The 113,440-nt window shown below is 62.0% G+C and carries 102 protein-coding genes and 2 tRNA genes (2 of these 104 running past the window's edge); 65 read left to right on the top strand and 39 right to left on the bottom strand.

The features are described 5' to 3' along the window. A protein-coding gene (locus GGQ66_RS00775) for a DMT family transporter (RefSeq protein ID WP_183788422.1) crosses the window boundary here: on the top strand, positions 1-908 show its 3' portion. The gene continues 13 nt to the left of window position 1, outside the view; 908 of the gene's 921 nt are visible here — the last part of the coding sequence; the start codon falls outside the window, past its left edge; it ends in the stop codon at positions 906-908. Here the strand turns inward: GGQ66_RS00775 and hemW are convergent, their stop codons facing one another. From hemW to rph, 4 genes are read right to left on the bottom strand one after another with little or no spacing between them, the layout of a single operon-like run. After that, positions 909-2,093 carry a radical SAM family heme chaperone HemW gene (gene hemW, locus GGQ66_RS00770; RefSeq protein ID WP_183788420.1) on the bottom strand — a complete coding sequence of 395 codons (1,185 nt, stop codon included), beginning with the start codon at positions 2,091-2,093 and terminating at the stop codon, positions 909-911. A gap of 4 nt (positions 2,094-2,097) precedes the next feature. Beyond that, positions 2,098-2,742: an RdgB/HAM1 family non-canonical purine NTP pyrophosphatase gene (gene rdgB / locus GGQ66_RS00765; RefSeq protein WP_183788418.1), complete on the bottom strand. Its 645-nt coding sequence runs from the start codon at positions 2,740-2,742 to the stop codon at positions 2,098-2,100. 1 nt (position 2,743) lies between these two features. Next, complete coding sequence (locus tag GGQ66_RS00760) at positions 2,744-3,166, bottom strand: VOC family protein (protein ID WP_183788416.1); 423 nt, start codon at positions 3,164-3,166, stop codon at positions 2,744-2,746. A gap of 12 nt (positions 3,167-3,178) precedes the next feature. Then, the gene (gene rph / locus GGQ66_RS00755) at positions 3,179-3,895 is read right to left on the bottom strand and encodes a ribonuclease PH (protein ID WP_183788414.1); all 717 of its coding nucleotides are present in this window, start codon (positions 3,893-3,895) and stop codon (positions 3,179-3,181) included. A 191-nt stretch (positions 3,896-4,086) separates the two neighbouring features. On the opposite strand from rph, the gene hrcA reads away from it, so the two are divergent. Both hrcA and grpE read left to right on the top strand, forming a co-directional pair. Next, a complete protein-coding gene (gene hrcA / locus GGQ66_RS00750; RefSeq protein WP_183788412.1) occupies positions 4,087-5,172 on the top strand; it encodes a heat-inducible transcriptional repressor HrcA in 1,086 nt (361 codons plus the stop codon). A gap of 67 nt (positions 5,173-5,239) precedes the next feature. Then, positions 5,240-5,857 (top strand): nucleotide exchange factor GrpE, encoded by a 618-nt coding sequence (gene grpE / locus GGQ66_RS00745; protein WP_183788410.1) that lies wholly within the window; start codon positions 5,240-5,242, stop codon positions 5,855-5,857. Positions 5,858-5,941: 84 nt separating this feature from the next. Here the strand turns inward: grpE and ptsN are convergent, their stop codons facing one another. From ptsN to rpoN, 3 genes are all read right to left on the bottom strand, one after another. Further along, on the bottom strand, positions 5,942-6,406 hold the full coding sequence (ptsN, locus tag GGQ66_RS00740; protein WP_183788408.1) for a PTS IIA-like nitrogen regulatory protein PtsN: 465 nt from the start codon (positions 6,404-6,406) through the stop codon (positions 5,942-5,944). Positions 6,407-6,475: 69 nt separating this feature from the next. Beyond that, the gene (gene hpf, locus GGQ66_RS00735; RefSeq protein ID WP_183788406.1) at positions 6,476-7,048 is read right to left on the bottom strand and encodes a ribosome hibernation-promoting factor, HPF/YfiA family; all 573 of its coding nucleotides are present in this window, start codon (positions 7,046-7,048) and stop codon (positions 6,476-6,478) included. Between the two features lie 330 nt (positions 7,049-7,378). After that, on the bottom strand, positions 7,379-8,944 hold the full coding sequence (rpoN, locus tag GGQ66_RS00730) for an RNA polymerase factor sigma-54 (RefSeq protein ID WP_183788404.1): 1,566 nt from the start codon (positions 8,942-8,944) through the stop codon (positions 7,379-7,381). Between rpoN and GGQ66_RS00725 the strand changes: the two genes are divergently transcribed. Further along, on the top strand, positions 8,849-9,136 hold the full coding sequence (locus GGQ66_RS00725) for a hypothetical protein (protein WP_183788899.1): 288 nt from the start codon (positions 8,849-8,851) through the stop codon (positions 9,134-9,136). The two genes, rpoN and GGQ66_RS00725, sit on opposite strands and share 96 nt — an antisense overlap. On the opposite strand, the gene lptB is transcribed toward GGQ66_RS00725, so the two are convergent. The 3 genes from lptB to lptC are packed head-to-tail and all read right to left on the bottom strand — an operon-like array spanning position 9,126 to position 11,143. Then, positions 9,126-9,896: an LPS export ABC transporter ATP-binding protein gene (lptB, locus tag GGQ66_RS00720; protein ID WP_183788875.1), complete on the bottom strand. Its 771-nt coding sequence runs from the start codon at positions 9,894-9,896 to the stop codon at positions 9,126-9,128. The genes GGQ66_RS00725 and lptB overlap by 11 nt on opposite strands. A gap of 51 nt (positions 9,897-9,947) precedes the next feature. Beyond that, positions 9,948-10,511 (bottom strand): LptA/OstA family protein, encoded by a 564-nt coding sequence (locus GGQ66_RS00715; protein ID WP_183788402.1) that lies wholly within the window; start codon positions 10,509-10,511, stop codon positions 9,948-9,950. Then, on the bottom strand, positions 10,511-11,143 hold the full coding sequence (gene lptC, locus GGQ66_RS00710) for an LPS export ABC transporter periplasmic protein LptC (protein ID WP_237358759.1): 633 nt from the start codon (positions 11,141-11,143) through the stop codon (positions 10,511-10,513). Before lptC ends, GGQ66_RS00715 begins: the two co-directional genes overlap by 1 nt. A gap of 243 nt (positions 11,144-11,386) precedes the next feature. Here lptC and sppA point away from each other — a divergent pair, with 243 nt between their 5' ends. From sppA to olsB, 8 genes are all read left to right on the top strand, one after another. Further along, positions 11,387-12,346, top strand: coding sequence for a signal peptide peptidase SppA (gene sppA, locus GGQ66_RS00705; protein ID WP_183788873.1), 960 nt, complete (start codon positions 11,387-11,389; stop codon positions 12,344-12,346). Between the two features lie 133 nt (positions 12,347-12,479). After that, on the top strand, positions 12,480-12,788 hold the full coding sequence (locus tag GGQ66_RS00700; protein ID WP_183788398.1) for an integration host factor subunit beta: 309 nt from the start codon (positions 12,480-12,482) through the stop codon (positions 12,786-12,788). A 38-nt stretch (positions 12,789-12,826) separates the two neighbouring features. Continuing rightward, on the top strand, positions 12,827-13,171 hold the full coding sequence (locus tag GGQ66_RS00695) for a DUF502 domain-containing protein (RefSeq protein WP_183788396.1): 345 nt from the start codon (positions 12,827-12,829) through the stop codon (positions 13,169-13,171). Between the two features lie 139 nt (positions 13,172-13,310). Continuing rightward, positions 13,311-14,453, top strand: coding sequence for a class I SAM-dependent methyltransferase (locus GGQ66_RS00690; protein WP_183788394.1), 1,143 nt, complete (start codon positions 13,311-13,313; stop codon positions 14,451-14,453). After that, on the top strand, positions 14,450-15,307 hold the full coding sequence (locus GGQ66_RS00685; protein WP_183788393.1) for a TrmH family RNA methyltransferase: 858 nt from the start codon (positions 14,450-14,452) through the stop codon (positions 15,305-15,307). The genes GGQ66_RS00690 and GGQ66_RS00685 overlap by 4 nt, the downstream gene beginning before the upstream one ends. 2 nt (positions 15,308-15,309) lie before the next feature. Then, positions 15,310-15,798, top strand: coding sequence for a signal peptidase II (lspA, locus tag GGQ66_RS00680; RefSeq protein WP_183788391.1), 489 nt, complete (start codon positions 15,310-15,312; stop codon positions 15,796-15,798). A 56-nt stretch (positions 15,799-15,854) separates the two neighbouring features. Further along, entirely contained in the window at positions 15,855-18,221 is a 2,367-nt protein-coding gene (locus tag GGQ66_RS00675) for a hybrid sensor histidine kinase/response regulator (RefSeq protein WP_183788389.1), read from the top strand. Between the two features lie 81 nt (positions 18,222-18,302). Next, positions 18,303-19,181: a l-ornithine N(alpha)-acyltransferase gene (gene olsB, locus GGQ66_RS00670; RefSeq protein ID WP_183788387.1), complete on the top strand. Its 879-nt coding sequence runs from the start codon at positions 18,303-18,305 to the stop codon at positions 19,179-19,181. A gap of 104 nt (positions 19,182-19,285) precedes the next feature. Here olsB and GGQ66_RS00665 read toward each other — a convergent pair whose 3' ends face one another. After that, on the bottom strand, positions 19,286-21,571 hold the full coding sequence (locus GGQ66_RS00665) for an NADP-dependent malic enzyme (protein WP_183788385.1): 2,286 nt from the start codon (positions 21,569-21,571) through the stop codon (positions 19,286-19,288). 193 nt (positions 21,572-21,764) lie between these two features. On the opposite strand from GGQ66_RS00665, the gene mutS reads away from it, so the two are divergent. The 16 genes from mutS (at position 21,765) to GGQ66_RS00585 (ending at position 40,270) form a co-directional block, all read left to right on the top strand. Further along, entirely contained in the window at positions 21,765-24,413 is a 2,649-nt protein-coding gene (gene mutS / locus GGQ66_RS00660) for a DNA mismatch repair protein MutS (RefSeq protein WP_183788871.1), read from the top strand. Positions 24,414-24,467: 54 nt separating this feature from the next. Further along, complete coding sequence (locus tag GGQ66_RS00655; protein ID WP_183788383.1) at positions 24,468-27,293, top strand: [protein-PII] uridylyltransferase; 2,826 nt, start codon at positions 24,468-24,470, stop codon at positions 27,291-27,293. Then, complete coding sequence (gene murJ, locus GGQ66_RS00650) at positions 27,290-28,879, top strand: murein biosynthesis integral membrane protein MurJ (protein ID WP_183788381.1); 1,590 nt, start codon at positions 27,290-27,292, stop codon at positions 28,877-28,879. The genes GGQ66_RS00655 and murJ overlap by 4 nt, the downstream gene beginning before the upstream one ends. A 78-nt stretch (positions 28,880-28,957) precedes the next feature. Further along, positions 28,958-30,028, top strand: a complete 1,071-nt coding sequence (gene trpS, locus GGQ66_RS00645; protein ID WP_183788379.1) for a tryptophan--tRNA ligase — start codon at positions 28,958-28,960, stop codon at positions 30,026-30,028. A 55-nt stretch (positions 30,029-30,083) separates the two neighbouring features. Further along, a complete protein-coding gene (locus GGQ66_RS00640) occupies positions 30,084-30,575 on the top strand; it encodes a universal stress protein (RefSeq protein ID WP_183788377.1) in 492 nt (163 codons plus the stop codon). A gap of 120 nt (positions 30,576-30,695) precedes the next feature. Further along, positions 30,696-31,265, top strand: coding sequence for a NifU family protein (locus GGQ66_RS00635; protein ID WP_183788375.1), 570 nt, complete (start codon positions 30,696-30,698; stop codon positions 31,263-31,265). Then, positions 31,262-31,912, top strand: coding sequence for a tRNA (adenosine(37)-N6)-threonylcarbamoyltransferase complex dimerization subunit type 1 TsaB (gene tsaB, locus GGQ66_RS00630; RefSeq protein WP_183788373.1), 651 nt, complete (start codon positions 31,262-31,264; stop codon positions 31,910-31,912). The genes GGQ66_RS00635 and tsaB overlap by 4 nt, the downstream gene beginning before the upstream one ends. Positions 31,913-31,929: 17 nt before the next feature. After that, positions 31,930-32,421: a GNAT family N-acetyltransferase gene (locus GGQ66_RS00625; RefSeq protein WP_183788371.1), complete on the top strand. Its 492-nt coding sequence runs from the start codon at positions 31,930-31,932 to the stop codon at positions 32,419-32,421. A 37-nt stretch (positions 32,422-32,458) separates the two neighbouring features. Continuing rightward, positions 32,459-32,887: a Fur family transcriptional regulator gene (locus GGQ66_RS00620; protein WP_183788369.1), complete on the top strand. Its 429-nt coding sequence runs from the start codon at positions 32,459-32,461 to the stop codon at positions 32,885-32,887. A gap of 9 nt (positions 32,888-32,896) precedes the next feature. Beyond that, positions 32,897-33,691: a lyso-ornithine lipid O-acyltransferase gene (gene olsA / locus GGQ66_RS00615; RefSeq protein WP_183788367.1), complete on the top strand. Its 795-nt coding sequence runs from the start codon at positions 32,897-32,899 to the stop codon at positions 33,689-33,691. Positions 33,692-33,794: 103 nt separating this feature from the next. Next, complete coding sequence (miaB, locus tag GGQ66_RS00610) at positions 33,795-35,180, top strand: tRNA (N6-isopentenyl adenosine(37)-C2)-methylthiotransferase MiaB (protein WP_183788365.1); 1,386 nt, start codon at positions 33,795-33,797, stop codon at positions 35,178-35,180. A gap of 24 nt (positions 35,181-35,204) precedes the next feature. Continuing rightward, positions 35,205-36,287 carry a PhoH family protein gene (locus tag GGQ66_RS00605; protein WP_183788363.1) on the top strand — a complete coding sequence of 361 codons (1,083 nt, stop codon included), beginning with the start codon at positions 35,205-35,207 and terminating at the stop codon, positions 36,285-36,287. A gap of 10 nt (positions 36,288-36,297) precedes the next feature. Then, positions 36,298-36,804 carry an rRNA maturation RNase YbeY gene (gene ybeY / locus GGQ66_RS00600; protein ID WP_183788361.1) on the top strand — a complete coding sequence of 169 codons (507 nt, stop codon included), beginning with the start codon at positions 36,298-36,300 and terminating at the stop codon, positions 36,802-36,804. Between the two features lie 12 nt (positions 36,805-36,816). Next, the gene (locus GGQ66_RS00595) at positions 36,817-37,977 is read left to right on the top strand and encodes a hemolysin family protein (RefSeq protein ID WP_183788353.1); all 1,161 of its coding nucleotides are present in this window, start codon (positions 36,817-36,819) and stop codon (positions 37,975-37,977) included. 138 nt (positions 37,978-38,115) lie between these two features. Beyond that, a complete protein-coding gene (lnt, locus tag GGQ66_RS00590; protein ID WP_183788351.1) occupies positions 38,116-39,705 on the top strand; it encodes an apolipoprotein N-acyltransferase in 1,590 nt (529 codons plus the stop codon). Between the two features lie 145 nt (positions 39,706-39,850). Next, positions 39,851-40,270 carry a helix-turn-helix domain-containing protein gene (locus tag GGQ66_RS00585; protein ID WP_183788349.1) on the top strand — a complete coding sequence of 140 codons (420 nt, stop codon included), beginning with the start codon at positions 39,851-39,853 and terminating at the stop codon, positions 40,268-40,270. Between the two features lie 93 nt (positions 40,271-40,363). Here GGQ66_RS00585 and GGQ66_RS00580 read toward each other — a convergent pair whose 3' ends face one another. Further along, positions 40,364-41,308 (bottom strand): nucleoside hydrolase, encoded by a 945-nt coding sequence (locus GGQ66_RS00580; protein WP_183788347.1) that lies wholly within the window; start codon positions 41,306-41,308, stop codon positions 40,364-40,366. Positions 41,309-41,487: 179 nt separating this feature from the next. Between GGQ66_RS00580 and GGQ66_RS00575 the strand changes: the two genes are divergently transcribed. Then, positions 41,488-41,904 carry an Hsp20 family protein gene (locus tag GGQ66_RS00575; protein ID WP_237358749.1) on the top strand — a complete coding sequence of 139 codons (417 nt, stop codon included), beginning with the start codon at positions 41,488-41,490 and terminating at the stop codon, positions 41,902-41,904. A gap of 48 nt (positions 41,905-41,952) precedes the next feature. Beyond that, positions 41,953-42,210, top strand: a complete 258-nt coding sequence (locus GGQ66_RS00570) for a BQ00720 family protein (RefSeq protein WP_183788342.1) — start codon at positions 41,953-41,955, stop codon at positions 42,208-42,210. A gap of 93 nt (positions 42,211-42,303) precedes the next feature. Here GGQ66_RS00570 and trmB read toward each other — a convergent pair whose 3' ends face one another. The 4 genes from trmB to GGQ66_RS00550 all read right to left on the bottom strand — a co-directional run bounded on the left by trmB (position 42,304) and on the right by GGQ66_RS00550 (position 48,033). Then, positions 42,304-43,005, bottom strand: a complete 702-nt coding sequence (gene trmB, locus GGQ66_RS00565) for a tRNA (guanosine(46)-N7)-methyltransferase TrmB (RefSeq protein WP_183788340.1) — start codon at positions 43,003-43,005, stop codon at positions 42,304-42,306. Between the two features lie 23 nt (positions 43,006-43,028). Then, positions 43,029-44,270: a methionine adenosyltransferase gene (gene metK, locus GGQ66_RS00560; RefSeq protein WP_183788338.1), complete on the bottom strand. Its 1,242-nt coding sequence runs from the start codon at positions 44,268-44,270 to the stop codon at positions 43,029-43,031. A gap of 320 nt (positions 44,271-44,590) precedes the next feature. Next, positions 44,591-46,960, bottom strand: coding sequence for a methyl-accepting chemotaxis protein (locus tag GGQ66_RS00555; RefSeq protein ID WP_183788336.1), 2,370 nt, complete (start codon positions 46,958-46,960; stop codon positions 44,591-44,593). Positions 46,961-47,145: 185 nt separating this feature from the next. Further along, positions 47,146-48,033, bottom strand: coding sequence for a ribokinase (locus tag GGQ66_RS00550; protein WP_183788334.1), 888 nt, complete (start codon positions 48,031-48,033; stop codon positions 47,146-47,148). A gap of 276 nt (positions 48,034-48,309) precedes the next feature. Here GGQ66_RS00550 and GGQ66_RS00545 point away from each other — a divergent pair, with 276 nt between their 5' ends. From GGQ66_RS00545 to truA, 4 genes are all read left to right on the top strand, one after another. Beyond that, the gene (locus tag GGQ66_RS00545) at positions 48,310-49,824 is read left to right on the top strand and encodes a globin-coupled sensor protein (protein ID WP_183788331.1); all 1,515 of its coding nucleotides are present in this window, start codon (positions 48,310-48,312) and stop codon (positions 49,822-49,824) included. 84 nt (positions 49,825-49,908) lie between these two features. After that, positions 49,909-50,421, top strand: a complete 513-nt coding sequence (def, locus tag GGQ66_RS00540; protein ID WP_183788329.1) for a peptide deformylase — start codon at positions 49,909-49,911, stop codon at positions 50,419-50,421. A 150-nt stretch (positions 50,422-50,571) separates the two neighbouring features. Further along, positions 50,572-51,510, top strand: coding sequence for a methionyl-tRNA formyltransferase (gene fmt, locus GGQ66_RS00535; RefSeq protein WP_183788328.1), 939 nt, complete (start codon positions 50,572-50,574; stop codon positions 51,508-51,510). Then, the gene (gene truA / locus GGQ66_RS00530; protein WP_183788326.1) at positions 51,510-52,259 is read left to right on the top strand and encodes a tRNA pseudouridine(38-40) synthase TruA; all 750 of its coding nucleotides are present in this window, start codon (positions 51,510-51,512) and stop codon (positions 52,257-52,259) included. The genes fmt and truA overlap by 1 nt, the downstream gene beginning before the upstream one ends. Before the next feature lie 9 nt (positions 52,260-52,268). Here the strand turns inward: truA and GGQ66_RS00525 are convergent, their stop codons facing one another. Genes GGQ66_RS00525 through dapD form a run of 3 tightly spaced genes read right to left on the bottom strand, consistent with a single transcriptional unit; the run spans position 52,269 to position 54,952 of the window. Beyond that, positions 52,269-52,865, bottom strand: a complete 597-nt coding sequence (locus tag GGQ66_RS00525; protein ID WP_183788324.1) for a hypothetical protein — start codon at positions 52,863-52,865, stop codon at positions 52,269-52,271. Beyond that, positions 52,852-54,045, bottom strand: coding sequence for a succinyl-diaminopimelate desuccinylase (gene dapE / locus GGQ66_RS00520; protein ID WP_183788322.1), 1,194 nt, complete (start codon positions 54,043-54,045; stop codon positions 52,852-52,854). Before dapE ends, GGQ66_RS00525 begins: the two co-directional genes overlap by 14 nt. A gap of 55 nt (positions 54,046-54,100) precedes the next feature. Next, positions 54,101-54,952, bottom strand: a complete 852-nt coding sequence (gene dapD / locus GGQ66_RS00515) for a 2,3,4,5-tetrahydropyridine-2,6-dicarboxylate N-succinyltransferase (RefSeq protein ID WP_183788320.1) — start codon at positions 54,950-54,952, stop codon at positions 54,101-54,103. Between the two features lie 135 nt (positions 54,953-55,087). On the opposite strand from dapD, the gene GGQ66_RS00510 reads away from it, so the two are divergent. Beyond that, positions 55,088-55,954, top strand: a complete 867-nt coding sequence (locus GGQ66_RS00510; protein ID WP_183788318.1) for an LOG family protein — start codon at positions 55,088-55,090, stop codon at positions 55,952-55,954. 250 nt (positions 55,955-56,204) lie between these two features. Here GGQ66_RS00510 and GGQ66_RS00505 read toward each other — a convergent pair whose 3' ends face one another. Both GGQ66_RS00505 and GGQ66_RS00500 read right to left on the bottom strand, forming a co-directional pair. Further along, positions 56,205-56,879: a calcium-binding protein gene (locus GGQ66_RS00505; RefSeq protein WP_183788316.1), complete on the bottom strand. Its 675-nt coding sequence runs from the start codon at positions 56,877-56,879 to the stop codon at positions 56,205-56,207. A 103-nt stretch (positions 56,880-56,982) separates the two neighbouring features. After that, positions 56,983-57,696 carry a pyrimidine 5'-nucleotidase gene (locus GGQ66_RS00500; protein WP_183788314.1) on the bottom strand — a complete coding sequence of 238 codons (714 nt, stop codon included), beginning with the start codon at positions 57,694-57,696 and terminating at the stop codon, positions 56,983-56,985. A gap of 94 nt (positions 57,697-57,790) precedes the next feature. Here GGQ66_RS00500 and GGQ66_RS00495 point away from each other — a divergent pair, with 94 nt between their 5' ends. Both GGQ66_RS00495 and tpa read left to right on the top strand, forming a co-directional pair. Then, positions 57,791-58,693 (top strand): EamA family transporter, encoded by a 903-nt coding sequence (locus tag GGQ66_RS00495; protein ID WP_183788869.1) that lies wholly within the window; start codon positions 57,791-57,793, stop codon positions 58,691-58,693. A 120-nt stretch (positions 58,694-58,813) separates the two neighbouring features. After that, positions 58,814-60,193: a hypotaurine--pyruvate aminotransferase Tpa gene (gene tpa, locus GGQ66_RS00490; protein WP_183788312.1), complete on the top strand. Its 1,380-nt coding sequence runs from the start codon at positions 58,814-58,816 to the stop codon at positions 60,191-60,193. 160 nt (positions 60,194-60,353) lie between these two features. Here the strand turns inward: tpa and GGQ66_RS00485 are convergent. The 3 genes from GGQ66_RS00485 to GGQ66_RS00475 form a co-directional block, all read right to left on the bottom strand. Further along, positions 60,354-60,430: transfer RNA gene (locus tag GGQ66_RS00485), tRNA-Arg, on the bottom strand. Between the two features lie 141 nt (positions 60,431-60,571). Then, positions 60,572-62,050, bottom strand: coding sequence for a sensor histidine kinase (locus GGQ66_RS00480; RefSeq protein ID WP_237358748.1), 1,479 nt, complete (start codon positions 62,048-62,050; stop codon positions 60,572-60,574). Between the two features lie 144 nt (positions 62,051-62,194). After that, the gene (locus GGQ66_RS00475; protein ID WP_183788307.1) at positions 62,195-64,195 is read right to left on the bottom strand and encodes a methyl-accepting chemotaxis protein; all 2,001 of its coding nucleotides are present in this window, start codon (positions 64,193-64,195) and stop codon (positions 62,195-62,197) included. 293 nt (positions 64,196-64,488) lie between these two features. Here GGQ66_RS00475 and rpmH point away from each other — a divergent pair, with 293 nt between their 5' ends. The 4 genes from rpmH (at position 64,489) to yihA (ending at position 67,657) form a co-directional block, all read left to right on the top strand. Continuing rightward, positions 64,489-64,629: a 50S ribosomal protein L34 gene (rpmH, locus tag GGQ66_RS00470; RefSeq protein ID WP_183788305.1), complete on the top strand. Its 141-nt coding sequence runs from the start codon at positions 64,489-64,491 to the stop codon at positions 64,627-64,629. A gap of 92 nt (positions 64,630-64,721) precedes the next feature. After that, complete coding sequence (rnpA, locus tag GGQ66_RS00465; RefSeq protein ID WP_183788303.1) at positions 64,722-65,111, top strand: ribonuclease P protein component; 390 nt, start codon at positions 64,722-64,724, stop codon at positions 65,109-65,111. Continuing rightward, a complete protein-coding gene (gene yidC, locus GGQ66_RS00460) occupies positions 65,111-66,916 on the top strand; it encodes a membrane protein insertase YidC (RefSeq protein WP_183788301.1) in 1,806 nt (601 codons plus the stop codon). Before rnpA ends, yidC begins: the two co-directional genes overlap by 1 nt. An 81-nt stretch (positions 66,917-66,997) precedes the next feature. Continuing rightward, entirely contained in the window at positions 66,998-67,657 is a 660-nt protein-coding gene (gene yihA, locus GGQ66_RS00455) for a ribosome biogenesis GTP-binding protein YihA/YsxC (RefSeq protein ID WP_183788299.1), read from the top strand. 10 nt (positions 67,658-67,667) lie between these two features. Here yihA and GGQ66_RS00450 read toward each other — a convergent pair whose 3' ends face one another. Then, on the bottom strand, positions 67,668-68,267 hold the full coding sequence (locus GGQ66_RS00450) for a hypothetical protein (protein WP_183788297.1): 600 nt from the start codon (positions 68,265-68,267) through the stop codon (positions 67,668-67,670). 202 nt (positions 68,268-68,469) lie between these two features. On the opposite strand from GGQ66_RS00450, the gene argB reads away from it, so the two are divergent. Next, on the top strand, positions 68,470-69,357 hold the full coding sequence (argB, locus tag GGQ66_RS00445) for an acetylglutamate kinase (protein WP_183788295.1): 888 nt from the start codon (positions 68,470-68,472) through the stop codon (positions 69,355-69,357). A gap of 115 nt (positions 69,358-69,472) precedes the next feature. Here the strand turns inward: argB and GGQ66_RS00440 are convergent, their stop codons facing one another. Further along, a complete protein-coding gene (locus tag GGQ66_RS00440) occupies positions 69,473-70,804 on the bottom strand; it encodes a dicarboxylate/amino acid:cation symporter (RefSeq protein WP_183788293.1) in 1,332 nt (443 codons plus the stop codon). Positions 70,805-71,043: 239 nt separating this feature from the next. Here GGQ66_RS00440 and GGQ66_RS00435 point away from each other — a divergent pair, with 239 nt between their 5' ends. Both GGQ66_RS00435 and GGQ66_RS00430 read left to right on the top strand, forming a co-directional pair. Further along, the gene (locus tag GGQ66_RS00435) at positions 71,044-72,882 is read left to right on the top strand and encodes a sensor histidine kinase (protein ID WP_183788291.1); all 1,839 of its coding nucleotides are present in this window, start codon (positions 71,044-71,046) and stop codon (positions 72,880-72,882) included. Positions 72,883-72,885: 3 nt separating this feature from the next. Further along, complete coding sequence (locus tag GGQ66_RS00430; protein ID WP_183788289.1) at positions 72,886-74,235, top strand: sigma-54-dependent transcriptional regulator; 1,350 nt, start codon at positions 72,886-72,888, stop codon at positions 74,233-74,235. Between the two features lie 75 nt (positions 74,236-74,310). On the opposite strand, the gene GGQ66_RS00425 is transcribed toward GGQ66_RS00430, so the two are convergent. Next, positions 74,311-75,141, bottom strand: coding sequence for a PfkB family carbohydrate kinase (locus tag GGQ66_RS00425; protein ID WP_183788287.1), 831 nt, complete (start codon positions 75,139-75,141; stop codon positions 74,311-74,313). A 6-nt stretch (positions 75,142-75,147) separates the two neighbouring features. After that, positions 75,148-75,792, bottom strand: a complete 645-nt coding sequence (locus GGQ66_RS00420; RefSeq protein WP_183788285.1) for a LysE family translocator — start codon at positions 75,790-75,792, stop codon at positions 75,148-75,150. 205 nt (positions 75,793-75,997) lie between these two features. On the opposite strand from GGQ66_RS00420, the gene GGQ66_RS00415 reads away from it, so the two are divergent. The 8 genes from GGQ66_RS00415 (at position 75,998) to GGQ66_RS00380 (ending at position 84,860) form a co-directional block, all read left to right on the top strand. Further along, positions 75,998-76,969, top strand: a complete 972-nt coding sequence (locus tag GGQ66_RS00415; protein WP_183788283.1) for a hydrogen peroxide-inducible genes activator — start codon at positions 75,998-76,000, stop codon at positions 76,967-76,969. 354 nt (positions 76,970-77,323) lie between these two features. Continuing rightward, positions 77,324-78,811, top strand: coding sequence for a succinyl-CoA:acetate CoA-transferase ScpC (scpC, locus tag GGQ66_RS00410; RefSeq protein WP_183788281.1), 1,488 nt, complete (start codon positions 77,324-77,326; stop codon positions 78,809-78,811). Positions 78,812-79,005: 194 nt separating this feature from the next. Then, a complete protein-coding gene (locus tag GGQ66_RS00405; RefSeq protein ID WP_183788867.1) occupies positions 79,006-80,247 on the top strand; it encodes an alpha/beta hydrolase in 1,242 nt (413 codons plus the stop codon). A gap of 8 nt (positions 80,248-80,255) precedes the next feature. After that, positions 80,256-81,308 carry a proline racemase family protein gene (locus GGQ66_RS00400; protein WP_183788279.1) on the top strand — a complete coding sequence of 351 codons (1,053 nt, stop codon included), beginning with the start codon at positions 80,256-80,258 and terminating at the stop codon, positions 81,306-81,308. 75 nt (positions 81,309-81,383) lie between these two features. Then, positions 81,384-82,421 carry a dihydroorotase gene (pyrC, locus tag GGQ66_RS00395; RefSeq protein WP_183788277.1) on the top strand — a complete coding sequence of 346 codons (1,038 nt, stop codon included), beginning with the start codon at positions 81,384-81,386 and terminating at the stop codon, positions 82,419-82,421. Between the two features lie 27 nt (positions 82,422-82,448). Continuing rightward, entirely contained in the window at positions 82,449-83,147 is a 699-nt protein-coding gene (locus GGQ66_RS00390; protein WP_183788275.1) for an orotate phosphoribosyltransferase, read from the top strand. Between the two features lie 130 nt (positions 83,148-83,277). Beyond that, positions 83,278-84,261: a glutathione S-transferase family protein gene (locus GGQ66_RS00385; RefSeq protein WP_272872515.1), complete on the top strand. Its 984-nt coding sequence runs from the start codon at positions 83,278-83,280 to the stop codon at positions 84,259-84,261. Next, positions 84,258-84,860, top strand: coding sequence for an alpha/beta hydrolase (locus tag GGQ66_RS00380; protein WP_183788271.1), 603 nt, complete (start codon positions 84,258-84,260; stop codon positions 84,858-84,860). The genes GGQ66_RS00385 and GGQ66_RS00380 overlap by 4 nt, the downstream gene beginning before the upstream one ends. Before the next feature lie 11 nt (positions 84,861-84,871). Here the strand turns inward: GGQ66_RS00380 and GGQ66_RS00375 are convergent, their stop codons facing one another. From GGQ66_RS00375 to GGQ66_RS00350, 6 genes are all read right to left on the bottom strand, one after another. After that, entirely contained in the window at positions 84,872-85,903 is a 1,032-nt protein-coding gene (locus tag GGQ66_RS00375) for a histone deacetylase family protein (RefSeq protein WP_183788269.1), read from the bottom strand. Positions 85,904-85,967: 64 nt separating this feature from the next. After that, positions 85,968-86,999 carry an ABC transporter substrate-binding protein gene (locus GGQ66_RS00370; RefSeq protein ID WP_183788267.1) on the bottom strand — a complete coding sequence of 344 codons (1,032 nt, stop codon included), beginning with the start codon at positions 86,997-86,999 and terminating at the stop codon, positions 85,968-85,970. A gap of 25 nt (positions 87,000-87,024) precedes the next feature. Then, positions 87,025-87,846, bottom strand: coding sequence for an ABC transporter permease (locus tag GGQ66_RS00365; protein WP_183788265.1), 822 nt, complete (start codon positions 87,844-87,846; stop codon positions 87,025-87,027). After that, on the bottom strand, positions 87,839-88,762 hold the full coding sequence (locus tag GGQ66_RS00360) for an ABC transporter permease (protein WP_183788263.1): 924 nt from the start codon (positions 88,760-88,762) through the stop codon (positions 87,839-87,841). Before GGQ66_RS00360 ends, GGQ66_RS00365 begins: the two co-directional genes overlap by 8 nt. Before the next feature lie 5 nt (positions 88,763-88,767). After that, positions 88,768-89,862, bottom strand: a complete 1,095-nt coding sequence (locus GGQ66_RS00355; protein WP_183788261.1) for an ABC transporter ATP-binding protein — start codon at positions 89,860-89,862, stop codon at positions 88,768-88,770. 95 nt (positions 89,863-89,957) lie between these two features. Continuing rightward, a complete protein-coding gene (locus GGQ66_RS00350) occupies positions 89,958-91,580 on the bottom strand; it encodes an amidohydrolase (protein WP_183788865.1) in 1,623 nt (540 codons plus the stop codon). A gap of 296 nt (positions 91,581-91,876) precedes the next feature. Between GGQ66_RS00350 and GGQ66_RS00345 the strand changes: the two genes are divergently transcribed. Together GGQ66_RS00345 and GGQ66_RS00340 are read left to right on the top strand one after the other, a co-directional pair. Continuing rightward, positions 91,877-94,327 carry an OmpA family protein gene (locus GGQ66_RS00345; protein WP_183788259.1) on the top strand — a complete coding sequence of 817 codons (2,451 nt, stop codon included), beginning with the start codon at positions 91,877-91,879 and terminating at the stop codon, positions 94,325-94,327. 249 nt (positions 94,328-94,576) lie between these two features. Further along, positions 94,577-95,980, top strand: a complete 1,404-nt coding sequence (locus GGQ66_RS00340; RefSeq protein ID WP_183788257.1) for a GGDEF domain-containing protein — start codon at positions 94,577-94,579, stop codon at positions 95,978-95,980. Between the two features lie 44 nt (positions 95,981-96,024). Here the strand turns inward: GGQ66_RS00340 and GGQ66_RS00335 are convergent. Continuing rightward, positions 96,025-96,100 (bottom strand) — tRNA-Thr (locus GGQ66_RS00335). 127 nt (positions 96,101-96,227) lie between these two features. Beyond that, positions 96,228-97,187: an NAD(P)H-dependent flavin oxidoreductase gene (locus GGQ66_RS00330; RefSeq protein ID WP_183788255.1), complete on the bottom strand. Its 960-nt coding sequence runs from the start codon at positions 97,185-97,187 to the stop codon at positions 96,228-96,230. 232 nt (positions 97,188-97,419) lie between these two features. On the opposite strand from GGQ66_RS00330, the gene GGQ66_RS00325 reads away from it, so the two are divergent. Beyond that, a complete protein-coding gene (locus GGQ66_RS00325) occupies positions 97,420-98,607 on the top strand; it encodes a hypothetical protein (RefSeq protein ID WP_183788253.1) in 1,188 nt (395 codons plus the stop codon). 18 nt (positions 98,608-98,625) lie between these two features. Here the strand turns inward: GGQ66_RS00325 and ppk2 are convergent, their stop codons facing one another. Then, entirely contained in the window at positions 98,626-99,513 is an 888-nt protein-coding gene (ppk2, locus tag GGQ66_RS00320; protein WP_183788251.1) for a polyphosphate kinase 2, read from the bottom strand. Between the two features lie 103 nt (positions 99,514-99,616). Here ppk2 and phoR point away from each other — a divergent pair, with 103 nt between their 5' ends. The 7 genes from phoR to phoB all read left to right on the top strand — a co-directional run bounded on the left by phoR (position 99,617) and on the right by phoB (position 107,429). Next, entirely contained in the window at positions 99,617-100,918 is a 1,302-nt protein-coding gene (gene phoR, locus GGQ66_RS00315; RefSeq protein WP_183788249.1) for a phosphate regulon sensor histidine kinase PhoR, read from the top strand. Positions 100,919-101,209: 291 nt separating this feature from the next. Then, on the top strand, positions 101,210-102,244 hold the full coding sequence (locus GGQ66_RS00310; RefSeq protein WP_183788247.1) for a PstS family phosphate ABC transporter substrate-binding protein: 1,035 nt from the start codon (positions 101,210-101,212) through the stop codon (positions 102,242-102,244). An 82-nt stretch (positions 102,245-102,326) separates the two neighbouring features. Beyond that, complete coding sequence (gene pstC, locus GGQ66_RS00305) at positions 102,327-103,811, top strand: phosphate ABC transporter permease subunit PstC (protein ID WP_183788245.1); 1,485 nt, start codon at positions 102,327-102,329, stop codon at positions 103,809-103,811. Then, positions 103,808-105,127 carry a phosphate ABC transporter permease PstA gene (gene pstA / locus GGQ66_RS00300; RefSeq protein WP_183788242.1) on the top strand — a complete coding sequence of 440 codons (1,320 nt, stop codon included), beginning with the start codon at positions 103,808-103,810 and terminating at the stop codon, positions 105,125-105,127. The genes pstC and pstA overlap by 4 nt, the downstream gene beginning before the upstream one ends. Positions 105,128-105,141: 14 nt before the next feature. Then, entirely contained in the window at positions 105,142-105,957 is an 816-nt protein-coding gene (pstB, locus tag GGQ66_RS00295; protein ID WP_183788240.1) for a phosphate ABC transporter ATP-binding protein PstB, read from the top strand. 49 nt (positions 105,958-106,006) lie between these two features. Next, entirely contained in the window at positions 106,007-106,720 is a 714-nt protein-coding gene (gene phoU, locus GGQ66_RS00290; protein WP_183788238.1) for a phosphate signaling complex protein PhoU, read from the top strand. A gap of 25 nt (positions 106,721-106,745) precedes the next feature. After that, entirely contained in the window at positions 106,746-107,429 is a 684-nt protein-coding gene (gene phoB / locus GGQ66_RS00285) for a phosphate regulon transcriptional regulator PhoB (RefSeq protein ID WP_183788236.1), read from the top strand. Between the two features lie 69 nt (positions 107,430-107,498). Here phoB and GGQ66_RS00280 read toward each other — a convergent pair whose 3' ends face one another. After that, a complete protein-coding gene (locus tag GGQ66_RS00280; protein WP_183788233.1) occupies positions 107,499-108,023 on the bottom strand; it encodes a GcrA family cell cycle regulator in 525 nt (174 codons plus the stop codon). 428 nt (positions 108,024-108,451) lie between these two features. Between GGQ66_RS00280 and GGQ66_RS00275 the strand changes: the two genes are divergently transcribed. The 3 genes from GGQ66_RS00275 (at position 108,452) to GGQ66_RS00265 (ending at position 111,871) form a co-directional block, all read left to right on the top strand. Further along, positions 108,452-109,651 (top strand): aspartate aminotransferase family protein, encoded by a 1,200-nt coding sequence (locus tag GGQ66_RS00275; RefSeq protein WP_183788231.1) that lies wholly within the window; start codon positions 108,452-108,454, stop codon positions 109,649-109,651. 91 nt (positions 109,652-109,742) lie between these two features. Next, on the top strand, positions 109,743-110,660 hold the full coding sequence (gene argF / locus GGQ66_RS00270) for an ornithine carbamoyltransferase (RefSeq protein ID WP_183788229.1): 918 nt from the start codon (positions 109,743-109,745) through the stop codon (positions 110,658-110,660). Between the two features lie 224 nt (positions 110,661-110,884). Beyond that, complete coding sequence (locus GGQ66_RS00265) at positions 110,885-111,871, top strand: Hsp33 family molecular chaperone (protein WP_183788227.1); 987 nt, start codon at positions 110,885-110,887, stop codon at positions 111,869-111,871. A 65-nt stretch (positions 111,872-111,936) separates the two neighbouring features. On the opposite strand, the gene mgtA is transcribed toward GGQ66_RS00265, so the two are convergent. After that, a protein-coding gene (gene mgtA / locus GGQ66_RS00260) for a magnesium-translocating P-type ATPase (RefSeq protein WP_183788225.1) crosses the window boundary here: on the bottom strand, positions 111,937-113,440 show its 3' portion. The gene runs 1,091 nt beyond the window's last position; 1,504 of the gene's 2,595 nt are visible here — the last part of the coding sequence; the start codon falls outside the window, past its right edge; it ends in the stop codon at positions 111,937-111,939.

Below are 113,440 nucleotides of genomic sequence, written 5' to 3'. Positions count from 1 at the left end.
AAATGGGACTGGCGGAATGGGCGATGCTCGGGGCCTTGTCCCTGCTCTGGGGCGGTTCGTTCCTGTTCAACGGCATTCTGGTCAAGGTCTGGCCGCCGCTGACCATTGTCACGGGCCGTGTCGTGCTGGCGGCGCTGGCGCTCTGGCTCATCGTTCGCGTCATGGGGGTCAAGATGCCGAAAAGCCGAGAGGCGTGGGGCGCCTTTTTCGGCATGGGTATCCTGAACAATGTCATCCCCTTCATCCTCATCGTCTGGGGTCAGACGCATATTGCCAGCGGCCTTGCCGCCATTCTCAATGCCACGACGCCGCTCTTCGGTGTCATCGTCGCCCATGCCCTGACCGCTGATGAAAAACTGACGGTGAACCGGGTGGCGGGCCTGCTGGTCGGCTTTGCGGGCGTCGTCACCATGGTCGGCCCTTCGGTTCTCGGCCATGTCGGCAGCGACCTGCTCGGCGAACTCGCGGTGCTCGGCGCGGCGGTAAGCTACGCCTTTGCCGGGGTCTATGGTCGCCGGTTCAGGGCTATGGGTCTGCCGCCGCTGGTGCCGGCCGTCGGGCAGGTCACGGCCTCGTCGGTCCTGCTTCTGCCGGTGGCGTTGATCGTGGATCGTCCCTTCAGCCTGCCTGTGCCGGGGCTGGAGGCCTGGGCTGCCCTTTTCGGGCTCGCCATCCTGTCGTCGGCGCTCGCCTATATCCTGTTCTTCCGTATCCTTGCGACGGCCGGCGCCACGAACCTGATGCTGGTGACGATCCTCATTCCACCGAGCGCCATCCTTCTTGCGGCGCTGGTGCTGGGCGAGCAACTGGCGGCCCGTCATTTCATCGGCATGGTCTTGATCGGATTGGGCCTGCTTGCCATTGACGGGCGGCTCTGGCGCGCGCTTTTCCGGAAAAGACCGGCGTAATCAGCAGGCGAGATCGGCCACCACGGCATCGAGGATGAGCATGCCGGAGGGGGTGCAGCGCAGGCGCGAATTGCCGAGCCGCTCGATAAAGCCATGCTCCAGCAGCGTCTCTTCCCGCTTGGGGTCCAGATCGCGCCCCGAAAGCGTATGCCAGCGGGCGAGATCGACCCCTTCCCGCAGACGAAGCCCCATCAGGAGCAACTCGTCGGCCTGTTCGTCGCGACCAAGAAGCTCGCGATCGACCATGCCGTGGCCATGATCTTCCACCAGCTTCAGCCAGCCTTCCGGATTGCGTTCCGTCGCCGTTGCCAGCTTGTCGGCACCGATGCTGAGGCGTCCGTGGGCGCCGGGGCCAATACCGGCATAATCGCCATAACGCCAGTAGGTCAGGTTGTGGCGGCTTTCCGCACCGGGCCTGGCGTGGTTGGAAACCTCATAGGCCGGCATTCCGTGGGCGGCGGTAATGTCCTGCGTCGCCTCGTAAAGCAGAGCAGACTGGTCACCATCCGGCACCACCAGCTTGCCGGCCTTGTGCAGACCATAGAAGGGCGTGCCCTCCTCGATGGTGAGCTGATAGAGCGAGAGGTGATCGACGGCGTAGGAAATCGCCTGTTTCAACTCGGCTTCCCAGTCCTCGACAGTCTGGCCGGGGCGGGCATAGATCAGGTCGAAGGACATGCGTGGGAAGATCTCGCGGGCGAGATGAATGGCCTTCAGCGCATCCTCGACATTATGCAGCCGTCCGAGAAATTTCAGGTCCCGGTCGTTCAGCGCCTGCACGCCGAGCGACACGCGGTTGACGCCGGCGGCGCGATAACCCCGGAAGCGTGTGGCCTCCACGCTGGAAGGGTTTGCCTCCATGGTGATCTCGATTCCGGCAGGCACATGCCAGAAGCGCGCAATGCCGGAAAGGATGGCATCCACCGTTGCGGGGTCCATCAGTGAAGGGGTGCCGCCGCCGATGAAGACGCTGGTCACGGCTCTGGGGCCGGAGATCGTCCGCATCGTCTCCATCTCCTTCAGGAATGCGGAGACGAAACGCGGCTGGTCGATGGCCTGATGGCGCACATGGCTGTTGAAGTCGCAATAGGGGCATTTGGCGGCGCAGAACGGCCAATGGATGTAGACGCCGAAACCCGGCTCGCCCGTATCGGGCAGAAGGAAGGTCGAGGCTTCGGCGCTCATCGGTTCAGGCTGCCAGACAGGTTTCGACGAAGAGCTTGAAAGCGCGGGCGCGGTGCGACAGCGCCTGTGCATCGCCCGGCTTCCAGCCGTGCTTTTCGTCAGAGGTCAGTTCGCCGAAGGTCTTGTCATAGCCTTCGGGCTGGAAGATCGGATCGTAGCCGAAGCCCTTGTCGCCCCGCGGTGGCCAGACAACCGTGCCTTCCACCTCGCCCCGGAAGATTTCCGTGTGTCCATCCGGCCAGGCCAGGCAAAGCACGCTGACGAAACGGGCGGTGCGCTGCGCGGATGATGCGGCGCCTTTTTCTGCCAGCGCCTTCTCCACCTTTTCCATTGCCCAGGGAAAGTCGCGGCTCCCGTCCTCGCGCTCGGCCCAGTTGGCGGTATAGACGCCCGGAGCGCCGCCCAGCGCATCGATCACAAGCCCGGAATCGTCCGAAAGCGCCGGCAGGCCGGACGCCTTGGCCGAGGCGAGCGCCTTGATGGCGGCATTCTCCTCGAAGGTGGTGCCGGTTTCGTCGGGTTCGGCGAATTTCAGTTCAGCGGCGGACTTGGCCGAAAAGCCGAAGGGGCCGATCAGTTCGGCGATTTCGCGGATCTTGCCGGCATTGTGGCTGGCGACGACAATGGTGCGGGTATCGAGCTTGCGCATCTCAGTTTTCTTCCATGTTCCAGATCAGCGGGGTGGCGCATTCGAGACTGTTACCCGCGGGGTCGCGGAAATAGATCGAGCGCCCGCCCTGGGGCCAGGTCATATCCTGTTCGATGGCGATGCCGGCCGAAACGAGCTTCGCCACCATTCGATCGAGGTGGGCGGCGCGGACCCGGAAACAGGCATGGCCTGGGCCGGTCGTGCCGTGGGGCGGTACGGCAAGGCTGCCATCCGTCACGGGTTTCAGCGTTTCCGCGCCGTTGAAGATCAGCAGGATGCCGGGACCACAACGGTAGAAGACGTGGCGATTGCCGCCACGCCGGATCTTTTCGAAGCCGAGAACGCCACCGTAAAAGGCCTCTGCCGCGTCGAGATCATCGGCGTAGAGCGCCGTTTCCAGAATGCCTTCGATCAGTTCGGCCACTTGCGTTTCCTGTCAGGCGATCGCCTGCTTCTGCAGTTCGACCAGTTCGGCAATGCCGTTGGTTGCAAGGCTGAGCAGCTTCAGAAGCTCCTCCTGGCTGAAGGGGGTGCCTTCGGCCGTGCCCTGGATTTCAACGATGCCGCCGTTGCCGGTCATCACGAAATTGGCGTCGGTTTCGGCCGAGGAATCCTCGAGGTAATCGAGATCGATCACCGGCTGGTTGGCGAAGATGCCGCAGGAAATGGCGGCCACATGGTCTTTCAGAACCTTGTCGACCTTCACCATGCTGCGGGCCTCCATCCATTTCAGGCAATCATGCAAGGCAATGAAGCCGCCGGTAATGGATGCGGTGCGGGTGCCCCCATCGGCCTGGATCACGTCGCAGTCGATGGTGATCTGTCGCTCGCCGAGCGCCTGAAGATCGACCACGGCGCGCAGCGAGCGGCCGATGAGACGCTGGATTTCCTGCGTGCGGCCGCCCTGCTTGCCTGTGGCGGCCTCGCGGCGCATACGGTCGCCCGTGGCGCGCGGCAGCATGCCATATTCGGCGGTCACCCAGCCCTTGCCGCTGTTGCGCAGCCACGCCGGCGGCTTTTCCTCAAGGCTTGCGGTGCACAGCACATGCGTGTCGCCGAACTTCACAAGGCACGAGCCCTCGGCGTGCTTGGAGAAGTTCCGCTCGAAGGAGACCTTGCGCATCTGGTCGGTTTTTCTGCCTGAAGGCCGCATTGCTTGCTCCTGAATTCGTGGGTTTTCGCCTGCTATGACATGCGATCAACCACGCTTTAAGGGGCTGCTTGCCGTTTTGCAAAGGAAAAGCGGGTGCGAATGAATGCAGCAACGCCGCATTTTCCCTTTTGTAACGGCGCTGTCATGACTATATTCAAACCACGGATCGAGATTGCGTAATAAAGGGACAGATGGGACTGACGAAGCAGACCGGAAAAGACATTGCCGCCGCGCTGGACGAGCGCTCGCGCGACGTTTTCCGCCGTATCGTCGAAACCTATCTCGATACCGGTGAGCCGCTCGGCTCGCGCAATCTGTCGCGGCTTCTCGCCTCGCCGCTGTCTCCCGCTTCGGTGCGCAACGTCATGAGCGATCTTGAAGCACTCGGTCTCATCTATTCTCCACATATCAGCGCCGGTCGCCTGCCCACCCAGCAGGGGCTGCGCTTCTTCGTCGATGCCTTCATGCAGGTCGGCGACCTCTCGCATCAGGAACGCGCCGAAATCGACAGGCAGATCCGTCCGGCGGGAACAGACACGACGATGGAAAGCGTGATGAACGAGGCAAGCAAGCTCTTGTCCGGCGTCTCGCGGGGGGCGGGCCTCGTCATTACCGGCAAGAACGATCCGGTGTTGAAACATGTCGAGTTCATCCGGCTGGAGCCGACGCGGGCACTGGCCATTCTGGTTGGCGAGCACAATCAGGTCGAAAACCGCATCGTGGAACTGCCCGCAGGGGTCTCTTCGTCGCAGCTCACCGAAGCCGCCAATTTCCTCAATGCCCATCTCGGTGGCCAGACGCTGGTCGAACTGCGCAGCCAGCTTGCCCAGCTCAAGATCGAGATCGCCAGCGAACTGGATCAACTGGCCGGTGATCTGGTGGAGCGCGGGCTTGCCGTCCGTTCCGGCGAGAGCGAAACCGGAAAGCCCGCCCGCCTCATCATTCGCGGCCATGCCAACCTGCTGGAGGGGCTGGCCGGTGCCGAAGACATCGATCGCGTGCGCATGCTGTTCGAGGACCTGGAGCAGAAGGACGGGCTGATCGAATTGCTCGACCTTGCCGAAAGTGGTCCCGGCGTGCGCATTTTCATCGGTTCCGAAAACAAGCTATTCTCGCTGTCGGGCTCTTCGCTTATCCTTGCGCCCTACCGGGACAGTGAAGAGCGCGTGGTCGGCGTGGTCGGCGTCATCGGCCCGACGCGGCTCAACTATTCCCGGATCGTTCCCATGGTCGATTACACGGCCCAGGTGATCGCAAGGCTCTCCCGCAAGCCTTGATTTTTGCCGCTCGAACCTCGATATGTGCGGCAATTCCTTAGAGAAGCAATTGAAATCGGAGTACGTCATGACCGACGAAGCAAAGACCAACGGACCTGACGCCAGCGCGGCGGAAAAGCCGGAGACGGTAGCCGCAGAGACTGCGCCCGCCGAAGAAGCCAACCCGCTCGATCTTCTGAAGGCAGAGAACGAGGATCTGCGCGACAAGTTCCTGCGTCTGGCTGCCGAAATGGACAATCTGCGCCGCCGTACCGAGCGCGAGGTCAAGGATGCCAAGGCTTATGCGGCCTCTTCGTTCGCTCGCGACATGCTGGCTGTTTCCGACAACCTGCGCCGCGCGCTGGAAGCCGTTCCGGCGGAACTCAAGGAGGCGGCCGATGCCGTCGTCAAGTCGCTGCTCGAAGGCGTCGAGATGACCGAGCGCTCCATGCTGTCGACACTCGAGCGTCACGGCGTCAAGAAGATTGACGCCGAAGGCGAGAAGTTCGATCCGAACTTCCATCAGGCCATGTACGAGGTGCCGAACCCTAACGTGCCGAACAACACGGTGGTGCAGGTCGTTCAGGCCGGCTATACCATCGGCGACCGCGTTCTGCGCCCCGCCATGGTCGGCGTCGCCAAGGGCGGCCCGAAGGCAGCGGAAGCCGCGCCTGCGGATACGGCTGGCGAGGCCAAGGGCGATTGATCGCTTCCACGTAAAGACAATGAAAAAGCCGCGGTTTTGCCGCGGCTTTTTCATTTTATCGGCACGCTTGCAGCGCAGGAAGGATCAGGCCGCGTTGGACGCGTGATCCTCGTTCAGGAAGGTGTAGATGGCACTGGCGGAATCCGTGGCGCGCAGCTTGGCGACGAGATCCTGGTCGCGCAGCACGCGGGCAATCCGCGACAGGGCCTTCAGATGGTCTGCGCCGGCGCCTTCGGGCGCCAGAAGCAGGAAAACGAGATCGACGGGTTCGTCATCGATCGCTTCGAAATCGACCGGCGTTTCAAGCCGCGCGAAAAGCCCGCGAATGGTGGGGATGCTGTTCAGCTTGCCGTGCGGAATGGCGATGCCATTGCCCACACCAGTGGAGCCGAGCCGTTCCCGTTGCAGGATGACATCGAAAATCTCGCGTTCGGGCACGCCGATGAGCTTCGAGGCCTTGGCGGCGAGTTCCTGGAGCAATTGCTTCTTGGAATTGACCTTGAGGGCGGGAATGATCGCATCTGGTTGCAGCAAATCTGCCAAAGCCATACTTCTTTTCCTTCAAGCCTTCAGGCGGAAGAGGGAGGCGCTGGCGTTCGGCAGCGCCTCCCCAGTTGGTTAACTCTTGATGTTGGCCGAATCGATCCAGCCGATATTGCCGTCGGGACGACGGTACACGATGTTCAACTGTTCGCCGCCGGGGCTGCGGAACAGAAGGATCGGATCATCGGTCATGTCGAGTGCCATCACGGCGCTGGCGACCGACATCGTCTTGAGCGGCCGGGTGTTCTCGGCAACGATCGTCGGTGCGAAATCTTCCGGCACTTCGTCGGCTTCATCCGGAACGGCATCGACCACCGAGAAAGTGAATTCGCCGGGGTTGCCGCTCTGGCCGGCGTGATGGTCGCGAAGCTTGCGCTTGTAGCGACGCAGACGCTTCTCGAGACGCTCGCAGGCGGCATCGAACGCGGCCTGCGGTTCGGCTGCCTGGCCGGTGGCGTGCAGATTGACGCCGGTATCGAGATGAAGCCGGCAATCCGCCGCAAAGCGGGATGAAGACTTCTCGACGATAACCTGGCTGGAATACCCTCCCTCGAAATATTTCGTGACCGCATCGGCAATCTGCCCTTCGATCCGCTGACGGAACGAGTCGCCGATATCCATATGCTTCCCGGTTACACGCACACTCATGGAGTTTCCCTTCTTGTTGTGGTTTGCGTCGAACAGTCTAAGTCAACGCCGGTTCGCATCCAAGCCTTCAAGACAAATATACCGGGCGGCGAAAGCCGTTCCGAATAGGCAATTTGTCGTGAATGTGCCGGTTTGCCGCAGCAGGGTAGAAAATCCTTCGATCATGCCTCTCGGCGCGTCGTGAGTGAAAGCGAGTGGTCCGGGCACGTCCTGTTTCGAGCCGGTGTCGCCTGCCTTTCATGCTGGCGGGGCTTCTACCGGTCAGGGTGCCAAAAGTCAATCACCGGTTAAAGGCGGGTTAATTCCTGTGGCTTGATGCCTCGAAAGCCCTTATTGCGCAGCCACTTTCGCCAGCGCCCGCTTTTCGCGCCGCCGCTGTACGGAGGAGGGGATATTCATCGCCTCCCGATACTTGGCGACGGTTCTGCGGGCAAGATCGATGCCGGTGCTGCGCAGGCTGTCGACGATATCGTCGTCCGAAAGAACGGCATCCGGGCGCTCCTTGTCGATCAGCACACGGATGCGGTGGCGCACGGCCTCCGCCGAGTGATTGTCGCCCCCCTCGGCCGAACCGATGGAGACGGTAAAGAAATACTTCAACTCGAACAGGCCGCGCGGCGTCAGCATGTATTTGTTGGAGGTGACGCGGCTCACCGTCGATTCATGCATCTTGATGGCATCCGCCACCGTTTTCAGGTTCAGCGGCTTCAGGTGATCGACGCCATGCAGGAGAAAGGCATCCTGCTGGCGCACGATTTCACTCGCGACCTTCATGATGGTGCGGGCACGCTGGTCGAGGCTGCGCGTCAGCCAGTTGGCGTTCTGCATGCACTCGGAAAGGAAGGCCTGATCCTGATTGCTCTTGGCGGTGTTGCGCGAAATTTCCGCGAAGTAGCTCTGGTTCACCAGAACGCGCGGCAGCGTATCCGGGTTCAGTTCCACCAGCCAGTTACCCTGCGGCCCCGCCTGCACGACGATATCCGGCGTGATCGTTTCCGGTATGGTGTTGGAAAAGCCGCTGCCCGGCTTGGGATTGAGGCAACGGATTTCACCGAGCATTTCCAGAAGGTCTTCCTCATCCACGCCGCACAGCTTCTTGAGCGTCTGGAAGTCGCGCTTGGCCAGAAGTTCGAGATGCTCGACCAGCGTCGCCATTGCCGGGTCCAGCCTATCTTTCTGCCGGAGCTGGATGGCCAGGCATTCGCTGAGCGAGCGGGCAAAGATACCCGGCGGATCGAGTGTCTGGAGCGCGGTCAGCACGCACTCGATATCCGCGGTTGTCTTGCCGAGGCGCTCGCCGATTTCCGCGAGATCGCCGCGGAAATAACCGGCTTCGTCCAGATGTTCGGTCAGAAGCTGGGCGATCAGGCGATCGGGTGCGGATGTCAGCAGGAAGGGGATCTGCTGGGCGATGTGGTCGGATAGCGTTACTTGCATCGCCGCGAAGGCGTCGAGATCGTAACCCTCGCCGGCATCGCCGCCGGGCATGGACTTCCACTGGCTGACGAGTTCGGGCACATCGGCCGAGCGCTCATGCCCGTCATCGGGGTAGACGTTTTCGTAATTGGTGTCGAGTGCGCTGTTCAGCCGGTCGGCGCTGGCGTTCTGCCCGGTCTCATACCAGTCGGCGTTGAGGCGCTCCTCGCCCTTGTCGCCGTCCTCGCCCCGTCCTTCCGGCAGTTCCGGGCCAAAATTGTCCGGCGTCGCCTCCAGCGGTGCGCCGTGATCGTCATCCCCGCCGCTCACTTCCAGCAGCGGGTTTTTTTCCACTTCCTGTGCAATGAACTGGACGAGTTCGAAATGAGTCATTTGCAGCAACTGGATGGATTGCATCAGTTGCGGAGTCATGACGAGAGACTGACTCTGGCGCAGGAAAAGGCCGGCGGAAAGTGCCATGACGGACGCGAAACTCCCACAATTCCCTTGGCTTCTTCGTTTCTGGAATACGAAAAGAAGAACTGGCCCAAAAATTGCTTTTTTGGAGGTTCCGGTCAAGCGGAACTGTCACCTACCTGTCAAAAACTTTCAACGGGGCGAAAAATGATGGAAAAAATGCCTGCGCCGTGGAGTTTTCGCCTCAGAGGCTGAATTTATCGCCGAGATAGAGGCGGCGTACTTCCGGGTTGGAGACGATATCGTCGGCGCGTCCATGCGTCAGCACTTCACCGGCATGGATGATGTAGGCCCGGTCGATGAGGCCGAGCGTTTCACGCACATTGTGGTCGGTGATGAGAACGCCAATGCCACGCGCCGTCAGGTGGCGCACGAGGTTCTGGATATCGGCAACGGAAATCGGATCGACGCCCGCAAAAGGTTCGTCGAGCAGCATGAAGGCGGGGTCTGTCGCCAGTGCGCGGGCGATTTCGAGACGACGGCGTTCACCACCCGACAACGCGACGGCCGGTGATTTGCGCAGCTTGTCGATGTGGAACTCGTTGAGCAGCGAATCGAGCTTGGCCTCGCGGCGGGCCTTGTCATTGTCGTGCAACTCGAGGACGGCGCGGATGTTGTCTTCCACGGTCAGGCCGCGAAAGATAGAGGCTTCCTGGGGCAAATAGCCGACGCCAAGCCGCGCCCGGCGATACATGGGCATGCCCGTCACGTCGTCGCCATTGATGGCGATGGTGCCCGCATCCACCGGCACGAGACCGGTAATCATGTAGAAACAGGTGGTCTTGCCCGCACCGTTCGGGCCGAGCAGACCGACAGCCTCGCCACGGCGCACGACGAGAGACACTCCATTGACCACGCGGCGCGTCTGATAGGTCTTCGTCAGCCCGTGTACGATGAGCGTACCCTCGTAACGGCTCTTGTCGGCCACCGTCTTGACGGGCTTGCCCTTCGACAGAAGCCTGCCGGCAATATTCGTGAGGCTGCTGATTTTCACGGGGCGTCGGCCTTACGGCTTCTTCTGCGAAGACGGATCGAGCTGGATGCTGACACGACCACCGCAGGCGTCGAGCTTGGCTTCGCCACTGTCCATATGCACCGTCAGCTTGCAGCCGACAAATACGTTCTGACCTTCGGAGAGAACCACCTTGTCGCCGGTCAGCACGAAGGTCTGCGTGTCCATGTCGAAGCGGCCGGCATCGGCGGTGGCCTGCTGGGTGCCGGACGAAAGGAACACCTTGCCGCCCATGTCGATGCTCTTGATGTCGGTGCTGCCGGAGCTGATCGAGGTGCCCTCGCCGCTCTTGTAATAAACGGTCATGTTGCCGGACTGCATGGTAGTCGTGCCCTGCACCACCTTCACATTGCCGGTGAAGATGGCCTTGGCTTCCTTGTCCTTCACTTCGAGCTGATCGCTCTCGATCTGGATCGGCTGGTCGTTGGAAAGCTTCAGGTTGCCCTTGGTCGTGGTGCTCTGCGCCAGGGCGATCTGCGGCAGACAGACGGCGGCGATGGCGAGGCCCGTGAGAAAGGCGGCGGTCTTGCGGTCTTTAATAGGGCTGAACTCAATCATTAAGGCCGGCTCTGCTGCTTGGCGTTGCGGATGGCGACCGGGTCGATATTGACACGAACCGCGCCTGAGAAGGAAATGATATGACCCTTATCCGTTATCTTGACGCTGTTCGCAATAATCGAAGAGCCGTCCATCAAAATTCTCACGGGCTCGTCGCTTTCCAGCAACCCTTCCTTCACGTCGATGAAGGCCGAGGAGAGGTGGGCCTTGAGGCCGGTCGAAAGGTCGATATCGAAGGGCGCGGTCATGTTGAGCCGGTCGGACGAGCGATCGTAATCCCCCCGTTCCGCGGTGACGCGGGCGATGATCTGGTCGTTGAGCGGCACGGCTGCCTTGATCGTTTCCAGCGAGAGGTTGTTCGGATTCTTGATATCCTGCAAGGCCCGCTCGGCGGTCATGGAATAGTTGATGCCGTCCTTGTTGCGTCCCGCAATCGCCGGCTTTTCCATCACGATCTTGCCGTTTTCGACCTTGGCGCCCAGCACGGAGACATTCTCCGGAAGGTAGGACCTGACAACCGATACGAGGATGAACGCGAGCGAGATGAAGGCTGCACCAACCGGCAGTATGACCTTGAGCCGCCGCACCCGCTGGGAGTGCTGGCGTGCGTCGTCATAGGCGCGGGTGGCCATGGACGGGCTGCCGACTGAGGTCGCGGCGGGGCTGTCGGTTCGATCAAGCATTGTCGGGGCCTGTAGAGAAGGCGGAACTGGCGTTGTCCAGTCCCAAGGTCGTTTCGCATGGTTATGGGCACTTGCCAATATGGAAATTGCCTGCCCCCTCTTCAACCGGAGGCGCTTTCGCCATAAGTACGGTCATTGCGCCTTCTTTGAGACAGTCGGTCCGGCGCAATGGAAGCGGGAAGAACCATGGACATGGACGGAACCTCGATTGCCGAACGGCGGCATCTGCGTCGCAAGCTGACCTTCTGGCGCATCGCCGCACTCTTGCTGGTGATTGCCGGGCTCTTTGCCGCCTGGCGAGCCGTGAAGCCGGACGAAGCCGGAGCAGATGGCGACCATGTCGCGCGGGTGACGATTTCCGGGGTTATCCAGGATGACCGCGAATTGCTCGAACGCCTGGACAAGATCGCGAAAAGCACGGCGGCCAAGGCGCTCGTCGTCTCGATCTCCTCCCCCGGAGGGACGACCTATGGTGGCGAGCGGCTTTACAAGGCGCTCCGTCAGGTCGCCGAAAAGAAGCCGGTCGTCTCCGATGTCCGCACGCTTGCGGCTTCTGCAGGCTACATCGTGGCGCTGGCCGGTGACAGGATCGTCGCCGGAGAAACCTCGATCACCGGGTCCATCGGCGTTCTCATGCAATATCCGCAGGCCGGCGAGCTTCTCGACAAGATCGGTGTTTCGATCGATGAGGTGAAATCCGCGCCGCTCAAGGCCGAGCCTTCGCCCTTCCATGCGGCAAGCGACGAAGCCAAGGCGATGATCCGCGCCACCGTGATGGATAGCTATGACTGGTTCGTCGGTCTTGTGGCGGAACGTCGCGGTCTTTCGCGTGAAACGGTGCTGCCACTTGCTGACGGGCGCATTGTCACGGGACGTCAGGCGCTTGGTCTGAAGCTGGTCGATGAACTGGGCGGCGATATCGAAATCCGCAACTGGCTGGCCACCAAGGGTGTCGACGCAACCCTGCCGGTTGTGGAGTGGAAGGCGCCCGCGACGGGTTCGATGTTCCCGCTCCTTGGCAGCATGATGCGGATCGCCGGATTCGGTGATCAGGCGGAGGCCTTTGATCCCGCGACGGTTTTGCGGGAAATCAGGTCGCGCAACTTGTTCCTTGACGGGCTTCTTTCCGTTTGGCAGGTTGGGCGAGATTAACAAGAAGAGCTGAAAGCGGTTGCGAGTCTCGTCCTGGAGACGGGAAGGGCTTGTAGCGCTTGGGTTTATGCGTGCGAGCCGAGATCAATTCCGGTTTCGGAGAGCATGCGTTTCGGGGTTTCAGGGGATCGACGTGATCAAGTCCGAGCTTGTACAGATTGTTGCGGCGCGTAACCCGCATCTTTACCACCGGGACGTTGAGAATATTGTCAATGCCGTGCTCGACGAGATCACCGATGCATTGGCTGCCGGCAATCGCGTGGAACTGCGCGGCTTTGGCGCGTTCTCGGTCAAGAATCGTCCTTCGCGGTCCGGTCGCAATCCGCGTACCGGCGAAACCGTGTTCGTCGAGGAAAAGTGGGTGCCCTTCTTCAAGACGGGCAAGGAACTGCGTGAGCGCCTGAACCCCGGCATGGACGACGAGGACGAACAGGGCGATTGACCCTCGTTGCCGCTGCGTCCTGCGGAAGGAGGTCCGTCATGGTCAAGAAAATCGCTAATCTTTTCATTCTGCTGCCGCTCGCCATCGTGCTGATCGTGTTGTCTGTGGCCAACCGGCATATCGTGTCGCTGGCGTTCAATCCGTTCCGTCCGGAAGACGAGGCGCTTTCCCTCCACGCACCGTTTTTCGTGTTCATCTTCCTGGCGCTGATGCTCGGCATGGTCATCGGTTCCTTTGTCACCTGGTTTTCGCAGGGACGCCACCGCAAGCGTGCCCGCATCGAGGCCCGCGAAGCCGTGAAATGGCAGAGCGAAGCCGACCGCCACAAGGCAAGGGCGGAAGAGATGGCGGCGCAGGCCGTGGCGCAACTCCCCGCCAAGTGATCGTTTCCCCCCGTTTTCAGGCTTTGACCGCGCTCGTGGCGATGGTAAAGCATGCGCCGAAGCCGGGCCGTGTGCGGTTGCGGGTATCGTCAGGGTGCTCGCAAATCTTTAGGGTGCCCGCAAATCTTAGGGTGATGGCGTGAAGGACAAGGATCGCCGCAAGGCGCAGAAACCGGCGGGCAAGCCGGGCTTTGGCGAAAAGCCGGTGGCGGGGCGGCGTCCCGATGCGCGTCCGGCATCGTCTTCGCGCCCGCAAAAGGCGCAGGAACGGCCCGTTCGGGAGCCGGAGCGCCCGCCCATTCGCGCCGAACAGGACGAAAAGCGCGGCGAAACGGCGGAAAAGGTCTTCCTTCCTCTCAGGTCTGGGGCTCGGCCCGCCGAACGCGTTCCGATCATTCTGGAAACAGCCGGCTCGGAAAATTTTCGCCTGATCGACAGCGGCAATGGCGAAAAGCTCGAACAATATGGACCCTACCGCATCATCCGACCCGAGGCGCAGGCGCTCTGGCCGAAATCGCTGCCGGAGCATGTCTGGCAGAAGGTAGACGCCGTCTTCACCGGCGACACTGACGAGGATGGCATCGGTCGTTGGCGCTTTCCGCGTGAGGCGCTGGGCGAGACCTGGCCACTTCAGCTTCTCGGTGCCGATTTCCTCGGTCGTTTCACCGCCTTCCGCCATGTTGGCGTGTTTCCCGAGCAGCTTGCCCACTGGGCGTGGATGAAGGCGGAAATCGAGAAGGCCAACCGGCCTTTGAAGGTGCTGAACCTCTTCGGTTACACGGGTGTCGCCTCGCTGGTGGCCGCCGCTGCCGGTGCGGAAGTCACCCATGTGGACGCCTCCAAGAAGGCCATCGGCTGGGCGCGGGAAAACCAGGCGCTGTCGCGCCTCGATCGCGCCCCGATCCGCTGGATCTGCGAGGATGCGATGAAGTTCGTGCAGCGCGAGGTCCGTCGCGGCAGCCGGTACGATATCATCCTCACCGACCCGCCGAAGTTCGGACGCGGCACCAACGGCGAGGTCTGGCACCTCTTCGAACACCTGCCGCTGATGCTCGATCAGTGCCGCGAAATCCTCGCGCCGAAGGCTCGCGGCCTTGTGCTGACGGCCTATTCCATTCGTGCCAGCTTCTATTCCATGCACGAACTGATGCGTGACACCATGCGCGGGCGCGGCGGCGTGGTCGAATCGGGCGAACTCGTCATCCGTGAGGCTGGCCTCGATGGCGAAACGCCCGGTCGGGCGCTTTCCACCTCTCTCTTCAGCCGCTGGGTACCGGAATGAGCGAATATTACGGACAGGACGGCGCGCGCCGCGTCGGGCAGGTCAAGGAAGTCACCAGCCTCGCCAATCCCATCGTCAAGGACATCAAGACCCTGATGAACAAGAAGGCGCGCGAGGAGAGCGGCGCCTTCATCGCTGAAGGCCTGAAACTCGTCATCGACGCCATCGAACTCGGCTGGGTCATCCGCACGCTGATTTACGCCAAGGCCGCCAAGGGCAAGCCGCTGGTGGAGAAAATTGCCGCAAAGACCGTGGCGTCCGGCGGGTTGGTGCTGGAAGTCTCCGAAAAGGTCATGTCTTCCATCGTGCGCCGGGACAATCCGCAGATGGTGGCCGGTGTGTTCGAGCAGCGCTGGAAGCCCCTTTCGGCCATCCGCCCTCAGCAGGGCGAGACCTATGTGGCGCTCGACCGCGTGCGCGATCCCGGCAATCTCGGTACGATCATCCGCACGGCGGATGCGGCGGGCGCTTCGGGTGTCATCCTCGTCGGTGATTGCACCGATCCCTTCGCGGTCGAAACCGTTCGCGCCACCATGGGCTCCGTCTTTGCCTTGCCGGTGTCGCAGGCTTCGGTTGCCGATTTCCTCGCCTGGCGCAAGGGGGCGGATGTGCAGATCGTCGCAACGCATCTGGCGGGCTCGGTTGATTATCGAACGGTGGATTACAAGAAGAAGCCGACCGTGCTGCTCATGGGCAACGAACAGTCCGGCCTGCCGGACGAACTGGCCGGCAAGGCCGACCAGCGCGTGCGCATTCCCCAGCAGGGCAGGGCCGATTCGCTCAATCTGGCGGTAGCCACCGCTGTCATGCTCTATGAGGCGCGGCGGCATCTTCTGTCGCTGGACGAGGCGTAAGTATGGAGCGTGTTCCCCTTGCGTCGCGGCCGCTTTTTGCCGTCATTCTCGTGATCATCGCGCTGGCGCTCGACCAGATCGTCAAGGTGGCGGTCGAGGCCTATCTGCCGTTCCAGCAGGAAGTGCCTGTCATTCCGTTTCTGGCGCTTTACCGCACCTATAATCTGGGTGTCGCCTTCTCGATGCTGGCCGATACGCATGGCTGGTTCATTGTCGGCATGCGGCTGGTCATTGTTGCCTTCGTGCTTTGGTTGTGGAAGCGCACGCCGCCATCCCACTGGCTGGCGCATCTTGGTTTCGCGCTCGTGGTCGCCGGCGCGCTCGGCAATATCATCGACCGTTTCGTCTATGGCCATGTGGTGGATTACGTGCTGTTTCACACGCAGACATGGTCGTTTGCCGTCTTCAATCTGGCCGATGCCTGCATCAGCGTTGGTGCCGCGCTGATTTTCCTCAACGAGTTCTTCGCGCCTAAAGTGCAGGATCGTTAAACTTCTAACGATGCAGCAAACCGGATCGGAACGGGCTTTGTGCTAATGCAGGGGGCATGAGCGACCTGATCCGACTGCAGAACCGTATCGCCAACGCCTTCGGCTCCTCCCCGGTCCCCGGTGAGGAGACTGCGAAACGCGTCACCGTTACGCCGCCGCCCCTTTCGGCAGAGGCGACCTTCGAGCCCGAGACCGTGAAGACGGTGGAGGCTCGGCCTCGGGGCCTGACATTCAGCCCCTATCTGTTCGGCGGCGCAGGCCTTCTGGCCTCTGCAGCGGCGCTGGCCATCGGCAAGGAAGCGGGTCTTTATGCCGTCATCGGCGGGCTGGGCAGCGTCGGCATCGGCGCCGTCATCCTGCATTTCCTCACCCGTTCTTCCACCGTTGTTGCCTCCGCTCCGCCTCCGCAACCGGTTCTCAAGGTGCCGCAGCGGGCGCCGGTGTCGGCCTTGGCCTTGGCCGAGCGACAGCAGGATGCGCGATGGGGCTATGACGATAGCGCCGCGATCCACGATTCGATCCACAATGCGCTCGGCGATATCGTCCTGACGCGCGATCTCGAGGGCCGTATTCTCTCGGCCAATGCCGTGTTTCGCAGGCTGGTTGCGGACGTCAACCCGCAAGGCCGCACCTGTCAGGATCTCGGTCTTCTGTTCGAGGCAGCCAGCCAGCCCGGTCGTTTCGAGGTGGAGATGCTGACGGAGCGTGGCCCGCGCACCTTCCTCTGGCATGATGTGACGACACGCGATGCCCGCAGCGGTGATCTCGTCGTGCAGAGCCTTGCCCGCGACGTGACGGACGAACGCCAGCTTGCCCGCGCGCGCGAGGATGCCCGCCGGCGTGCCGAAGAAGCGAGCGACGCCAAGTCGCGCCTGCTGGCGACCGTCAGCCACGAAATCCGCACGCCGCTTGGCGGCATCCTTGGCATGGCCAGCCTTATTTCCCGCACGCGGCTAAGCCCCGAGCAGGCAAGCTACATCGAAGGCGTTCGTCAGTCCGGGGAGGCGCTCGGTCAACTGGTGGACGAACTGCTGGACTGCGCCTCCATCGAGGCCGGCCGCTTCACGGTCAATCCCGTGATTGCCGATACGCGCCCCTTCATCGAAGGCGTTTGCGAGATGCTAGCGCACCGCGCCCATGCCAAGGGTCTGGAAATCGCGGTCACGGTGGATGCCTCCGTGCCTGGGCGACTGGAATTCGACAGTGCTCGCGTCCGGCAGGTGCTTTTCAATCTTATCGGCAATGCGGTGAAGTTCACCCGCACCGGCGGCGTTCTGATCGCCGCCATGCTCGAAGGTCAGGATCTCGTCATTACCGTCACCGATACCGGCCCCGGCATGAACGAGGCGGAACTCGCAAAAATCTTTCGCGAGTTCGAACAGGTGGGTGCGGCCGGCGAACGTAGCGGCGGAACGGGCCTTGGGCTGACCATTTCCACCCGCATCATGGCAGCACTTGGCGGCACACTCTCCGCTGCCAGCCGCAAGGGCGCTGGAAGCACTTTCACGCTGCGCCTGCCGGTTCGCGCCGTGCAGGGGGAAGTGAACCGCGAGGAGCGCGGCCTGCGCCTTGCGGCCAGTCACGTTCTTCTCGTCGCGCCGGCCGGTCCGGCGGCCCGGGCCACCGTATCCACGCTTCTGACGCTCGGCGCCCGTTGCCGCCATGTCACCACCGCCACGGAGGCGGCGCAGGCGCTTGAGGGCACGGCGAAGTCCGGCCCGTTCACCGACATCATCGTCGATCACCGGTTATCGCAGGCCTTTGCGCGCGCCGTTCCCGCCCGCGCGGCCGATGACATCAGCGGCCCGCGCCGTATATTCCTCGTCAATCCGGAAGAACGCACCGCACGTCGTCGCGGCGATTACGACGCCTGGCTGATCCGCCCGCTGCGGGAGAAGTCGCTGGCCGATGTCCTGACCGGGCGCATGCATGGCGTCGAACAGCGCGACGCGCTGAACGACAACCGACCGTTGCCGGGCTTTGCCAATACTGAGCCTGTCGTGGCCAATGCCAATGGTCTCAGAATCCTGCTTGCCGAGGACGATCCGGTCAACGCCATGCTCGCCCGCTCGACGCTGGAGAAGGAGGGGCATCGCGTGACCCATGTCATGGATTTCAGCGATGTGCTGGATGTCATGCTCGCCCCGGACGGCAACCGTCCCGACCTTCTGATCACCGATCTCAACATGCCGGGCGGCGACGGCATCGACGTGATCGCCCGCATCCGTGCGGCTGAGCGCGAGCGGGGCTTTGTCCGTACGCCGGTTCTGGTGCTGAGCGCCGACAAGCGCCGGCAGGCCGCCCAGCGTGCGCTCCTGAACGGTGCGGATGTCGTGATGGAAAAGCCCGCCGGCCCGGAACGGCTTCTGGAGGAGATCAAGGCCATTCGCCGGGCACAGGTCGACGAAAAATCCGGTGTGTGACCGGCACTTTCAAGCCTGTCACTTTCCTGTCGCAGAGAAGTGTCATATGCCAGACACAGGATCGACGACGGGCAGGGCACCATGAGCATCGAACTCCTCATGCCGGAAACGGCAACCGAAACGGGTGAGCGCGTTCTCGCCAAGGCATCTTCCACGACAGAGGGTCTTCTGGGGCGCATCGGTTCGCTGGAAACACGGCTGGCCCGCACAACGTCCGAGGTCGAGGCGGCCCAGCGGGTTCGCTTCACTGTTTTCGTCGAGGAAATGGGCGCGCAACTTCCTCCGGAAGCCATGCAGGCGCGACGCGATTACGATGCCTATGACGCCATTTGCGACCATCTTCTGGTCATCGACAGCGCCATTGACGGTGATCCGGAAGACCAGATCGTCGGCACCTATCGCCTGCTGCGGCAGGATGTGGCCGAGCGCCACGGGGGCTTCTACTCCGCCCATGAATTCGATATCGGACCGCTTCTGACCCGCCATGCCGACAAGCGCTTCATGGAGCTTGGCCGCTCCTGCGTGCTGCCGGATTATCGCACGCGTCGCACGGTGGAGCTTCTGTGGCAGGGGAACTGGGCTTACGCGCTGAAACACGGCATCGACGCCATGTTCGGTTGTGCTTCCTTCCCAGGCATTCAGCCCGAGGCGCACGCGCTTGCGCTGTCCTTCCTGCACCACCATGCCGGCGGCAAGGGGGAATGGGCGGTATCCGCGCTGCCGTCGCTCCATTGCTCCATGGACATGATGCCACCGGAAGCAGTCGATGCGCGCCGGGCACTGGCGGTTATGCCGCCGCTCGTAAAGGGTTATCTGCGCCTCGGCGCGGTTTTCGGTGAAGGGGCGGTCATCGACCGGGCCTTCAACACGACGGATGTTCTCGTCGTTCTGCCGATTGCGGCGATCTCCGGGCGTTACGTGAACTACTACGGTGCGGATGCCGGCCGTTTCGCCGGCTAGAGCAGTTCCCCAAAAGTGCGAAGCGGTTTCAGAAAGCTCTTTTCAGCGTTGCGTATTTTCAGATACCCCGCATGGGTTTCCTCCATGCGGGGCTTTTTGCTGCATCAATTGCCTGCGTTATAGGCCGCAATCGCCGCGAGATTGACGATGTCGCTGTCGCGCGCGCCCTGCGAGGCGATCTGCACCGATTTCGCGAAGCCAAGCAGGATCGGGCCGATCACGGTCGAACCGCCGAGTTCCTGCAACATGCGCGAGGAGATCGAGGCCGAATGTGTGCCGGGCATGACGAGCACGTTTGCCGTGTCGGACAGACGGCAGAACGGATATTGCGCCAGACGTTGGGCATTCAGTGCCACATCCGCCCCCATCTCGCCGTCATATTCGAAATCGACGTCGCGGCTGTCCAGTTCGGCTGTGGCGGCGCGCATGCGTTCTGAGGTGCCGCTGACCGGTGAACCGAAGGTGGCGCTGGAAAGGAAGGCGACGCGCGGCGTATAACCCATCTGCCGGGCGAAATCCGCTGCCGTTTCGGCGATATCGGCCAGTTCAGCCGGGCTCGGGCTGTCATTGACGGCAGTGTCGGCGATGAACACGGTGCGCCCGCGCGAAATTGCCATCGACACGCCGACGACCGGGCGGTTCGTCGCCGTGTCGATGCAGCGGCGAATATCCTTCAGCGCGGTCGGGAACTTGCGTGTCGCCCCGGTGACAATCGCATCGGCCTCGCCCAGCGCCACCATGCAGGCTGCGAAGTGGTTGCGGTCGGTGCGCACCAGCCGCTGGCAATCGCGCAACAGAAAGCCCTTGCGCTGAAGGCGGCCATAGAGATAGCTCGCATAGCGGTCGAGGATCTCGGGCGAGCGGTGGTTGGCGATCTCGACGCCCGGACGGTCGAGATCGAGACCGATCTTTTCCGCCATGGCGCTGATCTCCGCTTCCCGGCCGAGCAGAACGGCGGTGCCGAGGCCCTGATTGGCATAACCGATGGCCGCACGCAGCACCTGCGCCTCCTCCGCTTCGGCAAAGACGACGCGCTTCGGGTTGGCGCGCACCTGACCGTAGAGACCTTCCAGCGTCGAGGCGATGGGATCACGGCGGGCAAGAAGCGAACGCTTGTAGGCGGCGAAATCGGCAATCGGTTTCTGGGCAACTCCGCTTTCCATTGCGGCCGCAGCAACGGCTGCCGGAACGGCGGCAATGAGGCGCGGATCGAACGGCACGGGAATGATGTACTCGGCCCCGAAACTCGGACGCTGGCCATGATAGGCGGCGGCGACCTCATCTGGCACTTCCTCGCGGGCGAGGCCGGCAATGGCCCGCACGGCGGCGATCTTCATGTCCTCGTTGATCGTCGTGGCCTGCACGTCGAGCGCGCCACGGAACATGTAGGGGAAGCACAGCACGTTGTTGATCTGGTTCGGATAATCCGAGCGGCCTGTTGCCATGATCGCGTCGCCGCGGATTTCCGCCACCTCTTCCGGCGTGATTTCCGGATCTGGGTTCGCCATGGCGAAGATGATCGGGTTCGCTGCCATGGAACGGATCATGTCGGCGGAGAAGGCGCCCTTCTGCGACAGGCCGAGTACGACATCGGCGCCCTTCATGGCCTCCGCCAGCGTGCGGTCGTCCGTCTTCACGGCATGGGCCGATTTCCACTGGTTCATGCCTTCGGTGCGGCCCTGATAGATGACGCCCTTGGTGTCGCAAAGGGTGACGTTTTCTGCCGAAAAGCCCATGGCCTTGATGAGTTCGATGCAGGCGATGGCCGCAGCGCCCGCGCCGTTGCATACGAGTTTCGTGGTCTTCAGGTCGCGACCGGTCAGTTCCAGCGCATTGATGAGTCCGGCGGCGGCGATGATCGCGGTGCCGTGCTGGTCGTCATGGAACACCGGGATGTTCATGAGTTCGCGCAGGCGGCTTTCAATGACGAAGCATTCAGGGGCCTTGATATCCTCGAGGTTGATGCCGCCGAAGGAGGGGCCGAGATAGCGCACGGCATTGACGAATTCGTCGACATTTTCAGTATCGACCTCAAGGTCGATGGAATCCACATCGGCAAACCGCTTGAAAAGCACGGCCTTGCCTTCCATCACCGGCTTTGAGGCGAGCGGGCCGAGATTGCCGAGACCGAGGATCGCCGTACCGTTGGTAATGACGGCCACGAGATTGCCGCGCGCCGTATAGTCGTAAGCCGCCGCCGGATTTTCGGCGATCGCCTTCACCGGAACCGCCACGCCCGGCGAATAGGCCAGCGAAAGATCGCGCTGCGTCGCCATCGGCTTGGTCGGCACGATTTCCAGCTTGCCGGGACGGCCCATGGCATGAAAATCAAGCGCTTCCTGCGCGGTGACGGTGGTGCGGCTACGCTCAGGCTTTTCGGATGCGGACATGGGTATCCCCCGTTTCTGTGGGCAGCCCGGCTTCAACCGGGTCGTCGGCTTGTTTTGGTCGGGGCACATCGATAGAGTCGCAAGTCCTGCCGCGCAATAAAAAATTAACGCCGTGACGATTAGCGACACAAATGAAAACGGCCTCGACGCCGCAACCCTGATCTCCGAGGAAAGCCGCGCATCGGCCACGCCGATGATGGAGCAGTATATCGAGATCAAGGCGGCGAACCCGGATTCGCTGCTTTTCTATCGCATGGGCGATTTCTACGAACTGTTCTTTGACGACGCGGCGGAGGCCTCTCGCGCTCTTGGCATCACGCTGACGAAGCGCGGCCAGCATATGGGCCATGACATTCCCATGTGCGGTGTGCCGGTCCATGCGGCCGACGATTATCTCCAGAAGCTGATTTCGCTGGGCTTCCGCGTTGCCGTCTGCGAGCAGGTGGAAGATCCGGCGGAGGCAAAGAAGCGCGGCTCGAAATCAGTGGTGCGCCGCGATGTGGTGCGTCTCGTCACGCCCGGTACGCTGACGGAAGAAAAGCTGCTCTCGCCGTCGGAATCGAACTATCTCATGGCGCTTGCCCGTATTCGCGGCGGCGGCGAGGCGCAATATGCGCTGGCCTGGATCGATATCTCCACGGGCATTTTCCGGGTGGCGGAGACCGGGGAAGACCGGCTTCTGGCCGATATTTTGCGAATTGATCCGAGCGAACTCATTCTTGCCGATCAGGTGTTCCACGATGCGGAACTGAAGCCCGTCTTCGATGTGCTGGGGCGTCGTGTGGTGCCGCAGCCGGCGGTTCTGTTCGATAGCGCCAGTGCCGAAGGCCGCATGACGCGCTATTTCGGTGTCGGCACGCTCGACGGGTTCGGCACGTTCGGCCGGGCCGAACTGACTGCCGCTGCCGCCATCATCGCCTATGTCGAGAAGACGCAGATCAACGAGCGCCCGCCGCTTGGTCGTCCCGAGCGTGAAAGTGCGGCCTCGACCCTGTTCATCGATCCGGCAACCCGCGCCAATCTGGAGCTTGCCCGCACGCTGTCCGGCAGTCGGGAAGGTTCGCTGCTGAAAGCCATCGACCGCACGGTGACGGGCGGCGGCGCACGCCTTCTTTCCGAACGCCTGATGTCGCCGCTGACGGACCCCGCCCGCATCGGCGAACGGCTCGATTCCATCGGCTGGCTGATGGATGAGCCGGACACGGTCTCGTCGCTGCGCCAACTGTTGAAGCGTGTGCCGGACATGCCGCGTGCATTGACGCGCCTTGCGCTCGACCGGGGCGGCCCGCGCGATCTCGGCGCTATCCTTCAGGGGCTTGCCGCCTCGCGCGAACTTGCAGAAAAGCTGGCTCATGCGCCGATGCCGCCGGAATTGTCGGCGGCGCTGAAAACCCTTCAGTCCCTGCCGTCGGGGCTGGAGGAAATGCTCGCGCAGCTTCTGGCCGACGAATTGCCGCTTCTGAAGCGCGACGGCGGCTTCATCCGCGAGGGTGCCAAGGCCGAGCTGGATGAAGCCCGCGGCCTGCGGGATCAGTCGCGCCGGGTCATTGCCGGCCTGCAATTGCAATATGCCGAAGAGACGGGCATTCGCGCCCTCAAGATCAAGCATAACAATGTGCTTGGTTATTTCATCGAGGTCACCGCCGGTAACAGTGATACGATGACCGGCACGCCCGAGGCCAAGGCCCGCTTCATCCATCGCCAGTCCATGGCGAACGCCATGCGCTTCACCACGACGGAACTGGCCGAACTCGAATCCCGCATCGCCAATGCGGCGGGCGAGGCGGTGGCCATCGAACTGGCCGCCTTCGCCCGCATGGTGGAAGCCGTCGTTGCCGAAGCGGAGATCATCAAGGCGGCAGCCCGCGCGCTGGCCGTCTTCGATGTTGCCGCAGGTCTTGCCGTTCTCGCCATCGAGCGCGCCTATTGCCGCCCGCATGTGGACGATACACGGGCTTTCCGCATCGAAGGCGGGCGCCATCCGGTGGTGGAGCAGGCGCTGTTCCGGCAGGGCGCCGGCCCCTTCATCGCCAATGATTGCGATCTTTCACCCGCAGCCGGCGGTTCCTTCGGCGGCGTCTGGCTTTTGACCGGTCCGAACATGGGCGGTAAGTCGACCTTCCTGCGCCAGAATGCGCTGATCGCCATCATGGCGCAGATGGGCTCCTACGTTCCTGCGTCGGAAGCGAAGATCGGTATTGTCGACCGTCTGTTTTCGCGGGTTGGCGCATCCGACGATCTGGCACGTGGTCGCTCCACCTTCATGGTCGAGATGGTCGAAACGGCGGCGATCCTCAACCAGGCGACGGACCGCTCGCTGGTCATCCTCGATGAAATCGGGCGCGGAACGGCCACCTTCGACGGCCTGTCGATTGCCTGGGCGGCGGTGGAGCATCTGCACGAGGCCAACAAGTCGCGTGCGCTCTTTGCCACCCATTTTCATGAGCTGACCGTTCTCTCCGAAAAGCTCGCCCGCCTTGCCAATGTCACGATGAAGGTGAAGGAGTGGCAGGGCGAGGTGATCTTCCTCCATGAAGTCGGGCCGGGCGCTGCCGATCGCTCCTATGGTATTCAGGTGGCGCGTCTCGCCGGCCTTCCGGATTCGGTGGTGGCGCGGGCGCGGGAGGTTTTGACCCGGCTGGAGGATGCCGACCGCAAGAACCCGGCCAGCCAGTTGATCGACGACCTGCCGCTGTTCCAGGTGGCGGTGCGCCGGGATCAGGTCAAGGCCGGCCCATCGAAGGTGGAGGAGCTGCTGAAGGGCATCAATCCCGACGATCTGACGCCGCGCGAGGCGTTAGAGAAGATTTACGCTCTCAAGAAAGAGCTTGGCAACGGCTGACCTGTATCTTAAGCCCCGCCTGAAACGCGCGGAACACGGCGCGATGAACGAAAGATGCACGACATGGCAAAGCTCGAAGTCGAATTTCCTGAAGTCATCGATGTCGCGCGGCTGAGCGCGGAATGCATGGCGCTGGCGGCCGCCCATGCCGGTAGACCCGATGACATCAAGGCAGCGCTTCTGCCCGTGCTGAAAGCCGCCAGCAAGGACGGGCGAGCCAATGCCCGCCGCATTCTGGAGACTGAAGGCGGCGGCCTCGATTGCGCCCGCCGCATCTCCTATCTGCAGGATTGCCTCATTGCCATCTTGAACGACATCACGATCAATCACGTCTATCCGGCGGCGCGAGGCCAGATCGCGATTACCGCTGTCGGTGGCTATGGTCGCGGCACGCTGGCGCCGGGATCGGACATCGATCTTCTGTTCCTGCTTCCTCCGAAAGCGGCCGACATGACCCACAAGGCGGTGGAGTTCGTTCTCTACCTGCTGTGGGACATGGGCTTCAAGGTCGGCCATTCGGTCCGCAGCGTCGAAGAGTGCATCCGCCAGTCCATTGCCGACATGACGATCCGCACCGCCATTCTCGAGACCCGCTTCATTTGCGGCGAGGAAAGCCTTGCCGAGGAACTGGCCAGCCGTTTCGACAAGGAAATCGTCGTCAATACCGGGCCGGAGTTCATCGCCGCCAAGCTCGCCGAGCGTGACGAGCGCCACCGCAAGGCCGGCGATACGCGCTATGTGGTGGAACCGAACGTCAAGGAAGGCAAGGGCGGTCTGCGCGACCTGCACACGCTGTTCTGGATTTCGAAATATTACTACCGCATTTCCGATTCCGCCGAACTGGTGCGTCTCGGCGTGCTGTCGCGACAGGAATGGCGGCTGTTCCAGAAGGCGGACGATTTCCTCTGGGCGGTGCGCTGCCACATGCACTTCCTGACCGGCAAGGCGGAGGAACGCCTGTCTTTCGATATCCAGCGCGAGATCGCCGAGCTTCTGGGCTACAATTCCCGGCCCGGCCTGTCGAATGTCGAGCGCTTCATGAAGCACTACTTCCTGGTGGCGAAGGATGTGGGCGATCTCACCCGCATCTTCTGCGCCGCCCTCGAAGACCAGCAGGCCAAGGATACGCCCGGCCTGACCGGCGTCATCAGCCGCTTTGCCCGTCGCAAGCGCAAGATCGCCGGCACGGTGGATTTCGTCGAGGATCACGGCCGTATCACGCTGGCCAATCCGGACGTGTTCAAGCGCGATCCGGTCAACATCATCCGCCTGTTTCACATTGCTGGCCTCAACGGTCTCGAATTCCACCCGGATGCGCTGAAGCGCGTCACCCGCTCGTTGTCGCTGATCGATCAGGACGTGCGCGAGAGTGAAGAGGCGAACCGCCTGTTCCTGTCGATCCTCACCTCCAAGCGCGAACCGGCGCTCATTCTGAGGCGCATGAACGAGGCCGGCGTTCTCGGCCGCTTCATTCCCGAATTCCGCAAGATCGTTTCGATGATGCAGTTCAACATGTATCATCACTATACCGTGGACGAGCACCTGATCCGCTCCGTCGAGCAGCTTTCACGCATCGACAAGGGGCTCGGCGGCGATACGTTCCCGCTCTCGGTGAAGCTGATCGAAACCATCGAGGATCGCACGGCGCTTTACGTTGCGGTGCTGATCCACGACATCGCCAAGGGCCGGCAGGAGGATCACTCCATTGCAGGAGCCAAGGTGGCGCGCAAGCTCTGCCCGCGTTTCGGTCTTTCGCCGAAGCAGACCGAACTGGTCGCTTGGCTGATCCAGGAACATCTGACCATGTCGATGACCGCCCAGACACGCGATCTGCACGACCGCAAGGCGATCACCGACTTTGCCGAAAAGGTACAGTCGCTCGACCGGCTGAACATGCTGCTCATCCTCACCGTCTGCGATATCTGCGCGGTGGGGCCGGGCGTGTGGAACGGCTGGAAGGGCCAGCTTCTGCGCACGCTCTATTACGAGACCGAGCTTCTTCTGTCCGGCGGCTTCTCGCAGGTGTCCCGCAAGGAACGCGCCGAGGCAGCCCAGCAGGCGCTTTACGATGCGCTCTCGGACTGGAGCCAGAAGGACCGCCGCAAATATTCGCGGCTACATTACCAGCCCTATCTCCTGTCCGTACCGCTGGAAGATCAGGTGCGCCATGCCCAGTTCATCCGCGATTCCGACAAGGAAAGGAAGACGCTCGCCACGTCGGTGCGCACCCATTCCTTCCATGCGGTGACGGAAATCACCGTGCTGTCGCCCGACCATCCCCGCCTGCTGTCGGTCATTGCCGGCGCCTGTGCCTTTGCCGGCGCCAACATCGTCGGCGCGCAGGTGTTCACGACGTCGGACGGGCGCGCGCTCGACACGATCCTCATCAACCGCGAATATCCCGAGGATGAGGACGAAATGCGCCGCGCCGCCACCATCGGCCGCATGATCGAGGAGGTTCTGGCCGGCACCAAGCGCCTGCCGGAGGTGATTGCCAGCCGCACGCGCGGCAAGCGCCCGAAGAACCGCGCCTTCCCGGTTACGCCCGGCGTGTCCATTTCCAATACGCTGTCGAACAAGTTCACTGTCATCGAAATCGAATGCCTCGACCGGCCCGGTCTTCTGGCGGAAATCACGGCGGCGCTTGCCGATCTTCTGCTCGACATCCAGTCGGCCCACATCACAACCTTTGGCGAGAAGGTCATCGATACCTTCTACGTCACCGATCTCACCGGTGAGAAGATCAACAGCGAGAACCGTCAGGCGGCGATCACCAACCGCTTGCGCTCCGTCATGGCGGGCGATCACGATGCACTGCGGCCGGGAGCGCCGCGCCATTCCGGCGGCAATCTTTCCAATGCCGGGAGCGGCGGTCGATGAGCCTTCTCAAGAAGTTCGCGACCGTCGGCGGCGCCACGCTCGGCAGTCGCGTCTTCGGCTTCGTGCGTGAAATGCTGATGGCCTCGGCCGTAGGCACCGGCCCCGTGGCCGATGCCTTCAACGCCGCCTTCCGTTTTCCAAATACCTTTCGTCGCCTTTTCGCCGAAGGGGCGTTCAACTCCGCCTTCGTGCCGCTCTTCGCCAAGGAGATCGATGCCGGTGGCATGGAAGGCGCGCGGCGTTTTTCGGAGGAAGTGTTCGGCGTTCTCTTCACCGTGCTGCTGGCCATCACCATTGTCATGGAACTGTCCATGCCGCTTCTGGTGCGCACAGTGATCGCGCCGGGCTTTTCCGACGACCCCGTGAAATTCGATCTCACGGTGCGGCTTGCCACCGTCATGTTCCCCTATCTTGCCTGCATGTCGCTGGCGGCGATGATGGGCGGCATGCTGAACTCGCTGCATCGCTATTTCGCGGCGGCGATTGCTCCGGTCTTTCTGAATTTCATCCTCATCGGCGTGCTGGCGCTTGCCTGGTGGAAGGATTATGACGCGCTCGATGTCGGTCTTGGTCTGTCCTGGGGCGTCATGGCGGCTGGCGTGGTGCAGCTTGCCATCGTCTGGGGAGCCGTTCGCCATGCCGGCATGAAGATCGGCTTCCGCCGCCCGCGTCTCACCGCCAATGTGAAGCGGCTGCTCGTGCTGGCGCTGCCGGCGGCAATCACCGGCGGCATCACCCAGGTCAACCTGCTCATCAACACGGCCATTGCGTCAGGCGCCGAGGGAGCTGTGTCCTCGCTCGTTTATGCCGACCGCATCTACCAGCTTCCGCTGGGTGTCATCGGCATCGCGGTCGCGACCGTGCTTCTGCCGGAACTGGCGCGGGCGCTGCGTGGTGGCGCGGCGACGGAAGCAGCCAATCTCCAGAACCGCTCTGTGGAGTTCGTGCTGTTCCTGACGCTGCCGGCTGCTGCCGCGCTGCTCGTCATGTCCGAACCGATCGTGCGGCTGCTTTATGAACGCGGCAATTTCCATGCGGACTCGACGGTCACGGTCGGCGCCATTCTCGGGCTCTATGGCCTCGGTCTGCCCGCCTTCGTGCTCATCAAGGCCTTCATTCCCGGCTTCTTCGCCCGGGAGGACACGCGCACGCCGATGATCTTCGCCGGTATTTCCGTTCTGGTGAACGTGACGCTTGCCATCACGCTCTTCCCGAAGCTTTCGGCGCTCGGCATCGCCACCGCCGAGATCGTCGCCGGCTGGGTCAATGCAGGCCTGCTGTTTTTCACGCTAGTGAAACGCGGCCATTGGGGCAGCGACAAGCCATTGCTGAAACGCATTCCGCGTCTTGTTCTTTCCGCCGGGTTGATGGCCGTGGCACTGCATTACGCCATCGCCTTCCTTGGGCCGCAACTGGCCTCGTCGGCTGCGACGGCGATCAAGGCGGCTACGGTTGCTGCCCTCGTTCTGGCGGCCATGGTCATCTATTTCGGCCTTGCCTTCGCCACTGGCGGGGCGGATCGCTCGATGCTGACGCGTGCCCTGAAACGCGGTGCAAAGCCGAAGGCCGAGCCGGTTTCGGAGTAAAGGTTTTTCTTGATCGGCGGCGGGTGAGGGTGCATACAGCCCGCACCAAATTCCCTTGCCCGCCTGTCGAGGACGACGATGACTGAATTCAAACCGCTTGTCTTTTCCGGTATCCAGCCCACCGGAAATCTCCACCTCGGCAACTATCTCGGCGCCATCCGCAAGTTCGTGGCTTTGCAGGCGGAAGACCGCGACTGCATCTATTGCGTCGTGGACCTGCATGCCCTGACCGCCCAACTCGTGCATGATGACATGCCGACCCAGATCCGCTCGATCACCGCGGCCTTCCTTGCCTCCGGCATCGATCCCAGGAAGAGCATCGTCTTCAACCAGTCGGCGGTGCCGCAGCACGCGGAACTCGCCTGGATATTCAACTGCGTCGCGCGCATCGGCTGGATGGAGCGCATGACCCAGTTCAAGGACAAGACAGGCGGCAAGAATGCCGAGCAGGTTTCGCTCGGCCTGCTGGCCTATCCGAGCCTGATGGCCGCCGACATCATGGTCTACCGTGCCACCCACGTTCCGGTTGGCGAAGACCAGAAGCAGCATCTGGAGCTTGCCCGCGACATCGCCCAGAAGTTCAACATCGACTTCGGTGCGCATATCCGCAAGCAGGGCCTCGGTGTCGATATCACCGTCGGCGAAGAGCCGGTGCACGCCTATTTCCCGATGGTCGAGCCGCTGATCGGCGGTCCCGCGCCGCGCGTCATGTCGCTGAAGGACGGCACCAAGAAGATGTCGAAATCGGACCCGTCCGATCTTTCGCGCATCAACCTCACCGATGACGCCGACGCCATCGCCAAGAAGATCCGCAAGGCCAAGACCGACCCCGACGCACTGCCCTCCGAAGTCGCCGGCCTTGCCGGTCGCCCGGAAGCCGCAAACCTCGTCGGCATCTATGCAGCGCTCTCCGACAGTACCCGCGAAAAGGTGCTGGAACAGTTCGGCGGCCAGCAGTTCTCGGCCTTCAAGCCGGCGCTGGTCGAACTTGCCGTCAACGTTCTCTCGCCCATCGGCGAGGAGATGCGCCGCCTTCTCGATGCGCCCGAACATATCGACGCCGTGTTGCGCGATGGCGGCGCCCGCGCCCGCGAGATCGCCGAAAAAACCATGACGGACGTGCGCGACATCATCGGTTTCGTACGATAATATTGCACCCGGCGGGCCCGTCCCGCCGGTCAGCGGTTTTGCGGATGGAGGCTTCATGGTTTCAAAACGATTGTCCAGCCTCGAAGGCCATCGGCGCAAGTTCATGGCCGTTATCGACAACACGCCCGAATGCGCCCGCGCCGTGCATTATGCCGGCCGCCGCGCCAAGAATTCCAATGGCGGGTTGGTGCTGGTCTATGTCATTCCCGACGGCGATTTCCAGCAATGGCTGGGCGTCGAGGAGATCATGCGGGCCGAAGCGCGTGAGGAGGCCGAAAACGTCGTTGCCGCCGCCGCCGCCCAGGTGCGCGAGACCATGGGCGTCGATCCGGAAATCGTCATCCGTGAAGGCTCCGCCGCCGAGCAGATCAATGCGGTGATCGAAGAGGATCGCGACATCGCCATTCTGGTGCTGGCCGCCGGTTCGACCAAGGATGGGCCGGGGCCGCTGGTGTCGTCGATTGCCGGTCGCGGCGCTGCATTTCCCATTCCCGTCACGGTTCTGCCGGATACGCTGACCAACGAGGAGATCGACGCGCTGTGCTGACAAGGCCGTGAGCAGCCCTGTCCCGGACGTTTTGTCTCGCCCGTCGCTCTTGAAAGATGAGCGGCAGAGTTATATTTTGGAAGAATTCTAAAACACGCGGCTTGCCGCAGGGAGACATCCATGTTCATCCAGACCGAGACCACCCCGAACCCGGCCACGCTGAAATTCCTGCCCGGCCGCGTGGTGATGGAAAACGGCACGGCCGAGTTCCGCTCTGCGGCGGATGCCGAAACCTCGCCGCTGGCCGCGCGCCTTTTCGGCGTTTCGGGCGTCACGGGCGTTTTCTTTGGCTATGACTTCATCACCGTCACCAAGGACAGCCAGGAATGGCCGCACCTGAAGCCGGCGATCCTCGGCACGATCATGGAACACTTCATGTCCGGCGCACCGGTGATGGGCAAGAACGGCCCGGCCGTTGACGTCGATTCGGACGACGAGTTCTTCGACGCCGATGATGAGGGTATCGTGGCGACGATCAAGGAACTGCTGGAAACCCGTGTTCGCCCGGCTGTCGCTCAGGATGGCGGTGACATTACCTTCCGCGGTTACAAGGACGGCACGGTCTACCTCAACATGAAGGGCGCCTGCTCGGGTTGCCCGTCTTCCACGGCCACGTTGAAGCACGGCGTGCAGAACCTGCTTCGCCATTTCGTTCCGGAAATCCGCGAAGTCGAAGCCGTCGGCGTATGATCCTTCTGGTGCTGGATACGGCGGCGGGCGATTGCACCGCCGCCCTTTACGATTCCGTGCAGGATCGTCTTCTGTCGAGCGTCGTCGAGACCATTGGCAAGGGCCATGCCGAACGGCTGATGGCGGTGATCGATCAGGCGCTGGAACAGGCCGGATTGACGCTCGACGCCGTTGAAAAGATTGCCGTGACGGTCGGTCCCGGCTCGTTCACGGGCATTCGGGTCGGTGTGGCCGCGGCGCGCGGTTTCGCGCTCTCGCTTGGCATCGAAGCGGCCGGTGTTTCGACGCTCTCGGTCATCGGCCTTGCGGCGCAGGAAGATCATCCCGGACAGCCGGTTCTGGCAGCGATCGATGCCCGGCGCGACGAGATCTATGCCCAGCTCTTTTCTGCCACGGGCGAGGCGCTCACCGCGCCGCGTCTTCTGGGCCATGAGGAGGCCGCAAACCTTGCCCGCGAAAGCGGCGCCGTGGTTGTCGGTTCGGCACGCGCCCTGCTGGTCGAAGGGGCGGAAGTGCAAACGGATCGCTACCCGCCGCTTTTCATCGCCCGTCTGGGCATGGGTGATACGGCGCTTGCGCCGTCGCCGCTCTACCTGCGTGGTCCCGATGCCAAGCCGCAAATGGGCTTCGCCGTCGCCCGCGCCTGATAACAATCGAGACAAGCATGCTGAAATATTTCACCGGAGCGCCTGAATTTGATATCGCGCCCATGGAAGGTCGTGACTGCGGGGATATTGCCGCGCTGCATGCCGACCGCTTTCCCGCGCCCTGGAGCGAGGATGAGTTCGCCTCCCTGTTTTCGCAGGATACGGTTTTCGGCTTCGTGGCCCGCCAGACAAATGCCTGGAATGGTCGGCCGCTGGCCGGCTTCGTGCTGGCCCGTGAAGTGGCGGGCGAGGCGGAAATCCTCACCGTTGCCGTGGCGGAAAAAGCGGGCCGTGCCGGCCTCGGCTGGCGGTTGATGCGCGCTGCGATGAGCGAGGCACATCTGCGCGGCGCTACCGAAATGTTCCTTGAGGTCGATTCGGCCAATACGCCGGCTATCGGACTTTATGCCAAGCTCGGCTTTGCCAAGGTCGGCGAACGGGCGGCCTATTACGCGGCAGAGGACGGGACACGCTCGACGGCGCTTGTCATGCGCCGCGATCTTGGCTAACCCCTTTCTCAAGACCTGAACGGACGGGGGGCGCCGCATGGCCGATCTTTCCAGCACGCTTGAAGAGCTTTGCACCGAGCGCGGAATGCGTATGACGGAGCAGCGCCGGGTGATTGCCCGCATCCTTGAGGAATCCGATGATCATCCGGATGTCGAGGAATTGCACCGCCGTGCGGTGAAGGTCGACCCGCGTATTTCGATTTCGACCGTCTATCGCACGCTGAAACTGTTCGAAGATGCCGGCATCATTGCCCGCCACGATTTTCGCGATGGCCGCTCGCGCTACGAGACTGTGCCGGAAGAGCATCACGACCACCTCATCAACCTCAAGACCGGTGAGGTGATCGAGTTCCACTCGCCGGAGATCGAGGCGCTTCAGGAGCGCATCGCGCGGGAATACGGACTGAGGCTGATCGATCATCGTTTCGAGCTGTACGGCGTGCCGATCCGCAAGGACGAGGGTTGATCCCGTTCCATGCTGGCGCTCCGTTCGGCCTTCGTCGCAATTTCCCTTCTCTTTGTGACGTTGGTGCTTCTGCCGTTCCAGCTTCTGGGGCTTCGGTTCGACTGGAAAATCCGCCGCCGCATTCCCCGCCTCTGGCATCGCGTCGCCTGTTGGCTGATCGGGCTTGAAATCCGCACCCATGGCTGCGTGGATCGCCGTCGCCCGTTGATGCTCATCGCCAACCACGCCTCCTGGGTGGATATTCTCGTGCTCGGCGCGCTGGCCGATGTCGTCTTCATCGCCAAGACCGATGTGGCGGGCTGGCCGGTTTTCGGCATTCTGGCAAAGCTGCAGAAGACCATTTTCGTGGCGCGTGAGGCCCGCGCCAAGACCGGCGAGCAGGTGGACGAGATTGCCGAGCGATTGAAGGGTGGCGAAATCGTCGTCCTTTTTCCCGAAGGCACGACCTCCGACGGCAACCGTCTGCTGGAGGTGAAGACCTCGCTGTTCGGTGCCGCCGCCACAGCGCGCGCCCATGTGCCGGACGGCACCGTCCATGTGCAGCCGGTTTCCATCGCCTACACAGGCGTGCAGGGCATGCCGATGGGTCGCTTTCACCGCCCGATCGCCGCCTGGCCGGGCGATATCACCCTTCTGCCGCATCTCAAGGGCATCCTTGAAGCGGGCGCTTTCGAAGTCGATGTGGACTTCGCCGAGGCTATCATGTTCGGCCCGGAGGCGAACCGCAAGGTGCTGGCCGCCGATGTCACGAAGACCATCCGCACCATGCTGTCCGAGCGCCTGCGGGGCCGCAAACCGGGCTGAAACTCCCGGTTTGCCGGCATGCGCCGCGATTTTTTGATTTGATCCCGGCCCGAAAGCGATTAGAGGAAAGCAAAACTTTCCCGCGCCACGGACCCTTTTGCCGATGACCGAACAGACGACGCCCGCGCATGGCGAAAACAGCCGCAAGGTGTTCATCAAGACCTATGGCTGCCAGATGAATGTCTACGATTCCACGCGCATGAGCGATGCGCTGGCGCGTGATGGCTATGTGCAGACGGAGGAAATGGCCGAGGCCGATCTGGTTCTGCTCAACACCTGTCATATCCGCGAGAAGGCGGCCGAGAAGGTCTATTCCCAGCTTGGCCGTCTGCGCGACCTGAAGGCAGCGCGCAACCGTGAGGGCCGCGAATTCATGATCGGCGTAGCCGGTTGCGTGGCGCAGGCTGAAGGCGAGGAAATCATGCGCCGTGTACCGGCGGTGGATGTCGTGGTCGGCCCGCAGACCTATCACCGCCTGCCGGAAGCGTTGAGCCGTGCCCGTGCCGGTGACCGGGTGGTCGAGACGGATTACGCCATTGAGGACAAGTTCGAGCATCTGCCGAAGACGGACGCCGCCCGCACCCGTGCCCGCGGCGTCACGGCCTTCCTGACCGTGCAGGAGGGCTGCGACAAGTTCTGCACCTTCTGCGTCGTGCCCTACACGCGCGGTTCCGAGGTTTCGCGTCCGCTGGCCCAGATCATCGATGAGGCGAAACGCTTGGTCGATGGCGGCGTGCGCGAGGTGACGCTGCTGGGCCAGAACGTCAATGCCTGGCGGGCGGAAGGTCCCGACGGGCGGGAGTGGGGGCTGGGCGATCTACTTTACCGGCTGGCCGACATTCCGGGTCTGGAGCGCCTGCGCTACACCACCAGCCATCCGCGCGATATGGACGACCGGCTGATCGAGGCCCATGCCGATCTCCGCAAGCTCATGCCCTACCTGCATCTGCCGATCCAGTCCGGTTCCGACCGCATTCTGAAGGCCATGAACCGCCGCCACACGGCCGATGACTATCTGCGCCTCATCGATCGTATTCGCAGCGTTCGCCCCGATATTGCCATGTCCGGCGATTTCATCACCGGCTTCCCCGGCGAGACGGATGCGGATTTCGAAGCGACCATGGACGTGGTGCGGGCGGTGAAATATGCCGCCGCCTTTTCCTTCAAATATTCGAGCCGCCCCGGCACGCCGGGTGCGGACATGCCCGACCATGTGGCGGAAGAAGTGAAGGCCGAGCGGCTGGAACGCCTGCAGTCGCTGCTCATCGAACAGCAGGCGGCGTTCAATCAATCCTGTGTCGGCAAGACCGTTTCACTGCTTCTGGAAAAGCCCGGCCGGTTCCCCGGACAGCTTATCGGACGCTCGCCCTGGCTCCAGTCTGTAAATGTTGATGCAAAGGGCGTCGAAATCGGTGACATTATTCCTGTGCGAATCACTGGAACCGGGCCGAATAGTCTTTATGCTGACATGGTGTTGGAGCTATCATAGGCCAAACTAGAGGAGCATGACCGCTTGAACGGACAGGAATTGGTAGCCACCCCCACGCGCCAACCCAAAAGTGCGGCAACCGACGCCAACCACTTTGTCCTGACCTTCGAGAATAACCGGTTAGCCGGGCAACTCTTCGGCCAGTTCGATGAAAATCTCAAGCTTCTGGAGCAGCGGCTCAATATCGCCGCCCATCCCCGCGGAAATTCCGTTGCAATCAAGGGCGATGTGACCGCGACCAATCAGGCTCGCCGCGCGCTTGATTTCCTTTATGCCCGCCTGCAGAGCGGGGGTTCCGTCGAGCTTTCCGATGTGGAGGGCGCCATCCGCATGGCGCTGGCTGCCGACGATCAGCTCACGCTGCCGACGCTGGAACGTCGCGCCCGCCTTTCCATGGCGCAGATTTCCACCCGCAAGAAAACCATCGCCGCCCGCACGCCGACGCAGGACGCTTATATGCGTGCGCTGGAACGGTCGGAACTGGTCTTCGGCGTCGGCCCCGCCGGCACAGGCAAGACCTATCTGGCCGTTGCGCAGGCCGCCCAGCTTCTGGAGCGCGGCGCGGTCGACAAGATCATCCTGTCGCGTCCCGCCGTCGAAGCCGGTGAGCGTCTAGGCTTCCTGCCGGGCGACATGAAGGAAAAGGTCGATCCCTATCTGCGGCCGCTCTATGACGCGCTTTACGACATGATCCCCGGCGACAAGGTGGAGCGGGCGATCACCGCCGGCGTCATCGAAATCGCACCGCTGGCCTTCATGCGCGGGCGCACGCTCGCCAATGCCGCCGTCATTCTCGACGAGGCGCAGAACACCACATCCATGCAGATGAAGATGTTCTTGACCCGTCTTGGTGAGAATTCCCGGATGATCATCACCGGTGATCCGAGCCAGGTGGATCTTCCGCGCGGCGTCAAGTCCGGTCTGGTGGAAGCGCTGGACGTGCTCAAGGGTGTCGAGGGTATCTCCGTGGTCCGCTTCAAGGATACGGATGTGGTCCGTCATCCGCTGGTCGGTCGCATCGTTCAGGCTTACGACGCGCTTTACGTTCCCCGTCCCGACGATGCGCCGGCGGTGCAGGACGACACCCCGGTCGAACCGCAGGAATAAGCGACAGGCAATGCCCGAACTGGACATACAGGTAAGCGTCGAGGACGCTGGATGGCCCGACGAAGCCATTCTGGAGGCTGCTGCGGCGCGCATTCTGGGCGCTGCGGCACGCTACCTCGCTGAAACCGAGGGGCAGCCCTTTCCCGCGCATCCGGTCGAGGTCTCGTTGCTCTTCACCGGTGACGAGGACGTACAGGAGATCAACGCCGAGTGGCGCGGGCAGGACAAGCCGACCAATGTTCTCTCCTTCCCGGCCATGCCCATTCAACCCTCCGACATGCCTGGTCCCATGCTGGGCGATATCGTGGTGGCACGCGAAACGGTGGAGCGGGAAGCGGTTGCGCTGGAAAAAACGTTCGACGAGCATTTGACCCATCTTCTTGTGCATGGCTTTTTGCATCTTTTCGGGTACGATCACATGACAGCCGAAGAGGCGGAGGAAATGGAAGGGCTTGAGACTCGCATTTTGGCGGGGCTTGGCTTATCTGATCCCTATGAGGGACAGGTTCCCGTTTGACAGACAGGTATAATGAGCGACTTTTCTTCCAGGCCGACCGGTACGGCTCAAGACGATACCGGAACCCAGTCCTCCGACGAGGGCAGTAGTAGTACCTCGAACGGTTACGAGACGGCGGCGCGTGCGCGCCCGTCATTCTGGGCGCGCGTTGCGCGCCTCGTGCGACCCGCCCAGGGTGAGAAACTCCGTGAGAACATTGCCGACGCGCTGCTGACCGATTCCGATATCGGTGCTGCCTTTTCGCCCGAAGAGCGCGCGATGCTGCAGAACATCCTGCATTTCCGTGAGGTTCGCGTCGAGGACGTGATGGTGCCGCGCGCCGATATCGAAGCGGTCGAGCAGAGCATCACCATTCGTGATCTTCTCGTCCTGTTCGAGGATTCCGGGCGTTCGCGCATGCCGGTCTATCGGGAGACACTGGACGATCCGCGCGGCATGGTTCACATCCGCGACGTGCTGTCCTACGTCACCCGTCAGGCCCGCAACAAACGTCGCGGCAGTTCGAAGACGGCGACGGCGGAAAGCGGCGAGAAGCCGGCACGCCAGCCGCGTCCGGTTTTCGATCTCGCCCGCGTCGATCTCGATAAATCGGTGGCCGAAGCCGGCCTTATTCGCGAGGTCCTCTTCGTTCCCCCCTCCATGCTCGCATCCGATCTGCTGAAGCGCATGCAGGCCGCCCGCACACAGATGGCCGTCGTCATAGATGAATATGGCGGCACAGATGGTCTCGTTTCCCACGAAGACATCGTGGAAATGGTGGTCGGCGACATCGAGGACGAACACGACGACGAGGATACGATGATCGTCCGGGTTTCGGATGACACCTTTGTCGCCGATGCCCGTGCAGAACTGGAAGAGATTGCCGAAGCCTTCGGACCGGATTTCGACGTACGCGAGCAGGTCGAGGACATCGACACGCTCGGCGGCCTGATCTTTTCCGCGCTTGGCCGCATTCCGGCCCGTGGCGAGGTGGTGGAAGCCATTCCGGGCTTCGAGTTCCACATTCTCGATGCTGATCCGCGCCGCATCAAGCGTGTCCGCATCGTCCGCAAGAAGACGGCGGCGGTTCGCAGGCAGCACCATCGCGGTCCCATCAAGGATGACGGAACGTCCAGATCCGGAACTCCCGCGCCTGTCGACGCCGAACCCGGCTCATCGACCGACGAGAGCTGACGACAAGCGTTGCATTTTTTTGCAAGACTGCGTGATGTGATTCGCTGCCCTGACGATGTGCAGGGCAGCGTCCTTGCGTGCGCATTCCGCCTTGCGGCTTGGCTGGGATGACGCCGGATTTTGCGGAAGGGAATGCGCTTGGAGCGGCTTGCTGGCAGGATCATGCTGTTGTGGGGGTGGCGGCCGATGGTGCTGGCCATCGCGGCGGGTGCGGTGGCGGCGCTCGCCATGCCGCCGCTCAATTTCATCGCCGCTCTTTTCGTGTCATTTCCCGTTCTGGTCTGGCTGCTGGATGGAACGGCGGGTAGCGCCAATCGCGGCGGGTTGCGCCGCTTCGCTTCTGCCTTCTTCCTTGGCTGGTGTTTCGGCTTTGGCTATTTCACCGCGGGTCTCTGGTGGCTCGGCAACGCACTTCTTCTCGAGGCCGATGAATTTGCCTGGGCATTGCCGTTGGCCACGCTGGGGCTGCCGGCTGTCCTGGCTGTCTATTACGGGTTTGCGGCCCTGGTCGCACGGCTTCTCTGGTCGGATGGGGCCGGGCGCATCGGGGCGCTTGCAGTCGGATTCGGGTTGGCGGAATGGTTACGCGCCTTCCTGCTGACCGGCTTTCCCTGGAATGCGATCGGCTACGGTTTCATGCCCATTCCGGTGATGATGCAACCTGTCGCGATCGTCGGGGTGCATGGCATGACGGTATTGGCAGTACTCGTCTGCGCCGCCCCCGCGCTCTTCGGCACGAAAAAGGGGTTGAAAACCGGGGTCGGTCTGGCTGCGGTCCTGTTGGCCGCGCAGTTCGGCTATGGGTTCTGGAGCCTTTCCCAGCCGGCGGCTGAGGGCGGCAAGCGCTTCAATGTCCGTCTGGTGCAGCCGGCCATCGACCAGTCGGAAAAGCTCGAAGGCGGCGACCGCGCGGCGATCTTCAAGGAGCATCTGCGCCTGTCCGCCCTGCCGCCGGCAGAGGGTTCTCCGCGTCCCGATATCATCGTCTGGCCGGAAACCTCGATCCCTTTCATCCTGACGGAGAATACCGATGCGCTCGCGGCCATCGCCGACACGCTGGACGATGGTCAGATCCTCGTGACGGGTGCGGTGCGTGTCGAGGCTGCCGCCGCAGGCTATCCGCCGCGGTATTACAATTCGGTCTATGTCATCGACAGCAGCGGACAGATCCTCGCTGCCTCCGACAAGGTGCATCTGACGCCGTTCGGCGAATATGTTCCGATGGAAGGCTTGTTGAGGGAGTTCGGCATCGACAACATGATTGCCCTGCCGGGCGGCTTCACGGCGGCCTCCCGGCGTTCGCTGCTGACCCTGCCCGACGGTACGGCGCTCTACCCGCTCATCTGCTACGAAATCATCTTTCCGGATGAGATGGAGGGTCTGGAAAAGGGTGCCAACGCCCTGCTGAATGTCACCAACGACGCCTGGTTTGGCCTCACGCCCGGTCCCTGGCAGCATTTCCAGCAGGCCCGGATCCGGGCTGTGGAAACCGGCCTTCCGCTGATTCGCGCGGCCAACAACGGCATTTCGGCTGTCGTTGACGAAAAAGGGAGAATTCTTGAGGGTTTAGCGCTTGGTGCTAAAGGAAAAGTCGATGCTACCGTGGATATGAAAGCCGGCCCGGGCCCGTTCTCAAAGTGGCGAAAATTTAACTTGTGGTTGATTATCCTGACAGTATTGTTTTATGCTGTTTTTATGCGGGAACGTTTTGTTTCTCTGAAGAATTGACCGAAAACCCCTAAAATTGCATAGTGCCGGAACTTTCTGGTGCTAGGCACGTTGATGCTTTGTTGTGGGGCGGGGCGACGATCTACGTCCGGTTGTGCGGCGGTGCTGCAAGTGTCCGAGTGTAAACAATAATCAGGACGACATGATGATTGAGAACAAGAAAAAGCCGAATCCGATCGATATCCATGTCGGTAGCAGGATCAGGCTTCGTCGCACGATGCTGGGTATGAGCCAGGAAAAGCTTGGCGAAAGTCTCGGCATTACCTTCCAGCAGATTCAGAAATATGAAAAGGGCACGAACCGTGTCGGCGCAAGCCGCCTTCAGAATATTTCCAGCATCCTGAACGTTCCGGTATCTTTCTTCTTCGAGGACGCCCCGGGTGAGACGCCGGCCCGCGCCGATGGCATGGCAGAAGCCGCCAGTTCCAATTATGTCGTTGATTTCCTGTCGTCAGCCGAAGGCCTGCAGTTGAACCGCGCCTTTGTGAAGATCAGCGATCCTAAGGTGCGCCGCCGCATCGTTGACCTGGTCAAGACGCTCGCCGAAGAGGGCGATGCCGAGTAATATCCGGTGATTTCAGCGGCCTCACGGTCGCTTGTGTTTGAAAGGTCGGAGCAGCGAGACGCCGCTCCGGCCTTTTGACGTTTTCTGGATTGATCACAGACGCGCGACCCGTTCCGTCAGCAGGTCGAAAAAGCCCTGATCGTCGGCAAACCGCATGACGGAAGCATTGGGTGCCCGTCCGGAAACGCCCCACCAGTCGACGACGGTCATGCCCAGGGTCAGTGGTGACTGGGTTTCGATCTCCACGTTGCAATCCCTGCCGGAAAACAATGACGGCCTGATAAGCCAGGCGATGACCGATGGGTCGTGCAGCGGGCCGCCGTCGCTGCCATATTTCTCCAGATCGAAGCGCTCGAAGAATTCGAGCATTTCCGCAAGGGCCACCGCAGGGCGCGTGCCGACGGCCTTGAGACGCGCCACCCGGTGTTCGAGGGTCAGAAGGCGGTGGGTGAGGTCAAGCGGCATCATGGTGATTGGTATGCCGGAGGCAAAGACCATTGCTGCCGCTTCCGGATCGACGTAGATGTTGAACTCGGCCGCAGGCGTGATGTTGCCCCCCTCGAAAAAGCCGCCGCCCATCATCACAAGGCGCTTTACGCGCGGCGCAATCTCCGGCGCCTTGCGCAGCGCCAGACCGATATTGGTCAATGGACCCAGTGTGCAGAGCGTTACCGTATCGGCGGGTTCGCGCAGGATCGTTTCGATGATGAAGTCCACTGCATGCTGCGGCTGGACGCCCATGGTCGGCTCTGCGAGTTCCGTGCCGTCCAGGCCGGTCTTGCCGTGAACGTGTTCGGCCGTAACCAGCGGCCGGGCGATAGGTGCCGATGCGCCCTCGTAAACCTTCATGTCGGGACGGCCCGCGAGTTCGCAGATGATTCGCACGTTGCGGCTCGTCAGCGCCAGGGGAACGTTCCCGGCGACAGCGCAAATGCCGACAACTTCAAGCTCCTCCGGACTGCCCAGCGCCAGCATGATGGCGGCAGCATCGTCCTGCCCCGGATCGGTATCGATGATGATCTTCTGTGGCACAGTCATGATGTCCTTCAGGTCGTCTTTTGGTGCCCGATAGGAATCCGTGACCCTGCCCATGTCAAGATGTCGCAGCCTGACCGGCCCAGCTTTTGTTCGTCTGTTCCTTGCAAGGGGACCCCTGTTCCGTATATTCACGATTGCTTATTGGTCCCAAAATGAGGCGGGAAATGACTGGAGATACAATGAGTCCGTTCTCGCATCCCCTGCTTGTCGGCTTTGACATGCTTGAGGAAACCTTGCGCCGGAACATGCGCGGCAATGACGGCTATCCGCCCTACAATATCGAGCGCCTGCGCCCGAAGGATACGAATGTCGACTATCTGCGTATCACACTGGCGGTTGCAGGCTTTTCGGAAGGCGAACTCGATGTCCTGACGGAAGAAAACCGTCTTATCGTGCGGGGAAGGCAGGCGGAGCGCCCGGAAGCGGAGTTCATCTATCGCGGCATCGCGGCGCGGCAGTTCCAGCGTATCTTTCTTCTGGCCGAAGGTATCGAGGTGCATGGTGCGGCCCTGCGCAACGGCCTTCTTTCGATCGACCTCATTCGTCCCGAACACGTCGTCGTAGTGCGGAAAATTAACATTTCCGTCCCAGACTGAGCATTGAGGCGAAAGCCGAGAATCCCTCTGTTTCACGGAGAAACAGCAATGCTCTTGAAAGAAGCCCACGCCCGTTTGACCCGTTCGCAACTGGCGCATCTGGGATCGGGTGAAGTTGCCTATGTGCGCAAGATGCGCTCGGAAGAAGTAACGCGATGCTTCCCCGAGGCACCGTCCATTGATCCGGAACTCGACCTCTGGGCGCTGTTTGGCGCGGATGGTACGCCGATCCTCCTGACCGACAACCGTTCCAGCACCTTCTTCAAGGCTGCGGAAGACGACCTCAAGACGGTCAGCCTGCACTGAGCAAACTCCCGCTTTCCTGATGGCTTGAACAGGAAAGCCCGCCGGTGGGCGGCGGGCCTGGGTTCACGACAGATTTTCGGCGTGGCCGGATCGTCAGACCCGGCGGAAGGTCAGGTAGGCGGATGAACGCCCTTCACGCTTGGCCTTGGCCTCATAGCGCGTGCCCGGCCATCCGGCATAGGGCGTCAACCAGTCGCTGGCATTGCGCGCCGTCCAGGCAAAGCCGCCATGCCGGCTGCAATGCTGTAACGTCCAGTTCACATAGGTATCGATGTCCGAGGCGAAGCAGAACACGCCGCCCGGTTTCAGCACGCGATGAAAACGCTCGAGATTGACCTGTGAAACGAAGCGACGCTTCCAGTGCTTGCGCTTCGGCCAGGGGTCCGCGTAGAGCAGGTCGATCTGGTCGATGGAGCCCGCGGGCAGCCAGTCGAGCAGAAATGTCGCATCGTCGTCAAAGACGCGGATATTGTTCAGGCCGAGATCGCGTACGCTGGCCAGAAGCTTGGCCATGGAATTGACGAAAGGCTCCACGCCGATGAAGCCGGTCGCCGGTTCTTCCTGTGCGCGGTGGGCGAGATGTTCGCCGCCGCCAAAGCCGATTTCCAGCCTGATACGCTCGACCGGATGGGGGAACAGCCCGGCCAGATCGGTAACGGGCGGCGATTTCGGATCGATGCGCAAGGCTGGCAGCAGATGTTCCATGACATCCACCTGCCGCTCGCGCAAAGCCTTGCCCTTGCGCCGACCGAAGAACGCTTCGGTCGCGCGGCTGCCTCGTATCTCTTCACTCACTGGCCGGTGTCCTCTTGGCTCATTCAGCCCTTGATCGCTTCCTTGAGCGGCTTGACGAGGTCAAGGCGTTCCCAGGAGAACGAGCCATCGCGGCCCGCCTTGCGACCGAAATGGCCATAGGCAGACGTCTTGGCATAGATCGGCTTGTTCAGTTCGAGGTGACGGCGGATGCCCGTTGGCGACAGGTCCATGACCTTGCGGATGGCGGCTTCCACCTGATCTTCCGTGACGCCCTTGCCCGTTCCGTGCAGGTCGACATAGATCGCCAGCGGCTGGGCAATGCCGATCGCATAGGCAATCTGGATCGTGCAGCGATCGGAAAGACCGGTGGCAACGACGTTCTTGGCGAGATAGCGTGCGGCATAGGCCGCTGAACGGTCTACCTTGGTGGTGTCCTTGCCGGAGAAGGCGCCGCCGCCATGGGGGGCTGCTCCGCCATAGGTATCGACGATGATCTTGCGGCCGGTCAGGCCGGCATCGCCATCGGGACCGCCGATCACGAACTTGCCCGTGGGGTTGATGTACCAGGCGCAGTCGTCTGCGATTTTCAGGTCACCCAGTGCCTCGCGGATGTAGGGTTCCACGACCGAGCGAACCTTGGCCGAATCCCAGCTTTCGTCGAGATGCTGGGTGGAGAGCACGATGGAGACGACTTCCGCCGGCTTGCCGTCCACATAGCGAACGGTTACCTGGCTCTTGGCGTCGGGACCAAGCTTGCCGGCCTCACCCTCGCCCTTTTTGCGGGCGGAGGCCAGAAGCTGGAGAATGCGGTGCGCGTAATAGATCGGCGCCGGCATCAGATCCGGGGTTTCGCGGCAGGCATAACCGAACATGATGCCCTGGTCGCCGGCACCCTCGGCATTGTCATGGTCGGCGGCCTTGTCGACACCCTGAGCAATATCGGCAGACTGGGAGTGCAGCAGCACGTCGATGCGTGCCGTCTTCCAGTGGAACCCGTCCTGCTCGTAGCCGATGTCGCGGATCGCCTTGCGGGCTGCGGTCTTGAACTTCGAGGGGTTGATGACGTCCCTGCCGTCCTTGTCCTTCTTCATTAGGCTCGGCGGCAGGCGCACTTCGCCGGCAATCACCACCCGGTTCGTCGTCGCCAGCGTTTCGCAGGCAATGCGAACCGACCAGGGATCGATGCCGGTCTTGGTGGCTTCGCGATAGACCAGATCAACGATCTCGTCGGAAATGCGGTCGCACACCTTGTCGGGATGACCCTCGGAGACGGACTCGCTGGTGAAGAGGTAGTTGGCACGCATTCGGGATTCCCCTCAAAGAAACGGTAAAAGGCTTCTATTCAGTTCGCAGTCGGAAAACAAGCGCACAAGGACATAAGCATATCTTTATGTCGTTCAGTGTTTCGGCGCAACTGCGGATCTGTCCGCAAGCCGGCCTAAAGCGCGTCGCGATCTTTCAGCTTCACGACCGCGCTTTAAAGCTTTGGTTTCTCGCAAGTCGTTGGCGCAAAACCGCTGCACACTTTTGCGCGACACGCTTTAGGGTCGGTGCCGCGGAAATTTGTATATGAAAAAGGCCGCCGGGCATGCCGGCGGCCTTCTTGTTCAACTGAATGCCGGGCTTAGAACTCTTCCCAGCTATCCGTGGCAGCGGCCGTTGCAGCCGCTGCGGCCCGGGCCGGCGCACGGACGGCAGGGCGCGGTGCGGGCGCTTCGACCCGTGCCGGGCGGGGCGAGGTGGCGGCGCGCATCGTCGCGGCCGTATCGCGGAGCGCCGCCGAGGCCGAGCCCTGACCCGTCGACATCTGGCCACCCGAGATGTGGAAGCGGCTGGCCAGCGTCCTCAGGCGTTCGGCCTCGTCCTTCAGCGTCATGGAGGCGGCCGTGGTTTCTTCCACCATGGCGGCATTGTGCTGCGTCACCTGATCCATCTGATTCATGGCCGCATTGACTTCCTTCAGGCCAACGGCCTGTTCGCTGGCCGACTGCGAGATTTCCTGAATGAGACCGCTGATCTGGAGAACCTGAGAGGCGATGCTTTGCAGTGCGGTGCCGGCCTTGCCGACGAGATCGACGCCATCGGCCACCTGCGTCGAGGAGGCGTTGATGAGGGCGCGGATTTCCTTGGCGGCTTCTGCCGAACGCTGCGCGAGCTGACGCACTTCCTGGGCGACGACCGCAAAACCCTTGCCGGCGTCACCGGCGCGGGCAGCTTCGACACCGGCGTTGAGGGCCAGCAGGTTGGTCTGGAAGGCAATCTCGTCGATCACGCCGATGATTTGGCCGATCTGGCTCGAAGAGCTTTCGATGGCGTGCATCGAAGTGATCGCGCGCTGGACGATTTCCCCCGACTTCTCCGCATCCGAACAGGTCATCGTGACGGACTTGGCGGCAGACTTGGCGTTTTCGGCGCTGGAGTTCACCTGCTCGGTGATCTCGTTGAGCGCAGCTGCGGTTTCCTCCAGGCTGGCAGCCTGCTGTTCGGTGCGCTGCGACAGGTTGGAAACGCTGACCGAAATCTCGCCCGTTCCACTGCCGATGCCGTGGATTGCGCTGTTGACGGTCATGATCGTCTCGTCAAGGCTGGCGATGGCCGAGTTGAAGTCACTGCGCAGCTTGGCATACTCGCCGGGGAAGTCCTCTGTGATGCGATAGGTAAGCTCGCCGCGCGACAGTGCGCTCAGGCCTTCGCCGACAATCCCCACGATGTGACGTTGCAGTTCGGCGGCACGGTTGCGATCCGTCTCCGAAAGCGAGCGCTGGTTCTCGGCGTCCTGGCGGTGGGCATTGGCTTCCTGCTCCAGACGGCGCGACTGCGACAGCGTATGACGGAAGCCTTCAAGGGCTTTCGCCACCGATCCGATTTCGTCGGCCCGGTTCTGCCCGCTCACCGGATGTTCGTAGTCACCGGCACCCAGCCGGCCGACATCGGCGACAAGACTGTTGATCGGGCGGCGGATGAAGGCGCCCACGGCGAGGTAAAGGGCCAGAATGACGGCGCCGAGAACGACAACCGCGCTGATCACCATCATCATGGTCTGCTGGTTCACGGATGCGCCGATAGCGGAATTCGGAACGTCGACCAGCACGGCCCAGGTTGTGGGCATGTCCGGCACCTGGAATGGCAGGATGACGCGCTGGTAGCCTTCATCGCTGCCGCTGGCTTCGGTCGCCTGGAAATCGACCGGTTTCATGGAGGCGATGGACTGTTTCAGAAGGTCGGCGTGTTCGCCGTCATATGCCTTCATCAGCCGCTCTGCGGTCGGCGCCACGAGCCACTTCCCGTCACCGGAAACCAGCATGACGCGGCCTGTCCCAAAGGGCTTGAGCTTGGCAAGGTGTTCCGATAGCGAAGCGAGCGACACATCGATGCCGCTGACGCCGATGAGCTTGCCGCCGGAGATCACCGGATAGGAAATCGACGTCATCAACGTCGGAACGTCCGTGTCCTGGGTCGTGTAGGGCGGCGTAACGGAGCCCTTCTTCGTCTGCTGGGAAACCTTGTACCATTCGGCCTGATAGTCCGCCGTAAAGGTGGTCAGCGTCAACTGCCCGTTGCGGTCCTTTGCCCAGTAGGGTGTGAAAGCACCGTCCTTGTTGGCGCCCAGCTTGTCGTCGCCCTTGATGTCCGAGCGACCGTCGAAGGCCTGCGGCTCTTCCATGAACCAGCTTCCGAAGGCGGACGGGTTCTGGTCGGTGCTGGCCTTGAGGATCTTGACCACGCCCGCTCTGTCCAGCATCTGCGCTTCATGCGTCTTGCCGATGATATCTGCCATGGAGCGCGCTGCGCTGATCAACTGACCGGTGCTCGCGCTCAGTTCGTTGGCGATCGAACTGGCTTCGGCTTCGGCGCGTTCCAGCGTCAGTTGCTGTACGCGGTCGCGTGTCTGGAGGATCAGGAACGAATTGGAGATCAGCATGACGCCGGCAATGGCGCAGCCGGTGGCAAGAATGAGCTTGCTGGCGAGTGACTTGAGACGGATTGGGGACATGGGTTCCTCGACAACCGGGAATTGCCGTTAAAGGGTTCTACAGCTTTTTTGGAAATGCCCCGTCATGGAGCGGCACGGAGCCTGCATGCTCCGCGTCGATACCCATAAACTATGACGTGAAATGTTAACCGCTTATGAAGTGCACGTCGCGGATTTAGCCCACGAAGACTATGTACCGGTCTCGCTCAGAGAGCAGTGTCGACGGCCTCGGCGCGTGGGATAGACGGTTGCGCGCCCGCAGCAAGGCAGGCCAGCGATCCCGCGACGGCGGCCCGGCGCAATGCTTGCGGCAAGGCGATGCCTGCATCGAGGCTGGCGGCCAGATAGCCCGAAAAGGTGTCGCCGGCTCCCACAGTGTCGACCGGCTTGATCGACAGCCCTTCAGCGCGCTGGATGGCGCCGTTGCTGGCCGCAGCCACGCCCTCGGCACCGAGCGTCACCACCAGGGTCTGGCCTGTCTTCGCATGGAGGGTCATGAGCGCGGTTTCATCGAAGGTCGCAACACCCGCCAGAAGCGCAAACTCGGTTTCGTTGGCGATGACGATATCAGCCAGGGCGGCAAGCCGGGCGGCGTCTGCCGTCAGCGGTGCTACGTTGAGCAGTGACCTAACGCCTTTTCCGCGGGCAAGATGCAGGGCCTTTTCCACCACCGCCGCCGGAATTTCGAGCTGAAGCATGAGAATATCTCCGGTGCCCGCCTTGCCAAGTGCCGCTTCGGCATCGGCCTCGGTCAGCGCACCGTTTGCACCCGGCACGACGACAATGGTATTTTCGCCGTCATCGGAAACGGTGATGATGGCGGTGCCGGTCGGTTCTTCTGTCTGGCGCACGCGGGAAAGATCGACACCGGCGTCGCGCAGCAGTTCGAGTGCGGGCGCGGCAAATGCATCCCGACCGGTTGCGCCGACCATCATCACCGACCGTCCGGCGCGGCAGGCCGCCAGCGCCTGATTGGCGCCCTTGCCGCCGGCCGCCATCGAAAAAGCGGTACCACCAATCGTCTCGCCCGGCTGCGGCAGGCGCGGCGCATTGGCGATGAGGTCGATATTGATGGAGCCGAGTACAATGATCACGTCGTTTTCTCCTCGATCGGGAACGGCGGGACAGTGCAGAAAAGACAAGGCCCTGTCAAACACCACTAAGGGTTTTGAGGGATGACTTCTGACAGCCGCAAATTAAGGCCCGATACATCGAACTCCCTGAGATTTAATAGTCAGTTCACCGTGTTTTGACATGGTTGTTAAGAGACGGCCGAGATTGATTCCTCGGCCGTTTGGCTTGCAGCAGCCGCGGTGTTTATCGGTAAGTGCTTGCTTTTTATTATTTTATTCGCAGGGAGTGAAATGTCGATGGCCGGTGAAGCTGAAAAAGCGTTAAGCGAGCGTCTCGACTTCATTGAATTCGATGCCAATACGCGTCAGACCCTGCGCGAGATACAACCGACGATCCGCGAACACATTGGCGGCACGCTCGAATACTTCTACAACAAGGTTTCCAAGGTTCCTGCGCTCAGCAGGTTCTTCCGTGACAAGACGCATATGAACGCGGCCAAGGGGCTGCAGGAAAAGCATTGGGAGCGGTTGGCAGGCGCTGAACTGGACATGGATTATGTTCGCAGCGTCACCATGATCGGCAAGACACATGCCCGCATCGGTCTCGAGCCGCAGTGGTATATCGGCGCCTATTCGCTCGTCGTCGCCGGCCTCGTGCACGCTGTCCTTGACAAGCACTGGCCTTTCTTCTTCGGCAAGCAGCATGCCCGGCGTCTCGCCGAGAAGATTGTGGCGATCGTCAAGGCTGCCAATATCGACATGGATTATTCCATTTCCACCTATATCGAAGCGCTGGAAACCGAGCGCAAGACGGCAGAAGCCGTACGGCTCAAGCTCGAAGCGGATCAGAAGCTCGCGCTCGATACGCTGCGCGCGGGTCTTGAAGCCCTAGCCAGCGGCGATTTCGAAACGCCGATGACCACCGACCTGCCGGAAAATTTCCAGGAAATGGCGGCCAACTATAATATGACGCTCGAAGGGTTGCGTCGGTCCTTTGCCGGCGTTCGCCAGACGTCCCGCGAAATCCTTGGTCGTGCGGATGCCATCGCTTCCGCCGTGGACGATCTTTCATTGCGCACCGCCCAGCAGGCGGCAGGCGTGGAAGAGAGTTCAGCCGCGCTCCAGCAGCTTTCCATCAGCGTCGGTCAAACGGCGCAGAGCGCCGAACAGGCTTCCAAGGTCGTACGCGACACGCAGACGGCGGCCCGAAACTCCGGCGTGGTTGTCACCAAGGCCGTTTCCGCCATGGCCGAGATCGAGAATTCGTCCTCCGAAGTCTACAAGATCATCGGCGTGATCGACGATATTGCCTTCCAGACCAACCTGCTGGCTTTGAATGCGGGTGTCGAGGCTGCGCGCGCCGGTGAAGCCGGCAAGGGTTTTGCGGTCGTTGCGCAGGAAGTGCGCCAGCTAGCCCAACGCTCGGCCGACGCTGCCAAGGAGATCAAGACCCTGATCGAGCAAAGCTCGACGCAGGTGCAGGAAGGTGTCGATCTCGTCAGTACGACCGGCCAGGCCCTGACCGGCATGATCGAACGGATCGACTCGATCAACCAGATCGTTACCGGCATTGCTTCCGCGGCCCGCGATCAGGCCATTGGCGTCAGTGAAGTCAATGTCGCGATCCGCAACATGGATACGATCACCCAGCAGAATGCCGCGATGGTCGAGAAAACATCTGGCGAAACGAATGGTCTGCGTGGACAGGTCGACCGGTTGGTGGACATGTTGCGCGACTTCAAGACCCGTGAACGGGTGCGTGATCCCAACGCCGTCGTATACAGCGAAGCCAGCCGTCGCTCGGCAGCCTGAGGGGGATCGGCCTGCCGCCAAAATTTTCATGCGCCGGGCGATCCTGATTATTCCCTCGTGCGGCAAGATGCGCTAAGGGACCCTATGACGATCAAACCCCTTATCATTCTTCCGGATCCGCTGCTGCGCGAGGTGTCGAAGCCCGTGGAGCGGATCGATTCCGACATTCTGACGCTGGCGGACGACATGCTCGCCACGATGTATGATGCTCCCGGCATCGGCCTTGCCGCCATTCAGGTGGCGGTGCCGCGCCGGATGCTGGTCATTGACGTTTCGCGCGAGGGTGAGGAAAAGCAGCCGCTCGTCGTCATCAATCCGGAAATCGTCGCCGCTTCTGACCAGCTTTCGGTCTATGAGGAAGGCTGCCTTTCGATCCCCGATTACTATGCCGAGGTGGAGCGTCCCGCCGAGGTCACCGTGCGCTTCCTCGATCGTGCCGGCAAGGAGCAGACGTTGAAGGCCGACGGGTTGCTGGCCACCTGCCTGCAGCACGAGATCGACCACCTGAACGGCGTGCTGTTCATCGATCATATCTCGCGTCTGAAGCGCGACATGGTGATCCGCAAGTTCACCAAGGCCTCCAAGGCGAAGGTCTGATTGTCGCGGCGCATCCTTTAAAGCACGTCGCGATCTTCAGGATTGGCGATCCGCGCTTTAAGTTGTTGTTTTGTGGCATGTCGTCATCGCAAAACCGCCGCACACTTTTGCGCGACAAGCTTTATGCGCTGAAATAGGGGAACCGCCGTCATGACGCTCCGTATCGTCTTCATGGGCACGCCGGATTTTTCCGTTCCGGTTCTCGAAGCGCTGGCCAGGGCCGGTCACGAGATTGTTGCCGTCTACACCCAGCCGCCGCGTCCGGGCGGACGACGCGGGCTTGAGGCCGTGCCGTCGCCGGTGCATCGCGCTGCCGAAGCGCTGGGCCTTCCGGTTTTCACCCCGCTCAATTTCAAGGCCGAGGATGATCGTGAACGCTTTCGCGCGTTGAACGCCGATGTCGCCGTCGTCGTCGCCTATGGCCTGCTTCTGCCCGAATCGATCCTGACCGGGACGCGGCTTGGCTGCTATAATGGCCACGCTTCGCTTCTGCCGCGCTGGCGCGGTGCCGCCCCCATTCAGCGCGCCATTATGGCCGGCGATGCAAAGACCGGCATGATGGTGATGAAGATGGACAAGGGGCTCGACACCGGCCCCGTTGCGCTGACGCGTGAGGTCGTTTTCGGACCCGACATGACGGCGGGCGAGTTGCACGATGCCCTGTGCGAAGTGGCCGCCGGTTCCATGGTCGAGGCCATGGCAAAGCTTGAGGCCGGCGATTTACCGCTCACGCCCCAGCCGGAAGAGGGCATTCTCTACGCTGCCAAAATCTCCAAGGAAGAAACGCGCATCGATTTCTCCAGGCCAGCCGTTGAGGTTCACAACCATATTCGCGGTCTGGCCCCGTTCCCCGGCGCATGGTTCGAACTGGAGATCAATGGCAAGGTCGAGCGGGTCAAGGTGCTGGCCTCGACGCTTGGCGCCGGTGAAGGCGCGGTGGGCGAGGTTCTGGCCGAAGCACCGCTGACGATTGCCTGCGGGGCAGGGGCCGTCCGTTTAGTGAGGCTGCAAAAGGCTGGCGGCAAGCCGCTGTCGGCGGAGGACTTCCTGCGTGGCACGCCGGTTCCCGCTGGCACGAGGCTTTCCTGATGCCGCGTTATCGCATGGTCGTCGAATATGACGGAACGGCCTATGTCGGCTGGCAGCGGCAGGAAAACGGTCATTCCGTACAGTCGGCGCTGGAAGGCGGCATTCTTTCCCTGACAGGCGAGACGGTGACAATCCGCGGCGCGGGGCGAACCGATTCCGGCGTCCATGCGCTCGGTCAGGTCATCCATGCCGATCTTTCCCGCGAGTGGAAGGAATACAAGCTGCGCAATGCGCTGAACGCTCACCTGGCCCTTGCGAACGAACAGGTCTCGGTGCTTGATGTGAAGGCGGTCGGGCCGGAGTTCGATGCCCGCTTTTCGGCGCTGCGCCGGCATTATCTCTATCGCATCATCAACCGCCCAGCGCGCCTTGCCATCGAGGCGAACCGGGCGTGGTGGGTGCCGAAGCACCTCGATCACGAAGCCATGCACGCCGCCGCCCAGCGATTGATCGGCAAGCATGATTTCTCCACCTTCCGCTCGGCCCATTGCCAGGCCAACAGCCCGGTCCGCACACTCGACCGGCTGGATGTGACCCGCGATGGTGATCGCATCGAGATCCGCGCCACGGCGCAGAGCTTTCTGCACAACCAGATCCGCTCCTTTGCCGGCACGCTGAAGCTGGCAGGCGAGGGCAAGATGACGCCCGATGATGTTCAGGCCGCCCTTGAGGCCCGTGACCGCAAATATTGCGGCCCGGTCGCTCCGCCTGAAGGGCTTTATTTCATGCAGGTTGATTACGACGGCTGACTGGCGGCGTTATAGCGGGTAGATGCCCAGAAACCGTTGCAGCCAGTCGGCCAGCAGAAGCGAAGGCACGAGCAGCAGCATCGTCAGCGTTCCCGCCATCAGATTTTGCTTTTCGCAGATGATGTAGAGAATGCGAAACAGCATGGTGACGAGCATCAGCACCAGAACGAGTTGCAGCAGCGACACCAGCCCCACTGCGCCGGGCACGAACACCAGCAAGATGAGCAGGGCGGTGTAGGCGTAGGAAAAGGGAACCGCGAGCCAGTTGTTGATCGTGACCACGGCCGGAAGAAAGCGGCTGGCACCGAGCGCAAAGAGCATCAGTCCGACGATCACCAGCGGGAAGATCCAGCTTGCGGCTTCGACCAGCCCGAGGCGGAAATAGAAGATCCAGCCGAGCCGGAACCCGTCCGGCATGCCATCCATGAACAGCATTCGCCGCCACAACCAGGAAATGATCATGGCCGGCAGGCACCAGACGATCGCCCAGAAGGAGCGCATCATGCCCCGATCCGTCAGGTCGAGGAACCGGAAACCCTGAGGGTCGTGCCGGGCAAGCAGCACCAGTCCCCGCAGATAGAAGCGAACCTCGTCAATCCCCGGCATGCTCGAACCAGCTTTCGATGAAGCTCTGGTAGATTTCAGTCAGCTTCTCCAGATCGGCGACAGCGACGCGCTCGTCGATCTTGTGCATGGTCTGGCCAACGAGGCCGAACTCCACCACCGGGCAATAATTCTTGATGAAGCGTGCATCCGAGGTCCCGCCGGTGGTCGAAAGCACCGGTTGCTTGCCGGTCACGGCATTGATTGCCGCCGAAAGCGAGGAAATCAGCGCGTCGTTGCGGGTCAGGAACACCTGTCCCACCCGCTCGGGCCAGGTGATCGTGTAGTTCACCGGCGCGCGGCCCGAACGCAGGGGCCCGGTGGCTGCGGCGCCGTCGAGGCGGCGCATGATCTCGGCCTTGAGGCTGGCCTCGTTCCACACATCGCTGAAACGGATGTTGAAGGCGGCGCTGGCACGGGCCGGAATGACGTTGACGGCCTTGTTGCCTGTGTCGATTGAGGTCACTTCGAGGTTCGACGGCGGGAAATGGTCCGTGCCGTGGTCGAACGGCGGATCGAGCAACGCATGGGTCAGTTGCAGCAGGCCGCGCAGCGGATTGTCCGCGAGATGCGGGTAGGCGACATGACCCTGCACGCCCTCGACCGTGATGTAGCCCGACAGCGAACCGCGCCGGCCGATCTTGATCATGTCGCCAAGCGCATCGGGGTTGGTTGGTTCGCCGACGAGGCAGGCATCCCACCGCTCACCGCGCTCCTCGGCCCATTTCAAGAGCTTTTCGGTGCCGTTGATCGACGGGCCTTCCTCGTCGCCGGTGATGAGAAACGAAAGCGATCCCTTCGGTGCGCCCTGCTTTTCGATGACGCGGGCAACCGCCGCCACGAAGCAGGCAATGCCGCCCTTCATATCGACAGCGCCCCGCCCGAAAAGCTCGGTGCCGTCGATGACGGCGGAGAAGGGCGGGTGCGTCCAGGCGGTTTCGTCGCCCGGCGGCACGACATCGGTGTGACCGGCAAACATCAGGTGCGGACCGTCCGAGCCCAGCCGGGCATAGAGATTTTCCACATCCGGCGTGCCGTCCTCGCGGGCCACCATGCGCTCCACCGCAAAGCCGAGCGGTGCGAGCATGGCCTCGAGCGCGGCCAGCGCGCCGCCTTCGGCGGGTGTCACGGACGGGCAGCGAATGAGGGTCTGGAGATTGGCTACGGGATCGGTCGTGGTCATGGTTTCAGGTCCGGAAAGAAAACCGGCCGGAACGATCCGGCCGGTGAGAGGGGTATCAGGCGCGCAGCAACTCGTTGATGCCGGTGGTGGAGCGGGTCTTGGCATCCACACGCTTGACGATCACGGCGCAATAGAGGCTCGGGCCCGGCTCGCCGTTCGGGAAGGGCTTGCCCGGCAGGCTGCCCGGCACGACCACGGAATAGGCCGGCACTTCGCCATAGAAGATCTCGCCTGTGGCGCGATCGACGATCTTGGTGGACTTGCCGATATAGACGCCCATGCTGAGCACGGAACCTTCGCGGATGATGCAGCCTTCGACCACTTCCGAGCGCGCGCCGATGAAGCAATTGTCTTCGATGATGGTCGGGCCGGCCTGCATCGGCTCCAGCACGCCGCCAATGCCGACGCCGCCGGAGAGGTGGACGTTTTTGCCGATCTGGGCGCAGGAGCCGACGGTGGCCCAGGTATCGACCATCGTGCCTTCATCGACATAGGCGCCGAGATTGACGAAGGAGGGCATCAGCACGACGTTCTTGGCGATGTAGGCCGAGCGACGGGCAACGGCGTTCGGCACAGCGCGGAAACCGGCCGCGCGGAACTCGTCCTCGCCCCAGCCTTCGAACTTCGACGGCACCTTGTCCCACCAGGTGGAGGCACCGGGACCGCCCTTGACCACTTCCATGTCGTTCAGGCGGAAGGAAAGCAGCACGGCCTTCTTCAGCCACTGGTGAACCGTCCAGACGCCGTCTTCACCGCGCGAGGCGACGCGCGCCTTGCCGCTGTCGAGCAGTTCGAGCGAGGCTTCGACGGCATCGCGGATCTCACCCTTGGTGCCCGTGTTCACCGCGTCGCGATTGTCGAATGCGGTTTCGATGATCTTTTCGAGGGAGGCGAGATCCGTGGTCATGGCTTTCCTTAAATATTTTCTGGCTATCGTCAGGGTGGCTGGCGCAAAGATGCGATTGGTCTAAGGGAGAGCCGGGCGGGCGTCAATGCGCTTGTCCGCCCCGGATGGCCGGGCCGAACGGAAAGCGAGGATGGCATGGCGAAGAGTGAAAAGGCGGGCGGGCACAAGGTATCCCGCCGCTGGGACCCGTTGAAGAACAGCGCAAGCGACAAGCGCCGCGCCGAGGGCGTTCCGAAGACCCCGCAAACGCTTTCGCCCACCTATCGTCTTGCCTATACAGATACCGATTTTCTGTTGCGTCCCGAACTTCAGTCGGTTCGCCTTCAACTGGAATTGATGAAGGTGGACATGACGCTGGCCGAGTTGAACATCCGCTCGACCATCGTGATCTTCGGTGGTGCGCGCATTCCCGCCCCCGGCGCGGAAGCCTGGGCGGCACGCAACCCGGCCCAGCGCGCCAGCCTTGAGGGCGCGTCCCACTATTATGAAGAGGCGCGCAAGTTCGCGCGCATGTGCTCTGACTATGCCCGCAAATCCGATTTCGAGGAGTTCGTCGTCGTGACAGGCGGTGGCCCGGGCGTCATGGAAGCTGGCAACAAGGGGGCGGCGGAAGTCGGTGCGCCGACCATCGGCCTCAACATCGTGCTGCCGCACGAACAGTCCCCGAACCAGTTCGTGACGCCGGAACTGTCCTTCAACTTCCACTATTTCGCCATTCGCAAGATGCACTTCCTCAAGCGTGCCAAGGCGATCACCGTCTTCCCCGGCGGTTTCGGCACGCTGGATGAACTCTTCGAAGCGCTGACGATGATCCAGACCGGCCGCATGGAGCGCATTCCGCTCATCCTGTTCGGCGAGGCCTTCTGGCGCCGGATCGTCAATTTCGAGGCGTTGGCCGAGTTCGGCACCATCGCGCCCGAGGACATGGACCTTATCAGTTTTGCGGAAACCGCCGACGAGGGCTGGAGGGTCGTTTCGGATTTCTACAATATCGACGGTTGAGCCCGATCATATCCCGCCAACAAGAGCGCCCGCCCCACGGGATGGGGCAGGCGTGAGGCGGGACGCTCTTTTGCGTTTGTCAGGAAAAGTGGGGTACCGGCTTTTCGAACGACAAACGAAAGCGAGAAATGCTCAGTCGGTCAGCTTCCCTGGCGGGAAGCTGACCGACTGCAGGCACGCCTGAACAGGGGCGGCGTTCAGGCACGTCATGCCGGGAACATGGGGCTTTTCCCGGCAGATGGCACGACCGTCAGGGGAACGGACGGTCCGGCAGGTCGTCGATGGAGATAACACCATCCTTGTTGACGTCGAGGCGGGCGAAGATCTTGTCACCGAGCGCCTTGGCTTCATCGCGACTCACCTGACCGTTTTCGTCGGTATCGGCCTGGCGCAGCATGAAGGAGGCGCGCATCGGACGGGGCTCGTCGCCCTTGTCCTTGCCGAACCAGCCGCGGCCTTCACCCCGCTCGGCATGATGCTTCCAGCCGCGCGGTCCTTCGCCATCCCTCGGCGTCGGGCCGCGGCGATCGTCACCGGGGCCATTCTCGTTCATGGCCTGTTCCTTGTCGCCAGCCGGCGGAGGATTGTTCTTGCGGAACTCTTCCATACGGGCCTCGGCATAGGTGCGAAATTCGCCCGGCGTCACAGAACCGTTCTTGTCGGTGTCGATCGTGTCGAAAATCTTCAGGAAGCCGGCATCGGCTTCGGCCTTCGTCACCTTGCCGTCCTTGTCGGCATCGGCAAGCTTGAGCATACGCACGAATGCGACGTCGCCACGCATGCCACCATGCGGACCATGACCCATCGGGCCCATCATTCCCGGGCCGGGGCGCCCGTCGCGATCACCCCAGGGCGCGGCGTGAGCGATGCCGCCGACCAGCAGCAGGCTGCCCAGGGCGGCGATGGCGATCTTCTTGGCGTTCATATCTCTTCCTCTCGGTTGTTGATGAGAAGAAATTACGCCCGCCAAGGCCCAACCACCACTTAAAGGACGGTAAGGTAGATGAAACTTTGGTAAGTTTTGACGGTCAGAGGGCCCTGTTCAGCGCCGTCAGAAAGTGTTCCAGATCTTCCGTCAGATAGTCGATATGATCGTCTTCGGAGCCGGCATATTCCCAGCTTTCGAGAACCGTTTCGCCCAGATTGTTCGGAACGATCAGCACGGTCTTCATGCCGCGTTCCTTCGGCGCCTTCAGATTGCGCGGCAGATCCTCGAACATGGCGGCGCGGTTCGTATCGACGCGGTTCAGCGCCACGAACTTGTCATAGGTTTCGCCCGCCGGCTTCGGCACGTAATCCGCCGCCACGATGTCGAAGATGTCATCGAAATGCTCGAGAATGCCGAGCGCCCGCGCTGTCGCTTCGGCATGGGGCACGCTGCCATTGGTGAAGATGAATTTGCGGCCGGGAAGCGCCTTGATGGCTTCGCCCAGCTCCGGGTGCGGTATCAGTGGCGAGTAATCGATGGAGTGCGCCTTTTGAAGGAAGGCGTCGGGATCCACCTTGTGGTGGATCATCAGCCCCTTCAGCGTCGTGCCATGCTCCAGATAATACTGCTTCTGCAGCTTCTTGGCCTCGACGCCATCCACCTGCAGAAGCTCCGAAACAAACGCTGTCATGTTCCGGTCGATCTGCGCGAAGAGATTGACCCGATGCGGATAAAGCGTGTTGTCTAGGTCGAACACCCAGTCCCGGACATGGGAGAAATCGGCGGGGTTCGGGACATTGGTGAGCTGGGTCATGGGCGCTTTATGCACCGGCTGCCTGCAAAAGAAAAGGTACGAACGTTTGGCCCGATGAGCTTTCGATCCGGCGCTTGTCATGCTACCGCAGGCCATGGAACTCTGGATCCCCATCACCATCGCCGCCGCCTTCCTGCAGAACCTGCGTTCGGCCCTTCAAAAACGCCTGCGCTCCTCGCTCGGCACGCGCGGAGCAAGCTTCGTGCGCTTCGGCTTCGGCTTCCCGATTGCAATTCTCTACGTCTCGTTTCTGCATGGTGTGATCGGCTATGCCTTTCCCGCGCTGAGCGGACGCTTCGCGCTGTGGGCGGTCATTGGCGGCTTGGCCCAGATCTATGCCACCATATTGCTGGTCCACCTTTTTTCGCTGCGAAACTTTGCCGTCGGCACCGCCTATTCCAAGACGGAGCCCGTGCAGGCCGCTCTGTTCGGCTTCGTGCTTCTGGGCGAGAAGCTGACGACCGGCGCCGTTCTGGCCATCCTCGTCGGCGTCTTCGGCGTGATGCTGATCTCCATGGCGCGCTCGCCGCTCTCGCCGAAAAGCCTGCTGACCTCGCTCACAGGACGCACGGCGCTGATCGGTATCGCCTCGGGCGGCATCTTCGGCATTTCCGCTGTTGCCTATCGCAGCGCAGCTCTTGCACTCGACGGGCCGAACCCGATCATGCAGGCGGCGGTGACGCTTGTCTGCGTCACCGGCTTCCAGACCGTCTACATGCTCGTCTGGATGCTGGCGACCGACCGTAGCGAGATTGGTCGCGTTGTGCGCTCCTGGCGCTCGTCCTCGCTGGTGGGGCTTGCCGGTGTGCTGGGCTCGGCCTGCTGGTTCACGGCCATGGCGCTCCAGCCGGTGGCCTATGTCCGGGCGCTCGGGCAGGTGGAGCTGATCTTCACCTTCGCGGCCTCCTGGTTCCTGTTCAAGGAGCGCTTGAACCTGCGCGAACTGCTTGGTTGCCTGCTGATCGTCAGCGGTATTCTGGGCCTTCTTCTGGCCTGATGAAGCCGCCTTATTGGGCCACGGCGCACTTTCGACGGAGCCAGACGACTTTCTTGCCGTCAGATCGCGATATATCGTGCTAATTCAGGATCATCCTATGACCCTTTGAAGAGGCTCGCTATGAACACTGTCGTCAACCCCAACGATATCAGCGGCGTCGTGGAAGCCGACCGCAAGCATGTCTGGCACCATCTGAGCCAGCACAAGCAGTATGAAACGATCGATCCCCGTGTTTTCGTTGAAGGACGCGGAATGAAGCTCTGGGACGCCAAGGGCCAGGAGTTCCTGGATGCCGTTTCCGGCGGCGTGTGGACGGTCAATGTCGGTTATGGCCGCGAGACCATTGCAAACGCCATCCGCGACCAGCTCATCAAGCTGAACTACTGGGCCGGCGCCGGCGGCAACGTGCCTGCCGCCCTTTTCGCTGAAAAGCTTCTGACCAAGATGCCCGGCATGAGCCGCGTCTATTATTCCAACTCCGGTTCCGAGGCCAACGAGAAGGTCTACAAGATGGTGCGCCAGATCGCGCATCGTCACCATGGCGGCAAGAAGTGGAAGATCCTCTACCGTGACCGCGATTACCACGGCACGACGATCGGCACGCTCGCCACCTCCGGCCAGGATCAGCGCGCTGCCCAGTACGGACCCTATCCGGATGGTTTCGTGCGCGTGCCGCACTGCCTCGAATACCGCAAGCAGTGGGATGTCGAGAACTACGGCGAACGCGCCGCTGACGCCATCGAGGAAGTCATCCTGCGCGAGGGGGCTGACACCATCGGCGCCATCGTGCTGGAACCGGTCACGGCTGGCGGTGGTGTCATCGTGCCGCCGAAGGGCTATTGGGAGCGCGTGCAGGAAATCTGCAAGAAGTACGAAATCCTGCTCCATATCGATGAAGTCGTCTGCGGCGTTGGCCGTACCGGCAAGTGGTTCGGCTACCAGAACTATGGCATCGAGCCCGATTTCGTGACCATGGCCAAGGGCCTTGCCTCCGGCTATGCCGCCATCTCCTGCACTGTCACCACCGAGCGCGTCTTCGACCTGTTCAAGGACGCTCCGGACGACACGATGAGCTATTTCCGCGACATCTCCACCTTCGGCGGCTGCACGGCCGGCCCGGCGGCGGCGCTGGAAAACATGCGCATCATCGAGGATGAGGGCCTGCTCGAAAACACCGTGAAGATGGGCGAGCGCCTGATGGCCAATCTCGCCGCGCTCAAGGAAAAGCACGCAGTGATCGGCGACATTCGCGGTGCAGGCCTGTTCTGCGGCGCCGAACTCGTGGCCGACCGCGCCACCAAGGAGCCGGCAGACGAGAAGAAGGTTCAGGCCGTGGTCGGCGATTGCCTCGCGCAGGGCGTCATCATCGGCGCGACCAATCGTTCGCTGCCCGGTCTCAATAACACGCTGTGCCTCAGCCCGGCGTTGATCGCCACCGCCGCCGACATCGACGCGATCACCAACGCCATCGACAAGGCCCTGACCAAGGTTTTCGGCTGATCCATCGATAACAGTTGCCGGCGCCCACAAGGCGCCGGTCGCAAGGCCGCTCCGCAAGGGCGGCCTTTTTCATATGTGCAGGAGAGCCCGAAACGCAAAAACCGCGTCTGCCTGTGCAAAACGCGGATCGAACTGTTCTCGTTTTTGAAGAGAAAGCGAATGGCGCACCCGAAGAGATTCGAACTCCTGACCCCCAGATTCGTAGTCTGGTGCTCTATCCAGCTGAGCTACGGGTGCGTGCCGTTTCGGCGTTGCCAGCGGTGTTCCGTTGGCGTGGCGATCCTCTAAAACGTCGCCGGTTCGATTGCAAGCGAATTTCGACGCAGGCTGACATTTTTTCGAAACAAAAAATACAAGTGTTTGATTTTAAACGAAATATTAGATGCGCTTTTGGCGGTAGTCATCAAGCGATACCGGACGGTCGGGAATCTCGATGCGAAATTCCGTGCCGGGCGCGGATTTCTCCACCAGTGCGATCGTGCCGCCATGGGCCAGCACAAGCTCGCGGGCAATGGCGAGGCCAAGGCCGGTGCCGCCGGAGCGGACGCCGCCGCGAAACGCCCTGAACAGGTTCTCACGGGCCTTGTCGGGCATGCCGGGGCCGGTGTCATCGATGGAAATGGCGACGACCGTGCCGCGCCGTTCGGCCGAGACGGTGATCCGGCGCGGCAAACCGGGATCGGCTGTCAGAGAGGCGAGCGCCTGATGGGCATTGCGGCAGAGATTGTTGATGATGCGAAAGAGCTGTTCGCCATCTGCATCCACTTCCAGATCGGGTTCGATGGCAATTGCGAACTCGATGCCGCTGGCCGGGTCTATGCCGAGAATGTCGCGCACTTCGCGGGCAATTTCCGCCAGGCACAGGCGTCGCCGCTTCGGTTCGGCCTCCGTGGTCTGCCCGTAGGAAAGGACTTCGTTCGTATAGCCCACGGCGCGGTCTATGGTGCGCAGAAGCTTCGGCGCGAAGTTGCGCACCATGGGATCGTCCACATCCACCAGGCGGTCCGACATGAGCTGGGCCGAGGCAAGAATGTTGCGCATGTCGTGATTGATCTTGGAAACGGCAAGGCCGAGATCGGCAAGGTTCTTCTGCTGTTTCAGCGTGTGCTGCAGTTCGGTCTGCATGCTGGCGAGATGCTGGCCGGCAATGGTCAGTTCGTCGCCACCTGCCTCTGGCACCATGATGCGGGCAGGATCGCTCGGATCGGCGGAGAAATCGCGCATGTTGTTGGTCAGCCGGCGTACCGGGAGAATCATCATGCGGTTGATCGCGACATAGATGAGGCCGGCGGTAATCAGCGAAATGATCAGCGAGATCGCGAACACGTTGCGGGCATAGGTCAGCATGGCGCGGCGCAACGGTTCGTCGGGCATGATCAGTTCGATCGTCATGTCGCTGTCGCCAACGTGGCCGTAGACGCGCATCAGCCGCCCGCCGCCGAATAGCAGGGTATCGAGCGCATCGCTGACGGTGGCGATCACCCGCGTGTGGCCGACGTCGTAATGGCCGTCGACCTCACTCGGCATGTCCTCGGCCTTGGCGAGAAGGCGCGACGTCCCATCCTTGCGCAGCACGATGGCGCGGGCGCCGGTGGCCATCAGCGTGTCGGCCTGCACGGAAGGGGGGAGTTCGGCCTGCAACCCGTCGATGACGACACCGGCGGCGGCGGCAATGGCAAGCTGGTCCTGAAGCCAGCGCAGCCGCATGGAGGCGACGGACGGCACGAAGATCAGCACTTCGGCCAGCATGATGAAGGCGATGGTCAGCGCCAGAAGCCGGCCCGAAAGACCGCGAAAAAAGCCGGGCAGGCGTTCAGCCGCGCCCTGCCCTTCTTCCGCTGCCGTTCTGTCTTTCATCGCGCGAATGTGCCTTTCTGGCATTGCGCCGCCGAAGGGGATTCCCTGCGGCGGCGAATGATCATGCCTATACTAAAGCGCTTCGTGGCGATTTCCAGTCCCGAAACCGGGCGAGGATGCCGCATCCGCATGAAAAGCGGTTATTCAGAATTCCTGCCAGTCGCCGCCGGCCTTTGCAGGGCGTCCACCGCCGAAGGCCTGCGCCGCCTTGGCCATCATCTGGCGCGCGGGGGAGGCAACGGGAGTCGACCGCGTGTGGTTCACGGCGGCGGGCCTTGCAAAGCTGCGCTCGCCGATGCGGAAGCGGTCGACAAGCGTCAGCAGTTGTGCGGCATCGGCAGAAAGACGGTGTGTCGCGGCGGAAGTTTCCTCCACCATCGCGGCATTCTGCTGGGTCACCTGGTCCATCTGATTGATGGCGGCATTGATCTCCTTCAGGCCTGAGGCCTGCTCGCCGGCTGCCGTGGCAATGGACTGGATGCGGTCATTGATCTTCTGGACATGGTTCTCGATCTCCGACAACGCCTCTCCGGTGCGCTGGACGAGTGTCACGCCGCTCTTCACCGCTTCGCCGGAACGCGAAATCAGCGCCTTGATATCCTTCGCGGCGGTGGCGGAGCGCTGCGCCAGTTCGCGCACTTCCTGTGCGACGACGGCAAAGCCCTTGCCGGCCTCTCCCGCGCGGGCTGCCTCGACGCCGGCGTTCAGCGCCAGAAGGTTGGTCTGGAAGGCAATCTCGTCAATGACATTGATAATCTGGGTAATGCCGTCAGAGGCGGCTTCGATGCGCTCCATGGCGGAAACCGCATCACGCACGATGTGGCCGGATTCGGCGGCGCTGCGATTGGCGGCGGCCACCATTTCGCTGGCCTCGCGGGCCCGATCGGTGGAGGTCGTTACGACGACGGTGATTTCGTCGAGTGCAGCGGAAGTTTCCTCCAGAGCGGCGGCCTGCTGTTCCGTGCGCTTGGAAAGATCGTCTGCGGCGTGGCGCAACTCGCTCGCATTCGCCTCGATTCCACCGGTGCCGGCCCGCACGTCCGCAAGCGCGGAACGCAGTTCGGCAACGGCGCTGTTGAAGTTGGTCTGCAACTCCGCAAACGCGCCGCGAAGGTCGCCACGCATGCCTTCGGTCAGGTCACCCTTGGCAAGGAAAGCGACGGCTTCGCTGGTCTGCTTAAGGCCGTCCTCGACGCCGGCCAGCAGGCCGTTGACGTTGGCGGCGAAGCGGTCGAGGTTTTCGTCGCCATAGACCTTGTCGATGCGGCGGGAGAAATCGCCGTTGGCAGCGGCGGCAACGACGGTGGAAAGACCGGCCTGAAGATCGTCGCTGCGGGCGCGCATTGCCTTTTCCTCGTGGCCGTGGCGCTCGATCTCGAGGCCATTGTCGCGGAACACGGCGACGGCCGCGGCCATGGCGCCGATTTCATCGCGGCGACCGGCATGGGGAATGGCGGCATTGTGGTGGCCGTCGGCGACGGCGCGCATGGCCGCAGTGATGTCGCGGATCGGGCGGCTGATCTGGCTGTTGGCGACATAGAAGCCCGCGGCAGTGCCCGTGAGGATACCGAGCGCGGTCAGGCCCAGAACCGCCTGTACGATCATCGCGGAGAAACTGGCAAGGCTTGCGGTCACCGCAGCGAGTTCGGCCTTGTCGGCCTCGACAATCGCGTCGATTGCGGCCTGGAAAGCCTTGCGGTTGGCGCGGTTCGCCTCGTTGTTACCCTGTGTATTGGCGGCCTGCGGGCCTTCCGTCGCGGCCAGGCGAACGGTTTCGGAGCGGAATGTGTCGAACGCCTTTGCCTGGGCGGTCATCTTGTCGAAGGCGGCGCGTTGGGGTTCGGGCACGACCGTGGCCCAGTTCGCAAGCAGGGCCTGCATGTCTTCGAGGTTCTTGAGGAGGCCGTCGCCGAACTTCTTGGCGTCCTCGGTGGTCTTGGAGGCATAGATACCGCGCGCTTCCATGACCACAGCCGTCACCAGGCGGTTCAGCCGCTCACCCTGATAGGCGCGTGAAGCCGCTGCCTCGTAGGCCTGCGATTTGTTGCGATACTCGGAAAGAGCATAGAGCGACAGCCCGCTGACAAGCGCGGCCATGAGGCTCGCGAAAGCCACGAGCAGATTGATTTTACGGCCGATATTCACTGGCATCCTCCACCACGGTCAGCTTGCCGCGATCACCATCCTCCAAAGTGGTCGCGAAGCCGAAATAAGGTCGGAGCTTATGAGGTGAAGCTTAAGGAAGTGTTCGACTGAAGTCTAAACGGCTTGCGCTACAAGCTTTCTGGCGGCGCCGAATTGACTTTTCCGCCCGCTTGCCCTTATAAGCCGCCGACGTCCGGATGCTTGCCATTTTCTTATGGGAGAAGGCCACAGCGCCGTTCGGCAATCAAAACGCGCAAATCAAGAAGGGCCGCACTCCGCGGTATTTAAATAACATGGCTACCAAGCGTACCTATCAGCCCTCCAAGCTTGTTCGCAAGCGCCGTCACGGTTTCCGTGCACGCATGGCCACCAAAGGCGGCCGCGCCGTTCTGAACGCTCGCCGCGGTCGCGGCCGCAAGCGTCTTTCGGCGTAATGCATCGCGCACCCCGAGCCTTTTCGAATGTTCGGGGATGACCGCGTCGGTTCGGGTTCCGGCCCGTGCGGCGCTTTCCGTGAGGACGCCGTATGACGGACTCCAGACTTTCTGAAAAGAAGCCCGGGCGGCTGAAGAGCCGGCCGGAATTCCTCGCCGTCAGAGAGGGCGAGAAACGCCGGGGACCCTTGTTTCTCCTCGAGGTGCTCGATCGGCGGCTTCCGGATATGCTCCCGCGCGCCGGCTTCACCGTAACGAAGAAGCAGGGCAATGCAGTCGAGCGGAACCGGATGAAACGGCGTCTGAAAGAAGCCGTTCGGCTTCATGCCGCAATTGCAATGCAGCCCGGACATGATTATGTGATCGTCGCCCGTCGGGAGGCGCTGGCGGCGCCGTTCGACCAATTGGCAACCGAACTTGTCGCGCGCGTGAATGGCCGGTCCGGCCAGAAACGCAAGGGCCACGGCCCCAGGAAAGAGTGATGGAAAAGAACCGTAATTATCTGGTGGCGATTGCCCTGTCCGTGGTCATCGTGCTGGCCTGGCAGTTTCTTTACATGAACCCGCGTCTGGAGGCCCGCCGCGCCCAGGAAGCGGAACTGGCCGCCAAGACGCAGGCTCAGACGACGACCACCGCGCCCGCCGCTTCGACGCCCGCGACGCCGGGTGCCACCTCCATTCCCTCGTCGCCGACGCCCCTGTTGCCGATGAGCCGCGACGAAGCGGTCGCCCGCACGGCGCGCGTCGAGATCGATACGCCCTCCATCACCGGCTCCGTCAACCTGACGGGTGCGCGTCTCGACGACATCCGCCTCAAGGATTATCGCGAGACCGTCGACAAGACGAGCCCGATCATCACGCTGTTTTCGCCGTCCGACACCCATGACGGTTATTTTGCCGAACTGGGTTTCGTGAAGAGCGACAATTCCGGCACGGTTCCCGGCCCGTCGACCGTGTGGGAAGTGGCCGAAGGCTCGAAGCTGACGCCGGCGACCCCGGTGACGCTGCGTTTCGTAAACGAAAAGGGCGTTACCTTCACCCGCAAGCTCGAGGTGGATGATCACTATCTCTTCACCGTGACCGACCGCATCGAGAATGCCGGCACGGAAGCCGTGACGCTGTCCTCCTACGGTCGCATCACCCGCTACAACAAGCCGACGACACCCTCCATCTACGTTCTGCATGAAGGTTTCCTCGGCGTGATTGGCGCTGATGGCTCCTTCGTGGAAGAAAAGTACAAGGACATCGAGGAAACGCCTTTCGTCAATCCGAAGGCAACCGGTGGCTGGGTCGGCATCACCGACAAGTACTGGGCATCCGCGCTCGTGCCGCCGCAGAAGACGGCTTATGATTCCCGGTTCTCGCATTTCACCGACGGTCAGTCCCGCTACCAGGCCGATTATCGCGGTGACGAGGTTTCGGTGGCACCCGGCCAGCCCGTCGAGCTTCAGTCCCGCGTCTTTGCCGGCGCCAAGGAAGTGCCGATCGTCGATTCCTACCGGAGCCAGTATGAAATCCCGCGCTTCGATCTGATGATCGACTGGGGCTGGTTCTACTTCATCACCAAGCCGATGTTCAAAATGATGGATTTCTTCTATCGCTACATCGGCAATTTCGGCCTCGCCATCCTGCTCACCACGGTCGTTGTGAAGCTCCTCTTCTTCCCGCTTGCCAGCAAGCAGTACGCGTCCATGGCGAACATGAAGCGCGTGCAGCCGAAGCTCGAAGAACTGAAGGCCAAGTTCGGCGACGACCGCATGGGTCTCCAGCAGGCGATGATGGAGGTCTACAAGACCGAAAAGATCAATCCGCTGGCCGGTTGCTGGCCGCTGGCTCTGCAGATCCCGGTGTTCTTCGCGCTTTACAAGGTGATCTATGTCACCATCGAAATGCGCCACGCACCGTTCTTCGGCTGGATTCAGGACCTTTCCGCGCCCGATCCGACGAGCTTCATCAACCTGTTCGGTCTGCTGCCCTTCGCTGCACCGACCTTCCTGCATCTTGGCGTCTGGCCGATCATCATGGGCATCACCATGTTCGTGCAGATGCGCATGAACCCGACGCCGCCCGACCCGACGCAGGCGATGATCTTCAACTGGATGCCGCTGGTCTTCACCTTCATGCTGGCCAGCTTCCCGGCCGGTCTGGTGATCTACTGGGCCTGGAACAACACGCTCTCGGTGACCCAGCAGGCGCTGATCATGAAGAAGCATGGCGCCAAGATCGAGCTGTTCGACAATATCAAGGGCCTGTTCCGACGAAAGGGATCGGCCGCTTCGAAAAAGTGACCTTCGAACCCCGGGGCAGGCCCCCGGGGTTTTGCTTCATGGGCGGGAAATCCGTCCGGACTGAAAAGGATGCGTGCAGCCATGGCAGACACCGACAGCAAGACCGTCAGGCCGATCTTCGGCAATCCGTGGATCTTCATCCGCGGCGTTCCCGCCATGAAGTTCCTGCCGCCGGAAGGGCCGCCGGAAGTGGCCTTTGCCGGGCGTTCCAATGTGGGCAAATCCTCATTGATCAACGCGCTGGTCGGCCAGAAGGGGCTGGCCCGTACCTCGAACACGCCGGGCCGCACGCAGGAACTCAACTACTTCGTGCCTGATGGCTATTCGGGCGAAGGCGACGACCTGCCGCCGGCCGCTCTGGTCGACATGCCCGGCTATGGCTATGCGCAGGCGCCGAAGGAACAGGTGGATGCCTGGACCAAGCTCGTCTTCGATTATCTGCGCGGTCGCGCCACGCTGAAGCGCGTCTACGTGCTGATCGACAGCCGCCACGGTATCAAGAAGAATGATGATGAAGTTCTGACGCTGCTCGACAAGGCAGCCGTTTCCTACCAGATCGTTCTCACCAAGACCGACAAGATCAAGGCGGCGGGAGTGCCGAAGCTGTTGGCGGAAACTGCGGCGAAGATCGCCAAGCATCCGGCGGCCTATCCGGAAATCCTCGCGACCTCGTCGGAGAAGGCATCCGGTCTGGATGAACTGCGGGCCGAAATCGCAAGAACCGTGGGCGTGCGCGGCTGAGGGGGGACCCTTAGCGCGCGGGCGCGACGGCAAGGGTCGCGCCTTGGTCCATCATGCGCTTCATGGTGTCATCAAGCGTGATGAAGCCGTTGGACGGGAGTTCGCCGACGAGATGCGCCTGGTTCGATGCGTCGATGATCCAGATTTTAGAAAGCGTGTTGACGGAGGTTGCGGTATCCATGCCGACGCGGGCTGCGACCGGGTCATAGGTCGCATTCACGACCGGCAATGACGCCGTGGTCGTCGTTCTCGCTGGGTTCTGCATTGTGAAAATCGTGTAGACGGCGAGAAGGCCGAGCAGCGTGATGCCAACGCTCCGCCACAGCGTGAACGAATGCCTGAGGGTGCGTTTGGGAAGCGCAAGATCGACCACGCTCGGCGCGCCGGAAATACGCGAACTGGCGGCGATGAGCCAGGGGTCGGCCTCGCTGTCGTTCACATCGGTGAGATTGTCCTGCCAGCGCCGGACGATGGCGGCAAACTGCCTGTCGGTTTTCAGGCGCGCCGCGACCACGCGCTCCATATCGGGCGCCAGCGCACCGAGAACATATTCGCCGGCCAGGACTTCGTCATGCGCGCCGCTGCCGGTCCCTCCCACGGGTGTCGTCATTTGTCTGTTCCTGCTGCCCGGATTTCGCGAACTCTTCCGGTTCGCGTTTGTTAATCATTTTTCCTGCTTTCCCCGGTCTGTCAATTGCTGCGCACGCCATGTGACAAAGAGAATGTCACAAGACCGTAATATTTTGCCGGATTATTCCCTCTCGACCCAACTTGGTCTAAAAGGCCGCGACATGAACCGCATGGAGGATTGCATGAGCGCTTCGGAAAGTGAAACCCAGGCCCGGCTTCTGGCGCAGGCGCTGCCCTTCATGCAGCGATACGAGAACAAGACCATCGTGGTGAAATATGGCGGTCACGCCATGGGCAACCCCGAACTCGGCAAGGCCTTCGCGGGCGACGTGGCACTGTTGAAGCAGTCGGGTGTCAACCCGATCGTCGTGCATGGCGGCGGCCCGCAGATCGGTGCGATGTTGACGAAGATGGGCATCGAATCCAAGTTCGAGGGTGGCCTGCGTGTGACCGACCAGAAGACGGTCGAGATCGTCGAGATGGTGCTGGCCGGTTCGATCAACAAGGAAATCGTCGCGCTCATCAACCAGACCGGCGAATGGGCCATCGGCCTGTGCGGCAAGGACGGCAACATGGTCTTCGCCGAGAAGGCGAACAAGACCTTCCGTGATCCCGACAGCAATATCGAGCGCGTGCTCGATCTCGGTTTTGTCGGCGAAGTGGTCGAAGTCGATCGCACCCTGCTCGACCTACTGGCCAAGTCCGAGATGATCCCGGTCATCGCGCCGGTTGCGCCGGGCCGCGACGGTCATACCTATAACATCAATGCGGATACCTTCGCGGGCGCCATTGCCGGTGCACTCTGCGCTACCCGCCTTCTGTTCCTGACGGATGTGCCCGGCGTGCTCGACAAGAACGGCGAACTCATCAAGGAACTCTCTGTCGCCCAGGCCCGCGCACTGATCGCCGATGGCACGATTTCCGGTGGCATGATCCCGAAGGTCGAGACCTGCATCGAGGCGATCCAGGCCGGCGTTCAGGGTGTTGTCATTCTCAACGGCAAGACGGCCCATGCCGTCCTCCTCGAAATCTTCACCGAAGGCGGTGCGGGCACGCTGATCGTTCCCTGATCGCAGCTTTCGCCGATGCCCTGAAATGACGAAACCCGCCGGTCTCCCGGCGGGTTTCGCATATTCGGACAGGCCTCTTGTTGTAGGGGGCTGACCCGTCCGTGATCGGTAATGTTTATTCCGCCGGCAGAACCTGCGCGGTGGTGGGCTCGGCATCGATCGTCTTGCCGGCCATGACAGCGTGGAACACCTCCTCATCCAGTTCGCCTTCCCAACGGGCGACGACGACGGTGGCCACAGCATTGCCGATGAAGTTGGTGATGGCCCGGCATTCCGACATGAAGCGGTCGATGCCGAGGATAAGCGCCATGCCGGCAACCGGCACGGAGGGCACGACCGAAAGCGTGGCGGCCAACGTGATAAAGCCCGCGCCGGTGATGCCAGCGGCGCCCTTGGACGACAGCATGGCAACGAGCAGCAGCAGGATCTGCTGGCCGAATGTCAGGTGAATGTCGGTGGCCTGGGCGATGAAGAGGGCGGCCAGCGTCATGTAGATGTTGGTGCCGTCGAGGTTGAAGGAGTAACCGGTCGGGATGACGAGGCCGACAACGGAACGCTTGCAGCCCGCCTTTTCCATCTTGCTCATCAGGCCCGGCAGGGCGGCTTCCGAAGAGGAGGTGCCGAGCACGAGCAGGATTTCTTCCTTGATGTAGCGAATGAGCGCGAAGATCGAGAAACCGTTATATTTTGCCACGGCGCCGAGGATGACCACCACGAACAGAACCGAGGTGATGTAGAAGGTGCCGATCAGGAAGGCGAGGTTGGTGACCGAGCCGATGCCGTATTTGCCGATGGTGAAGGCCATGGCGCCGAACGCGCCGATCGGGGCGGCCTTCATCAGGATCGCGACCAGCTTGAAGATCGGGTACATCAGGGCATGCATGAAGTCGACGACGGGCTTGCCGCGCTCGCCGACAATGCCGAGCGAAATGCCGAACAGAACCGAGAAGAACAGCACCTGCAGGATGTCGCCGGAGGCGAAGGCGCCGACGATGGTGGTCGGAATGATGCCCATCAGGAAGCCGGTGATGGTCGATTCATGTGCCTTGGCGGCGTAATCGGCTACGGCCTTGCTGTCCAGTGTCGCCGGGTCGATGTGCATGCCGGTGCCAGGCTGCAACGTATTGGCGACGATCAGGCCGACGATCAGTGCCAGCGTCGAGAAGGTCAGGAAGTAAAGCATCGCCTTGCCGGCGACGCGACCCACCTTCTTCATGTCGCTCATGCCGGCAATGCCGGTCGCGACGGTGAGGAAGATGACGGGCGCGATGATCATCTTGACGAGCTTGATGAAGGCATCGCCAAGCGGCTTCAGTTCAGCGCCGAAGTCCGGCCAGAAATGACCGAGCGTGATACCGGCGGCAATCGCCACCAGAACCTGGAAATAGAGCAGCTTGTAAAAAGGGGTATGGATGTGGCGCGTCGCCACGATCTTCTCATCGATCATGATGTCCTCCTTGGCGGGCCTGCCCGGTTCCCCGGCCTCCGAGGCGCGCCTGTGTTGCGTCGCAGCCGTCCCTCGGCTGTTCGGTTTTCTCTTCGCAAGGCGCGTGCCAGTTTTGATATTTTCTATAATGCTTTGAAAAATATGGATTATTATTTTTACGTCGCGTGAGAACATCCCATTTGTGCGGAAATCCACACAAGATGTCTTGCGCGTCGTGTGGAAAGGCGCACAATATTCAGATGTCCGAGACGCCCTCTTTTCCTGCCGGTGACATCAGGCGCAGCGCGCGCCGTCAATGGATCGTGTTCGCTGCCGTGGCCATTGTGCTGGTGGCTGCGACGTTGTGGTTTGCCGCGGAAATCGGTCGCGGGCGGGCGATAAGGGAGTTGCAGGCGCAGGCGCAAACCGATGCCGCGCTCAAGGTGGCGCTGCTCAACGCCGCAATGGAGCGCCCGCGCGCGCTACCGTTGATCCTGGCCGGCGACAGCGATCTCCGCGATGCACTGGAAACCCGCGCCGCACCGGTGCTGGAGCGGGTCAATCGCAAGCTGGAGGGTCTGATTGTCAGCACGCAGGCTTCGGTCATCTATGTCATCGGCCCGGACGGTGTAGCGATTGCCGCCAGCAATTTTCGCGAACCGGATAGTTTCGTCGGATCGAGCTATGCCTTCCGTGACTATTTCGGCCATGCCATGGCGGCGGGCGGGGCGGAGCAATATGCGCTCGGCACGGTCAGCCGCCGGCCGGGCCTCTACATCTCGCGGCGGGTGGAAAGCGAGACGGGAAAAGCGCTTGGCGTCGTCGTCGCCAAGGTGGAGTTCAACCGGCTGGAAGCGGACTGGAGTATTGGCGGGCGCCCGGTCTATGTCACGGACCGGCGCGGCATCGTGCTGATGACAAGCGTTTCCGACTGGCGCTTCCTGACCATCGATCCGATCCCCGATGCTGAAAAGGCGACGATTGCCGAAAGCCTGCAATTCGGCGATGCGCGGTTGGCGCAACTGCCCTTCAGGCCGGCGGAACGGCTGAACGACGACACGGAACTGGTTCGCAACCAGCGCGGCGCCGAGTGGCTGCATCTCGGCCTGCCGGTGCCGACCACCGAATGGCAGTTGCATTTCCTGCTGCCGGTGGGCGCGGCCATCGAAGGGGCGGTCTGGCAGAACCTGTCGTTTGCCTTTGCCACGCTTCTGCCCGGCATCGGCCTTGCCGGTTTTGTGCTGCGGCGGCGCCAGCGGGCGCTGCGCAATATCGAGGCGGAGCGGGTGGCGCGCGAGGAACTGGAGCAGCGCGTGGAAACCCGTACCCGTGACCTGACGGCGGCGCGCGACCGCTTGCAGGCGGAAATATCCGACCACGAGCGTACGGGTCGCAAGCTGCAAAGCGTGCAGCAGGATCTGGTGCAGGCCAACCGGCTTGCCATTCTCGGCCAGGTGGCGGCCGGGGTGGCGCATGAAATCAACCAGCCGGTTGCCACGATCCGCGCCTTTGCCGATAACGGCCAGACACTGATTGAACGCGGGCGGCTTGCGGAGGCCGGCGAAAACCTCGAGCAGATCGCAGCGCTCACTGAGCGTATCGGCACCATTACGGCTGATCTCAAGACGCTTGCCCGCAAGGGCCGCTCTGCCGCTGGCCCGACCGGTGTCAAGGACGTGATAGAAGGGGCGGTTCTTCTGTTGCGCAGTCGCTTCGCCGGTCACATGGGCGCGCTGGACATCGTGCTGCCGCCGGCAGGGCTCAAGGTATCCGGCAGCCGCGTGCGGCTGGAGCAGATCATCATCAACCTTCTGCAAAATGCGCTGGAGGCCGTCGCCGGCCGGGACGACGCTCGTGTCTCGGTTCGCGTTCGCGAAGAGGGGGCGGATGAGGTCGTGCTGACCGTTGCCGACAACGGCCCGGGAATTGCGCCCGATATTCGCGAGGCGCTGTTTACCCCGTTCAACACATCGAAGGAGGCGGGGCTTGGCCTCGGCCTGGTCATTTCCCGCGAAATCGCTGCCGATTATGGCGGGCGTATCACGGTGGAAAGCGGGCCGGAAGGCGCCTCCTTCGCCGTTCACCTGAGGAGAGCCTGATCCATGGAAGCGCTCGGACCCGTTCTTCTTGTCGATGACGACGCCCAGCTTCGCAAGGCCATGACCCAGACGCTCGATCTCGCGGGCTTCCTGGTGACGCCGTTTGCGAGCGCGGCGGAAGCCCTTCAAATGATCTCGCCGGATTTCGGTGGCGTCGTCATTTCCGACATCCGCATGCCGGGCATTGACGGCTTGCAGCTTTTCGAGCGGCTACGGGCGATGGACCCCGATCTGCCGGTCATTCTCGTCACCGGCCATGGCGATATTCCGATGGCGGTCCGGGCCATTCAGGAGGGGGCCTATGATTTCATTGCCAAGCCTTTCCCGGCGGACCGACTGGTGCAGAGCGCGCTGCGGGCCATGGAAAAGCGTCGCCTCATCATCGAAAACCGCAGCCTGCGGCTTGCCGCTGAAAAGGCGGAGGGCGATGCGCCGTTGATCGGTCAGACACCGGCCATGGAGCGGTTGCGCAACACCATCCGCCACATCGCCAATACCGATGTGGATGTGCTGGTGGCCGGTGAAACCGGCAGCGGCAAGGAAGTGGTGGCGACGCTGCTCCACCGCTGGAGCCGCCGCGCCTCCGGCCATTTCGTGGCGCTGAACTGTGGGGCATTGCCTGAAAGCGTCATCGAGGCGGAACTGTTCGGCCACGAGGCCGGCGCCTTCACCGGGGCCCAGAAGAAGCGTGTCGGTCGCATTGAGTATGCCAGCGGCGGCACACTGTTTCTCGATGAAATCGAGAGCATGCCGCTCTCGGCTCAGGTCAAGATGCTGCGGGTTCTCGAAAAGCGCGAGGTTTCTCCGCTGGGCGTCAACGAGGTGCGTCCGGTCGATCTGCGTGTCGTCGCCGCAGCCAAGATCGATCTCGGCAATCCGGCCGAACGCGGCGATTTCCGTGAGGATCTGTTTTTCCGCCTGAATGTGGTGACGTTATCGATACCGCCGCTGCGTGAACGTCGCGAGGATGTACCGCTTCTCTACGCCCATTTTGCCGCCCGCGCGGCGTCACGCTTCAACCGCGAGGTGCCCGCGATCACCCCCACGGTGGCCCGCCACCTTGCCGAACATTCCTGGCCCGGTAATGTTCGCGAACTCGGCCACTATGCCGAACGGGTGGTGCTTGGCCTAGAGGGCGATGCGCCGGTGGGAGCCCCATCGCCGGCGCTTGCCGCTGGCGGCACGCTGCCGGAACGGATCGACCGTTACGAGGCCGAGATCATCCGCGAGACGCTGAAGGAGCAGAAGGGCGATGTAGCCGGCACGGTCGAGGCGCTCGGCATCGCCCGCAAGACCTTCTACGACAAGCTCCAGCGCCACGGCATCGCCCGGACGGATTACGTCGGCGACTAGAGTTTGTCAGGGAAAAGTGAAATCCGGTTTTCCTGAAAAGACAAACGAAAACAAAAAGGCTTGAGTCTGACCGGTTCAGAATGAACCTGATGGACTCTGGCCCCGGTCACGGCGCGCTATAAGGTGGTCCTCCGTCAGCCGGCAGGCGAGAAGGGCGGCCTCCGGCGGCGCATGGCCGGCAAGGATGGCGTGCAGATAGCTGCCGGCGAACGTGTCGCCCGCACCGATCGTATCGGCCAGTTGCAGCCGTTCGGGCGGTGGCACCAGCCGGATCGCCGCGCTGTCCATCAACCGCACCGGGTCCGGTCCGTCGGTGATGACGAAATGGGAAAGCCGAGTCCCGGCGATACGATGCGCCACGGACCAAAGATCCGCATAGTCGTGCCCCGCCATGTCCGCTGCCGAGCCGATGAGAATGTCGGCAGGCCGAGCGGCCTCCTTCGCCGGAAACTGCGCGATGGAAAGCGGGGCTTTCTCCATGGCTGCGAGCAGGCCGGGGCCGCATTCGCTGGCGTTGACGTAGATGGCATCGGTATCGACCGCGCCGAAAAGGTCGGCCGCCAGCCGCTTGCGGTTCGGTGGCGCGATGATCGTGCGCTCGCCGGTGGGGTCGAGCAGAATATCGGCGGCGGCGGTCTCGCCGGGGATCATCGAGACCCGCGCGGTATCGAAGCCCATGGTTTCAAGCGTCGAAAGGGCTTTGTGGCCCGTCTCGTCGTCCATCAGGTGGCCGGCGATGGTCACGGCATGGCCAAGCCGCAGCAATTGTGCGCCGGTGTGGAAAGCGCCGCCGCCCAGCCGCACTTCGCGGTTTACGCAGGATAGCCGGCCGCCGGGGGTGAGGGGGCGGTCGAGGTGCCAGACCCGGTCGTGATTGATGTTTCCGGCAACCAGTATATGCGCCATTGGGCCTCAATCCTGCGAAACGAAGCTTTCGATGCGGATGTCGTTGAGGATCTTGAAGCCGAAAACGCTCATGGCGAAACCGGCGACACCGTTCAACGCCTGTGTCAGCCTGGTGTAATAGCGGCGGCTGACGCCCGAGGAAAGGGCAAGCGCAACGATGCCATACCAGACGAAGGCTTGAAGCCCCACAATGACGAGCACCGCGCCATAGAACCAAGCGGGCGCATGGGCCGGCACCACCAGCGCAAACACGCTGGTCCAGAAGATCGCCGACTTCGGATTGCTGAGCGTGGTGACGAAGCCGGAGAACAAGGGGTGCCGATAGACGGGCGGGTTTGCGGATGCGGTTGCCGCTGGCTTAATGAAGGTGGAGCGCAGCAACTTGTAGCCGACCCATAGCAGATAGAGTGCGCCCGCCAGACGGATGGTCCGGTAGAGCGTGCCGGCTTCGAGCAGGACGATGCCGATGCCGGCAAGGCTGAGCGACACCCAGATGAGTGAGGCCAGCGCAATGCCACCCGCCGCGTGCAGGCCTGCGCGGCGGGACATGCCGGCGGCGCAATAGCTGACGGCAACCGTGTTGGGTCCCGGCACCATGGCCATGAGAAGGTGAATGGCGGCGAGATGGGCAAGCGTCGGCAGGAGGTCCATGGGCGTGTCGTCCGGATGTGACGGGAAGGCTACTATTCTCCCCCGGTCTGTCTGGCGCAAGGGCTGACGCGAAAGGATTGCTGATGGAAGCGATGAGCCGGGCATGGGCTGGGGCCGCACCATTTGCGCCCTGCTCATTCCTGTGCGATAGACTGTGCATTCCGGCAAAAAACAGGAAGGTCGGGAGTGTCTGAGGAATGAACGGTTGAACCCGCTGCCCAATCTGCGCCAGCTTCGCTATCTGGTCGCTCTTGCCGATCACCTTCATTTTGGCGAGGCGGCGGAAGCCTGCCAGGTTACGCAATCCACACTCTCTGCCGGCATTCAGGAGTTGGAATCGCTGCTGGGCGTGGCGGTGGCCGAACGCACCAAGCGCTCCGTGATGATTACGCCGGTCGGCCGGCGCATTGTCGAGCGCGCCCGCTTCATCCTGCGCGATGCGGAGGAACTGGTCGAGATCGGTGCGCGCGCCGCCAATCCGCTATCGGGGCGGCTGGAACTGGGCGTCATCCCCACCATCGGTCCTTTCCTGCTGCCAAAGCTCGTGCCTCATATCATCGGCCTCTTTCCGGACATGCGCCTTATCCTGCGCGAGGACAAGACGGCGGAATTGCTGGAACGGCTGCATGCCGGTAGGCTCGATCTGGTGCTGATGGCCTTCCCGTACGAGGCGGAGGGTTGCGAAACCTTCATGCTGTTTTCCGACGGCTATCGGCTGGCCTGCAACCCGGACGATCACCTGGCCGCACTGGAAAGTGTGAGCAATGACGATGTGCGCGGCGTGCCGATCATGCTGCTCGAAAAGGACCATTGCCTGCACAGCCACGCGCTGCCCTTCCTCAAGGGGCTTTCGGGCCAGGCCGTCACCACGTTTCAGGGCACCAGCCTCTACACGCTCGTCGCCATGGTCGCCGAAGGGCTGGGTGCGACGCTCGTGCCGGATCTGGCGATCTCCAGTGGCCTTCTCAACGAAAGCAATGTCACGACCCGGCCGTTGGCCGAAAGCGAAGGCGCCGTGCGCCAGATCGGACTTTGCTGGCGCAAGAATTCCTCACGCGCCGCCGAGTTTCGTGAGTTGGGGGCCGTCATCCGCACCTGGGCGGAAAGCCATATCGCCCCGGTTGGCAATCTCTCTTCCCGTCCGTCGGACTGGCTGCCCGACCGCACGGCATCGTGAACATCTTTGCCGGGAAAACGTTGTTGCAGCGCATTCGAGATGCAGCGGATCGTTAACGACGTCTGCCGATCGCCAGCCTAGCCCCGAACCGTTCGAGCTTGCTGAAAATCTATTACGAAACAGTGGCTTAAATGGCGATGCACTTGACGGGGAACGGAATTTTCCTGTTTTGCGCCAAGGTTGCAGCGCGCAATGGGCCAAAGATTCCGATGTGTCTTAGTCTCATGGGTAATTGCTTTTCGTACACCGGTGATTATTGCAGGCATAAGTGTGTTCGTGGATGCTTCTGGCGCCCGCGCACCTTGGGTTGAGGAAACAAGGGTTTTACGACCATTACGCAAAGAGGGATTGCCTATGCTTCGTGACCGCGTGCGCCGCAAAGCGCTTCTGGATAAAGTGGTAAGTGCCGAAGAGGCAGCTTCGCTGGTAAAGAACGGTAGCCGTCTCGGGATGAGCGGCTTCACCCGCGCCGGTGAGGCGAAGGTTGTGCCGCCGGCTCTCGTCGAGCGCGCCAAGAATGATGGCCTCAAGATCGAGCTGTTCACCGGCGCATCGCTCGGCAACGACATGGACGGCAAGATGGCCGCCGCCCACCTGCTGACCCGCCGTTCGCCCTTCCAGGCTGACCCGGTCATGCGCAAGGCGATCAACAACGGCGAGATCATGTTCATCGACCAGCATCTGTCGTTGACCGCTGAAGCCATGCGCGCCGACCAGATCAAGAAGGTCGACACCGCCGTTATCGAAGCCTGCGCCATCACGGAAGACGGCTACATCGTTCCGACCAGCTCGGTCGGTAACTCCGCGACCTTCGCACTCGACGCCGACCAGGTCATTGTCGAGCTGAACCTGGCCCACACGGACCAGCTTGAAGGCATGCATGACGTCTACATTCCGGAAAAGCGCCCGAACCGTACGCCGATCCGGATCAACTCCACGATGGACCGCATCGGCGTTCCGTATTTCGCCGTCGATCCGTCGAAGATCGCCGCGATTGTCGAGACCAACATCCCGGACAGCGCCGCCAACAACCTGCCGCCGGATGAAGAAACCGCTCAGATCGCCGGTCACCTGCTCGACTTCCTCAAGAACGAAGTGAAGCAGGGCCGTCTGACCCACTCGCTGCGTCCCATGCAGTGCGGCATCGGCACCATTGCCAATGCGGTCATGTCCGGCTTCCAGGACTCGCCGTTCTACGATCTGGAAATGTATTCGGAAGTTCTGCAGGATTCGACCTTCGAACTGTTTGAGAGCGGCAAGCTGTTGCGTGCTTCCACGACCTCGTTCTCGCTCTCCGCAGCCACGAACGATCACGTGATGGCCAACCTCGCTTCCTTCAAGGAAAAGATCGTTCTGCGTCCGCAGGAAATTTCCAACAACCCGGAAATCTCCCGCCGCCTCGGCCTGATCTGCATCAACACCGCGCTCGAATTCGACATCTACGGCAACGTGAACTCGACGCATGTCGGCGGCACGCACATGATGAACGGCATCGGCGGTTCGGGCGACTTCGCTCGCTCCGGCCAGATGTCGATCTTCGTGACGAAGTCGATCGCCAAGGAAGGCAAGATCTCCTCGATCGTGCCGATGGTCGCCCATATCGACCACACGGAACACGACGTGGCCGTCGTCGCCACCGAAATCGGCCTCGCCGACCTGCGTGGCCTGGCGCCGCGTGAACGCGCTCCGCTCATCATCAAGAACTGCGTGCATCCGCTGTATCGCGACATGATCACGGATTACTACGAGCGCGCCGTCAAGCGTGGCGGTCACACCCCGCACCTGCTGGAAGAAGCCTTCTCCTGGCACGTCAACCTGGCTTCCAAGGGCACCATGCTCTGATCCGGCATTACGGATACGAAATCGGAAAGGGCGCCTTCGGGCGCCCTTTTGCGTTGATGTTGTCGTTCAGCCACTGGCAATCCGTCGGGCGTGGCACTAAAGGTTAAGCCTCCTTAACGATTTGACGGGAAAGCGGCATGTCGTCCATCTTTGGCGGTCAGGACCTTCGAGGCTTCGGACGCGGCGCACGCATCATGGTCATGGTGGCCGCAACGCTGTTCCTTGCCGCCTGTGGCGGACGGCCCATCGGCGTCATGCAGCCGGAGGCCGTCAACGCACCGGGCACTTCCAAGGTTGACCTGCTTGTGGCAACAACCCGTGCGCCGGCGGCTGATCCGGCCGTGCTGTTTTCCGGGGAACGGGGAACGGGGCTTGCGCTTTCGGCCATCACCGTGTCCATCCCGCCCGACGCGAACCGGGTCGTCGGGCAGGTGCAGTGGCCGAAAAAGCTGCCGGCCGATCCCCTGAAATCCTTCACGACGGTTTCAGTCAAGCCGATGCTCGGCGCCCAGCAGGCGCGAGAATGGGGGCGCGCGCACCTGACCAAGAGCCGCCGCGTCATGGTGTTCGTGCACGGCTTCAATAACCGATATGAGGATGCGGTCTACCGCTTTGCCCAGATCGTGCATGACTCCAATGCGGATGTGGCGCCGGTCATTTTCACCTGGCCATCGCGTGCGAGCATCTTCGACTACAATTACGACAAGGAAAGCACCAACTATTCGCGCGATTCGCTGGAGGAGTTGCTGCGCAACGTCGCCAGCGAACCCTCGGTTGGCGAAGTCACAGTCATGGCCCATTCGATGGGAACGTGGCTCGCAATGGAAGCGCTGCGCCAGATGGCGATCCGCGACAAGCACGTTGCTTCCAAGATCCGCAACGTCATTCTCGCAGCCCCCGACCTCGATGTCGATGTGTTCGGGCGGCAGATTTCCGAGATTGGTCAGAAAGGCCCGAAGTTCACCATTTTCACCTCGCAGGATGACCGGGCATTGCTTGTGTCTCGCCGCATTGCCGGCAATGTCGATCGTCTGGGCCAGATCGATCCGGCTAACGAGCCCTATCGCTCGGCGCTGGAAAAGCTCGGCATTACCGTCATCGATCTCACCAAGATGAAGTCGGGCGATAGACTCAATCACGGCAAGTTCGCCGAAAGCCCTGAAGTGGTAAAGCTCATCGGCACGCGTCTTGCTGCTGGCCAAACGGTCACCGATTCCGATGTCGGTATCGGCGAGGCGCTCGGCTCGGTTGCCATCGGCGCCGCCAACACCGTCGGGCAGGCGGCTTCGGTTGCCGTTTCCACGCCGATTGCGGTGTTCGACGCCAATACGCGGCGCAACTATGGTGGCCAGTGGCAGCGCATGACCGGATCGGTCGGCACGACCGTCGGCTCCTTTGGCGCACCGCTTCAGATTGTTACCGGCAACGAACGATAGGACGAAAAATGCGGTGGAAGCGTACACTTCAGCTTCTGGATGTTCATTGCGAAGGTGAAATCGGCAAGGCCGCCATAGGCGGCGTGCCGAAGATCCCCGGTGAAACCGTGGCGGAACAGCTTCACTGGCTGAACACCGACCCGAAAGGCGAGGCGCTGAGGCGCATGGTCTGTCTTGAGCCGCGCGGAGCACCCATCGGTTCCGTCAATCTCGTACTGCCGGCGAAGAACCCGGCGGCGGACTTCGCCTTCATCATTCTTCAGCCTGATCAGGCGCACGCCTCCTCCGGCTCCAACTCCATCTGCGTCACGACCGCGCTGCTCGAAAGCGGCATGGTGGAGATGAAGGAGCCGGAAACCATCGTGATGCTCGAAACTGCCGCCGGCCTGGTCAAGGCCACGGCGACCTGCCGCGACGGGCGCTGCGAAAAGGTGAAGCTGACCATGGTGCCCTCCTTCGTCCACACGCTGGATGCGGAAATCGAGGTCGCCCCTTGGGGCAAGGTGCGGTTCGATCTGTCCTATGGGGGCATTTTCTACGCGCTGGTCGATGCCGATCAGCTTGGTCTGGAGATCAACGAGGCGAGTGCCCGCGCACTGGTGGAGGCCGGCATGGCGTTGAAGGCGTCGATCAACGCGGCCTTCACTGTCGTTCATCCGGAAATCCCGGCGATCAGCGGTGTCGCCTATGTCATGTTCCGCGGCGTCGATCCGGATGGCGCAATCCGTACGGCTACAACGATGTGGCCGGGCCGGGTTGATCGTTCGCCCTGCGGTACCGGCAATTCGGCCAATCTCGCCACGCTCTACGCCCGCGGCAAGGTGAAGGTTGGCGACACGTACAAGTCGCGCTCCACCATCGGCTCGGAATTCGAGGTTGGCCTTGCCGCCGTCACCGAGGTTGCGGGGCATCAGGCGATCATCCCGACCATCACCGGGCGCGGCTTTACCTTCGGGCTGCATCAGGTGGCGCTCGATCCGTTCGATCCCTTCGAGGGCGGCTTTGCGCTGACCGATGTCTGGGGGCCGGAAGCGGGCAGTATCGGCCGCGCCAAGGGCTGATTTTCAGCCTTTTGCTGCTGTTTTCCCGCGCGAAAAATGCTAAGCGCGGGAAACATTCCTGTCCGGAGGCCCCCCATGACCGAGATCACCATCCGTCGTCCCGACGACTGGCACCTTCACCTGCGCGATGGCGCCATGCTGGAGGGCGTGATCGGCGATACGAGCCGCCATTTCGGCCGCGCCATCATCATGCCGAATCTGGTGCCGCCGGTGGTGACGACGGCGGATGCCCGCGCCTATCGCGACCGCATCGTGAAGGCCATTCCGGCCGGTGATCGCTTCGAGCCGCTGATGACGCTCTATCTCACCGAACATACCAGCGCCGACGATGTGGAAGAGGGCAAGAAGAGCGGCCTCATCACCGCCGTCAAGCTCTACCCCGCCGGTGCGACGACCAATTCCCACGGCGGCGTGCGCGACATGGACAAGGCCATGCCCGTGCTGGAGCGCATGGCGAAGATCGGTCTGCCGCTCTGCGTCCATGGCGAGGTAACGACGCCGGAAGTCGATATTTTCGACCGTGAGGCCGTGTTCATCGAGACGGTGCTCGATCCCCTGCGCAAGCGCCTGCCGGAACTGAAGGTGACGATGGAGCATGTCACGACGCAGGACGGCGTGGACTATATCCGCGCCGCTGAGAAGAACCTTGCCGGTTCGATCACCACTCATCACCTCATCATCAACCGCAATGCCATCCTCGTCGGTGGCATCAAGCCCCACTATTATTGCCTGCCGGTCGCCAAGCGCGAGCACCACCGCGTTGCGCTGCGCAAGGCGGCGACCTCGGGCGACGCACGTTTCTTCCTTGGCACGGACTCCGCCCCGCATATCGATCCACTGAAGGAATGCGGCTGCGGTTGCGCCGGCATCTACACCTCGATCAACACCATGAGCTGCCTTGCCCATGTCTTCGAAGAGGACGGCGCGCTCGACAGGCTGGAAGCCTTCGCCTCGCTGAACGGTCCGGCCTGGTACGGTCTTTCGCCGAATGCCGAGACGATCACGCTTATCAAGCGCGATGAGCCGGTCGCCTTCCCGAAGAAGATCGAAACGGGCGCTGGCCCGGTCACGGTGTTCGATCCGATGTTCCCGCTGCACTGGGATGTGGCCTGACCCCTGCCTTACGAAAGGAAAAATACGATGAGCGTCAATTCTTTCAACGACAAGCAGGTGGTCGCCGAACTCGTGGCGAAGATGCTGTGGGAAATCAAGGCAGTACACTTTTCCGCCGCCGAGCCCTACACGCTGTCCTCGGGCATGAAGAGCCCTGTCTATATCGACATGCGCAAGCTGATTTCCTTCCCGCGCATCCGATCGGCGGTGATGGATTTCGCCGCCGCCGCCATCATGCGGGAGGCCGGCTTCGAGGCCTTCGATTGCGTGGCGGGTGGCGAAACGGCGGGCATTCCCTTTGCCGCCTTCCTGTCCGAGCGCCTGTCGCTGCCGATGATCTATTGCCGCAAGAAGCCGAAGGGCCATGGCCGCAACGCCCAGATCGAGGGCCACATGCCCGACGGTGCGCGCGTTCTCGTCATCGAGGACCTGACGACGGCCGGCGGCTCCATGTTCACCTTCATCGACGCCATTCGCGCCGCCGGCGGTGTGATCGACCACGGCATCGCGCTTTTCTATTACGGTATCTTCCCGGAAGCAGAACAGCGATTCGGCAACGGCAAGGTCAAGCTCCACTACCTCGCCACCTGGCGCGACGTGCTGGCGGTGGCCAAGGCTGAAAAGCTGTTCGACGAGAAGACACTCTCCGAGGTCGAGGCTTTCCTCGACGCGCCGCTTGCCTGGTCGGCCAGGATGGGCGGCGTCGGCGAACTGCCGACTGTCTGATTGTTCACTCTGCGGCACCCGAAGGGTGCCGCTTTGTCAACCGAATCCGGCATTTTCCGCCGGGTTCGCGCTGTGTATGGTCGTGAAAACTGCGGCCAAGGCTGGCCGCTCCCCGCTTTGAGGAATGACCATGCTCGTAAACGGCAAATGGACGGAAGACTGGCAGCCCGTGCAGGCGAAGGACGCCAAGGGTGGCTTCGTGCGGCAAACCTCTTCCTTTCGCAATTTTGTGACGCCGGATGGCGCGCCGGGTCCGACCGGGGAAGGCGGCTTCAAGGCGGAGGCCGGACGCTATCACCTCTATGTCGCGCTCATCTGTCCCTGGGCCTGCCGCACGCTGATGGCGCGCAAGCTGAAGGGTCTGGAAGACGTCATCTCCGTCTCGATCGTCGATCCCAACCTTTCGGACAAGGGCTGGCGCTTCGGTGATTATCCCGGAACGATCCCGGATACGGTGAACCACGCCGAGTTCATGTACGAGCTTTATGTGAAGGCGGACCCGACCTATACGGGCCGTGCCACCGTGCCCGTGCTCTGGGACAAGAAGACAGGCACCATCGTCAACAACGAGTCGGCCGATATCCTGCGCATCTTCAACACGGGTTTCGGCGATCTGGCGAACGATGCCATCGACCTTTACCCGGAAGACCTGCGCGCCGAGATCGATACGCTGAACGACTGGATTTATCCGAACCTCAACAACGGCGTTTACCGCACCGGCTTCGCGACCACGCAGGTGGCCTATGACGAAGCCTTCGGTCAGGTGTTCCGCACGCTTGATGCGCTGGAAGAACGCCTTGCCGGGGGTGGGCCGTTTCTTCTGGGCGAACGTTTCACCGAAGCCGATATCCGCCTGTTCGTGACGCTCATCCGCTTCGATGCCGCTTATCACGGCGCCTTCAAGTGCAACCTGCGTCGCCTCGCCGATTACAAGGCTCTGAGCGCTTATCTCTACCGTGTCTACGGTCTGCCGGGCGTGGCAGAAACGGTCAATATCGACCATATCAAGCACGGCTATTACTCGATCAAGTCGTTGAACCCGAACGGTATCGTGCCGCTTGGGCCCGATCTGCCGGGCATTTATCCGGTCTCCGTCAAGGAGGTAACGGCATGAGCCGCAACCTTGTCATCTTCCTGCATGGCGTCGGCTCCAGCGGCGCCAACCTTGCTCCGCTCGGAAATGCATGGGCGGCAGCCTTGCCGGATACGGATTTTGCTGCTCCAGACGCTCCATTCGCCTCCGATATGGGGCAGGGCTATCAATGGTTTAGCGTGCGCGGCGTAACGGAGGAAAACCGTCCGGGCCGAGTTCTTGCCGCGCGTGAGGGATTTGACGCGACACTTGCTGCGATCATCGCCGCCCACGGCCTCACGGACCGGCTGGACAAGGTGGCTTTGGTCGGGTTCTCGCAGGGTTCGATCATGGCGCTCGATGCGCTGGTGTCCGGCCGTTGGCCGGTAGCGGGTATCGTCGCTTTCTCAGGCCGCCTCGCCGCGCCGGAGCCCTTTGCACCGTCCACGGCCACGAAGGCGCTGCTGGTTCATGGCGATGCCGACCGCATCATGGCTGTCGGTGAAAGCGTTGCCGCTGCCGAAAAGCTGAAGGCGCTTGGCATCGATGCGACGGCCAGCATCGAGCCCGGCCTCGGTCACGCCATCTCGCAGGAAGGGGCGGAGCGTGCCGCCGCCTTCCTCAAGCATGTGTTTGGATAAGAAGGAGGGGGTCAGGCCCCCTCGAACCCCGTCAGAACACCGACAGCGTTGACGCCGATATCGGCAACGGCATAGCCGCCCTCCTGAACAAAGAGCGTCGGCTTGCCGATGGCCTTGATGAGCGCGCCGATCTTTGGATAGTCCTCGGTCTTCAGCTTGAACTGTGAGATCGGGTCCTTCTCGAACGTATCGACGCCAAGCGAGACGATCACCACATCCGGGCCGAAAGCTTCCAGTTTCTGGATGCCATCCTTCAGCGCCTGCGACCAGCCGGCCCAATCCGTGCCCCAGCGCAGCGGATAGTTGATGTTGAAGCCTTCGCCTTCACCGGCGCCGGTCTCTTCCTTGTAGCCGAGGAAATAGGGATATTCCTGGTTCGGATCGCCGTGGATGTTGATGACCTGAACGTCGGAGCGGCTGTAGAAGATTTCCTGCGTGCCATTGCCGTGGTGGTAATCCACGTCGAGGATAGACACCCGTTTCGCGCCGTTGACGCGGAAATACTCGGCGGCGACGGCGGCGTTGTTGATGTAGCAGTAACCGCCCATGAAATTCGAGCCTGCATGGTGGCCCGGCGGACGGCAAAGCGCGTAAGCCGAGCCCGCGCCTTCCTTCACCAGTTCGGCGGCGGTCAGCGCCACGTCATGCGAGGATTTGATCGCATCCCAGGTGCCTTCCACGAAGCCACAGCCGGCATCGAAGGAATAGTGGCCAAGCGCTCCGTCAAGGCATTCCGGCACGACATCGCCGCGCAGGCCGCGCGTGGGCCAGGTATAGGCAAGCGCTGTGCCTTCACGGCCCAGTTCCTTCCAGCGCGGATAGACGGTTGGCAGGAAGTCGAGAAAGTCCTTGGCCTGCACGCGCTCGGCGATGGAAAGGTCGAAGTCCTTCGGCGCGACGATGTCGCCAAGGCCGACTTCAAGAATGCGGTCATGGATGAATTCGGCGCGCGATGGCAGTTCGAAGCCGGGCACGATGGCGCCAGCCATGAGTTCGAGCTGGTTGGCATGGCCGCGATGGCGCGGCGAGAAGACGGTTTTCATGGGTTTGGCCTGCTATACGGAAAAGGAAAGCCCGCCGGAGGTCCGGTCCGGCGGGCTCTGGCTGTTACTTCTGAAGCTCGGTCCAGATCTTGGTGTAGAGTTCCTGCGTGGCCGGGTCGCACAGTCTCATGAACTCGGCCTTGTCCTTCTTGTCGGCCGGCACGTTCAGTTCGTTTGCGCCCTTCATGTCGGCGGGCATGAAGGGTTCCGAGCCGGTGATGCCGTTGGCATAGCGCGCGAAGGCCGAAAGCATCGCAGCGTTTTCCGGGTCCATGATGAAGTTCTGGAACAGCTTGGCGTTCTCGAGGTTCTTTGCATCCTTGAGGACGACAACGTTATCCGACCAGTAGGTGAAGCCTTCCTTCGGGTAGAAATAGTGGATGGAGGGCTTGGCAAGGCGCTGGCGGAAGGCCGAGCCGTTCCAGTCGGAGGAGGCGGCGAAATCGCCGGCCGTCATCTTCTCGATGGTGCCGTATTCCATCGCCACCCAGTTCGGCTTGGCGTTCACCAGCGTGTCGCGGGCCTTCTTCAGAATGGCCTTGTCGGTTTCGCACAGCTTGCCGCCGTTGTATTTGATGGCGGCGTAGAGAATGTCCGACATTTCCGGAACGATGTTGACCTTGCCCTTCAGTTCGGCCGGCGGGTCGAACAGAATGCCCCAGCTATCAGCCGGGCCCTTGTAGACATCGGTGTTGACGACGACGCCGACCGTGCCCCACAGCCACGGTGCCGAATACTTGCGGCCGGGATCGAAGTCGGGGTTCGACCATTCCGGCATGATGTTCTTGGCATTCTCCATCTTGCCGACATCGGTTTCCTGGACCAGCCCCTCGGCGATCCAGATCGGCAGGTGGCTCTGGCTCGGCACGGCGATGTCGAAGCCGCTGCCGCCCTGACGCACCTTGGCAAGGGCGGTGTCGTTCGAATCGTAGTCGGTGATCGTCACCTTGACCTTGTACTTTTCTTCGAACTTCTTGATCATCTCGGGGCTGGTATAGTTACCCCAGTTATAGATGTTGAGTTCGCCATCAGCGCGGGCAAGCCCGGTCGAGGCGAGCAGCATGCCGGTCAGGGCCAGTGCAAGTTTCGTCTTCATTGCGATTCCCTCTGGTTGGTTTCCATTATTGGTCTTTCGAGCGCTTGCCGTCCGCGAGGAACATGATCGTCACGGCGAGAACGGAAAACAGCAGGAAGATGGTCGATATGGCATTCAGCGCGGGTGTCGTGCCGCGACGGATCTGCCCCAGCATGTAGGTCGGCAACGTGTCCTGCCCGCCCGATTTCACGAATTCGGTAATCACCACGTCATCGAGCGAGATGACGAAGGCCAGCATGAAGCCCGCGATGATGCCCGGCCAAAGCAACGGCAACGTGACATGGCGGAAGGCTCGCAATGGCGTGGCATAGAGATCGGCTGCCGCGCGTTCGAGTGTGTCGTCCATGTTTTCCAGCCGGGCGCGGATCGGCAGATAGGCGAAGGGAATACAGAAGGCGGCGTGCGCGGCGATCAGATAGCCAAGGCCGGAATAGCCGGTCCAGATCTTCAGCCGCGAGAAGAAGATGAGGAGCGCCACGCCGGTGACGATTTCCGGCACCATCAGCGGCAGGTTGATGAAGGCATATTTCGCCGAAAGGCCGCGATAGGGTGCGGTGCGGGTGGTGGCGATGGCCGCCAGTGTTGCCGCGGCGGTTGCGATGATGCCCGCCGAAACCGCGATCACCATCGAGCGTACCGCCGCATCGATGACGCGCGCATCGGTAACGGCAATCGCGAACCATTTCATCGATAGTCCCTGCCAGTCGGAAATGCTTTCCCCGGCATTGAAGGCAAAGACCACCAGCACGGCAATCGGCACATAGAGCGCGAAGAAGGTGAGCGCTGCAATGAAGGTGAAGCCGCCCAGCCGGCGGACGTCGAAACTGGTGTCCCGGTGGTCAGCCATGGGCCTTTGCTCCCTTCCCGCCGGAATAGCGGACATAGGCCAGAAGGGCGATCATCACCACCACCATCAGCGTGATGGAAAGGGCGGCACCGAGCGGCCAGTTGCGGCCCTGCCCGAATTGCAGGCCGATAAGGTTGCCGACCATCATGGTCTTGCCGCCGCCGAGAAGGATGGGAACAACATAGGCGCCGAGCGAGGGAATGAAAACGAGGATCGATCCGGCGACAACGCCCGGCTTGACGATGGGCAGGATAACCTTCGTGAGAACCCGGAACGGCGTGGCGTAGAGATCATACGCCGCTTCCACCAGCCGGAAATCCAGTTTTTCCAGGCTGGCATAAATAGGCAGAACCATCATGGGCAGACAGGTGTAGACCATGCCCGCCAGCACCGCGCCATCCGTAAACAGCATCTGGAGCGGCTTGTCGATCAGGCCGCTTCGCATCAGGAACGTGTTGATCAGGCCCTCGTTGCGGATCACCTCCAGCATCGCATAGGTGCGGATGAGGATGTTGGTCCAGAAGGGAATGGTAATCAGGAAAAGCCAGAGGTCGCGGCTGCGGGCCGGGCGGGTGGCGATGAACCAGGCGGTCGGAAAGCCGAGCAGCACGGTGAAGACGGTCGTCATCACCGAAAGATTCACCGAGCGCATGAAAATCGAAAGATGCGCGCTGGCGGGCGTTAGCGTGTCATCGAACATATCGCGCTGGAAGAAGACGCTTACCCAGGCTTCCGTCGAAAACACCCACTTCACATCGCCATAATCACCCGGCGTGAGTAGGGAATAGACAACGACAATCAGCAGCGGGCCGGTTGCCGCAAGCAGGATGATGAGAAGCGCGGGAAGCGACAGAAGCCAGCGGTTGCGGATGTCGCGTTGAATTTGCCTGGTAATCAGATCAGGGGCCGCGCTCATCGCCGTTACTCCTGCAGATACCGGAGAGCCGAAGCAGGAAGCGACAGGGCGACCGCATCGCCGGGGCTGTAATCCTGCTCATCCTCGGGCCTGTTCTGCCGCCGGACGGAAAGCGATGCGCCATCGGCAAGCCTGACCTTGTAATAGGTATCGGTGCCGATATAGGCGAGATCCGCCACCGTGCCGGCCAGCGCACCCGGTGAGGGCGGACCGCCGGCAATGCGGATGTGTTCGGGGCGGATCATCAGCGTCACGGTCTGGCCGGGGGCCAGGTCGTCGGCTATCGGGCCTTTCAGCGTTGCGCCGCTGGCGAGCGTCAGCGCAGCGCCGGTGGTATCGGCTGCAGCGACCGTAGCCGGCAGGAAGTTGGCCTCGCCAATGAAGCTGGCGACGAAACGGTCGGCGGGATTGTTGTAGATATCGCGCGGTTCCCCCACTTGCAGAAGCTTGCCGCCTGACATGACCGCGATGCGGTCCGACATGGTCAGCGCCTCTTCCTGATCGTGGGTCACGAAGATGAAGGTGACGCCCGTTTCGGCCTGGAGCCGCTTCAGTTCCACCTGCATTTCCTTGCGCAGCTTGTAATCGAGCGCCGAAAGCGGTTCATCCAGCAAAAGCACCTTGGGGGAAGGAGCAAGGGCGCGGGCGAGCGCCACGCGCTGCTGCTGGCCGCCGGAAAGTTTGGCGACCGGCCGGTTGGCCAGCGCCTCCATCTGCACCAGCCGGAGCATTTCCTGAACGCGCGGCTCGATTTCCGACTTCGGCTTGTTCAGCATCTTCAGGCCGAAACCGATGTTCTCGGCCACGGTCATGTGCGGAAAGAGGGCGTAGGACTGGAAGACGGTATTGATCGACCGCTTATAGGGTGGCGTGCCGGTGATATTTTCGCCGTCGAGGATCAGGTCACCGGTTGCGGGAAATTCGAATCCGGCTATCAGCCTGAGAAGAGAGGTCTTGCCGCAGCCCGAAGGGCCAAGCAGCGTGAAGAACTCGTTGTTACCAATGTTGAGCGTCACATCGTTGACGGCGACGACTGCGGCATCGCCGCTGCCATAGGTCTTCGTGACACGCCAAATTTCGACTGCGTACTTAGACCCCATGCAATGACCTGACCTCTAGGACCGTTGGCAATATATTGGATATAATTTCGAAAGCTTGGCAACTCGGATTTTCCAAAGCTCCCCATCTCCCTTGGCTAAGCAGCATGGACCACCCGACCGCCCGTGATCGTCCATTTCACCTTCGCCTCGTCCAGTGTTTCGGGGGCCATCGCCTCCAGATCCCGTGAGAATACAGTGAGATCGGCGAAGTAGCCGGGCCGGATCATGCCCTTTCGATCTTCCTTGAACTCCGCATAGGCACCCTCCACCGTATAGGCGGCGATGGCTTCCAGCAGCGTGAAGCGCTGGTCCGGATCGGTCTCGGCCCATTTGCGGCGGGTGATGGCTGCCTTCATGCCGCGGATCGGGCAGATCGGCGAAACCGGCCAGTCGGAGGCGAAGGGAATGTGGGCGCCCGCATCCTTCAGTGTGCGCCAGGCATAGGCATAGGGCCAGCGCTCGCGCCCGATCATCGAGACGGTCGGCTCCAGCGGCAGACCCATGGCGCCCGGAGGGTGCGGCGGCTGCATGGAGGCGATGACGCCCAGTTCGGCAAAGCGCGGGATGTCGTCAGGATGGACGACCTCGATATGCTCGATGCGGTGGCGGCTGTCGCGCAAACCGTTGGCCTTGCGGGCGGCTTCATATCCGTTCAGCACGGCGCGTACCGCGCCATCGCCAATGGCGTGGACGGCAATCTGCAGGCCGCGCCGGTCGGCCTCGATGGCAGCCGCCGTGAACTGCTCCTGCGTGAACAGACAATCGCCGATCGACTCCGGCTTGTTGGCATAGGGTTCGACCATAAGCGCCGTCCAGGCATCGAGCACGCCGTCATAGAACATCTTGACCGTGCCGGACGACAATTCGTCGTCGCCATAGGCGGCGGCCATGTCGGAACCCTTCTGCATGTCGGCAAGCGCCATGAAGTTCTTGAAGTGGAAGGGCACGCGGACCCGCGCCGGCAGGAAGCCGTCGCGGCGACGGATCTCGGCCAGCAACTGAAGCTGGTGGTAGTTTCCATCCATCAGCAGCAACGATGTGAAGCCGTGGCGAACGCACCATTCGAGCCCGCGTCGCATGACAGCGATATCCGTCTCGAAATCCGCTCCGGCGGGGTAGGGATCGGGCTCGCCGCCGGTCGAAAGCCCCAGACGGTAACGGTCCGCACCGGCGGTAACCAGCAAGGGGTCGAAGGCCTCCATCTCGCGCAATTCGCCGGTCGCCAGACCATCTTCACCCATCATGATTTCGGCGCCGGCACCTACTTCCGCACCATTGATGAGGCCGGACAGTTCCAGTGCTTTGGTGTTGGCCCATGCCGTGTGGTGATCGTGCGAGAAAATGGCGAAGGCCCGGTCGGGGAGGATGCGGTCGAGGTGATGCCGGGTCATGCGCTCGTCAGGACCGAGCAGCGTGTAATCCGCGCCCTGGGCAAACAGGAAAAGCTGCTCGGGTCTGCCTGCCGCGTAGGCATGCGCGCGCGCTGCCAACTCTTGGAAGCCGGAAACGCCCGCAAGCTGAAGATGGTCCAGTTCCGCGGCGCCGGAGAACAGGTGCATGTGGTTTTCCGAAAAACCGGGCGTGACGGTTGCCCCTTCGGCACTGAGAACCACCGCATCCGGTTCGGCCAGTGCGCGGACATCGGCATTGCTGCCCACCGCGACGATACGCCCTTCGCGGCAATAAAGTGCTTCTGCGCGGGGATGCAGCGGGTCCATGGTGAGAATGGAGGCATTGAGGATGACAAGCGGCGGGGCAGGCTTCACGCGGGAACTCCATCGGCCAATATGCGTTTAATGGCTGTGATCAAGATAATTTGATTTCTTCAGGAAAGTGAAGAGATTTTCCTGACCATACAGATCCTTGGCGAGGCCTTTGAAATCCTGTCGTCCGTTCATGCGCAGTTCAGCGGAAAGGTCGGATTCTCGTGCCGAAGCACCCGGTTGATCACGGGGCGTCATTAAAAAGCCTGCATAAGCCGCATGGTCTGCGGCAAAGTACAAGAGGAAACACAATGACCACCAAATACAGATTGCTGGCCTCGGCACTGGTCCCGGTCATGGCCGGCTGGTTTGCCGGTCACCCGGCCCGCGCCGAGAATTTGACCGCTCCGTTTCAAATCGCCCAGGCGCAGCCACTGTCGCCTGAAGAAGAGCAGCTTCTGAAGCGGAAGAATCGAGAGGCCGCCAAGCAGGCGGGGGAAGATACCCAGCCGCAGAAAAAGCCGCAGCGTGAGGCTGCGCCGCAGGCTGGTGGCGACGAGCAGCCGCGTCCGCCCAAGCGGGCGCAGCCCGCTGCCGATCCTGCCAATGATGCACAACCTGTCCCGAAGCCCCGACGTGAAGCCGCCCCGCAGGCCGGCGATGACGCTCAGCCACGCCCGCCGAAGAAGCTGGCTCCTGCCGCCGATCCTGCAAACGATACCCAGCAGCCCGGCCAGAAGCCGCGGCGCGATGTTGCCCCGCAGGCTGGTGACGATGCCCAGCCGCGGCCGCCGAAGAAGCCGGCTCCAGCCGCCGATCCCGCAAACGACGCCCAGCAGCCCGGCCAGAAGCCGCGGCGCGATGTGGCCCCGCAGGCCGGCGATGACGCTCAGCCACGCCCGCCGAAGAAGCCAGCTCCCGCCGCCGATCCTGCAAACGATACCCAGCAGCCCGGCCAGAAGCCGCGGCGCGATGTTGCCCCGCAGGCTGGTGACGACGCGCAGCCGCGTCCGCCGAAGAAGCCTGTTCCGGGTGCCGATCCGGCAATCGATGCACAGCAGCCGGGCCAGAAGCCACGGCGTGAAGCCGCCCCGCAGGCGGGTGACGATGCCCAGCCGCGTCCGTCGAAGAAGCCTGTTCCGGGTGCCGAACCGGCAACCGATGCCCAGCAGCCGGGCCAGAAGCCGCCGCGTGAAGCCGCCCCGCAGGCTGGTGACGATGCCCAGCCGCGTCCGCCGAAAAAGCCTGTTTCGGGTGCCGAACCGGCAACCGATGCGCAGCAGCCGGGCCAGAAGCCGCCGCGTGAAGCCGCCCCGCAGGCTGGTGACGATGCCCAGCCGCGTCCGCCGAAGAAGCCTGTTCCGGGTGCCGATCCGGCAATCGATGCGCAGCAGCCGGGCCAGAAGCCGCAGCGCGATCCCGCGCCGCAGCCCGGTGATAATGCCCAGCCGCGTCCGGCACGGCCTCAGCCCGGCACCGATCCGGCGGCTCAGCAGGATGCGACCCCTGATCGGCCGCGGCGTCCCGCTCCGCCGATCGAGGATCGCCGTACCGAACGCGAGCGCAAGGAGGAAGCCGCCGATCCGTCCAAGACGGATGACACCGTGGTGCTGCCCGTCGACAAGGGTGCTGCGGTTCTTGACAGCGACAAGGACGCCGACAATCGCGGCGGCCAGTCGGCCCGCGACGAGCGTCGTCGTGACCGTGAACGCCAGCGTCAGACCGCCAATGATGTGCCGCCGCCGCGCAACGACGCGGACGCCCAGCGCCGGGCGCCGGTGGTCCGTCGTGACGAAATCGAGGCCGGCCGTCAGGAAGAAGGTCGTCGTCGTGATCGGGCGCCGGATTTCCTCGGTGCCCTGATTGCGCCGCTGATTGCCGGTGGCGGTGCTGCGGCCCAGAACTACGAGCCGCCGCGCCGGTTCGATGACCGGACGGTCTATGAAACGGATGACGGTATCGTGGTGCGTTCGGATGAACGCCGCCGCCTGAGCCGCGCCGCCGAGCAGAGCTATTACGAGGATCTGTCACGTGGCCGCGTTCGCGAAACCATTGTCCGCCCGGATGGCGATCGCCTCATCACGATCTATAACCGCTATGGTGATGTGATCCAGCGTAGCCGCATGACGCCGGATGGCCGTGAAATCCTGCTCGTCTTCGCACCTGAAGCGGATCAGGAACAGCGCCCGCCGGTGTTCCGCGATCCCGGTGACGATCTGCCGCCGATGCGTCTGCGCATTCCGGTGCAGGATTACATCATCGACACCTCGACCAACCCGAACCGGAACTATTACGAGTTCCTGTCAGAGCCGCCGGTGGAGCAGGTCGAGCGGGTTTATACGATGGATGAGGTGAAGTACTCCGCCCGTCTGCGCGACAAGGTGCGCCGTATCGACCTCGATACGATCACCTTTGCGACCGGCAGTGCGGAAGTGCCGATGTCGCAGGCCTCCACGCTGCGCAGTGTCGCCGATGCGATGCTGAAGGTTCTCAAGCGCGACCCCGGTGAAACCTTCCTGATCGAAGGTCACACGGATGCGGTGGGTTCCGACGAATCCAACCTCGTTCTCTCCGACCAGCGCGCGGAATCCGTCGCCAACCTTCTGACCGATGTCTACGGCATTCCGCCGGAAAACCTCGCCACGCAGGGTTACGGCGAACGCTACCTGAAGGTCCGCACGGAAGCCGCCGAGCAGCAGAACCGCCGCGTCACCATCCGCCGCGTCACCTCGCTCGTTCGTCCGGCCACCGCCCAGCAGTAAGGCCCGTTTAACTGAGGTCATACAACCCCCGCAGCGAAAGCTGTGGGGGTTTTTCGTTTCAAATACCCGGGTGCGTGAAGCCAATGTCATTTGCCGGCTTTGCGATAACTAGGTGAAAACGCGTATTGCGGGAGGGTTTTGCCCGTTTATATAGAAACCATCGATCATATGCTGAAACGACAACTTCAAATCACAAGCGGTCGCGAAGCGCCGTAGCGAGAGCAAAGCGTGACCTCAGAGGAAATACAGATGCCTGATCGTTTCGTGGAAGATTGGCGAACGCTCGTGAGCCAGACCGCGCTTGCGACACGGCAGATCATTTCCGACATCGTCATCCAGCACGAACACGACTTGCGGCAGCGCTACGGGAGCTACCTTCTTGCCGATCCCGAACTCGCGGAACTGATGCATGCGGAGGATATTCGTCATGAATTCGCCGGGCGCTTCGTGGAATGGGTCAAGCGGCTGGTCGATCCGAATGCGACGGCCGGTGACCTGTTTTTTACCGAGCAGCATCAGATCGGCGAATTGCTGGCGCGGATCGGCTTTCCTCCGCATGCCCTGGCCCGCTCGACGCGCAAGCTCAAGCTCTGGTTCCTGCGCCATCTGGCGGAGAGGAATGTGCCGCGCGAGCAACTGGTTGATATGATGACCTTCATCATCACCCTCTTCGACATTGCGCTCGAAGTGCGTGAAACGAGCTACCAGCAGGAAATCACCGTCGATGTTCGCGTCACCGAAGCCTACAGGCTGCATCTGCTCGGCCAGAACCTCGCCATGGAGCGCGAGCGTCAACGTGCTGCCCTGATGGAATGGGGGCACGCCATTCTTGCCGCTTTCTATCAGCGCGTGCCCGCTGGCAGCCTGCCCAAACTCTGGAAGGCCGATTTTGGCCTCTGGCTGAACCACAAGGCCCATATCCTGTTCGAACGCGAACCGAAGCTCGCCCGGATACGCGCAGCCGTGGACCGGGTCGACACCCAGTTGGTGCCAAGGCTGCAAGCCCTGACCTTCGAAAATCCCGAGGATGTGCGTGAGACGACCCGCCAGATCGAGGAGGAAATCGCCTCGATCAAGTTTCTGGTGAACACCATTTTCGACGAGCACATCGAAATCGAGAGTGGCAGGGATCCGCTGACGCGGCTCCTGACGCGGCGCTTCATGCCATCGGTGCTGATGCGGGAAGTCCATCTTCAAAAGGCACCGAATGCATCGGGCTTTTGCGTCCTCCTGATTGATGTCGACCATTTCAAGACCATCAACGACACCTATGGCCACAAGGCGGGTGACCAGGCCCTTTCGCTGATTGCCGCCGCCATCAACGACAATGTGCGTCAGACCGACTTCGTCTTCCGCTATGGTGGTGAGGAAATCCTCGTTCTCCTGATCGAATGCGACGAGCGGCAAGGCCTGCAGCGCGCCGAAAAGATCCGGATCGGGGTCGAAAATCTGGTCATACCGGTGGCCGACGGGGTGGACGTTTCGGTAACCGTCAGCATTGGCCTGGCGGCTTTTCAGGGTGAGCTTGATTACAAAGCCATCCTCACACGAGCAGATCGCGCAGTCTATGAAGCCAAGTCGCTCGGCCGCAATCGCGTCGTCATCGCCGATCCGCGGTCGTTGACCCGGTCTGACCTGTCGACGGCGCTGTGACGGCAAAATCGTATGCGCGGGTACTTTGTGTGAAAAGGGAGAAATGGTGCCGCTTACGTGACTCGAACACGTGACCCCATCATTACGAATGATGTGCTCTACCGACTGAGCTAAAGCGGCCCGCAAGGCGGTCCGGCAAGACCGGATCGCGTTTTGTGTGGCGGTGGATACAGGCAAAGTGTTTTGATTTCAAGCGCTGAGTTGGGGAAAAATGCGGAAAGTTTTGCTGCATTTTCCCTCAATCCCTTCAAAGGGTCAGTCTCTTGCGGGCGGCGTGGTATTCCGTCTCCAGCCGGTCGACGATGGCGGAGACAGGTTCCACGGCCTTGATGGCGCCCACGCCCTGGCCGGCGCCCCAGATGTCTCGCCAGGCCTTGGCGCCATCGCTGGCCCTGCCGAAATCCATCTTCGAGCTGTCGGCATCGGGCAGGTGGTTGGGGTCGAGACCGGCTGCGATGATCGACTGGCGCAGGTAGTTGCCATGAACGCCGGTGAAATAGTTCGAATAGACGATGTCCTTCGAACTGCTTTCCGTCAGCGCGCGCTTGTAGTCCTCGCTGGCGCGAGCCTCGGCGCTGGCGATGAACAGCGAGCCGATATAGGCCATGTCCGCTCCCATGGCCTGCGCCGCCAGAATGCCCCCACCAGTGGCGATCGCGCCGGCGAGAAGCAATGGCCCGTCGAACCATTCGCGAATTTCCTGGATCAGCGCAAAAGGCGAGATGGTGCCGGCATGGCCGCCAGCGCCGGCGGCGACCGCGATCAGGCCGTCGGCTCCCTTGCGGATGGCCGACTGGGCATGACGATTGTTGATGATATCGTGTAGCACGATGCCACCATAGGAGTGCACCGCCGCATTCACCTCCGGAACCGCCCCGAGCGAGGAAATTACGATCGGCACCTTGTATTTCACGCAGAGCATCAGATCGTGTTCCAGCCTCTTGTTGGAGGTATGGACGATCTGGTTGACGGCGAAAGGTGCAGCCTTGCGTTCCGGATTGGCAGCGTCATGCGCGGCAAGCTCTTCGGTAATCTGGGCCAGCCATTCGTCAAGCAGGCTTTCCGGCCGGGCATTGAGTGCCGGAAAGGCGCCTATGATGCCGGCCTTGCATTGCGCCAGCGTCAATGCCGGATGCGATATGATGAAAAGCGGCGAGCCGATCACCGGCAGCCTGAGGTTCTCCGTCAGAATGGACGGTAGCGCCATGTTCTCCTCCCTGAGAATTGACGTTTACGATAACGTCAATAATAGCGATCCGCCTGCGCTCTGTCAGCAGCTTTATCGTTGCGCAGAGCATTTGTCCGGTCCAGTCGCCCACTCAAAAGGGGACTTGTCATTTCTGAGACTTGCGGTTTGCGATGCTTGTCGCTACCGAATCTTTCACGAAGTGTTAACGGATCGGTGAACCCGGTCCTCCGGCTTGCGAGAAGGACGGCGCGTGAACGGATTTGAAGCTGCCATCAGGAATGCGCTGGAGCGCTCCGACCGGACCAATCCGGAAGTGCGGGCCCGTATTTATCAGCAGGCGCGTCATGCTCTGGAAGGTGGCTTGCGCAAGCAGGGTGTCACCGATGCTGCCAGGATTTCCGCGCAAAGGCGCTGGCTGGAGCAGTTGATTGCCGCTGTCGAGGCCGGCGAACAGAAGGCGGCCGCAGCCGCACTTGCGTCAGCCACCCCATCGGCAAATTCAGGTCAGCGCATCGAGCCGGGCTTTTCCGCTGCCCGTCCGGCCACAGCCGAACCGCTGCCGGGTGAACGTCGCGAACCGGGTTTCTCGGCGCAGCAGGACGATGATGACGTTTATGAAGAGGATCAGGACGAGTTCGTCGATGATGACGATCTGCGCGCCGATCGCATGGCGACCGTTCCCGACGGCGAGATGCTCGGCGGTGCCGTACCGCATGCGCGGGTGGCGTCGTCGGGCGCTGGCCTTCAGTCCGAAGAGCGTGTTGCCCGCCCCCGGCGCAAGCGCGGTGTCTTTGCCCGCGCCTTCATCTATTTCATCCTGTTCGGCTCGCTGATTTCAGGCGCTGCGTGGCTTTACACCTCCGGCGCCTTGCTGACTGATGCCGAGCGCGACACCAGTGTACCGAACCCGCCGCCACAGGTGGTGGACGAAGACTTTGCCGGCGGCGGCACGCCGCGCACGCCGGCCTTCGATCCACAGGGGGGCTTCTCTGGCGACTGGGTGGAAATCTTTACGCCTGCCGCTGCATCGCGACTCAAGGTGGGACCGGCGGCTAAGGTTGAGTCGGTGACAACCGCGAGCGGTCCGGCCATTCGCATTTCCGCGTCGCGTGCCGGCGCCATCGGCGAGGTGCGGTTCGATGTGCCGGTGGATGTGCTGAGCCGCATGGCCGGCAAGACGTCCACCATTGCCCTGACCATGCAATCGGCCACGAGCGAGTCCGCCAGTGTATCCGTGCAGTGCCAGTTCGGCAGCCTCGGTACCTGCGACCGCCACCGCTTCACCGCCAACCAGGAAAAATTCGACGCGCTGTTCAAGGTTACGCTGCCGCGCGGGCTGACGCCGGGAACTCCCGGCTCGCTTCTCGTAAATCCCGGTCTTGGCGCTGCCGGTCGCAGCGTCGAACTCTTCTCGGTTCGCGTTCTGCCCGGCGAGTGATCCCCGCCGGGCCTTGTTTCATGACTTGAGGAAGCCGTAGCCCCGGCCGATGATCTTCTCGTCCACCTCATCGATCACGCCCTTGTCCTTGCCCTCGTAGTCGAGGTTGGAGAGAATGTGGCGGATGACGTTGATGCGGGCACGGCGTTTGTCGTTGGCCTTCACCACGATCCATGGCGAATGATTGGTGTTGGTGTCCTTCAGCATGCGGTTGCGTTTCTCGGTGTAATCGTCCCAGCGCGACAGGGCGGCAATATCCATGGACGAGAGCTTCCAGACCTTCAGCGGGTCATGACGCCGGTCATGGAAGCGCTTGATCTGCATTTCGCGGCCAATATCGAGCCAGAACTTGAAGAAGTGAATGCCTTCCTTGACAATCATCTTCTCGAAGCGCGGCACCTGCTCCATGAACTGCTCGTATTGTTCCGGGGTGCAGAAGCCCATGACCGGCTCCACGCCGGCGCGGTTGTACCAGGAACGGTCGAACAGGACGAACTCGCCTGCCGTCGGGAAATGCGAGATGTAGCGCTGGAAATACCATTGCCCCTGTTCGGTCGTGGTCGGCTTGGTCAGCGCCACGATGCGGGCCGAACGCGGGTTCATATAGGCCATGGTGGCGGCGATTGTGCCGCCCTTGCCGGCGGCGTCGCGTCCCTCCAGCACCGCCATGCAGCGTTCGCCGGTGGCCTGTTGCCAGAACTGCACCTTCACCAGTTCCACCTGCAGCTTGGTCAGGATCTCGATGTATTCGGCTTCGTTCAGCTTTTTCTTGTGCGGGTAATCGCCGGAGTCGAACGCGGCGCTTTCCACCCAGTCGGGAAGAACCGGATCATCCACATCGAAAATGCGCTTCTGTCCGTCGATCACCAGTTCGGCGACGCGACTGCCCTTCGGGTCCTGCTGCATGGCTGCTTCCTCATTGATGCATTGCGGATTTGGAGAATATATGTTTTCCGCGCCGGTTGAAGATGGACGATGCGCAATTGCATATCTGTCAAGAACGGGTGATATGCGATCAGGCTCGCACATCGCGCGGCAGTCGGAAAGGAGCAGGAACTTGGGCGGACAGGAGACATTTTTCGCTCGTCTTGGCCGGGCTGTCACGACCCAGCGCCTTGTCCTTCTGACGATCCTTCTGGCCTCGGGCATTGCCGTGGCGGCGGGCGCCCATGTCTGGGCGGCGGCGGCTGGTGCGGCCCTGTGCGTGCTGGTTGTTCTCGTTGCCAACTTTCCGCCCCATGCCATCGCCCCGCCAGAGCCCGCGCCCGTGCCCGAAGAACCGGTGGACCCCGTCATCGCCATCGATGCGGCGATGACGGCGGTTCCCGCCGCCCTGGACCAGCCATTGTTTCTTCTGGGAAATGACGGCTCGGTCCTGTTCCAGAACCGGGCTGCGGAGCGGCTGCTCGGGATCGTGCCGCGCGGCGCGCATCTCACTGCCCGCCTACGCTCGCCGGGCATTCTCGACATGGTGCGCGAAACCATGGCGACGGGCGAGCCGAACCAGATCGAACATGCCGAGCGCCTGCCGTCCGATACGGTCTATGTGGTGCGCATCGCGCCGCTTCCTGCGGGCGAGGGCACGGCGCGTTATGTTCTGTCCTTCCGTGACATTTCCGAATTGCGGCGCATCGATCGCATGCGCTCCGATTTCGTGGCGAATGCCAGCCACGAGTTGCGCACGCCGCTTGCCTCCATGCGCGGCTTCATCGAAACCCTCCAGGGGCCGGCCAGGGATGACGCCAAGGCCCGAGAACGGTTCCTCGCGATCATGCTCGATCAGGCGACCCGCATGAGCCGGCTGGTAGACGACCTTCTGTCGCTGTCGCGGCTTGAGGTCAAATCCCACATCGCACCGGACAGCATCGTGGATCTCGTGCCGTTGATTGGCAAGGTGCGCGATCAGCTCGGGCCGCTGGCGAGCGAGCTTGGCGTCGAAATCGTCATCGAGGCCCCGCCGGGCAAGGTGGAGGTGACGGGTGATCCCGACGAACTGGTGCAGGTCTTCGAGAACCTGATGGAAAATGCCTGCAAATACGGGCAGGACGGCGAGACGGTCGATGTGAAGATTTCCTGCGATGCGGGTCGGCCGGTCGAAGTCTCCATTCGTGACCACGGGCCGGGCATTCCCGCCGAACATGTTCCACGCCTTACCGAACGGTTCTACCGGGTCAATGTCGAGGCCAGCCGGTCACGAAAAGGCACCGGTCTTGGCCTTGCCATCGTCAAGCACATCCTCACGCGCCACCGCGCGCGCCTCATTGTCCGCTCCCGCGAGGGAGAGGGATCGGAGTTTACCGTCCGTTTTTGACATATTGGTTTGCATAAGTCGGACGTGATATATTTTTATATAGTAATTTCAGATATTTGACTTGTCACAAATGTTTCACCGAAATGACATAAAAGATAGGGCCAATGGGGGCTAAGAACCCCTCAGCGAGGCCATGAGGAGCGAAGGAAACGCTTCTTGCTGTCTTGCGGCAAGTCATCGGGCCGACCTCGGGAAGAGGGGTGGCGCAATGCTTTGAAGTTCAAAATTGCGTATGCCCCGTATCGGCTGATCCGGACGGGGTTCATGCGCCAGCCCTGTCGGGAGATGTTCATGACCCTTCTGAAAATGTCCGCCGCCGCTCTGGTCGCCTCCGTCGCCTTCGCCGGCGCCGCTGCTGCGCGCGATCAGGTTCAGGTCGCCGGTTCCTCCACCGTGCTTCCCTATGCCAAGATCGTTGCCGAAACCTTCGGAGAGACCTTCCCGCAGTTCAAGTCCCCGGTCGTTGAGTCCGGTGGTTCTTCTGCCGGCCTGAAGGAATTCTGCAAGGGCGTCGGCCCGGAAACCATCGATATCGCCAACTCCTCGCGTCCCATCAAGGAAAGCGAACTGAAGGCCTGCAAGGACGCCGGCGTCGCCGATGTTCAGGAAATCCGCATCGGTTACGATGGTATCGTCTTCGCCACCGACAAGGGCAACCCGGACGTGAACTTCGTTCCCTCGGACATCTACAAGGCCCTGGCTGCCCAGCTCGTCATCGACGGCAAGCTCGTTGCCAACCCCTACAAGAAGTGGTCGGAAGTCAACCCGAAGCTTCCTGACGTTGCCATCGCCGCCTATATCCCGGGCGAAAAGCACGGCACGCGCGAAGTGTTCGAAGAAAAGCTCCTGGCCCATGGCTGCAAGGACACCGGTGCCACGGAAGAGCTGAAGAAGCTCATCACCGATGAGAAGGCTGCCGCGAAGGCTTGCGTCGCCGTTCGCAAGGACGGTGTTGCTGTCGACATCGACGGTGACTACACCGAAACGCTCGCCCGCATCTCCGCCAACAAGACCGGCGTCGGCGTGTTTGGCCTGTCCTTCTACGAAAACAACGCCGACAAGCTGAAGGTCGCCACGGTTTCCGGTATCGTTCCGACGGCCGAAAGCATTGCCAAGGGCGAATATCCGGTTTCCCGTCCGCTGTTCTTCTATGTCAAGAAGGCTCACCTTGGCGTGATCCCGGGCCTGAAGGAATATGTCGAGTTCTTCACCTCTGACCAGATGGTCGGCCCGGACTCTCCGCTCGTTGAGTATGGCCTTGTTGCCGCTCCGGATGCCGAGCGCGAGAAGGTTCGCGCTGACTTTGCCGCTGGCAAGAGCCTCTGATACGTGAAATCGGGCGCGGCAGTTCTCTGCCGCGCCTCCCTCTTTCGGCGGCCGTCCACAAGGGCGGCGAAGGGAATACCCGATGAGTGGATCAGTTCTCCTCCTTTGCTTGCTGGTTATCGGTGTCGTGGCCTATTGGCTCGGCCGCATGAGGGCGAATGCTCTCGCTGGCGCCAAACTTTCCTCCATGCATTCGCGCTCGTCCTATCACGGTGGCTACACGTTCGTGTGGTCGGTTCTGCCGGCGCTTCTTCTGTTGGCTGTCTGGGTTTCCGTCAGCCCGACGATTGTCGAGACGACGGTGGCGCGCTCCTTCCCGCAGGAAGTCCTGACCGCCGCCCAGTCCGCGCAGAACCTTGAATTCGGCATCATCCGTTCGATAGCCCGCGGCCTGACGCTGCTGTCGTCCTCCGATGCGGCGACACTCGTCAACGGCACCGGCGATGTTCGCGCACTTCTCTCCGCCAAGGGGGTTCCTCTTGCCGGCGATCCCAAGCCCTACATGATGACGGCGGCGCTCGAACTGAACCGCCTGACCGCCATCAGCCAGTGGCTTATGACCGTTGCTGTCATTGCACTGTCGCTTGGCGGCCTGTTCTTCTCGCTCAAGGCCATCGCGCCGAAGCTGCGCGCCCGCAACCGCGTGGAGCGGGTCATCCTCGGCAGCCTGATTGCGGCGTCGTCCGTCGCCATCCTGACGACCATCGGCATCATCGCTTCCATGCTCGGCGAAGCCTCGCACTTCTTCAGCATGGTGCCCGCCCATGAATTCTTCTTCGGCACGGTCTGGGACCCGCGTTTCGCCGCCGCCGGTGCCGGCAATTCCGAAGGCCAGTTCGGCCTTATCCCGCTGCTGCTCGGCACGCTCTATATCGGTCTGGTCGCCATGCTGGTGGCCGTGCCGGTCGGCCTGTTCTCCGCCATCTACATGGCCGAATACGCCTCGCCCCGGCTGCGCGCCTTCGCCAAGCCCATGCTGGAAGTGCTGGCCGGCATTCCGACCATCGTCTACGGCTTCTTCGCCATGATCACGGTTGGCCCGTTCCTGCGCGATATCTCCGCCCAGATCAACGGCATCGCCACGGGCAATTTCCAGAACTTCATCCAGGCCCAGTCGGTTCTGACGGCCGGTTTCGTCATGGGCATCATGCTGATCCCCTACGTCTCCTCGCTGTCCGACGACATCATCACCGCCGTGCCGCGCGCCCTGCGGGATGGCTCGCTCGGTCTCGGCGCCACACGCTCCGAAACGGTGAAGAAGGTGATCCTGCCGGCGGCTTTGCCGGGCATTGTCGGCGCGCTTTTGATGACCGCATCGCGCGCCGTGGGTGAAACCATGATCGTGGTTCTGGCCGCTGGCGTCGCCGCCCGTATCCAGATCAACCCCTTCGAGCCGATGACGACGGTGACGGTGAAGATCGTCAACCAGTTGACGGGTGACCTTGAATTCACCTCGCCGCAGACGCTCGTCGCCTTCGCACTCGGCATCACGCTCTTCGCGCTGACGCTGTGCCTGAACATCTACGCGCTCTACATCGTCCGCAAATACCGGGAGCAGTACGAATGACCGACTTCACCGCAAACGGCCCGCTTCCGGTGACCGCCTCGCCGGTCCGTCGCGACATCGGCATCAAGCGCCGCTACGCCGCAGAACGCCGCTTCCGCCTCTACGGTATCCTCGCCATCGGCTTCGGCCTGCTGTTCCTGGCGCTTTTGATCTGGTCGGTCGTCTCCAAGGGCTACACGGCCTTCCAGCAGACGGAGATCAGCATCCCGGTCGAGTTCTCCGAAAAGGTCATCGATCCGCAGAACAAGCGGGCGACCGACCCGAATGTGCTGATGATGGCAAACTATCCGGTCCTTGCCCGCGATGCGCTGGCGAAGGAGCTCGGCGTCGATCTTTCCGACCGTGTTGCGCTCAAGGAACTCAACACGATGATTTCCAACAGCGTGCGCGTCCAGCTTCGCGACATCGTGCTGCGCGATCCCTCGGTGATCGGCAAGACCGTGACGGTACGGGTTCTCGCAGAAGGCAATGTCGACTCCGCTTTCAAGGGTCAGATCGACCTCTCGGTCCCGGAAAAGGACCGCAAGATCAACGATCGTCAGCTTGGCTGGATCCATCAGCTTGCCGAAAAGGGCGATCTGGTGAAGGCGTTCAACACGGGCATCTTCGTCAACGGCGCCTCCAGCCGTCCGGAAGCCGCCGGCGTCGGCGTCGCTCTCATCGGCTCCTTCTACATGATGCTGATCGTTCTGGTTCTCGCGCTGCCCATCGGCGTTGCCGCCTCGATCTATCTGGAAGAGTTCGCCCCGAAGAACCGTCTGACGGACCTTATCGAGGTGAACATCAACAACCTCGCGGCCGTGCCCTCCATCGTCTACGGTCTGCTGGGGCTTGCCGTCTTCATCAACTTTGCCGGCCTGCCGCGCTCGGCCTCGGTCGTCGGCGGTCTGGTGCTGACGCTGATGACGCTGCCGACGATCATCATCGCCACCCGTGCGGCGCTGAAGGCGGTGCCGCCGTCGATCCGTGCCGCAGCCCTTGGCCTCGGCGCATCGAAGATGCAGACCATCTTCCACCATGTACTGCCGCTTGCCATGCCGGGCATCCTCACCGGCACGATCATCGGTCTGGCGCATGCGCTGGGTGAAACCGCGCCGCTGCTTCTCATCGGCATGGTCGCCTTCGTGGCGGATTATCCGGGTACGCCCCTGCAGCCCGCCACCGCACTGCCCGTCCAGATCTATATGTGGGCGAATGAAGCCGAACGTGCCTTCGTCGAACGCACATCGGGTGCGATCATCATCCTGCTCCTGTTCCTGCTTGCCATGAACATCGGCGCCGTCATTTTGCGCCGCCGGTTCGAGCGCCGCTGGTAGAAAGGGAAACCAAAATGAATATGCTGAGCGAAACGGCAGTCGAAAAGGTTCTGGAACGTAAAATGACCAATGCAGCCCTGAAGATGAGCGGCAAGGACGTCTGTGTTTTCTACGGCGAGAAGCAGGCGCTCTACAACGTCAACCTCGATATTCGCGAGAACACCGTCACCGCACTGATCGGCCCCTCGGGCTGCGGCAAGTCGACCTTCCTGCGCACGCTGAACCGCATGAACGACACGATCGACAATTGCCGGGTGACCGGCAGGATCTCGCTCGACCAGGACGACATCTACGATCCCTCGATCGACGTGGTGGAACTGCGCGCCCGGGTCGGCATGGTGTTCCAGAAGCCGAACCCCTTTCCGAAGTCGATCTATGAAAACGTTGCCTATGGCCCGCGCATCCATGGCCTCGCCCGCAACAAGGCCGAGTTCGACGAGATCGTCGAAAGCTCGCTCCAGCGTGCTGGCCTTTGGAACGAGGTGAAGGACCGCCTCAACGAGCCGGGCACCGGCCTCTCTGGTGGTCAGCAGCAGCGTCTGTGCATTGCCCGCGCCGTCGCCGTCAGCCCCGAAGTCATCCTGATGGACGAGCCCTGCTCGGCGCTCGATCCGATCGCCACCGCCCGCGTCGAGGAGCTGATCCACGAATTGCGCGCCAACTTCACCATCGTCATCGTCACGCACTCCATGCAGCAGGCCGCCCGCGTGTCGCAGCGCACGGCCATGTTCCACATGGGTCTTCTGGTTGAAGAGAACGACACCGACAAGATGTTCACCAACCCGGACGATCAGCGCACGCAGGACTATATCATGGGTCGCTTCGGCTGACGGCCTGGCCGTCACCCGCTTCCCGCTTTCGAACTTTCAAGGAACTCCCATGGCAACGTCCCATATCGTCTCTGCTTTTGACGAAGAGTTGAAGTTTCTCACCCGCCGCATCTCCGAGATGGGTGGCCTTGCCGAGCAGATGGCCGGCGACTCCGTCCGTGCCCTCATCAGCGCCGATACGGCGCTGGCTCAGAAGGTCATTTCCGATGACGTGATCCTCGACGCCGCCGAACGCGAAATTGGTGAGAAGGCCATCGTTACCATCGCCAAGCGCCAGCCCATGGCGTCCGACCTGCGCGAGATCATGGGTGCGATCCGCATCGCCGGCGATCTCGAGCGCGTCGGCGACCTCGGCAAGAACACCGCCAAGCGCGTGGTGGCCGTGCGGGACACCGGCGTGCCGCGTTCGCTCGCCCGCGGCCTCGAACATCTCTGCGAACTGGCAATGAACCAGCTCACCGACGTGCTCGACGTCTATGCGACGCGTTCCGTCGAGAAGGCCAACGCGATCCGTGAACGTGACGACGAGATCGACAGCGTCTACACCTCGCTGTTCCGCGAACTGCTGACCTACATGATGGAAGATCCGCGCACGATCACCACCTGCACGCATCTTCTGTTCTGCGCCAAGAACATCGAGCGGATCGGCGATCACGCCACCAACATCGCCGAAACGATCTTCTACATCGCGACCGGTGCGCAGCCTGAAGGCGAACGCCCGAAAGAAGACCTGTCGACCTCGGTCGGCGCGACCGGCAAGTAAGCCCGGACGGATTGGAGACCAAGGTATGCAGCCGAGAATTACGGTTGTCGAAGACGAAGAAGCGCTGAGCGTGCTTCTTCGCTACAATCTGGAGTCGGAAGGGTATGAGGTGGAAACCGTCATGCGTGGCGACGAGGCGGAAATCCGTCTCCAGGAACGTGTGCCGGATCTTCTGATCCTCGACTGGATGTTGCCCGGCGTCTCCGGCATCGAACTATGCCGGCGCCTGCGGGCCCGCGCCGAAACCGAGCGCCTGCCGATCATCATGCTGACGGCGCGCGGTGAGGAAAGCGAACGTGTCCGGGGCCTGAGCGTCGGCGCCGACGATTACGTCGTGAAGCCTTTTTCGACACCGGAACTCATGGCCCGCGTCAAGGCCATGCTGCGCCGGGTGAAGCCGGAAACGATCTCCACCGTCCTGCGTTGCGGCGATATCGAACTTGACCGCGAAACCCATCGCGTCCATCGCAAGACCCGCGAAGTGCGGCTCGGGCCGACGGAGTTCCGCCTGCTGGAATTCCTCATGGCCTCGCCCGGTCGCGTTTTCTCGCGTTCGCAGCTTCTGGACGGCGTCTGGGGCCACGATATCTATGTCGATGAACGTACCGTCGATGTTCATGTCGGTCGCCTGCGCAAGGCGCTGAACTTTGCCAATCTTCAGGATGTCATCCGCACCGTGCGTGGCGCGGGCTATTCCATGGAGGCCTGATCGGCAATCTCCTCGGGAAACGAAAAACGGGCCGAAAGGCCCGTTTTGCATATGTTGGATGATGTGCGATCAGCGCGCCTTGCGGCGCTCGTTGACCGGCTGGTAGGCCATCTTGCGATGGAAATTGCAGTAGGGCGATGCCTCGTTGGAATCGCAACCGCAGAAATGGAAGTCTTCCTTCAGCGGGTCGCCGACCGGCCACTTGCAGGTGCGCTCGGTCAGTTCCGTCAGGGTCAGGCGACGGGAAATCGGCACCACGACGTTTCTGGACGGCGCGTACGCCACTTCCGTTGCCGTATCGATCTCGATCTCTTCCTTGAGCAGGGTGGCGCCAGCCTGGCGGGTCACCGTGCGGGTCGTCACGCGCGAGGCGTAGTTCGGCGCGCGCGGTGCCGAGGTCTGGCGCTTGGCGGGGCGGGTTGCCGCACTCGTGCCGCCGCCGGCCTTGGCGCGGCCCGGCAGGCTGAGCCGGTGTACTTTGCCAATCACGGCATTGCGGCTGACGCCGCCAAGCTGGGCCGCGATCTGGCTTGCGCTCAGGCCCTCGGACCAGAGTCTCTTCAGCTTCTCGACTCGTTCATCTGTCCAGTTCATGCCGCCTCTCCGCATTTGGCGCTGTCGCGACAGAATCCATCACCGCTGCCGCGGACGGGCCGCGACATCCTCGTGTCTATGACTTTCGGTGAATGATCCGCCGCATGCAGTCAATTCATTAAATATTAACCTAGTGTGAGCCTGACTCGCTGACAAGAGTCCCCGGAATCAGCGGGAATCGATTTTGCAGTTTTCCCCAACTTGGTAGCGGTGTGTGACATTTCCGTCGTATGGGTTGCGGGGTCGGTTGCGGGTGCCAAACCGCTTGCAGAACCTTTAAACGCCCGGAAATGCACCCTTTTGTTGACAGGTTCCGACGAAAGGGGAATAGTGAGGCCGCCGCCCGGTTGGGCGGCATTTTGATTTTTTGGGCTTGGCGGTTCTCCTCCCCGGTAGGAACCGCGAAAACATTACGGAGATCGCGCGTCATGGCCACGGCCGCCTCGCTTTATGAGACCTATAACAGAGCCCCGCTTCGGTTCGAGCGCGGCGAAGGCGTCTGGCTCATCACGGAAAACGGCGAGCGATATCTCGATTTCGCGGCTGGGATAGCGGTGAATTCGCTGGGGCACGCCCACCCGCATCTCGTCGAGGCGCTCAAGGCGCAGGCCGACAAGGTCTGGCACCTCTCGAACCTTTACGAGATTCCGGGCCAGGAAGAACTGTCAAAGCGGCTGACGGAGGCGACCTTCGCCGATCGCGTCTTCTTTACCAATTCCGGTGCGGAAGCGCTGGAATGCGCCATTAAGACCGCGCGTCGCTACCAGTATTCCAAGGGCCATCCCGAGCGGTTCCACATCATCACCTTCGAAGGTGCTTTCCACGGGCGCACGCTGGCAACGATCGCAGCCGGCGGTCAGGAGAAATACCTTGAAGGCTTTGGTCCGAAGGCACCCGGCTTCGATCAGGTGCCCTTCGGTGATGTGGACGCATTGAACGCGGCGATCACCGACGCGACGGCGGCCATTCTCATCGAGCCTGTGCAGGGCGAGGGCGGTCTGCGCCCCGCCTCCAAGGAGTTCATGAAGAAGCTGCGCGAAATCTGCGACGAGAAGGGCCTGCTGCTCATTCTCGACGAGGTTCAGTCCGGCGTCGGGCGCACCGGCAAGTTCTTTGCTTACGAACTGGCCGGTATCAAGCCGGATATCATGGCCATTGCCAAGGGCATCGGCGGAGGCTTCCCGCTTGGCGCCTGCCTTGCCACGGAAGAGGCCGCTTCCGGCATGAAACCCGGCACGCACGGCACCACCTATGGCGGTAATCCGATGGCGATGGCCGTGGGCAATGCTGTTCTCGATGTCATTCTCGGCGAAGGCTTTCTGCAGCATGTCAACGATGTGGCGCTGGTCTTCCGTCAGGGGCTGGAAAGCCTCAAGGATCGCTTCCCGGATGTGATCGAGGGCATTCGCGGCGAAGGCCTGATGCTCGGCATCAAGACCCGCGTGCCGAACGTCGATTTCGTCGGCGTTGCCCGTGACGAACACCTGCTGACCGTGCCGGCCGGCGACAATGTCGTTCGCATCCTGCCGCCGCTGACCGTATCGGCGGAAGAGGTGCGCGACGGGCTGGCCCGTATCGAAAAGGTGGCCGAAAAGCTCACCGAGCTGAAACTGAAGAAAAGCGCCTGAGCCACAGGGCTTGAAGGCGCGTCCTGCAAGGGTGAACGTTCTAGAGCCGCCGCATGATCTGCGGCGACTTCCATTCAAGGGGTGAAATGGAATGGCTGTACCGAAACACTTTCTCGATCTTTCCGCGATGTCTTCCGGTGATCTGCGCACGATCATCGATGATGCGCGCCAGCGAAAGACGGCGTTGAAGGAAGGGCGTGCCGACAAGCCGCTGGCCGGCAAGGTTCTGGCCATGATTTTCGAGAAGCCTTCCACCCGTACCCGTGTGTCCTTCGATGTCGGCATGCGCCAGCTCGGCGGCGAGACCATCTTCCTCTCCGGCACGGAGATGCAGCTCGGCCGCGCCGAAACCATTGCCGATACCGCGCGCGTTCTGTCGCGCTATGTCGATGCGATCATGATCCGCACGACCCAGCATTCGCGTCTGGTCGAACTGGCGGAATATGCCACCGTTCCGGTCATCAACGGGCTGACCGACGATACGCATCCCTGTCAGATCATGGCCGATATCCTCACCTTCGAAGAACATCGCGGCAACATCGCCGGCAAGACGCTGGCCTGGACCGGCGACGGCAACAATGTGCTGCATTCGCTGGTCGAAGGTTCGGCCCGCTTTGGCTATCGCATGAACATGGCCGTGCCGCTGGGTTCCGAGCCGGACACGCGGTTCCTGAACTGGGCGCGCAACAATGGCGGCCAAGTCATGCTGTGCCATGAGGCTGAAAAGGCCGTCGAGGGCGCCGATTGCGTCATCACCGATACCTGGGTTTCCATGAACCAGGAACACAAGGCCCGCGGCCACAATGTATTCCAGCCGTTCCAGGTCAATGGCGACCTGATGAAGCGTGCCAATCAGGACGCGCTGTTCATGCACTGCCTGCCGGCCCATCGCGGCGAGGAAGTGACCGACGAGGTGATCGACGGTCCGCAGTCCGTGGTGTTCGACGAGGCGGAAAACCGTCTCCATGCGCAGAAGTCGGTTCTGGCCTGGTGCCTCGGCGCGATCTGACGCGCCTTGACCGTCAACGGGCTTGACCTTTTCGGGTGAAGCCCCCATCTGTCCGGCAACGAAAGACGCGGCGGTTCTCGCCGCGCGGAACGGCGTTGCAAGCGGACAGATGCCGGTCGATATTTCACCCATTCGCAGGGGCGCACAGGGCTTTTCGGGCTTGTCAACACCCTTGCCGTGCCGCCAGTACGGCCGCGCCTGCGCGGGCCGCAAGGAGAACTGCGATGACCGATGATGCCATGCGGCTTGAAGATCTGGCCCTTGCCGGCGACGATCGTGTCGTGCCCTTTCAGGTGGAAGGTCTCGACGTGCGCGGTCGCGCCGTGCAGATCGGCCCGATGCTGGACGCCATTCTGGGCCGGCACGATTATCCCGCACCTGTTGCCCGGCTTCTCGCCGAAGCCATCGTGTTGACGGCACTGATCGGAACCTCGCTGAAGTTCGAGGGCAAGTTCACGGTGCAGACCCGCAGCGATGGCCCGGTCGATCTTCTCGTCGCCGATTTCACCTCGCCGGATCGCATCCGTGCCTATGCCCGCTTCGATGACGTGCGGCTGGCCGAGGCGGTCGCCGCCGGCAGGACCACGCCGCCCGAACTGCTTGGCGCGGGCGTGCTGGCGCTGACCATCGATCAGGGCTCCTTCATGCAGCCCTATCAGGGCATCGTGCCGCTCGACGGTTCATCGCTGGAAGAAATCGCCGGCACCTATTTCCGCCAGTCGGAGCAGATCCCGACGCGGGTGCGGCTTGGTGTGGCCGAATTCTTCGGTCGTGATGCCGATGGCAAGCCGCATCGTGGCTGGCGGGCCGGTGGCATTATCGCGCAGTTCCTGCCGGATGCGCCGGAACGGATGCGCCAGCCCGATCTTCATGGCGGCGAAGGCTATGACGAACACGCCCACAGCGAGGACGATAGCTGGACGGAAGCCCGCATGCTGGTGGAAACCGCCGATATGGACGAACTGACCGATCCGCAGATCGGTGCCGAACGTCTGCTTTATCGTCTGTTCCACGAACGCGGCGTGCGCATCTATCCCTCACAGCCCGTGCTCGACCGCTGCACCTGTGCCCGCGACAAGCTGCTCGGCGTGCTCAAGGGCTTTTCGCGGCAGGATATCGAGGACAGCATCGAGGATGGCGCCATTTCCGTCTCCTGCGAGTTCTGCTCCACGACCTATCGGTACCAGGCCGAGGAAGTGCTTTCGGCGTAAGCCCTTTGGTCTGAAATCCGTTGGAACTGTCCGCACCTCTGGCCGAAAGGTCGGAGGTGTTTGCGTTACAGCCGGATCAGCGGCTTATGCCGCCCCTTGCGCTTCGGTGGCTTGTCGTAATGGGCAAAAAGCACCCGCTTGGTGGTTTCCGACACTGCGAGATAAACGAGCGTGATGCCCGTCAGCCCGGCCAGCACGGAAAGCGGTAGTGGCGTGAAGCCGAGATCGGCGGCGAGCGGCGTGTAGGGCAGGGCGATGGCGATGAGACCAACGGCGATGCTCAGCGTGATCAGCAGGCTCGCCGGGCGGCTTTGCCAGAAGTGTTTGCGGGTGCGCACCACATAGACGATGAAGAGCTGCGTCAGCACGGATTCCACGAACCAGCCGGTGCGGAACAGTGTCTCGTCCGCCTGAATGACGTAGAGCAGGAAGCCGAAGGTCACGAAATCGAAGAACGAACTGACCAGCCCGAAGCTGATCATGAAGCGACGGATATGGGCGATGTCCCATTGCTTCGGCTTCTGGACGTCCTCCGCATCCGTGTTGTCGCGGGCAATGGCCAGTGAGGGGAAATCCGACAGGAAGTTGTTGAGCAGGATCTGCTTGGCCAGAAGCGGCAGGAACGGTAGATAGAGCGAGGCAAAGGCCATGCTGATCATGTTGCCGAAATTGGCGCTGGTGGTGATCTGCACGTATTTCATCGTATTCGTGAAGGTCCGCCGCCCGTCGTCCACGCCCGAAAGCAGAATGCCCAGATCGCGTTTCATCAGCAGGATATCGGCAGCCTCGCGCGCCACGTCCACGGCGCTGTCAACGGAAATGCCGGTATCGGCGGCGTGCAGCGCCGGCGCATCGTTGATGCCGTCGCCGAGATAGCCGACCGTGTGGCCGTGCCGCTTCAGTGCCCGGATGATCCGCTCCTTCTGGTTCGGGTCGATTTCCGCAAAAAGCGTGGTCGTGGATGCCGCGCCGAACAGGGCTTCGTCGGTCATCCGGTCGAGGTCTTCGCCGGTCAGGAGACCGGTGACCTTCAATCCAACCTGTTCGGCCAGATGGCGGGCCACATAGCGATTGTCGCCGGAAATGACCTTGAGGGCGATGCCGCGCGCCTGGAAGGCGGCCAGAGCTTCGCTGATACCCGGCTTCGGCGGATCGAGAAAGAGCAGGAAGCCGGCGAAGCTCAAGCCGTTTTCGTCATCACGGCTGTAGCCATCCTTGTTCGGGCGGCGGGCAATGGCGAGGCCGAGAACGCGATAACCCTGATTGCTCCAGTCCCGGAACCGGGTATCGAGAGCTTCGCGACGCGTATCGTCGAGCGGCTGGGGCACGCCACCCTCCAGAACCGTGTCGCAAGTTTCGAGCACATTGGCGACAGCGCCCTTGCATACCGTCAGATCATCGCCCCGCACCTTGTCGCGCACGATGATGGATAGCCGCTTGCGAATGAAATCGTATGGAATTTCATCGACTTTCTCGAAGGCGGAAATGTCGAGCTTGCCGGCGTCGCTGGCGGCGATCGCCTCGTCCAGCGGGTTGGCGATACCGCGTTGCAGACGGGCGTTGAGCCCC

The sequence above is a fragment of the Allorhizobium borbori genome, from assembly GCF_014196535.1.
Taxonomy (GTDB): Bacteria; Pseudomonadota; Alphaproteobacteria; order Rhizobiales; family Rhizobiaceae; genus Ectorhizobium; species Ectorhizobium borbori.
This window is presented reverse-complemented; position numbering and strand designations above follow the sequence as displayed.

Excerpts from the sequence above, each read along its gene's own strand:
- GGQ66_RS00545 (WP_183788331.1), top strand. The coding sequence starts at position 48,310 with ATGGCCGGTGAAGCTGAAAAAGCGTTAAGCGAGCGTCTCGACTTCATT.
- sppA (WP_183788873.1), top strand. The coding sequence starts at position 11,387 with ATGGACGGAACCTCGATTGCCGAACGGCGGCATCTGCGTCGCAAGCTG.
- rdgB (WP_183788418.1), bottom strand. The coding sequence starts at position 2,742 with ATGCGCAAGCTCGATACCCGCACCATTGTCGTCGCCAGCCACAATGCC.
- GGQ66_RS00385 (WP_272872515.1), top strand. The coding sequence starts at position 83,278 with ATGCTCGTAAACGGCAAATGGACGGAAGACTGGCAGCCCGTGCAGGCG.
- GGQ66_RS00665 (WP_183788385.1), bottom strand. The coding sequence starts at position 21,571 with ATGTCCGCATCCGAAAAGCCTGAGCGTAGCCGCACCACCGTCACCGCG.
- lspA (WP_183788391.1), top strand. The coding sequence starts at position 15,310 with ATGGAGCGTGTTCCCCTTGCGTCGCGGCCGCTTTTTGCCGTCATTCTC.
- GGQ66_RS00425 (WP_183788287.1), bottom strand. The coding sequence starts at position 75,141 with ATGGCGCATATACTGGTTGCCGGAAACATCAATCACGACCGGGTCTGG.
- hpf (WP_183788406.1), bottom strand. The coding sequence starts at position 7,048 with ATGAGTGTGCGTGTAACCGGGAAGCATATGGATATCGGCGACTCGTTC.
- GGQ66_RS00365 (WP_183788265.1), bottom strand. The coding sequence starts at position 87,846 with ATGGCTGACCACCGGGACACCAGTTTCGACGTCCGCCGGCTGGGCGGC.
- dapD (WP_183788320.1), bottom strand. The coding sequence starts at position 54,952 with ATGACCACGGATCTCGCCTCCCTCGAAAAGATCATCGAAACCGCATTC.
- olsA (WP_183788367.1), top strand. The coding sequence starts at position 32,897 with ATGCTGGCGCTCCGTTCGGCCTTCGTCGCAATTTCCCTTCTCTTTGTG.
- def (WP_183788329.1), top strand. The coding sequence starts at position 49,909 with ATGACGATCAAACCCCTTATCATTCTTCCGGATCCGCTGCTGCGCGAG.
- GGQ66_RS00510 (WP_183788318.1), top strand. The coding sequence starts at position 55,088 with ATGGCGAAGAGTGAAAAGGCGGGCGGGCACAAGGTATCCCGCCGCTGG.
- GGQ66_RS00570 (WP_183788342.1), top strand. The coding sequence starts at position 41,953 with ATGCTCTTGAAAGAAGCCCACGCCCGTTTGACCCGTTCGCAACTGGCG.
- GGQ66_RS00715 (WP_183788402.1), bottom strand. The coding sequence starts at position 10,511 with ATGATTGAGTTCAGCCCTATTAAAGACCGCAAGACCGCCGCCTTTCTC.
- ybeY (WP_183788361.1), top strand. The coding sequence starts at position 36,298 with ATGCCCGAACTGGACATACAGGTAAGCGTCGAGGACGCTGGATGGCCC.
- GGQ66_RS00330 (WP_183788255.1), bottom strand. The coding sequence starts at position 97,187 with ATGGCGCTACCGTCCATTCTGACGGAGAACCTCAGGCTGCCGGTGATC.
- GGQ66_RS00555 (WP_183788336.1), bottom strand. The coding sequence starts at position 46,960 with ATGTCCCCAATCCGTCTCAAGTCACTCGCCAGCAAGCTCATTCTTGCC.
- GGQ66_RS00635 (WP_183788375.1), top strand. The coding sequence starts at position 30,696 with ATGTTCATCCAGACCGAGACCACCCCGAACCCGGCCACGCTGAAATTC.
- scpC (WP_183788281.1), top strand. The coding sequence starts at position 77,324 with ATGCTTCGTGACCGCGTGCGCCGCAAAGCGCTTCTGGATAAAGTGGTA.
- GGQ66_RS00685 (WP_183788393.1), top strand. The coding sequence starts at position 14,450 with ATGAGCGAATATTACGGACAGGACGGCGCGCGCCGCGTCGGGCAGGTC.
- GGQ66_RS00640 (WP_183788377.1), top strand. The coding sequence starts at position 30,084 with ATGGTTTCAAAACGATTGTCCAGCCTCGAAGGCCATCGGCGCAAGTTC.
- argF (WP_183788229.1), top strand. The coding sequence starts at position 109,743 with ATGGCTGTACCGAAACACTTTCTCGATCTTTCCGCGATGTCTTCCGGT.
- GGQ66_RS00370 (WP_183788267.1), bottom strand. The coding sequence starts at position 86,999 with ATGAAGACGAAACTTGCACTGGCCCTGACCGGCATGCTGCTCGCCTCG.
- pstB (WP_183788240.1), top strand. The coding sequence starts at position 105,142 with ATGAATATGCTGAGCGAAACGGCAGTCGAAAAGGTTCTGGAACGTAAA.
- GGQ66_RS00345 (WP_183788259.1), top strand. The coding sequence starts at position 91,877 with ATGACCACCAAATACAGATTGCTGGCCTCGGCACTGGTCCCGGTCATG.
- GGQ66_RS00405 (WP_183788867.1), top strand. The coding sequence starts at position 79,006 with ATGGTCATGGTGGCCGCAACGCTGTTCCTTGCCGCCTGTGGCGGACGG.
- olsB (WP_183788387.1), top strand. The coding sequence starts at position 18,303 with ATGAGCATCGAACTCCTCATGCCGGAAACGGCAACCGAAACGGGTGAG.
- GGQ66_RS00505 (WP_183788316.1), bottom strand. The coding sequence starts at position 56,879 with ATGAACGCCAAGAAGATCGCCATCGCCGCCCTGGGCAGCCTGCTGCTG.
- tpa (WP_183788312.1), top strand. The coding sequence starts at position 58,814 with ATGAACACTGTCGTCAACCCCAACGATATCAGCGGCGTCGTGGAAGCC.
- rpoN (WP_183788404.1), bottom strand. The coding sequence starts at position 8,944 with ATGGCACTTTCCGCCGGCCTTTTCCTGCGCCAGAGTCAGTCTCTCGTC.
- rpmH (WP_183788305.1), top strand. The coding sequence starts at position 64,489 with ATGGCTACCAAGCGTACCTATCAGCCCTCCAAGCTTGTTCGCAAGCGC.
- GGQ66_RS00435 (WP_183788291.1), top strand. The coding sequence starts at position 71,044 with ATGTCCGAGACGCCCTCTTTTCCTGCCGGTGACATCAGGCGCAGCGCG.
- pyrC (WP_183788277.1), top strand. The coding sequence starts at position 81,384 with ATGACCGAGATCACCATCCGTCGTCCCGACGACTGGCACCTTCACCTG.
- GGQ66_RS00575 (WP_237358749.1), top strand. The coding sequence starts at position 41,488 with ATGAGTCCGTTCTCGCATCCCCTGCTTGTCGGCTTTGACATGCTTGAG.
- hemW (WP_183788420.1), bottom strand. The coding sequence starts at position 2,093 with ATGAGCGCCGAAGCCTCGACCTTCCTTCTGCCCGATACGGGCGAGCCG.
- phoB (WP_183788236.1), top strand. The coding sequence starts at position 106,746 with ATGCAGCCGAGAATTACGGTTGTCGAAGACGAAGAAGCGCTGAGCGTG.
- GGQ66_RS00675 (WP_183788389.1), top strand. The coding sequence starts at position 15,855 with ATGAGCGACCTGATCCGACTGCAGAACCGTATCGCCAACGCCTTCGGC.
- phoU (WP_183788238.1), top strand. The coding sequence starts at position 106,007 with ATGGCAACGTCCCATATCGTCTCTGCTTTTGACGAAGAGTTGAAGTTT.
- GGQ66_RS00500 (WP_183788314.1), bottom strand. The coding sequence starts at position 57,696 with ATGACCCAGCTCACCAATGTCCCGAACCCCGCCGATTTCTCCCATGTC.
- murJ (WP_183788381.1), top strand. The coding sequence starts at position 27,290 with ATGAGCCTTCTCAAGAAGTTCGCGACCGTCGGCGGCGCCACGCTCGGC.
- GGQ66_RS00625 (WP_183788371.1), top strand. The coding sequence starts at position 31,930 with ATGCTGAAATATTTCACCGGAGCGCCTGAATTTGATATCGCGCCCATG.
- tsaB (WP_183788373.1), top strand. The coding sequence starts at position 31,262 with ATGATCCTTCTGGTGCTGGATACGGCGGCGGGCGATTGCACCGCCGCC.
- GGQ66_RS00355 (WP_183788261.1), bottom strand. The coding sequence starts at position 89,862 with ATGGGGTCTAAGTACGCAGTCGAAATTTGGCGTGTCACGAAGACCTAT.
- GGQ66_RS00480 (WP_237358748.1), bottom strand. The coding sequence starts at position 62,050 with ATGAAAGACAGAACGGCAGCGGAAGAAGGGCAGGGCGCGGCTGAACGC.
- pstC (WP_183788245.1), top strand. The coding sequence starts at position 102,327 with ATGAGTGGATCAGTTCTCCTCCTTTGCTTGCTGGTTATCGGTGTCGTG.
- ptsN (WP_183788408.1), bottom strand. The coding sequence starts at position 6,406 with ATGGCTTTGGCAGATTTGCTGCAACCAGATGCGATCATTCCCGCCCTC.
- GGQ66_RS00585 (WP_183788349.1), top strand. The coding sequence starts at position 39,851 with ATGATTGAGAACAAGAAAAAGCCGAATCCGATCGATATCCATGTCGGT.
- GGQ66_RS00340 (WP_183788257.1), top strand. The coding sequence starts at position 94,577 with ATGCCTGATCGTTTCGTGGAAGATTGGCGAACGCTCGTGAGCCAGACC.
- trpS (WP_183788379.1), top strand. The coding sequence starts at position 28,958 with ATGACTGAATTCAAACCGCTTGTCTTTTCCGGTATCCAGCCCACCGGA.
- GGQ66_RS00350 (WP_183788865.1), bottom strand. The coding sequence starts at position 91,580 with ATGGACCCGCTGCATCCCCGCGCAGAAGCACTTTATTGCCGCGAAGGG.
- GGQ66_RS00620 (WP_183788369.1), top strand. The coding sequence starts at position 32,459 with ATGGCCGATCTTTCCAGCACGCTTGAAGAGCTTTGCACCGAGCGCGGA.
- dapE (WP_183788322.1), bottom strand. The coding sequence starts at position 54,045 with ATGACCACGACCGATCCCGTAGCCAATCTCCAGACCCTCATTCGCTGC.
- GGQ66_RS00360 (WP_183788263.1), bottom strand. The coding sequence starts at position 88,762 with ATGAGCGCGGCCCCTGATCTGATTACCAGGCAAATTCAACGCGACATC.
- GGQ66_RS00375 (WP_183788269.1), bottom strand. The coding sequence starts at position 85,903 with ATGAAAACCGTCTTCTCGCCGCGCCATCGCGGCCATGCCAACCAGCTC.
- GGQ66_RS00280 (WP_183788233.1), bottom strand. The coding sequence starts at position 108,023 with ATGAACTGGACAGATGAACGAGTCGAGAAGCTGAAGAGACTCTGGTCC.
- pstA (WP_183788242.1), top strand. The coding sequence starts at position 103,808 with ATGACCGACTTCACCGCAAACGGCCCGCTTCCGGTGACCGCCTCGCCG.
- GGQ66_RS00440 (WP_183788293.1), bottom strand. The coding sequence starts at position 70,804 with ATGATCGATGAGAAGATCGTGGCGACGCGCCACATCCATACCCCTTTT.
- GGQ66_RS00400 (WP_183788279.1), top strand. The coding sequence starts at position 80,256 with ATGCGGTGGAAGCGTACACTTCAGCTTCTGGATGTTCATTGCGAAGGT.
- grpE (WP_183788410.1), top strand. The coding sequence starts at position 5,240 with ATGACCGACGAAGCAAAGACCAACGGACCTGACGCCAGCGCGGCGGAA.
- phoR (WP_183788249.1), top strand. The coding sequence starts at position 99,617 with ATGCGATCAGGCTCGCACATCGCGCGGCAGTCGGAAAGGAGCAGGAAC.
- GGQ66_RS00725 (WP_183788899.1), top strand. The coding sequence starts at position 8,849 with ATGAGTCATTTGCAGCAACTGGATGGATTGCATCAGTTGCGGAGTCAT.
- GGQ66_RS00495 (WP_183788869.1), top strand. The coding sequence starts at position 57,791 with ATGGAACTCTGGATCCCCATCACCATCGCCGCCGCCTTCCTGCAGAAC.
- GGQ66_RS00380 (WP_183788271.1), top strand. The coding sequence starts at position 84,258 with ATGAGCCGCAACCTTGTCATCTTCCTGCATGGCGTCGGCTCCAGCGGC.
- GGQ66_RS00275 (WP_183788231.1), top strand. The coding sequence starts at position 108,452 with ATGGCCACGGCCGCCTCGCTTTATGAGACCTATAACAGAGCCCCGCTT.
- GGQ66_RS00390 (WP_183788275.1), top strand. The coding sequence starts at position 82,449 with ATGAGCGTCAATTCTTTCAACGACAAGCAGGTGGTCGCCGAACTCGTG.
- GGQ66_RS00420 (WP_183788285.1), bottom strand. The coding sequence starts at position 75,792 with ATGGACCTCCTGCCGACGCTTGCCCATCTCGCCGCCATTCACCTTCTC.
- GGQ66_RS00595 (WP_183788353.1), top strand. The coding sequence starts at position 36,817 with ATGAGCGACTTTTCTTCCAGGCCGACCGGTACGGCTCAAGACGATACC.
- GGQ66_RS00580 (WP_183788347.1), bottom strand. The coding sequence starts at position 41,308 with ATGACTGTGCCACAGAAGATCATCATCGATACCGATCCGGGGCAGGAC.
- metK (WP_183788338.1), bottom strand. The coding sequence starts at position 44,270 with ATGCGTGCCAACTACCTCTTCACCAGCGAGTCCGTCTCCGAGGGTCAT.
- GGQ66_RS00450 (WP_183788297.1), bottom strand. The coding sequence starts at position 68,267 with ATGACGACACCCGTGGGAGGGACCGGCAGCGGCGCGCATGACGAAGTC.
- hrcA (WP_183788412.1), top strand. The coding sequence starts at position 4,087 with ATGGGACTGACGAAGCAGACCGGAAAAGACATTGCCGCCGCGCTGGAC.
- miaB (WP_183788365.1), top strand. The coding sequence starts at position 33,795 with ATGACCGAACAGACGACGCCCGCGCATGGCGAAAACAGCCGCAAGGTG.
- ppk2 (WP_183788251.1), bottom strand. The coding sequence starts at position 99,513 with ATGCAGCAGGACCCGAAGGGCAGTCGCGTCGCCGAACTGGTGATCGAC.
- rnpA (WP_183788303.1), top strand. The coding sequence starts at position 64,722 with ATGACGGACTCCAGACTTTCTGAAAAGAAGCCCGGGCGGCTGAAGAGC.
- truA (WP_183788326.1), top strand. The coding sequence starts at position 51,510 with ATGCCGCGTTATCGCATGGTCGTCGAATATGACGGAACGGCCTATGTC.
- yidC (WP_183788301.1), top strand. The coding sequence starts at position 65,111 with ATGGAAAAGAACCGTAATTATCTGGTGGCGATTGCCCTGTCCGTGGTC.
- fmt (WP_183788328.1), top strand. The coding sequence starts at position 50,572 with ATGACGCTCCGTATCGTCTTCATGGGCACGCCGGATTTTTCCGTTCCG.
- GGQ66_RS00695 (WP_183788396.1), top strand. The coding sequence starts at position 12,827 with ATGGTCAAGAAAATCGCTAATCTTTTCATTCTGCTGCCGCTCGCCATC.
- GGQ66_RS00430 (WP_183788289.1), top strand. The coding sequence starts at position 72,886 with ATGGAAGCGCTCGGACCCGTTCTTCTTGTCGATGACGACGCCCAGCTT.
- rph (WP_183788414.1), bottom strand. The coding sequence starts at position 3,895 with ATGCGGCCTTCAGGCAGAAAAACCGACCAGATGCGCAAGGTCTCCTTC.
- argB (WP_183788295.1), top strand. The coding sequence starts at position 68,470 with ATGAGCGCTTCGGAAAGTGAAACCCAGGCCCGGCTTCTGGCGCAGGCG.
- mutS (WP_183788871.1), top strand. The coding sequence starts at position 21,765 with ATGATGGAGCAGTATATCGAGATCAAGGCGGCGAACCCGGATTCGCTG.
- GGQ66_RS00655 (WP_183788383.1), top strand. The coding sequence starts at position 24,468 with ATGCACGACATGGCAAAGCTCGAAGTCGAATTTCCTGAAGTCATCGAT.
- GGQ66_RS00310 (WP_183788247.1), top strand. The coding sequence starts at position 101,210 with ATGACCCTTCTGAAAATGTCCGCCGCCGCTCTGGTCGCCTCCGTCGCC.
- GGQ66_RS00265 (WP_183788227.1), top strand. The coding sequence starts at position 110,885 with ATGACCGATGATGCCATGCGGCTTGAAGATCTGGCCCTTGCCGGCGAC.
- lptC (WP_237358759.1), bottom strand. The coding sequence starts at position 11,143 with ATGGCCACCCGCGCCTATGACGACGCACGCCAGCACTCCCAGCGGGTG.
- GGQ66_RS00525 (WP_183788324.1), bottom strand. The coding sequence starts at position 52,865 with ATGCCGGGGATTGACGAGGTTCGCTTCTATCTGCGGGGACTGGTGCTG.
- yihA (WP_183788299.1), top strand. The coding sequence starts at position 66,998 with ATGGCAGACACCGACAGCAAGACCGTCAGGCCGATCTTCGGCAATCCG.